This window comes from Haemophilus sputorum CCUG 13788 (assembly GCF_000238795.1).
Lineage (GTDB): Bacteria > Pseudomonadota > Gammaproteobacteria > Enterobacterales > Pasteurellaceae > Haemophilus_A > Haemophilus_A sputorum.
In genome coordinates this window covers 1-115343 of sequence record NZ_AFNK01000035.1, presented here as the reverse complement: position 1 = coordinate 115343, position 115343 = coordinate 1, and the positions used below count along the sequence as shown (strand labels likewise).

Annotated in this window: 108 protein-coding genes and 1 tRNA gene; 56 read left to right on the top strand and 53 right to left on the bottom strand. The window is 39.5% G+C overall.

Annotation, left to right across the window (positions count from 1 at the left end; all coding sequences use genetic code 11):
- Nucleotides 1-61: 61 nt before the first annotated feature.
- The 9 genes from HSP_RS0105480 (at nucleotide 62) to tdeA (ending at nucleotide 8103) form a co-directional block, all read left to right on the top strand.
- Entirely contained in the window at nucleotides 62-1300 is a 1239-nt protein-coding gene (locus HSP_RS0105480; protein ID WP_010129315.1) for an O-antigen ligase family protein, read from the top strand.
- Nucleotides 1301-1302: 2 nt separating this feature from the next.
- Nucleotides 1303-2598 carry a lipid IV(A) 3-deoxy-D-manno-octulosonic acid transferase gene (gene waaA / locus HSP_RS0105475; protein ID WP_010129314.1) on the top strand — a complete coding sequence of 432 codons (1296 nt, stop codon included), beginning with the start codon at nucleotides 1303-1305 and terminating at the stop codon, nucleotides 2596-2598.
- Nucleotides 2585-3076, top strand: coding sequence for a pantetheine-phosphate adenylyltransferase (coaD, locus tag HSP_RS0105470; protein ID WP_010129313.1), 492 nt, complete (start codon nucleotides 2585-2587; stop codon nucleotides 3074-3076). The genes waaA and coaD overlap by 14 nt, the downstream gene beginning before the upstream one ends.
- Nucleotides 3063-3611, top strand: coding sequence for an oligoribonuclease (gene orn, locus HSP_RS0105465; RefSeq protein ID WP_010129311.1), 549 nt, complete (start codon nucleotides 3063-3065; stop codon nucleotides 3609-3611). Before coaD ends, orn begins: the two co-directional genes overlap by 14 nt.
- Before the next feature lie 87 nt (nucleotides 3612-3698).
- On the top strand, nucleotides 3699-4190 hold the full coding sequence (gene tsaE / locus HSP_RS0105460; protein ID WP_010129310.1) for a tRNA (adenosine(37)-N6)-threonylcarbamoyltransferase complex ATPase subunit type 1 TsaE: 492 nt from the start codon (nucleotides 3699-3701) through the stop codon (nucleotides 4188-4190).
- Nucleotides 4191-4225: 35 nt separating this feature from the next.
- The gene (locus HSP_RS0105455; RefSeq protein ID WP_010129309.1) at nucleotides 4226-5395 is read left to right on the top strand and encodes an N-acetylmuramoyl-L-alanine amidase; all 1170 of its coding nucleotides are present in this window, start codon (nucleotides 4226-4228) and stop codon (nucleotides 5393-5395) included.
- Between the two features lie 97 nt (nucleotides 5396-5492).
- Complete coding sequence (gene gpt / locus HSP_RS0105450; protein ID WP_007523041.1) at nucleotides 5493-5966, top strand: xanthine phosphoribosyltransferase; 474 nt, start codon at nucleotides 5493-5495, stop codon at nucleotides 5964-5966.
- Nucleotides 5967-6034: 68 nt separating this feature from the next.
- Complete coding sequence (gene gmk, locus HSP_RS0105445) at nucleotides 6035-6658, top strand: guanylate kinase (protein WP_010129308.1); 624 nt, start codon at nucleotides 6035-6037, stop codon at nucleotides 6656-6658.
- Between the two features lie 53 nt (nucleotides 6659-6711).
- Nucleotides 6712-8103 (top strand): toxin/drug exporter TdeA, encoded by a 1392-nt coding sequence (tdeA, locus tag HSP_RS0105440; RefSeq protein ID WP_010129307.1) that lies wholly within the window; start codon nucleotides 6712-6714, stop codon nucleotides 8101-8103.
- A 42-nt stretch (nucleotides 8104-8145) separates the two neighbouring features.
- Here the strand turns inward: tdeA and HSP_RS0105435 are convergent, their stop codons facing one another.
- The 9 genes from HSP_RS0105435 to purH form a co-directional block, all read right to left on the bottom strand.
- Complete coding sequence (locus HSP_RS0105435; RefSeq protein ID WP_007523201.1) at nucleotides 8146-8445, bottom strand: RnfH family protein; 300 nt, start codon at nucleotides 8443-8445, stop codon at nucleotides 8146-8148.
- A gap of 59 nt (nucleotides 8446-8504) precedes the next feature.
- Nucleotides 8505-9560, bottom strand: a complete 1056-nt coding sequence (gene modC, locus HSP_RS0105430) for a molybdenum ABC transporter ATP-binding protein ModC (protein ID WP_010129306.1) — start codon at nucleotides 9558-9560, stop codon at nucleotides 8505-8507.
- On the bottom strand, nucleotides 9547-10239 hold the full coding sequence (modB, locus tag HSP_RS0105425) for a molybdate ABC transporter permease subunit (RefSeq protein WP_007522985.1): 693 nt from the start codon (nucleotides 10237-10239) through the stop codon (nucleotides 9547-9549). The genes modC and modB overlap by 14 nt, the downstream gene beginning before the upstream one ends.
- Before the next feature lie 39 nt (nucleotides 10240-10278).
- On the bottom strand, nucleotides 10279-11040 hold the full coding sequence (modA, locus tag HSP_RS0105420; RefSeq protein WP_010129304.1) for a molybdate ABC transporter substrate-binding protein: 762 nt from the start codon (nucleotides 11038-11040) through the stop codon (nucleotides 10279-10281).
- A gap of 95 nt (nucleotides 11041-11135) precedes the next feature.
- On the bottom strand, nucleotides 11136-11897 hold the full coding sequence (locus HSP_RS0105415) for an ABC transporter permease (RefSeq protein ID WP_010129303.1): 762 nt from the start codon (nucleotides 11895-11897) through the stop codon (nucleotides 11136-11138).
- A 1-nt stretch (nucleotide 11898) separates the two neighbouring features.
- Nucleotides 11899-12807, bottom strand: coding sequence for an ABC transporter ATP-binding protein (locus HSP_RS0105410; RefSeq protein WP_010129302.1), 909 nt, complete (start codon nucleotides 12805-12807; stop codon nucleotides 11899-11901).
- Between the two features lie 154 nt (nucleotides 12808-12961).
- Nucleotides 12962-14794: a hypothetical protein gene (locus tag HSP_RS0105405; RefSeq protein ID WP_010129301.1), complete on the bottom strand. Its 1833-nt coding sequence runs from the start codon at nucleotides 14792-14794 to the stop codon at nucleotides 12962-12964.
- Nucleotides 14795-14912: 118 nt separating this feature from the next.
- A complete protein-coding gene (locus HSP_RS0105400; protein ID WP_010129300.1) occupies nucleotides 14913-16043 on the bottom strand; it encodes a cytochrome-c peroxidase in 1131 nt (376 codons plus the stop codon).
- A 157-nt stretch (nucleotides 16044-16200) separates the two neighbouring features.
- The gene (purH, locus tag HSP_RS0105395; protein WP_010129299.1) at nucleotides 16201-17790 is read right to left on the bottom strand and encodes a bifunctional phosphoribosylaminoimidazolecarboxamide formyltransferase/IMP cyclohydrolase; all 1590 of its coding nucleotides are present in this window, start codon (nucleotides 17788-17790) and stop codon (nucleotides 16201-16203) included.
- Nucleotides 17791-17952: 162 nt separating this feature from the next.
- Between purH and HSP_RS0105390 the strand changes: the two genes are divergently transcribed.
- Nucleotides 17953-18222 carry a GNAT family N-acetyltransferase gene (locus tag HSP_RS0105390; protein WP_010129298.1) on the top strand — a complete coding sequence of 90 codons (270 nt, stop codon included), beginning with the start codon at nucleotides 17953-17955 and terminating at the stop codon, nucleotides 18220-18222.
- A gap of 33 nt (nucleotides 18223-18255) precedes the next feature.
- On the opposite strand, the gene dacB is transcribed toward HSP_RS0105390, so the two are convergent.
- Entirely contained in the window at nucleotides 18256-19686 is a 1431-nt protein-coding gene (gene dacB, locus HSP_RS0105385; protein WP_010129297.1) for a serine-type D-Ala-D-Ala carboxypeptidase, read from the bottom strand.
- 121 nt (nucleotides 19687-19807) lie between these two features.
- Between dacB and greA the strand changes: the two genes are divergently transcribed.
- A complete protein-coding gene (gene greA / locus HSP_RS0105380) occupies nucleotides 19808-20284 on the top strand; it encodes a transcription elongation factor GreA (RefSeq protein ID WP_007523000.1) in 477 nt (158 codons plus the stop codon).
- A 274-nt stretch (nucleotides 20285-20558) separates the two neighbouring features.
- Here the strand turns inward: greA and HSP_RS0105375 are convergent, their stop codons facing one another.
- The 4 genes from HSP_RS0105375 to HSP_RS0105360 form a co-directional block, all read right to left on the bottom strand.
- The gene (locus HSP_RS0105375) at nucleotides 20559-21032 is read right to left on the bottom strand and encodes a redoxin family protein (RefSeq protein WP_007523101.1); all 474 of its coding nucleotides are present in this window, start codon (nucleotides 21030-21032) and stop codon (nucleotides 20559-20561) included.
- A gap of 43 nt (nucleotides 21033-21075) precedes the next feature.
- The gene (gene msrB / locus HSP_RS0105370; RefSeq protein WP_007523288.1) at nucleotides 21076-22140 is read right to left on the bottom strand and encodes a peptide-methionine (R)-S-oxide reductase MsrB; all 1065 of its coding nucleotides are present in this window, start codon (nucleotides 22138-22140) and stop codon (nucleotides 21076-21078) included.
- Nucleotides 22141-22268: 128 nt separating this feature from the next.
- Entirely contained in the window at nucleotides 22269-22454 is a 186-nt protein-coding gene (locus HSP_RS0105365; RefSeq protein WP_007523105.1) for a zf-HC2 domain-containing protein, read from the bottom strand.
- A gap of 9 nt (nucleotides 22455-22463) precedes the next feature.
- Complete coding sequence (locus HSP_RS0105360) at nucleotides 22464-23018, bottom strand: sigma-70 family RNA polymerase sigma factor (RefSeq protein WP_010129295.1); 555 nt, start codon at nucleotides 23016-23018, stop codon at nucleotides 22464-22466.
- Between the two features lie 523 nt (nucleotides 23019-23541).
- Between HSP_RS0105360 and HSP_RS0105355 the strand changes: the two genes are divergently transcribed.
- Nucleotides 23542-24018, top strand: coding sequence for a hypothetical protein (locus tag HSP_RS0105355; RefSeq protein WP_007523081.1), 477 nt, complete (start codon nucleotides 23542-23544; stop codon nucleotides 24016-24018).
- 59 nt (nucleotides 24019-24077) lie between these two features.
- On the opposite strand, the gene recQ is transcribed toward HSP_RS0105355, so the two are convergent.
- The 5 genes from recQ to HSP_RS0105330 form a co-directional block, all read right to left on the bottom strand.
- Nucleotides 24078-25883: an ATP-dependent DNA helicase RecQ gene (recQ, locus tag HSP_RS0105350; RefSeq protein WP_007523284.1), complete on the bottom strand. Its 1806-nt coding sequence runs from the start codon at nucleotides 25881-25883 to the stop codon at nucleotides 24078-24080.
- 157 nt (nucleotides 25884-26040) lie between these two features.
- Nucleotides 26041-26349: an iron donor protein CyaY gene (gene cyaY / locus HSP_RS0105345; RefSeq protein WP_007523035.1), complete on the bottom strand. Its 309-nt coding sequence runs from the start codon at nucleotides 26347-26349 to the stop codon at nucleotides 26041-26043.
- Nucleotides 26350-26360: 11 nt separating this feature from the next.
- Entirely contained in the window at nucleotides 26361-27140 is a 780-nt protein-coding gene (locus tag HSP_RS0105340) for a glycosyltransferase family 25 protein (RefSeq protein ID WP_007523078.1), read from the bottom strand.
- A 41-nt stretch (nucleotides 27141-27181) separates the two neighbouring features.
- Complete coding sequence (gene tsaD / locus HSP_RS0105335) at nucleotides 27182-28213, bottom strand: tRNA (adenosine(37)-N6)-threonylcarbamoyltransferase complex transferase subunit TsaD (RefSeq protein ID WP_007522989.1); 1032 nt, start codon at nucleotides 28211-28213, stop codon at nucleotides 27182-27184.
- A 64-nt stretch (nucleotides 28214-28277) separates the two neighbouring features.
- On the bottom strand, nucleotides 28278-29051 hold the full coding sequence (locus HSP_RS0105330; RefSeq protein ID WP_007523064.1) for an outer membrane protein assembly factor BamD: 774 nt from the start codon (nucleotides 29049-29051) through the stop codon (nucleotides 28278-28280).
- Nucleotides 29052-29201: 150 nt separating this feature from the next.
- Between HSP_RS0105330 and rluD the strand changes: the two genes are divergently transcribed.
- Nucleotides 29202-30179 (top strand): 23S rRNA pseudouridine(1911/1915/1917) synthase RluD, encoded by a 978-nt coding sequence (rluD, locus tag HSP_RS0105325; RefSeq protein ID WP_007523008.1) that lies wholly within the window; start codon nucleotides 29202-29204, stop codon nucleotides 30177-30179.
- A 45-nt stretch (nucleotides 30180-30224) separates the two neighbouring features.
- On the opposite strand, the gene HSP_RS0105320 is transcribed toward rluD, so the two are convergent.
- The 3 genes from HSP_RS0105320 to HSP_RS0105310 form a co-directional block, all read right to left on the bottom strand.
- Entirely contained in the window at nucleotides 30225-31046 is an 822-nt protein-coding gene (locus HSP_RS0105320; protein WP_007523134.1) for a D-alanyl-D-alanine carboxypeptidase family protein, read from the bottom strand.
- A gap of 97 nt (nucleotides 31047-31143) precedes the next feature.
- On the bottom strand, nucleotides 31144-32178 hold the full coding sequence (locus tag HSP_RS0105315) for a glycosyltransferase family 9 protein (RefSeq protein ID WP_029495207.1): 1035 nt from the start codon (nucleotides 32176-32178) through the stop codon (nucleotides 31144-31146).
- Nucleotides 32179-32210: 32 nt separating this feature from the next.
- On the bottom strand, nucleotides 32211-32891 hold the full coding sequence (locus HSP_RS0105310; RefSeq protein WP_007523087.1) for a YdcF family protein: 681 nt from the start codon (nucleotides 32889-32891) through the stop codon (nucleotides 32211-32213).
- A gap of 55 nt (nucleotides 32892-32946) precedes the next feature.
- Between HSP_RS0105310 and argG the strand changes: the two genes are divergently transcribed.
- Together argG and HSP_RS0105300 are read left to right on the top strand one after the other, a co-directional pair.
- Nucleotides 32947-34278, top strand: coding sequence for an argininosuccinate synthase (argG, locus tag HSP_RS0105305; protein WP_010129292.1), 1332 nt, complete (start codon nucleotides 32947-32949; stop codon nucleotides 34276-34278).
- A 123-nt stretch (nucleotides 34279-34401) separates the two neighbouring features.
- Nucleotides 34402-35073: a hypothetical protein gene (locus HSP_RS0105300; protein ID WP_007523037.1), complete on the top strand. Its 672-nt coding sequence runs from the start codon at nucleotides 34402-34404 to the stop codon at nucleotides 35071-35073.
- A 93-nt stretch (nucleotides 35074-35166) separates the two neighbouring features.
- Here HSP_RS0105300 and HSP_RS0105295 read toward each other — a convergent pair whose 3' ends face one another.
- Entirely contained in the window at nucleotides 35167-36546 is a 1380-nt protein-coding gene (locus HSP_RS0105295; RefSeq protein ID WP_007523196.1) for an L-serine ammonia-lyase, read from the bottom strand.
- A gap of 216 nt (nucleotides 36547-36762) precedes the next feature.
- On the opposite strand from HSP_RS0105295, the gene hemW reads away from it, so the two are divergent.
- Genes hemW through queF form a run of 4 tightly spaced genes read left to right on the top strand, consistent with a single transcriptional unit; the run spans nucleotide 36763 to nucleotide 39850 of the window.
- The gene (gene hemW, locus HSP_RS0105290) at nucleotides 36763-37923 is read left to right on the top strand and encodes a radical SAM family heme chaperone HemW (RefSeq protein WP_007523211.1); all 1161 of its coding nucleotides are present in this window, start codon (nucleotides 36763-36765) and stop codon (nucleotides 37921-37923) included.
- A 35-nt stretch (nucleotides 37924-37958) separates the two neighbouring features.
- Complete coding sequence (gene bcp / locus HSP_RS0105285; protein WP_007523130.1) at nucleotides 37959-38435, top strand: thioredoxin-dependent thiol peroxidase; 477 nt, start codon at nucleotides 37959-37961, stop codon at nucleotides 38433-38435.
- Entirely contained in the window at nucleotides 38428-38976 is a 549-nt protein-coding gene (gene gmhB, locus HSP_RS0105280) for a D-glycero-beta-D-manno-heptose 1,7-bisphosphate 7-phosphatase (RefSeq protein ID WP_007523060.1), read from the top strand. Before bcp ends, gmhB begins: the two co-directional genes overlap by 8 nt.
- A gap of 34 nt (nucleotides 38977-39010) precedes the next feature.
- A complete protein-coding gene (gene queF / locus HSP_RS0105275; RefSeq protein ID WP_007523163.1) occupies nucleotides 39011-39850 on the top strand; it encodes an NADPH-dependent 7-cyano-7-deazaguanine reductase QueF in 840 nt (279 codons plus the stop codon).
- Nucleotides 39851-39930: 80 nt separating this feature from the next.
- On the opposite strand, the gene HSP_RS0105270 is transcribed toward queF, so the two are convergent.
- On the bottom strand, nucleotides 39931-40254 hold the full coding sequence (locus HSP_RS0105270; protein WP_007523026.1) for a DUF5339 domain-containing protein: 324 nt from the start codon (nucleotides 40252-40254) through the stop codon (nucleotides 39931-39933).
- A gap of 395 nt (nucleotides 40255-40649) precedes the next feature.
- On the opposite strand from HSP_RS0105270, the gene HSP_RS0105265 reads away from it, so the two are divergent.
- The 14 genes from HSP_RS0105265 (at nucleotide 40650) to HSP_RS0105200 (ending at nucleotide 52397) form a co-directional block, all read left to right on the top strand.
- Nucleotides 40650-42200, top strand: a complete 1551-nt coding sequence (locus tag HSP_RS0105265) for a cytochrome ubiquinol oxidase subunit I (protein WP_010129290.1) — start codon at nucleotides 40650-40652, stop codon at nucleotides 42198-42200.
- 10 nt (nucleotides 42201-42210) lie between these two features.
- Nucleotides 42211-43347, top strand: coding sequence for a cytochrome d ubiquinol oxidase subunit II (cydB, locus tag HSP_RS0105260; protein ID WP_007522995.1), 1137 nt, complete (start codon nucleotides 42211-42213; stop codon nucleotides 43345-43347).
- Between the two features lie 9 nt (nucleotides 43348-43356).
- Entirely contained in the window at nucleotides 43357-43455 is a 99-nt protein-coding gene (locus HSP_RS11200) for a cytochrome bd oxidase small subunit, CydX/CbdX family (RefSeq protein ID WP_010129289.1), read from the top strand.
- A gap of 3 nt (nucleotides 43456-43458) precedes the next feature.
- The gene (gene ybgE / locus HSP_RS0105250; protein WP_007523032.1) at nucleotides 43459-43746 is read left to right on the top strand and encodes a cyd operon protein YbgE; all 288 of its coding nucleotides are present in this window, start codon (nucleotides 43459-43461) and stop codon (nucleotides 43744-43746) included.
- A gap of 123 nt (nucleotides 43747-43869) precedes the next feature.
- Nucleotides 43870-44268 carry a tol-pal system-associated acyl-CoA thioesterase gene (gene ybgC, locus HSP_RS0105245; protein ID WP_007523030.1) on the top strand — a complete coding sequence of 133 codons (399 nt, stop codon included), beginning with the start codon at nucleotides 43870-43872 and terminating at the stop codon, nucleotides 44266-44268.
- Between the two features lie 24 nt (nucleotides 44269-44292).
- On the top strand, nucleotides 44293-44976 hold the full coding sequence (gene tolQ, locus HSP_RS0105240; RefSeq protein ID WP_007523286.1) for a protein TolQ: 684 nt from the start codon (nucleotides 44293-44295) through the stop codon (nucleotides 44974-44976).
- Between the two features lie 81 nt (nucleotides 44977-45057).
- The gene (tolR, locus tag HSP_RS0105235; protein WP_007523050.1) at nucleotides 45058-45495 is read left to right on the top strand and encodes a colicin uptake protein TolR; all 438 of its coding nucleotides are present in this window, start codon (nucleotides 45058-45060) and stop codon (nucleotides 45493-45495) included.
- 17 nt (nucleotides 45496-45512) lie between these two features.
- Complete coding sequence (gene tolA, locus HSP_RS0105230) at nucleotides 45513-46871, top strand: cell envelope integrity protein TolA (protein WP_007523108.1); 1359 nt, start codon at nucleotides 45513-45515, stop codon at nucleotides 46869-46871.
- An 18-nt stretch (nucleotides 46872-46889) separates the two neighbouring features.
- Nucleotides 46890-48170: a Tol-Pal system beta propeller repeat protein TolB gene (gene tolB / locus HSP_RS0105225; protein WP_007523153.1), complete on the top strand. Its 1281-nt coding sequence runs from the start codon at nucleotides 46890-46892 to the stop codon at nucleotides 48168-48170.
- 21 nt (nucleotides 48171-48191) lie between these two features.
- A complete protein-coding gene (pal, locus tag HSP_RS0105220; RefSeq protein ID WP_007522987.1) occupies nucleotides 48192-48659 on the top strand; it encodes a peptidoglycan-associated lipoprotein Pal in 468 nt (155 codons plus the stop codon).
- Between the two features lie 220 nt (nucleotides 48660-48879).
- Nucleotides 48880-49752 (top strand): co-chaperone DjlA, encoded by an 873-nt coding sequence (djlA, locus tag HSP_RS0105215; RefSeq protein ID WP_007523104.1) that lies wholly within the window; start codon nucleotides 48880-48882, stop codon nucleotides 49750-49752.
- A 3-nt stretch (nucleotides 49753-49755) separates the two neighbouring features.
- On the top strand, nucleotides 49756-50379 hold the full coding sequence (locus HSP_RS0105210) for a DUF2238 domain-containing protein (RefSeq protein WP_007523263.1): 624 nt from the start codon (nucleotides 49756-49758) through the stop codon (nucleotides 50377-50379).
- A complete protein-coding gene (dusC, locus tag HSP_RS0105205) occupies nucleotides 50372-51349 on the top strand; it encodes a tRNA dihydrouridine(16) synthase DusC (RefSeq protein ID WP_007523002.1) in 978 nt (325 codons plus the stop codon). Before HSP_RS0105210 ends, dusC begins: the two co-directional genes overlap by 8 nt.
- A complete protein-coding gene (locus tag HSP_RS0105200) occupies nucleotides 51342-52397 on the top strand; it encodes a YcjF family protein (protein WP_007523142.1) in 1056 nt (351 codons plus the stop codon). The genes dusC and HSP_RS0105200 overlap by 8 nt, the downstream gene beginning before the upstream one ends.
- A 58-nt stretch (nucleotides 52398-52455) precedes the next feature.
- Here HSP_RS0105200 and rapA read toward each other — a convergent pair whose 3' ends face one another.
- Nucleotides 52456-55365 carry an RNA polymerase-associated protein RapA gene (gene rapA, locus HSP_RS0105195; RefSeq protein WP_007523176.1) on the bottom strand — a complete coding sequence of 970 codons (2910 nt, stop codon included), beginning with the start codon at nucleotides 55363-55365 and terminating at the stop codon, nucleotides 52456-52458.
- Nucleotides 55366-55789: 424 nt separating this feature from the next.
- Between rapA and rlmD the strand changes: the two genes are divergently transcribed.
- Together rlmD and selD are read left to right on the top strand one after the other, a co-directional pair.
- The gene (rlmD, locus tag HSP_RS0105190) at nucleotides 55790-57112 is read left to right on the top strand and encodes a 23S rRNA (uracil(1939)-C(5))-methyltransferase RlmD (protein ID WP_007523075.1); all 1323 of its coding nucleotides are present in this window, start codon (nucleotides 55790-55792) and stop codon (nucleotides 57110-57112) included.
- Between the two features lie 33 nt (nucleotides 57113-57145).
- Nucleotides 57146-58189, top strand: coding sequence for a selenide, water dikinase SelD (gene selD, locus HSP_RS0105185; RefSeq protein WP_081466973.1), 1044 nt, complete (start codon nucleotides 57146-57148; stop codon nucleotides 58187-58189).
- A 40-nt stretch (nucleotides 58190-58229) separates the two neighbouring features.
- Here the strand turns inward: selD and HSP_RS0105180 are convergent, their stop codons facing one another.
- The 4 genes from HSP_RS0105180 to HSP_RS0105165 all read right to left on the bottom strand — a co-directional run bounded on the left by HSP_RS0105180 (nucleotide 58230) and on the right by HSP_RS0105165 (nucleotide 63528).
- Nucleotides 58230-60152 carry an ABC transporter ATP-binding protein gene (locus HSP_RS0105180; protein WP_007523079.1) on the bottom strand — a complete coding sequence of 641 codons (1923 nt, stop codon included), beginning with the start codon at nucleotides 60150-60152 and terminating at the stop codon, nucleotides 58230-58232.
- A gap of 112 nt (nucleotides 60153-60264) precedes the next feature.
- Nucleotides 60265-61572, bottom strand: a complete 1308-nt coding sequence (gene serS, locus HSP_RS0105175) for a serine--tRNA ligase (RefSeq protein ID WP_007523188.1) — start codon at nucleotides 61570-61572, stop codon at nucleotides 60265-60267.
- A gap of 29 nt (nucleotides 61573-61601) precedes the next feature.
- The gene (smpB, locus tag HSP_RS0105170; RefSeq protein WP_007523020.1) at nucleotides 61602-62081 is read right to left on the bottom strand and encodes an SsrA-binding protein SmpB; all 480 of its coding nucleotides are present in this window, start codon (nucleotides 62079-62081) and stop codon (nucleotides 61602-61604) included.
- Nucleotides 62082-62118: 37 nt separating this feature from the next.
- Nucleotides 62119-63528, bottom strand: a complete 1410-nt coding sequence (locus HSP_RS0105165) for a YcjX family GTP-binding protein (RefSeq protein ID WP_007523205.1) — start codon at nucleotides 63526-63528, stop codon at nucleotides 62119-62121.
- A 60-nt stretch (nucleotides 63529-63588) separates the two neighbouring features.
- Here HSP_RS0105165 and HSP_RS0105160 point away from each other — a divergent pair, with 60 nt between their 5' ends.
- The 5 genes from HSP_RS0105160 (at nucleotide 63589) to trpA (ending at nucleotide 67874) form a co-directional block, all read left to right on the top strand.
- Nucleotides 63589-64437 carry a CYTH domain-containing protein gene (locus tag HSP_RS0105160; RefSeq protein ID WP_007523160.1) on the top strand — a complete coding sequence of 283 codons (849 nt, stop codon included), beginning with the start codon at nucleotides 63589-63591 and terminating at the stop codon, nucleotides 64435-64437.
- Nucleotides 64438-64455: 18 nt separating this feature from the next.
- Complete coding sequence (locus tag HSP_RS0105155) at nucleotides 64456-64917, top strand: YcgN family cysteine cluster protein (RefSeq protein WP_007523223.1); 462 nt, start codon at nucleotides 64456-64458, stop codon at nucleotides 64915-64917.
- Nucleotides 64918-65025: 108 nt separating this feature from the next.
- A complete protein-coding gene (locus tag HSP_RS0105150) occupies nucleotides 65026-65775 on the top strand; it encodes an SDR family oxidoreductase (protein ID WP_007522970.1) in 750 nt (249 codons plus the stop codon).
- Between the two features lie 96 nt (nucleotides 65776-65871).
- Nucleotides 65872-67065 carry a tryptophan synthase subunit beta gene (trpB, locus tag HSP_RS0105145; protein ID WP_007523169.1) on the top strand — a complete coding sequence of 398 codons (1194 nt, stop codon included), beginning with the start codon at nucleotides 65872-65874 and terminating at the stop codon, nucleotides 67063-67065.
- On the top strand, nucleotides 67065-67874 hold the full coding sequence (gene trpA / locus HSP_RS0105140; protein WP_007522977.1) for a tryptophan synthase subunit alpha: 810 nt from the start codon (nucleotides 67065-67067) through the stop codon (nucleotides 67872-67874). The genes trpB and trpA overlap by 1 nt, the downstream gene beginning before the upstream one ends.
- Before the next feature lie 73 nt (nucleotides 67875-67947).
- Here the strand turns inward: trpA and leuA are convergent, their stop codons facing one another.
- Entirely contained in the window at nucleotides 67948-69492 is a 1545-nt protein-coding gene (gene leuA / locus HSP_RS0105135) for a 2-isopropylmalate synthase (protein ID WP_007523128.1), read from the bottom strand.
- Between the two features lie 554 nt (nucleotides 69493-70046).
- On the opposite strand from leuA, the gene HSP_RS0105130 reads away from it, so the two are divergent.
- Together HSP_RS0105130 and HSP_RS0105125 are read left to right on the top strand one after the other, a co-directional pair.
- A complete protein-coding gene (locus HSP_RS0105130) occupies nucleotides 70047-70862 on the top strand; it encodes a Cof-type HAD-IIB family hydrolase (RefSeq protein ID WP_007523237.1) in 816 nt (271 codons plus the stop codon).
- Between the two features lie 95 nt (nucleotides 70863-70957).
- Nucleotides 70958-72139: an efflux RND transporter periplasmic adaptor subunit gene (locus HSP_RS0105125; protein ID WP_007523044.1), complete on the top strand. Its 1182-nt coding sequence runs from the start codon at nucleotides 70958-70960 to the stop codon at nucleotides 72137-72139.
- Nucleotides 72140-72266: 127 nt separating this feature from the next.
- Here the strand turns inward: HSP_RS0105125 and nfo are convergent, their stop codons facing one another.
- Entirely contained in the window at nucleotides 72267-73112 is an 846-nt protein-coding gene (gene nfo / locus HSP_RS0105120) for a deoxyribonuclease IV (protein WP_007523118.1), read from the bottom strand.
- Nucleotides 73113-73175: 63 nt separating this feature from the next.
- Here nfo and HSP_RS0105115 point away from each other — a divergent pair, with 63 nt between their 5' ends.
- The 3 genes from HSP_RS0105115 to HSP_RS0105105 all read left to right on the top strand — a co-directional run bounded on the left by HSP_RS0105115 (nucleotide 73176) and on the right by HSP_RS0105105 (nucleotide 77563).
- Nucleotides 73176-73736 (top strand): TorD/DmsD family molecular chaperone, encoded by a 561-nt coding sequence (locus HSP_RS0105115; protein ID WP_010129281.1) that lies wholly within the window; start codon nucleotides 73176-73178, stop codon nucleotides 73734-73736.
- A 63-nt stretch (nucleotides 73737-73799) separates the two neighbouring features.
- The gene (polA, locus tag HSP_RS0105110; RefSeq protein ID WP_007523125.1) at nucleotides 73800-76679 is read left to right on the top strand and encodes a DNA polymerase I; all 2880 of its coding nucleotides are present in this window, start codon (nucleotides 73800-73802) and stop codon (nucleotides 76677-76679) included.
- 32 nt (nucleotides 76680-76711) lie between these two features.
- Nucleotides 76712-77563: a hypothetical protein gene (locus tag HSP_RS0105105; protein ID WP_007523225.1), complete on the top strand. Its 852-nt coding sequence runs from the start codon at nucleotides 76712-76714 to the stop codon at nucleotides 77561-77563.
- A gap of 102 nt (nucleotides 77564-77665) precedes the next feature.
- On the opposite strand, the gene HSP_RS0105100 is transcribed toward HSP_RS0105105, so the two are convergent.
- The 5 genes from HSP_RS0105100 to HSP_RS0105080 all read right to left on the bottom strand — a co-directional run bounded on the left by HSP_RS0105100 (nucleotide 77666) and on the right by HSP_RS0105080 (nucleotide 85803).
- Nucleotides 77666-80830, bottom strand: coding sequence for a type I restriction endonuclease subunit R (locus HSP_RS0105100; RefSeq protein ID WP_007523158.1), 3165 nt, complete (start codon nucleotides 80828-80830; stop codon nucleotides 77666-77668).
- Nucleotides 80831-81159: 329 nt separating this feature from the next.
- Nucleotides 81160-82011, bottom strand: a complete 852-nt coding sequence (locus HSP_RS0105095) for an FRG domain-containing protein (protein WP_007523014.1) — start codon at nucleotides 82009-82011, stop codon at nucleotides 81160-81162.
- Complete coding sequence (locus HSP_RS0105090; RefSeq protein WP_010129280.1) at nucleotides 81998-83350, bottom strand: restriction endonuclease subunit S; 1353 nt, start codon at nucleotides 83348-83350, stop codon at nucleotides 81998-82000. The genes HSP_RS0105095 and HSP_RS0105090 overlap by 14 nt, the downstream gene beginning before the upstream one ends.
- The gene (locus tag HSP_RS0105085) at nucleotides 83343-85013 is read right to left on the bottom strand and encodes a class I SAM-dependent DNA methyltransferase (protein WP_010129279.1); all 1671 of its coding nucleotides are present in this window, start codon (nucleotides 85011-85013) and stop codon (nucleotides 83343-83345) included. The genes HSP_RS0105090 and HSP_RS0105085 overlap by 8 nt, the downstream gene beginning before the upstream one ends.
- A 247-nt stretch (nucleotides 85014-85260) precedes the next feature.
- Complete coding sequence (locus HSP_RS0105080) at nucleotides 85261-85803, bottom strand: carboxymuconolactone decarboxylase family protein (protein WP_007523110.1); 543 nt, start codon at nucleotides 85801-85803, stop codon at nucleotides 85261-85263.
- Nucleotides 85804-86022: 219 nt separating this feature from the next.
- Between HSP_RS0105080 and HSP_RS0105075 the strand changes: the two genes are divergently transcribed.
- Complete coding sequence (locus HSP_RS0105075; RefSeq protein ID WP_007523028.1) at nucleotides 86023-87456, top strand: SPFH domain-containing protein; 1434 nt, start codon at nucleotides 86023-86025, stop codon at nucleotides 87454-87456.
- A gap of 77 nt (nucleotides 87457-87533) precedes the next feature.
- Here HSP_RS0105075 and HSP_RS0105070 read toward each other — a convergent pair whose 3' ends face one another.
- The 6 genes from HSP_RS0105070 to yajC all read right to left on the bottom strand — a co-directional run bounded on the left by HSP_RS0105070 (nucleotide 87534) and on the right by yajC (nucleotide 93511).
- Entirely contained in the window at nucleotides 87534-88835 is a 1302-nt protein-coding gene (locus tag HSP_RS0105070) for an NCS2 family permease (RefSeq protein ID WP_010129278.1), read from the bottom strand.
- A gap of 173 nt (nucleotides 88836-89008) precedes the next feature.
- A complete protein-coding gene (ftnA, locus tag HSP_RS0105065; protein ID WP_007523073.1) occupies nucleotides 89009-89506 on the bottom strand; it encodes a non-heme ferritin in 498 nt (165 codons plus the stop codon).
- A complete protein-coding gene (gene ftnA / locus HSP_RS0105060; RefSeq protein ID WP_007523132.1) occupies nucleotides 89506-90006 on the bottom strand; it encodes a non-heme ferritin in 501 nt (166 codons plus the stop codon). Before ftnA (HSP_RS0105060) ends, ftnA (HSP_RS0105065) begins: the two co-directional genes overlap by 1 nt.
- Nucleotides 90007-90348: 342 nt before the next feature.
- Entirely contained in the window at nucleotides 90349-91323 is a 975-nt protein-coding gene (gene secF / locus HSP_RS0105055; protein ID WP_007522991.1) for a protein translocase subunit SecF, read from the bottom strand.
- Between the two features lie 10 nt (nucleotides 91324-91333).
- On the bottom strand, nucleotides 91334-93181 hold the full coding sequence (secD, locus tag HSP_RS0105050; RefSeq protein WP_010129275.1) for a protein translocase subunit SecD: 1848 nt from the start codon (nucleotides 93179-93181) through the stop codon (nucleotides 91334-91336).
- Between the two features lie 24 nt (nucleotides 93182-93205).
- Nucleotides 93206-93511 (bottom strand): preprotein translocase subunit YajC, encoded by a 306-nt coding sequence (gene yajC, locus HSP_RS10920; protein WP_007523055.1) that lies wholly within the window; start codon nucleotides 93509-93511, stop codon nucleotides 93206-93208.
- Nucleotides 93512-93904: 393 nt separating this feature from the next.
- On the opposite strand from yajC, the gene gyrA reads away from it, so the two are divergent.
- The 8 genes from gyrA (at nucleotide 93905) to HSP_RS0105005 (ending at nucleotide 104195) form a co-directional block, all read left to right on the top strand.
- A complete protein-coding gene (gene gyrA / locus HSP_RS0105040) occupies nucleotides 93905-96598 on the top strand; it encodes a DNA topoisomerase (ATP-hydrolyzing) subunit A (RefSeq protein WP_007523181.1) in 2694 nt (897 codons plus the stop codon).
- Nucleotides 96599-96691: 93 nt separating this feature from the next.
- Nucleotides 96692-98623 carry an ABC transporter ATP-binding protein gene (locus HSP_RS0105035; protein ID WP_007523155.1) on the top strand — a complete coding sequence of 644 codons (1932 nt, stop codon included), beginning with the start codon at nucleotides 96692-96694 and terminating at the stop codon, nucleotides 98621-98623.
- Nucleotides 98623-99396: a tRNA cyclic N6-threonylcarbamoyladenosine(37) synthase TcdA gene (gene tcdA / locus HSP_RS0105030; protein ID WP_007523018.1), complete on the top strand. Its 774-nt coding sequence runs from the start codon at nucleotides 98623-98625 to the stop codon at nucleotides 99394-99396. Before HSP_RS0105035 ends, tcdA begins: the two co-directional genes overlap by 1 nt.
- 155 nt (nucleotides 99397-99551) lie before the next feature.
- Entirely contained in the window at nucleotides 99552-100775 is a 1224-nt protein-coding gene (gene moeA / locus HSP_RS0105025; protein ID WP_007523227.1) for a molybdopterin molybdotransferase MoeA, read from the top strand.
- A gap of 69 nt (nucleotides 100776-100844) precedes the next feature.
- The gene (gene moeB / locus HSP_RS0105020; protein WP_007523089.1) at nucleotides 100845-101591 is read left to right on the top strand and encodes a molybdopterin-synthase adenylyltransferase MoeB; all 747 of its coding nucleotides are present in this window, start codon (nucleotides 100845-100847) and stop codon (nucleotides 101589-101591) included.
- 83 nt (nucleotides 101592-101674) lie between these two features.
- Nucleotides 101675-101750, top strand: a tRNA-Asn gene (locus HSP_RS0105015).
- Nucleotides 101751-101960: 210 nt separating this feature from the next.
- A protein-coding gene (gene prfB, locus HSP_RS0105010; RefSeq protein ID WP_139032663.1) for a peptide chain release factor 2 occupies nucleotides 101961-103059 on the top strand; the annotation gives its coding sequence in 2 pieces (ribosomal slippage) (nucleotides 101961-102035 and nucleotides 102037-103059; 1098 coding nt in all).
- Nucleotides 103060-103214: 155 nt separating this feature from the next.
- Nucleotides 103215-104195, top strand: coding sequence for an AEC family transporter (locus HSP_RS0105005; RefSeq protein WP_010129271.1), 981 nt, complete (start codon nucleotides 103215-103217; stop codon nucleotides 104193-104195).
- A 217-nt stretch (nucleotides 104196-104412) separates the two neighbouring features.
- Here the strand turns inward: HSP_RS0105005 and HSP_RS0105000 are convergent, their stop codons facing one another.
- The 3 genes from HSP_RS0105000 to HSP_RS0104990 form a co-directional block, all read right to left on the bottom strand.
- Nucleotides 104413-105249, bottom strand: coding sequence for a hypothetical protein (locus HSP_RS0105000; RefSeq protein WP_010129270.1), 837 nt, complete (start codon nucleotides 105247-105249; stop codon nucleotides 104413-104415).
- Nucleotides 105239-105880: an orotate phosphoribosyltransferase gene (pyrE, locus tag HSP_RS0104995; RefSeq protein WP_007523147.1), complete on the bottom strand. Its 642-nt coding sequence runs from the start codon at nucleotides 105878-105880 to the stop codon at nucleotides 105239-105241. The genes HSP_RS0105000 and pyrE overlap by 11 nt, the downstream gene beginning before the upstream one ends.
- Nucleotides 105881-106059: 179 nt before the next feature.
- Nucleotides 106060-106902: a 23S rRNA (adenine(2030)-N(6))-methyltransferase RlmJ gene (locus HSP_RS0104990; RefSeq protein ID WP_007523107.1), complete on the bottom strand. Its 843-nt coding sequence runs from the start codon at nucleotides 106900-106902 to the stop codon at nucleotides 106060-106062.
- Between the two features lie 48 nt (nucleotides 106903-106950).
- Between HSP_RS0104990 and ampD the strand changes: the two genes are divergently transcribed.
- Complete coding sequence (ampD, locus tag HSP_RS0104985; RefSeq protein WP_010129269.1) at nucleotides 106951-107523, top strand: 1,6-anhydro-N-acetylmuramyl-L-alanine amidase AmpD; 573 nt, start codon at nucleotides 106951-106953, stop codon at nucleotides 107521-107523.
- Here ampD and rluA read toward each other — a convergent pair.
- The 8 genes from rluA to lptC form a co-directional block, all read right to left on the bottom strand.
- Nucleotides 107501-108169, bottom strand: coding sequence for a bifunctional tRNA pseudouridine(32) synthase/23S rRNA pseudouridine(746) synthase RluA (gene rluA, locus HSP_RS0104980; protein WP_007523246.1), 669 nt, complete (start codon nucleotides 108167-108169; stop codon nucleotides 107501-107503). The genes ampD and rluA overlap by 23 nt on opposite strands.
- 67 nt (nucleotides 108170-108236) lie before the next feature.
- Complete coding sequence (locus tag HSP_RS0104975; RefSeq protein WP_010129268.1) at nucleotides 108237-108905, bottom strand: hypothetical protein; 669 nt, start codon at nucleotides 108903-108905, stop codon at nucleotides 108237-108239.
- A 72-nt stretch (nucleotides 108906-108977) separates the two neighbouring features.
- Nucleotides 108978-109583, bottom strand: coding sequence for a hypothetical protein (locus HSP_RS0104970; RefSeq protein WP_010129267.1), 606 nt, complete (start codon nucleotides 109581-109583; stop codon nucleotides 108978-108980).
- Between the two features lie 98 nt (nucleotides 109584-109681).
- On the bottom strand, nucleotides 109682-110548 hold the full coding sequence (gene rapZ, locus HSP_RS0104965; protein ID WP_010129266.1) for an RNase adapter RapZ: 867 nt from the start codon (nucleotides 110546-110548) through the stop codon (nucleotides 109682-109684).
- 35 nt (nucleotides 110549-110583) lie between these two features.
- On the bottom strand, nucleotides 110584-111144 hold the full coding sequence (locus tag HSP_RS0104960) for a PTS sugar transporter subunit IIA (RefSeq protein ID WP_010129265.1): 561 nt from the start codon (nucleotides 111142-111144) through the stop codon (nucleotides 110584-110586).
- Between the two features lie 12 nt (nucleotides 111145-111156).
- The gene (gene lptB, locus HSP_RS0104955) at nucleotides 111157-111882 is read right to left on the bottom strand and encodes an LPS export ABC transporter ATP-binding protein (protein WP_010129264.1); all 726 of its coding nucleotides are present in this window, start codon (nucleotides 111880-111882) and stop codon (nucleotides 111157-111159) included.
- An 8-nt stretch (nucleotides 111883-111890) separates the two neighbouring features.
- Complete coding sequence (gene lptA, locus HSP_RS0104950; protein ID WP_007523039.1) at nucleotides 111891-112403, bottom strand: lipopolysaccharide transport periplasmic protein LptA; 513 nt, start codon at nucleotides 112401-112403, stop codon at nucleotides 111891-111893.
- A 19-nt stretch (nucleotides 112404-112422) separates the two neighbouring features.
- Nucleotides 112423-113019 (bottom strand): LPS export ABC transporter periplasmic protein LptC, encoded by a 597-nt coding sequence (gene lptC, locus HSP_RS0104945; protein WP_010129263.1) that lies wholly within the window; start codon nucleotides 113017-113019, stop codon nucleotides 112423-112425.
- A 431-nt stretch (nucleotides 113020-113450) separates the two neighbouring features.
- On the opposite strand from lptC, the gene HSP_RS0104940 reads away from it, so the two are divergent.
- Nucleotides 113451-115343 (top strand): ESPR-type extended signal peptide-containing protein (locus HSP_RS0104940; protein ID WP_010129262.1); only part of this gene is annotated, 1893 nt, incomplete at its 3' end.

The window sequence follows — 115343 nt, the reverse complement described above, 5'->3', positions numbered from 1 at the left end:
TAATGAATTTGGATAAAATTTCAGTATAATTGATCTTATTTTCTTTTATTTCGAGCGGCTTATGCTAAATCAACAACTTTCCCTTGATCGTATTTTATCTGGGCTAATCGCGCTCTTTTTTGTGTTGATCCTTCAAGCAAAATGGAGTTATAGCGCCTTACCCATCCTTTTAGCATTGGTTGGGGTGTATTTTTATGTTAAGCAACCTGCCAAGCGTCCAAACTTTGATCGTATGGATAAATGGTTGATTGGTAGCATCTTATTTTATTTTGCGCTATTTGTGGCTTCATTGTTGATTCATGGCGGTAAAGTGAGAGAGCTAGATTTAGCAAGCCGCACCTTGTTATGTGTACCTATTATTATGTTGTGCTATCAGCGTATATTAGCGCAGAAAGTGATTGTACAAGGTATTGCAATAGGCGGGATTTTTGCTGGAATCATTGCTAGTTGGCAAGTATTTGTACAAGGTATAGAAAGACCATTCCCAGCATTTATGCATATTCAAGCGGGCGATATTGCGATGTCGCTTGCGATTTTTGCTTTTGCCAGTTTATTTTATTTTCTCTCGCAAAAACAGAAAATTGGTATTGTACTTAGCCTTTTAGGTATGCTTGGTGCGTTATTAGCCAGCTTTTTAACTACTGCGCGTGGCGCTTGGATTGGCGCACCTGTGGTTATGCTATTGATATTTTGGTGGAACCGCAAAATGGTTTCTAAATGGATTTCGGTTGCAGTGCTTGCGGTGGTATTAGTTTGTGGTATTGCAGCAAACAATGTTATCCAAAAACGTTATGCTGAAGCAGAACAAGATATTGTCGCATATATTGAACGAAACGATGGCAATACCTCCTTAGGTGCACGTTTTGATATGTGGAAGAGCGCTTGGCTTGGCATTCAAGAAAAACCGATTTTTGGTTGGGGGCTAGAGGGCGTAAAAGAGATGCGCCAGCAGCACTTACAAGAAGGTAGAATTTCTGCCTATGCGGCGCAATTTGCGCATGCTCATAACCAATTTTTACATGATGCCTCAGTACGTGGCTTGTTTGGTTTTAGCGCATTATTACTTGTTTTCTTTGTGCCACTGATTGCGTTTTGGCGTAATTTGAGAACGGCAGCACAAGGTAGTCTGAAACAGCTTTGGAATATTCTAGGAGCGAGTCATATTTTATTAACGATGAGTTATTGTCTCTCACAAGCCTTTTTTATGCATAACTCTGGCACTATGTTCTATTTCACGACATTAGCGCTCTTTTGGGGTTTGCAAAAAAATGCAGAAAATCGACCGCTTGTGGAGCGTTAGTAATGTTACGCTATTGTTATACCTTACTGAGTTATCTTATTCAGCCACTCATTTTATTTTTTATGTGGCGAAAAAGCTGGAAACAACCAGAATATCGGGCGCGTTTAGCTGAGCGTTATGGTTTTTATGGCAATGCAACCTCGCCATCAGCGAAAGGGGTGGTTATTCATGCTGCTTCGGTAGGAGAAGTGATTGCCGCAACCCCTTTAATTAAAGCGATTCAAGCAAAATACCCTCAGTTAGCGGTAACCATTACCACTGTTACGCCAACAGGTTCAGAAAGGGTTAAAGCTGCATTTGGCGATTCTGTTTCGCATTTTTATTTACCTTATGATCTGCCGGGTGCGATAGAGCGTTTTATCACTTTCATCGATCCTAAATTGATGATTGTGATTGAAACAGAATTATGGCCGAATCTGATTCGTCGTTTACATCAGCATCACATTCCATTTGTTTTGGCTAATGCCAGATTGTCTCCTCGCTCAGCCAAACGTTATGGTTGGGTGAAATCGGGTATCCATAATATGCTGCATGAGATCTCATTACTCATGGCACAAGATAGCGTAAGCGCCGATCGTTATTTGGCATTAGGTTTCCCGCCTGAAAAATTGGTAACAACGGGTAATCTGAAATTTGATTTAGAAATCGATGAGGCACTGCGTAAAACAGTGATTGATACAGCGCATGAACTAAACGTGCATTATTGTCCTATTTGGATTGCAGGCAGTACCCATGAAGGTGAGGAAAAAATTATTTTAGAAGCGCATCAAGCGTTGCTAGAAAAACATCCCAATCTTGTTTTGATTTTAGTTCCTCGTCATCCAGAACGATTTGCTGATGTGGAAACGTTAATTCAAAAATCTGGTTTAGCTTATGTGAAACGCACTGAACAAACGCCCCTTTCAGGAAGCACCCAAGTGCTTTTAGGCGATACTATGGGTGAGATGATGTTACTTTATGGGTTATCGAAAGTGGCTTTTGTTGGGGGTAGTTTAGTAAAACATGGTGGGCATAATCCACTTGAACCGATTGCTTTTGAATTGCCTGTTATTTCTGGTGTTTATACTTATAACTTTCCAGAAATTTTTGCCAAACTCGCTGAGGTAAAAGGATTTGTTGAAGTCAACAGCGATACGCAATCGCTCGTACAAGCGGTTGAATTTTTATTAGAAAATCGTGAAGCACGCAAAACGATTGCTACGGCTGGCTTTAGCGTCTTACAAGAAAATCAAGGGGCATTAGAGCGCCATTTAGCTTTGCTTGCGCCTTATTTAGAGAAAAATAATGAAAGAAATTAGTATTTATGCGGGCACATTTGACCCAATTAGTCATGGGCATTTAAATATTATTGAGCGTGCAGCAAGATTGTTTGATCAGGTCATTGTGGCGGTAGCGAAAAATCCGAGCAAGCAGCCGCTGTTTAGTTTAGAAGAACGCGTTTCGCTTGTGGAGCAAAGTTGTGCACATTTAACAAATGTACAAGCGGTCGGATTTAGTGGATTACTTGCAGATTTTGCTAAGCAGCATCAAGCCAGAACCTTGATCCGAGGTATTCGTGGTAGTGATGATGTGGAATATGAAATTCAGCTGGCGCAGCTAAATAATCAATTAGCAGGGGAATTAGAAACAATTTTTTTCCCACCTTCAGTGACTTGGCGCTATCTGTCATCAACGATGATTCGAGAAATTTATAAACATCATGGCGATATTGCCCCTTTTGTGCCAGAGGTGGTGATGCAAGCATTAGTGAATAAGGAAAAGTATGAGTCAAGATAAGCAAAATTTAATCTGGATTGATTTAGAAATGACCGGGCTTGATCCAGAAAAAGAACGTATTATTGAAATTGCGACTATTGTAACGGATAAAGATCTCAATATTTTGGCGGAAGGTCCTGTACTTGCAGTGAAGCAATCGGATGAATTATTAGCCAAAATGAGTGATTGGTGTGTAAAAACGCATACCGAAAATGGCTTAATTGAGCGTGTTAAAGCGAGTAAATTAACCGAACGTGCCGCTGAATTGCAAACGTTAGATTTCCTCAAACGCTGGGTACCTAAAGGGGCTTCTCCTATTTGTGGCAATAGTGTCGCGCAAGATAAACGCTTTTTGTTTAAATATATGCCAGATCTTGCAGACTATTTTTACTATCGCCATTTAGATGTGAGTACATTAAAAGAGTTAGCCAGTCGTTGGAAGCCTGAGATGTTAAAAGGCTTTAAAAAGCAAAATACGCACTTGGCGTTAGATGATATTCGAGAGTCAATTAACGAATTAAAATTTTATCGTGAACATTTTATTCGTTTAGATTAAACCAAATTAAAATATGATGGTCGAAAAGTCGATGCATTGCTCCGTTGTTGTGGCGCATTCGGCTTTACCATCAACAAGAGAGATGTGATGAAAGATTTTCTTTCTTTTTCTTTTCCAGAAGAAGCCCAATTACTTGCCTTTGGCGAGCGTTTAGCTGAAGCTTTTAAAGCCTATTTAGCAGAAGATAGTGCGCATTCATTAGTGGTTTATTTAAACGGTGAATTAGGCGCAGGGAAAACCACACTAACGCGCCGTATTGTGCAAAGCTTTGGTCACCAAGGTAATGTGAAAAGCCCAACTTATACGCTGGTAGAAGAGTATGCGCTCCCACCATATCATTTGTACCATTTTGATTTATATCGCCTAGCTGATCCAGAAGAATTAGAATTTATGGGCATTCGGGATTATTTCCGTGCGCAAACATTATGTTTATTAGAATGGGCAAGTAAAGGCGAGGGTATGATTCCATCGGCTGATTTGATTATTCAAATCGATTATGAAGGTGAAGGACGCCGAATTACACTTAAGCCACAAACTGATGTGATTGCACAAGTGCTTGCAAAATTATCACCAAATTAGACCGCTTGATCGTTAAGTTTTTATTAGGACATAGAATGAATAGTTTTAAAAACCGTTTTTTTATGATGTTATTTACCTGCTTGATTAGCGGGCTAAGTATTGCCAAAACCGTAGTTGCAATTGATGCTGGGCATGGTGGAAAAGACCCGGGCGCAATTGGGAGTATGCTTGGGATTAAAGAAAAAACGGTAACACTTGCCATTGCTAAAGAATTAAAAGCGTTGTTAGATGCTGATCCCAATTTTAAAGCAGTCATGACGCGTAGTGGCGACTATTTTATTCAATTGCCAGAACGAACTGAAATTGCGCGTAAACATAAAGCGAATTATCTAGTTTCTATTCATGCGGACTCATCTCCAACTTCTTCGAGCATGAAAGGTGCTTCAGTTTGGGTATTATCTAATCGTCGTGCGAGCGATGAGATGGGAAAATGGTTGGAAGAGAGTGAAAAACAATCGGAGCTATTAGGTGGCGCAGGCCGAATTTTATCTAACAATAATGAAAAATATTTTAATCAGACCGTCTTAGACCTTCAGTTCTCACACGCTCAACGTTCAGGTTATGAATTAGGTAAAACCGTCCTTTCTCGCTTGTCTCCATTTGTGAGTTTGGCTAAATCTTCTCCGCAGCATGCAAGCTTGAGCGTATTGCGTTCGCCAGATATTACTTCTATTTTGGTGGAAACAGGTTTCTTATCAAATCCTGCGGAAGAACAAAAACTGGCTAGCCCGACTTATCGCAAGATGATTGCAAAATCAATTTATTATGGGTTAGTTGCATATCGTAACCGCCATTTAGGCATTTCGAATCCGAAAGGCGTTAATGTTTTGGATACGGAAAAAGCTGAAAAATCAGAACAAGCGGATAAAAAAGAGCAAGCAAAAGAAAAAGCTAGCGAAAAAGAAACAAGCAAAGATAAGAAAAATAATGAAAAATCTACTCGTGAAAAATCGGCTGATAAAAATAGCAAAGTAGAGGACAAGAATGTCAAAGAAAAAGCCAAAGTAAATAAAGAAGAGAAAAAAGAGGAAAAATCAGGGCGCAAAGAGATTAAAAAATCAACGAATGGTTACCATGTTGTTGCCCAAGATGAAACGCTTTACTCTATTGCTAGAGCTTATAACACGACACCAGAAAAGTTAAGCCAGCTCAATAATATAAAAAATAACCAAATTACCGTAGGCAAAAAACTGAAAGTGAAATAGTCATTTGACAATATTAGCCTAATGCGAAAAATTAGGGTAAAATACGGCAATTTTTTTAATTCGGTATGCTTGCCGATAAGACCTTTAGGAATCAATTATGAGTGAAAAATACACTAACGAAAAATATGTGGTAACTTGGGACATGTTCCATATGCACGCCCGTAAATTAGCGGAGCGTCTTTTACCTGCAACGCAATGGAAAGGTATTATTGCGGTAAGCCGTGGCGGTTTATTTCCTGCAGCTGTTTTAGCGCGTGAATTAAGTTTACGTCACGTAGAAACTGTGTGTGTAGCAAGTTATGATCATGATAACCAAGGTGAATTAAACGTGTTGCACGCAGCCCAAACTGATGGTGAAGGTTTTATCGTAGTCGATGATTTAGTTGATACAGGTAACACTGCGCGTGAAATTCGTAAAATGTATCCAAAAGCTAAATTTGTAACAGTATTTGCAAAACCAGCTGGTGCACCATTAGTGGATGATTACGTTATTGATATTCCGCAAGAAACTTGGATTGAACAGCCGTGGGATTTAGGTATTACCTTCGTTCCACCTCTTGCGAAAAAATAATCAATAAAAAGGTGAGGTACAACTTGTTGCACCTTTGTTTTTAGTTGGCATACTATAAGTAGGTTTATATGCGTTTAGGTAATCTTTATATTCTTTCTGCCCCAAGTGGCGCCGGCAAATCTTCCCTTATTAACGCTTTACTTGCCGATTTGCCTCGTCATGAAGTCCAACTTTCTATTTCTCATACCACTCGCCAACCACGTCCAGCAGAAGAAGATGGAGTACATTATTATTTTACTTGCCATACAGAATTTGAATCGCTTATCGAGAAAGGCCATTTTTTAGAGTGGGCAGAAGTTTTTGGAAATTATTATGGTACATCATTGCCGATGATTGAGCGCTCGCTTGAACAAGGGATTGATGTCTTTTTAGATATTGATTGGCAAGGCGCACGTCAAATTCGAGAAAAAGTGCCGAATGTCAAAACTATTTTTATTTTGCCTCCTTCTCGCGAAGAACTTGAACAACGTCTTATTGGTCGTGGTCAAGATTCTGCTGAAACTATCAGCAAACGTATGGCAGAAGCTGAGTCAGAAATGAGTCATTATGATGAGTTTGATTATGTCATTATCAATGATGACTTCAATCAAGCATTAAGTGAATTAAAAGCCATTTTAACCGCAGAACGTCTTAAATTAGCGCCACAAAAAATTCGTCATCAAGCGTTAATTAACCAATTATTGGCAAAGTAAGCGGTCGTTTTTCTGGCAAGATTTACAAAATTTTTAACAACAGTAGGGATAACATGAAATTATCAAAATTAGCTTTTTCTGTTGTGTTAGGGCTTGCTGTTTCTGCATGTTCTAACCAAATGAGCAAAGATGGTTCGTTAGAAGCTGCTCAACAAGATTATCAAAACTATGAAGAAATTACCAAACAGTTCTCTATCAATGAACAATGGTGGCGTGGTTATAACGACAGCCAATTAAATAGCTTAGTCGATGAAGCCATTGCCAATAACTTGAATTTAGCGAAAAGTGCGATTGCAGTAAATAAAGCGTTATACAATGCGAATTTAGTGGGTGCAAATTTAATTCCAACCTTTAGTGGCTCTGGCTCTGCTTCAGCAGCAAAAGGTGTGGGTAGCAGCTCAAATGAAAGATCGGTTGGCACTTCAACCATTACTAATACAGCCACTTTTAGCTTAAGTTATACTGTTGATTTATGGCGTCGTTTAGCCGATACAGCAAGTGCGGCTGAGTGGGAGCATAAAGCAACGATCGAAGATTTAAAATCGACGCGTTTATCGTTAATTAACTCTGTGGTGGCAACCTACTATCAGATTGCGTACTACAAAGATGCGATTGCAGTGACAGAACGTACGATTAAGAACTACGAAAGCATTGCAAATATCTTAAATAACAAATTAGCCGCAGGTGCAATCGATCCATTAGCTGTAGAACAAGCACAACAAGCAACGCTTAATGCGCGTAATAATGTGATTAGTTTACGTGCAAATTTAAAAGTTGCAGAGCAAACCTTGCGTAACTTATTGAATTTAAAACCAAATCAACCGTTACCAGCAAAATATCCAAGTATTTTAAGTGTGAAATTACAAGGCGTGGATACGAATGTGCCAGTATCGGTGATTGCAAACCGTCCAGATGTGACGGCTGCGCTTCAACGTTTACAAAGTCAATTTAACACGCTAACTGCAACAGAGAAGAGCTGGTTCCCAACATTAACGTTAGGTGCTTCTTTATCAAGTAGTGCTTCAAAAGTGCGTGATGTGGGCGATAATCCAGTCGGCAGTGGTGTTATTTCATTAAGCCTACCATTCTTAGATTGGGCGCGTGTGCAAAATAACATTAAAGTATCAGAGCAAAATTATTTAACAACCCGTGCAAATTACGAGCAAACCGTAACAACGGCGTTAAATGAAATTGATCGTTATTACTACACTTATCAGCAATCACGAAATAGCTTAGCGACTTTGCAAAAAGTACATGAGCATAATAAGAAAATTACTCAGTACTATAAAAATCGCTACGATGCGGGTTTATCAGAATTCCGTTTATGGATTGCGGCGATGAATACAGAGTTGAATTCACAACTTTCTATTTTGAACCAAAAATATACCATTTTAACGAACGAGAATTTAGTTTATCAGGCAATGGCTGGCAAATACGCTCGCTAAAGTGAAAAAAAGAAGGTGAAAGCCTTCTTTTTGTTTTTATGATTATTTAGATTTTGCTGCTTGTTCTTGTGCGCGTTGACGGCGAATTTCTTTTGGATCAGCAAGCAATGGGCGATAAATTTCAATACGGTCACCATCATTGACCATATCGGTTAATTTAACCGAACGGCTAAAAATCCCTACCTTATTTTTCCGTAAATCAATCTCAGTATATTTTTCTAACACGCCTGATTGCAAAATCACATTTTGCACAGTAGTTGGTGCGCTAAGTGTGACTTTCTTTAAGAAATAACGATCAGGATAAGCGTAAATCACTTCTACAACACATTTTTCTTCCGACATCTTTTTCCCTCTTTACAAGCGGTCATATTTTACTGAAATTTTACTAATCAACCAACAAGCTATAACGAAACTGTTTTAATTTGAATATAAACAGATTGCCCAATAGTTAATGCCATTTCATCAAACGACCAAAGGCTAATGCTTGCCCAAATTGTTTCTGAACCAATTTTTACGGCGATATCAACGCGATCTTGTTGTTCTTCAATCTCAACAATTTCACCTTTGAGAATATTGCGAATTGAGCTATGTTGCGGTCTTTCTAAGACTATTGAAACATCTTTACTTGCAATAGTCAGGCGAAGTTTTTCCCCGAATTGATAACGTGGTAGTACGGGAATCCAAAGTTGTTGCTGTTCAATCGCTAAGCCTAACATATGATATTCAGGCTGATGTTGGCTAATTGGTAATTCCAATAAGCTCATTTTTTGTGAATCGGGCTGCCAATCGGCAAAAATTGGGCTGTGCCACACATGATTAACAGTGTCAAAAGCAACGATTTTACCTCGTTCAATCAGAATTAGTCTGTCAGCTAAGCGAACGATCTCATCTAGGCTATGGGTAACATAGAGAATGGGGATTGCTACACTTTTGGCTAATGTCGCTAAATAGTCAAGCAACTCTTTTTTACGTGGCAGATCGAGTGCAGAAAGCGGTTCATCCATCAGTAGAATATCGGGCTGACTTAATAGCGCGCGACCAATAGCAACTCGTTGTTTTTCTCCACCGGATAAACTAGCAGGGTAGCGCGCTAATAAAGGTTCAATACCCAGCAACTGGATGATTTGCTTAAAGTGTGCATTATCTGCATGTTTCATCCCGTATTTTAAATTTTTCTTAATGGTGTAATGGGGGAATAATCTTGGCTCTTGAAAAACATAGCCAATCTTACGTTTTTCAGGTGGCAGATTGATATCAGCTTGGCTATCAAATAATACTTTTTCACCAAGTGTAATACGGCCAGAATCAGGATGACTAAGCCCAGCGACTAAATTGATTAAGCTAGATTTTCCTGCACCCGAACGTCCAAAAATTGCAGTCACACCTTGTGCAGGAATTTCAAGATTGGCTTCAAGCGATAATTCGCCTAATTGTTGAATAAGATTAAGCTTGAGCATAGCGTTTTTGTCTCTGAGCAAGCCATTCTGAAGCGAATAAGGCTAATAGGGAAATTCCGATCGCAACCAGACAAAGGCGAGCGGCTGCAAGTTCGCCATTCGGCGTTTCAATAAAGGTAAATAGCGCAGCTGGAATAGTTTGCGTTTGATTCGGAATGTTGGATACAAAGGTAATAGTTGCGCCAAATTCACCTAAAGAACGAGCGAAACCAAGAACCGCACCTGCAATAATGCCAGAAAATGAAAGTGGTAAAGTTAGCGTAAAAAAGACCTTTAATGGGCTGGCGCCAAGCGTTCTTGCCGCTTGTTCTAATTTAATATCTACGGCATCTAATGCTAAACGAATTGAGCGTACCATTAACGGAAACGCCATTACCATTGAGGCTAATACGGCACCTTTCCAAGAAAAGCTAAAAGAGAAATTGAACCACTCCCATAAGAATTGACCAATTACTCCGCGTTTTGCCATTGAAATAAGCAGTAAATAACCAATCACAACAGGCGGAAGAACTAATGGCAAATGGACAATACCATTTAGTAAATTTTTACCCCAGAACTCTTTTCGAGAGAGCAACCAGGCAATAGCAATGGCAAAAGGTAAAGAAAAAATGACCGCTATACTGGCAATTTTCAAGCTCAACCAAATTGCGGCAATTTCTTGTGGACTAAATTCAAACATAAGGTAAAAAGCCCTTGCAAGCTTGCAAGGGCATCTCAATTATGGCAATGGATAGAAACCAGCGGCTTCAAATTTTGCTTTTGCTGCTGGTGTTTTGAGGAAGTCTAAGAATTTTTTCGCTTCAGTTTTATCGCTGACTGTCGCTGCTGGATAAACCACTTCACCATAGCTTTCTTGTGGGAAAGTCGCGATAACTTTGACTTTATCTGCTGAAACTTTCGCATCTGTTGAATAAACAATACCTAATGGCGCTTCACCGCGTTCAACAAAAGAAAGTGCATCACGCACGTTTTTCGCACGCGCTAAGCGAGGTTCAACATCTGCCCAAAGTTTGTAGTGTTCTAATGCTTTTTTCGCATATTTACCTGCTGGAACGTGTTCTGGATCACCAACGGATAAGTAGTTTTCTTTTAAAATCGCTTTAAAATCTACGTTTTCAACTTTGGTGCTATTTAGTGTACTGGAGGCTGGTGCAATGAGAACCAAGTCATTTTTCACTAAATTTGCAACGTTTTTAGTTTTTGCAGGTTGTTTTTCTTTTACATAGTCCATCCATTTTAGGTCAGCAGAAATGAATACGTCTGCTGGCGCATCTTGCTCAATTTGTTTTGCAAGTATAGAAGAAGAAGCAAAAGAGAAGGTTACTTTGTCTTGAGGATTGGCTTTTTCGAAATCTTTATTGATTTCTTGTAAGACATTAGTCATTGAAGCTGCAGCAAAAACAGTAATATCTTCAGCTGCGGCTAAGTTAGCTGAAAAAGCAAAAATACCCGCGAGGGCAACTTTGTGTAATTTTTTCATGTGAGTTCCTTTAGTTTAAAGATGAGAATAATAAGTTAAAGGATGACTAGCTAACATTAGCAAAAGTTATTCTCATCTATCCGTGGCAATGAATGCTAGCTTCGTAATCCCACACCTTTTTCCATGAGCGAAAAGGCAATTGAGTATAACACGACAATAAAAAGAAGTAATACACCAAAAGTGTAAATAACAGGCACATCGCTTACGCCTAAAAAGCCGTAGCGGAAGCCGTTTACCATATACACGATTGGGTTAAACTTAGATACCGTCTGCCAAAATTCAGGTAACAAAGAAATGGAGTAAAACACCCCGCCTAAATAAGTCAGCGGTGTTAAAACGAAGGTTGGGATAATCCCTACATCATCAAAAGTTTTCGCATAAATCGCATTGATAAAGCCCCCTAATGCAAAGGCAATAGTAGTCATCATCAGTGTCAGTAAGATCATCGCCCATGAGTGAATATCAAAGGAAACAAAGCTGAGCGACACGAGCATCACTAAAATGCCAGCTAACCCACCACGCATCATGCTGCCAATAATATAGCCCCAAATAATGTCATGGCTAGAAAGTGGTGAGACAAGCAGTTCTTCATAAGTCCGCGTAAATTTGCTTAAAAAGAAGGAAGACGCGGTGTTGACATAAGAGGCGGTAATGGCTGTCATCATCACTAAACCGGGGGCAATAAACTGCATATAGCTGACGCCATTCATTTCACCAATGCGCCCACCAATCAGTTTCCCGAAAATTAAGAAATAAAGGGTAGTGGTAATAATAGGTGGAACTAAAGTCTGTTTCCAAATGCGAATAACCCGGCGGGATTCCCGGCCGGCAAGTGTTAGAAATCCGGTTAAATTCATACTAATCTGCCATATTTATAAATAGTTCTTCTAAGCGGTTTGCGCGGTTGCGCATGCTTAATACCTCAATGCCTTGCTGGCTAAACTGTTCGAACAGTTTATTTAGCCCTTGTTGGCGTTTTACTTCTACTTCAAGTGTGTTTTCATCAAGCCATCGATGAGCGTACCCATCAATTACAAGCGGTCGATTTTCTACATTTTTTTGCACATCTAACACGAAAAATTCATTTTCTAAAGTCGCTAGCAGCGCCTTCATTGTGGTGTTTTCAATGAGTTGACCATGCTGAATAATACCGATGTGACGACAAAGATTTTCCGCTTCTTCTAAATAATGAGTGGTAAGAATAACGGTGGTGCCTTGTTCGTTGAGTTCACGCAAAAATTGCCACAGCGAACGACGTAGCTCAATATCTACCCCAGCAGTTGGTTCATCTAAAATCAATAATTTCGGCTCGTGCATGAGCGCGCGAGCAATCATTACACGGCGTTTCATCCCACCAGAGAGCTCACGAGTTAGGTGCGTGCGCTTTTCCCAAAGATTTAGTTTTTTGAGCCATATTTCAGCGCGTTTTAAGGCTTCTGATTTATTGATGCCATAAAATCCCGCCTGTTGTACCAAAACATCAATCACGCGTTCAAACTGATTAAAGTTAAACTCTTGCGGTACTAAGCCAATTTGTTGTTTTAGCGCAGCTTTGTCACTGTCTAAATCATAGCCAAAGACCTTTACCTGACCGCTAGTTTTATTGACTAAGGCACTAATAATGCCAATGGTGGTGGATTTTCCTGCGCCGTTATGACCAAGCAAGGCATAGAAATCTCCCTGTTCTACAGTGAGATTGATTCCTTGCACCGCTTTTACGCCGGTAGGATAAGTTTTAACAAGATCGATAATTTCTAGTGCTTTCATAAAAATGCAATCATAAATAATTTGGCAAGATCATAGCGGGCAGAGTAAAGCTGTCAAGTTTTGCCCGTGAGTAAATTTTTCATTTTGCGATGATAAGAAGTTTTAAATAATAAAAAAGTGCGGTAAAAATCTACCTTTTTACCGCACGATTCTGCTATTTAGCCGTTTCTGTTTGGTAGCTGACCTGTTTCAGTTCACATTCAGGCTTTTTATTTACTTGAAGAAGATTTTCCCAATTTTCATGATGAAAAACTGAAACATCGACTTGGTTATTTGAAAAATTCGTCAATTTTAACTGTGAATAAGCATCTACACATTTCGCTAACGAAAGCGTTTTTTGGTTATTGGTTGGTCTGATTTCTCCAACTAGTGTAATGATTTTCCCTTGCAGATCGGTTAGCGCGTGCTGTAAATAAAATGGAAATCCATTGAGGGATAAAATAGCCTGGTCATGACTCGTTGGTGTAAATATCAATCTAGACGTATTAGATACGCTTTGATGTTGTAATTTATTGACTGTATCAACGTATTCTATTTGTCCTTTAGTCGCTTGGATTGGGTTGTTTTCAAGCCATAACATACCCTCAGCAGTTGTACACTCAGTTAATGCAAAATTATGGTAAGCCAGCGTATTATCAGTTGGTTCTAAAAGATGCATAAAATAAGCATTGCTATTTTTACTACACCAGAAAGCACCGAGTTTTGTATTATTATCTGCAAGTTTAGCCCAAACTGCAGAAGGTTCATTTCTAAACGAGAACAGATTCACTTCTCCCCAAAAAAAAGGTTTTTCTTGGCTTACCACTTCCTCTAAATATGGATATTCAGGCGACCAATCCACCTCCGCATTATCATCTAAATGCGTGAAAATGTTTAAGATTGGATGCCCTTTCATTTCACCTACTTTAGTGGTTTGTAATTTCTTAAGCGGATTAGCGGAGTAAGTCAGCGAAGTTTTGATTGTCTCTGGGCAAGATTCAGCAAAATCATGACTAAACTGCTTAATGACATGCAAGGTTGCTTGTTCATTGTGGAGATCGGTTAAAAGCACATCAAATTCGGGGGATTTAATGACACATTGATCAATTTTAGTGTTGTTTAACCCAGTCTGATGTTTTGCTGAACCAATAAGAATCATCGGCTTGCCTTCTTGGTTTAAAATCAACAAGAGATCATCAGCAATCCATTCTTCTCCGATTCTGACGTATCCTTGAGGTCTCGCCGTCCAATAAGGATTCGGTAAGCTATTTAACTCTGCAAGTTTGGTGGTTATTTTATCTTTATAGATTGGAAGCCCCGAATTGTAATAAAGCATAAAATCTTTAAGCTGAATCTGATGCTGATTTAGCATCAAGGAGAATTCTGCTACTTTACATTCAGCAAACTCAAATGCTTCAGCAGGTAGGCCTTTTTCTACATCTTCTTGCACTTTTCTTTTAAAGCCTAGTTCAGGTGTGCATTTTATGCCATGAGGTAATTCTTGCGGTTGAGTTAGGCTTATCACGTTAATCTGATTGTAGTCATATGCTCGGGGCGCTTTTAAAGAAGTCAGCTCAAACTTCCCCCATTTAAAGGTGGGTTGATTGCCATATTCATCTTTTAAGTTATCGGTTTTGACATAAAGCGTATAGTCATATTCCCCAATCTCCGCATTGGATGGAAGATCTGTTAAGACTTCAATTAATTGTTGTTCACGTTGAATTTTCTCTTCCTGTACGATTTTCGCATCTCGATATTCAATCCATTGGCCATATCCCCAAGGAATACTTATAGTTGGAATCATTAAAAGGGCTTTTGCTTTGACTGTTAATGGCTTCTCACTCATTAAGGCAATAACCGCATATAAACCAAAGTAGATAACAAGGTAAAGTACGTAATAGCCTAAAAGCCACCAAGCAAAAAAAGTGATGATATCCCCAGAGAGGTAGGATTTAATCAAAAATGCCACTAAAGCAAGGAATATTCCAACAATAATTTTAATTATCATATTAACTTTTAGGGATTATAGAAATGGTATGCAATGTTCAGATTATGCGGTATAGACGAAAAACACAAGCGGTCGGATTTGCAAAATATTTTGCAAATCCGACCGCTTGCATTAAGGCTTATTCCTCATAAGGAGCGTCAGTCAGTGTTTTTAAGAATGCTTCGAGTGCATCAATTTCGGCATCGGTAAGTGGTTTACCTTTCAGTGCATCATGACTGACCGTTGGTGCATATTCTGCTTCTTCCCATTGTTTGCCGGTTTCTGGGTTGGTGGTTCGCACAGGGTTATTTTTGCTATCTAAAAAGAGAAGCACTGTGCGCAATTCTTTAAACACACCGTTGTGCATATAAGGGGCAGTCACGGCAACATTACGCAGCGTTGGCACTTTGAATTTGCCTTTTTGACGTTCATCGCCTTTCACCATTGGATTATCTAACAAACCATTATCGACCCAATCTTCACTTAACTGATTATGCGCTAATAACGCTTTATTTTTCGGCACACCAAGGTTGAAGTAGCGATAATTAGTGAAAGTTTCTTCTTTATGATCTTTTGCTTGTAATTGGTGGCAACTGCTGCAATTGGTTTTTTCTTGATCGAAAAAGAGTGCTTTGCCTAAGGCTTCTTGTTCAGTTAATTGGTATTCACCCACAAGCGATTTATCGTATTTTGAACTAAATTGCGCAAACAGATCTAAATGCTCAAATTCAGCCAACGCTTTTTCCATCAAAGCATAAACTTGATTTTCATCTTTGAAAACCTCGTTACCAAAATTTTTGGTAATGAATTTTTCATAAGCAGGATTTTCTGTAATGCGTTTTGCCACAGCTGCTTTATCAGGCATTCCCATTTCAACAGGATTTACTGGCGGGCCGCCGGCTTGTTCTGCTAAATCTTTTGCACGACCATCCCAGAATTGCCCACCCACATAGTCTTGCAGTTTTTCATCAAAGTGGAAATCGGGTGAGAATTTCGCGTAAAGTGCAGTTGGAGAGTTGCGGTTGCCGAATTTTGTTGGGTCATCACCTTGTGAAACGACCTTACCAATATTATTATCGCGTAAATCCGCAAAAGCGGCATCTGGCATATGGCAGGTTGCACAGCTTTGCGTTTTGTTAAAAGAGAGCGATTTGTCAAAAAACATCTTTTGACCTAAACCAAGTAAAACAGGGTCGAGTTTTTTCGGTGCTGCGGTTTCTGCTAGGGCTAAAGTAGGTAAAAGTAAAAGAGGGAGTAATCGCTTTTTCATTGTGCCTCCAAAAATAAACTTGGTGTTAATATACTCCAAAATAACACAAAAATGAAAAAGCAACATTTAGCAAAACTGAGGTAGATCAACAAGCGGTCGAATTTGGTTGAGCTTTTGCAAATCGCTTAACAAATTCGACCGCTTGTCTTTGGATAGGTTAGTGGCGGAAATGGCGCATGCCAGTTAATACCATCGCCATGCCATGTTCGTCTGCTGCATCAATAACTTCTTGATCGCGCATTGAACCACCTGGATGGATTACACAGGTAATGCCAACTTTCGCAGCCGCATCAATACCATCACGGAATGGGAAGAAGGCATCAGATGCCATCACACAACCTGCAACTTGCAATCCTTCATCTTCTGCTTTTATGCCAGCAATTTTGGCAGAATATACGCGGCTCATTTGGCCTGCACCGATGCCGATAGTTTGTCCGTTTTTCGCATAAACAATCGCATTTGATTTGACATATTTCGCCACTTTCCAGCAGAAAAGTAAGTCTTCAAGTTCCGCTTGGGTTGGTTGGCGTTTAGAAACCACTTTTAAGTCTTCGATGGAAACAGCACCTTGATCGGCTTCTTGAACTAATAAGCCACCGTTGACACGTTTGTAATCTAAGCGTTTTTGGGCTGCGCTAAATTCACCACAAGCTAGCACGCGGACATTTTTCTTTTTCGCTAGGGCTTCTTGGGCTTCAGTGGAGATACTTGGGGCAATAATCACTTCGACAAATTGGCGTTCAGCAATCGTTTGTGCCGTTTTGCCATCTAATTCACGGTTAAAGGCAATAATGCCACCAAATGCAGAGGTTGGATCGGTTTGATAAGCGCGGTTATAAGCTTCTAAAATATCGCTACCAATTGCCACGCCGCAAGGGTTTGCGTGTTTAACAATCACACAAGCTGGCTGGCTAAATTCTTTCACACACTCAAGTGCTGCATCAGTATCGGCGATGTTATTGTAAGACAGCGCTTTGCCTTGTAATTGTTTGGCAGTAGAAACTGAAGATTCTTTTAGTTCTGGCTCTACATAGAATGCCGCATTTTGATGTGCGTTTTCACCATAGCGCATGGTTTGTTTACGCACGAAATTTAAGTTTAATGTACGAGGGAATTGTCCACAAGGTTGGGTTAAATCTTCCTCTTCAGCGCCTTGATAAGGTGGCACTTTTTGTCCGAAGTAGTTCGCAATCATCGAATCATATTGCGCAGTGTGTTCGAACGCTTTAATGGCGAGATTAAAACGGGTTGCTAAGGTGAGTTCGTTTTGATGTTGATCCATTTCTGCAAGAATGGCAGAAAAATCATGATTATTTACTACAATCGCGACATCTTTATGGTTTTTCGCAGCAGAACGCACCATAGTTGGCCCACCGATATCAATATTTTCTACGGCATCTTCTAATGTGCAATTCGGTTTTGCAACAGTGGCGGCAAAGGGGTAAAGATTAACTACCACCATATCAATGCGTTCAATGCCATGTTGATTCATGATCGCATCATCTGTACCACGACGACCTAAAATGCCGCCATGTACTTTCGGATGAAGTGTTTTTACACGACCATCCATCATTTCCGGAAAGCCCGTGTAATCTGATACTTCAGTAACCGGTAATCCTGCATCAGCTAATAATTTTGCAGTGCCGCCGGTGGAGAGTAATTTTACACCGCGCGCCATGAGCCCTTGGGCAAAATCGACAATACCTGTTTTATCAGATACACTTAATAACGCTTGTTGAATCGCCATTTTTCATTCCTTCAATGAGAGTTAAAGTTAAAATAAAAACCAGCGAAATTATAACGCAAACGTTTGCTTTTTTGTAGTGACTTTGCCAACAAGCGGTGATTTTGCTAAATTTTTTTGCAAATCAGCGAATCCATCACATCTATTTTAGGCAAGGAAGAATAAATGATTTATCACGACACGGCTGCAGCCGTTTTTATTTATCAGAATGAGCAAGGTGAGCAATTAGGTAAGCTTTGTTATCGATACATTAAAGAAAACACGATTGATGCCTTTCATACAAAGGTGAATGAGGCTTATCAAGGGCAAGGAATTGCAGGCGAACTTTATCAGGCGTTAATGGCTTTTGTTGAACAAGAAGGATTACGCGTAAAACCAAGTTGCAACTATATTGAAGTAAAAATGCGACGTTCACATCCACAGTGGATGGCATAAATAAAAATAGGGCAATTAGCCCTATTTTTATGATTATTCATTATAAAGTGCCATATAGAATTGTTGCTCAAAATTGACTAGCGGTGCACGTTTGGTTTTGCTTTCTAGCTCGCCAGTTGAATAACCGTTAATAAATTGCACGAAAGCAATGCGTTGCCCTTTAGCATTTTTCATAAAGCCAGCAAGGTTATATACGCCTTTCAGTGAGCCCGTTTTCGCCATGATATTTTTAGCGAGTGGCTCTGCAGAAATTGAACCTCGTCCTGAAATCGTGCCATCTACACCGGCTATTGGGAAGGTTTCAAACAACTGTAAGCTAGTTTCATTTTGCGCAATATATTCTAACGCTTTAAGCATGGTTTCTGCGCTGACTTGATTATGTCGGGAAAGACCAGAACCATCTGCCATTACACTATTATTAAAATTCACACCTGCTTTAGTTTTCAATAAATTACGCACGACAAAACTGCTTAATTGGAAAGTCGCAGGGCGATTTTGTAGATGATTTGCTACACGTCTAAATAATGCATCAGCAATTTGGTTATCTGATTTTTTCATCATTTTTTTGAGCAAAGTTTGCAGCGGTTCAGAAAGATGCTCTGCTAAAATCGTTCCTTTTTGTTCTCCCAAAGGCGCTTGGATTTTGCCACTAAATTCAATGCCAGCTCGGCGCAGATAAGTCGTAATGAGATTGGCGCCATAATTGGTTGGGTCTTGTACTGAAAAGCTCAACCCAAACGGTTTATTTTGGCGAGCAAGACAACCTTTGATTTGATAGCGGTTGTTATCGTGAACCACAACATCTAGTTGGCAATAAGGCGCATCATTTTTATCTACCACATAAGCGCTGCTAAATACCTGAACAGGATAAGCGCTCGGAACATCCACTTTAGCAAATTCGCCAATCGGCTGGTCAGCATTGAGATTCACATAAAAGCAGTTGTGATCGACATTTATCGCAGCGGGCGGGGCATTAAAACACATGGTTAAATCATTCCAAATCCAGCCGGAAGCTTTGTCATGGCTAGCAAACACGGCGGTATCTAGAATCAAATTGCCTTCAATTTTTCCAATGCCTTGTTTTTTTAATTCGTAAATCAATTGCGAAAGTTGACCGCTTGTCAACTCGGGATCTCCGCTAAATTTAGCAATCAAATCGCCTTTTAAAACGTTATTCTCAATTTTTCCATTTGTCAGTAGCGCCGTTTGAAAGCGAAAATCTTCAGGAAGCGCGAGCTTAGCAGCTAGCGCCGTAAACACTTTTTGCGTGCTGGCTGGTAGCATAAAGAGATCACTTTGATATTGGGTAATAATTTCGTTAGTGTCTAAATTTTTCGCAATAAAGCTAGCAGAAGTGCCTTTAGGTAAGGCTTGGATTAAACTTTCAGGTTGGATTTGTGCGTTTGAAAAAGAAGTAAATAGTGCACTAATGAGTGCCAATGAATAACGGATTTTAGGGAACATAATCAGGGAAGATATTGCTATTTTTAATAAAAAATGAATAATAGCGGTTTCACTTTTATTCGTAAATTATAAATTTGTAAACCGCTCATTTTGTAGGGGTTTTGTCTTAAGAGGATCTAATATGAAACAAATTCCTATGACTGTTCGTGGTGCAGAAAAACTGCGTGAAGAGTTAGAATTTTTAAAAAATGTCAGACGTCCAGAAATTATCAATGCGATTGCTGAAGCGCGCGAGCATGGCGACTTAAAAGAAAATGCTGAATATCATGCTGCGCGTGAGCAACAAGGTTTCTGCGAAGGCCGTATTCAAGAAATTGAAGGAAAATTAGCCAATTCACAAATTATTGATGTGACGAAAATGAACAATACGGGCAAAGTTATCTTTGGTGCAACGGTATTACTCTTGAATGTTGAGTTAGACGAAGAAGTGAGCTACCGCATTGTAGGCGACGACGAAGCAAACATTAAAGAAGGCCTAATTTCCGTGAACTCACCAATTGCACGTGGTTTAGTCGGCAAAGAAGTTGATGATTCGGTTATCATTGAAACCCCAGGCGGCAAGGTTGAATTTGACATCATTGATGTACAATATATTTAATGAAATAACTCCCTTTAGAAAATGGTGCTAAGTCACATTTAGAAAGTGTTACTAGCCAAAAGATAGAGAAAAAGCCATTAAAATGACGAAAATACTGAGGTTTTTCGTTGTTTTAATGGCTTATTTCTATGTTTAAATGGGCTTTAAAGGCGATTTACATTTATAGCTTATCAATCATTAAATGCTAGCCAATTATCTGTTTTATTTTCCTACATATAGTCCAAATTGAGAATTTTCGCAAAATATAAAGAAAAACCGACCGCTTGTATCACCATTATTGGGCTATAGCTTGGCGAATTTGCTCTGCATTTAAATGGCCAGGAACGGTTTTTTTAATGTTTAATGCTTGATCTAAAAATAGGTTAAATGGATAACCAGGCAAATTGGTGCGCTTGATGATTTCGCCTTTTTCATCAAGGAAGACTTTAATATTTTTATAGTCTTCTAAACCTTTATACCATTCAATAAAATCCGCTGTGGCTTTTTCGCCTTTTTGAGTAGGCGAAACAATTGTGATGACTTCAAAATTTCGATCTTTTGCTAGACTTAAATCTTCAATTTCGGCTAATCCTGCCAAACAAGTTGGGCACCAAGAAGCCCACATTTTGATATAAAGTGGTTTGCCTTGATATTGCTCTAATGTAACTGGTTGGTTGTTTAAATCTTTTAAGGAAATGCGTGTTAAGTCCGTTTCAGCAAAGCTATTAAGGCTAAATGCCATCAATATCATTGAGAGAAATTTTTTCATTTTTTGTCCTTTTTCGTTTAGAAATATACGTTAAGTTAAAAGATTATTGATGGATGGTTTTTATTAAATATCCATAACCTGCGTTTTCCATTTCAGCTAGTGGAATAAACTTAATTGAAGCGCTGTTAATGCAATAACGCAGCCCTCCTTTGTCTTTTGGACCATCATCAAAAACGTGTCCTAAATGTGCGTTACCACTGCGGCTAAGTACTTCAGTGCGTTGCATATTAAAGCTGTTATCGGTTTGATAATGCACCACATCTTTGGCAATTGGTTTGGTAAAACTTGGCCAACCACAGCCAGATTCAAACTTATCATTTGAAGAGAATACTGGCTCTCCTGTGGTGATATCGACATAAATACCCGGTTTGAAGTTATCCCAATATTCGTTACTAAATGAACGTTCGGTGTGTTTACGTTGCGTGACAGAATATTGTAATGGTGTGAGCTTAGCTTTTAGCGTTTCATCACTTGGTTTTGGATAATCCTTTTCGTTAATTATCGGTTCATCTGCTTGGTGAATGTCGATGTGGCAATAGCCATTCGGATTTTTCTTCAAATAATCTTGGTGATATTCTTCCGCCATCACATAATTTTTAAGCGGCTGTACTTCAACTTGGATTTTGCTTTTATATTTGCTTTGAAGCTGATTTAAGGCTTGCTCAATCACAGATTTATCTGCAACATCCTGATAATAAATTCCCGTGCGATATTGCCGCCCACGGTCGTTACCTTGTTGGTTAAGGCTGGTTGGATCAATCACTTTAAAATAATATTGCAATAATTTATCGAGTGAAATCTGGTTGGCATCATAGGTTACTTTCACAGTTTCAGCATGATCAGTTTTCCCTACTAGCGGATAACTCGTTTTATCGGTATGACCGTTTGCATAACCTGAAACCGCGTCTTTTACGCCATAAATGCGTTCCATATAGGCTTCTATACCCCAAAAACAGCCACCCGCAAGATAAATTTCATGGATATCTTGCGCTTTATTTGCCATAGTTTGGGTACCCATTGATTGTGGCGCTATGTTGGTTTCAGTCGCCATTACAGACGAATGGGCAAATAGCGCCGAGAGAAGAATAAATAGTGCAGAATGTTTCATACGCTTTCCTTTTATCGTTGAATTAACTAGATATAGCATTAGACGGTGAAGCGTGGTGAATCTGACAACAATTTTGCAAAATTTTTAAAAATTTTGACCGCTTGTTGACAGCTTAGGGAAGGCAACGTCTATTTTTCTTGGTTTTCAAGCTGTTTAAATGTACGCATCATTTGGCTTAATTGATGGCAATTTCGTTGAAATTGACGGCAGTGAGGGCAAATCAGTAAATGCACTCGTAAACCGAGCAGTTCATCTAATGCTAATTCGCGTTCGTGTGCATCAGAAATCAGGCGGGTAGCTTGGCGACAACGCATAATGTCTCCTTAAAGTTTTTGGGATAAACAATGTTGCAATTGCAATCTTGCTCGATAGAGCAGGGTATAAAGATTTGCAGTGCTTAGTTGCGTTTGCTGGCAAATTTCTTCTGAATTAAGCTCAAGAAATTCGCGCATCATAAAAATTTTTGCCTGTTTGGCGGGTAAGCAGTGAAGACAAGTTTCAAAAATTAACCAAAATTCTTTGGTATAAATTTGTGTTTCTCCATCAGGTAGGCGAGTTGGCATATAAGCCGAATTCCAATGATCATGCTCGTCAAAAAACGTATTAGCTGAAGTCTCATCCTCATTCGCTAATTCGCTTTCTAACACCCAGCGCTGCTTTGTTCTTAAATAATCAATAATTTTGTTTTTAAGAATTGCAAACACCCATGTTTTAAATGCAGCTTCATGTTTGAACGAGTCTAAATGGCTAAAAGCACTAAGAAAAGCCTCTTGAACCACATCTTCAGCAAGCTCAGTATTATGGAGTTGTAATTGCGCAAATTTCAGCATTTGATGGCGAATTTGAGTCAGTGCGTGCTCTGAAATTGCAGTGTTCATATTAAGTCCGTTAAATTTTTTAGAAAAATAAGCAAATTTTCTTCTTATTTTATGAAAGAAGCGATTCTTTTTTCTATATTATTACCATTAAATCAGAGTTTGTCCTTAAATATTGAAATGTTTTTACCATTCCAACACTGAAGTGCGGTAAATTTTGGCAAGGTTTGTGAATGTTATCAATTCACTTTTAATGCTATATATTTTTAAACATAATGGGTTTTGCTAGAAATTGATAGTCTGTTAACAGAAAAATCCCTCATTCTGGTTATTTTTCAAAAAATAGTTAAATTTCTATTTATCTTTATATATATTTGTATATAATGAATGCGATTCTAAATAATAAATTGGTGTTATTACAAACACACTATTGGCTAGCGCATTCCCACACTCCTTTTGCGCTAGCCATTTTTTTATATTGCTTTTTATCTCTCACTTTTCTTAGAAATAACGAATATTTTTGATAGAATGCAAAATTATATTTTAACTTATATAGCGATTGTGCTTTATAGCTAAAGGTGAAAAAATGAAATGGGATGTGATTTATAAGTTTTGCTTGCTGTGTATCCTCATTGTAGGATTAGCAGGGATGTTGTTCAGCGGCTTAGGGATTTATTTTCAGTGGCCTATTCAAGGTCTCTTTCAGTGGCATTTAGGTTCTGCCTTCCTCTTGATTTTGGGCGTGGCTTTACACTTTTTCAATCGTAAAAATAAAGCGGTCAAAATTGTGCAACAATTTACAGATTTGATCACACATAACCGCTACCCTACTTATTGCAATTTAGATCGTTTGATCATGACGTTTGAGCATTTTTCAATTCTACAAATTGCGGAGCAACTTCAGCTCAACCCTTCGATTTTATTCACCGAATTAGCTAACGGAAAAATAAACTTCAGCGATGCTAACCGTACTTTGCGAGAAAATTTCCCTCATAATGATGAAAAAATTTTCGCAGCAGTGACTATTGCATTGAAGTTACGTTTCAACCCTAAGCTAAAATAAAAATCGGGCAACTTGTAAAACAGGTTGCCCGTATTGTTTTGATGTAAGAAAATTTTTTCTTATTTTCTGGCTTCAAGATGTTGCTCAATCAGTTGCATAAAAGCTTGTCCAAAACGTTCTAATTTACGTTCACCAACACCGTTAATATCTAACATTTCAGCCCGAGTGGTTGGGGTAAATTGAGCCATTTCTTCTAAGGTTGCATCGTTAAATACCACATAAGGTGGAATATTTTCTTTATCTGCAATTTGTTTACGCAAGAAACGCAGTCTAGCAAATAAATCTTTATCATAGCGAACACTGGCTTGTTTTTGACTAAATGCAGTAGCAGAAAAGGTTAATCGAGGCATTGCCAGTTCTAAAGCCACTTCGCCTCGTAATACAGGGCGGGCTTCTTCCGTTAATTGCAGGGCCGAATGATGCGCAATGTTTTGGCGAACTAGCCCCAAATGAATAAGTTGGCGAATGACGCTAATCCAATATTCACGACTTTGCTCTTTACCAATGCCGTAAACCGATAAGCTGTCATGTTGATGCTGGCGAATTGAAACATTATTCATTCCACGTAGCACTGCAACAACATGATGAATGCCAAAAGTTTGCCCCGTACGATAAATGACGGACATCACTTTTTGCGCATCTAATAAGCCATCGTATTTTTTCGGTGGATCAAGACAAATATCGCAATTTTTGCATGGTGCTTGACGGGATTCACCAAAATAGTTAAGTAGCACTAAGCGACGACACGTTTGTGATTCAGCAAATGCGCCAATAGCTTGTAATTTATGCTGTTTAATATCACGTTGTTCACTTTCTGGCTCTTCAAGTAAAATTTTTTGTAGCCATGCATAATCAGCGGGGTCATAGAACATGACTGCTTCAGAGGGGAGATCATCTCGCCCTGCACGGCCGGTTTCTTGGTAGTAAGATTCAATGCTACGCGGTAAATCAAAGTGAACGACAAAACGCACATTAGATTTGTTAATCCCCATTCCAAAAGCGATGGTCGCTACCACCACTTGTACGTTATCGCGTTGAAAAGCATTTTGTACGGTTTCACGCTGTTGTACGCTCATTCCGGCATGGTATCCCATTACAGAAATATGACGAGCACTTAATTTTTCTGTGATTTCTTCAACTTTTTTCCGACTATTGCAATAAACGATGCCACTTTTACCTTTTTGTGCGTTAATAAATTTTGCCAACTGTTCCATGGGTTTAAATTTTTCTTGCACAGTATAACGAATATTTGGGCGGTCAAAACTGCCTAAATAAGTATGAGGATCGTTAAGGCGAAGATGGTGCAAAATATCCGCACGTGTAGTTGGATCAGCCGTCGCTGTTAGTGCCATCAACGGAATATTTGGGAAAGTTTTGCGTAAATTACCTAATAAAGTATATTCAGGGCGGAAATCATGCCCCCATTGTGAAACACAGTGCGCTTCATCAACAGCAATAAAGCTGACTTTACAATAGGAAACTAAACGAAAAAATCCCTGCGTCATGACCTTTTCTGGAGATAAATAGAGTAGTTTTAGCTGACCAGAAAGAGCCTTTTGTTCAACTGCTTGTTGTTCTTCCTGCGTTTGCGTAGAGTTTAAATAGGCGGCTTCAATGCCATTGGTAAGCAGCTGATCAACTTGGTCTTTCATCAAGGAAATGAGAGGAGAAATGACCAAGGTTATTCCCTCTAGGCATAGGGCAGGGACTTGATAGCAAAGTGATTTTCCTCCACCAGTTGTCATAATGACGAGGCAATCCCGACCAGCAAGAACGGCATCAATGACCTCTTGTTGACCTTGGCGGAATTGCTGATAACCGAATACATTTTGTAGTACGGTTTGTGGCGTGGAGAATGTTTGCATTTAATTAAAATAGGTAGGTTATTCTGTTTGAAATTCAGCTAGTATTGAGCTGATGAGCTTATTAAAACTGTGCTAAATTCTTGCTTATTTCAACGAACTATTAAGAAAAGCTGATATGTGAATAACTAACACAACCGCTTTTCTTAATATTGACTGATTATGAGAATTTAACTTCTTCTCCGTGTCTTGCAAAGGCTTCTTCTAAATGCGTCCATAATGAGCGTCCTTCAGCGGTTTTCCATTCATTATCGATATATTTAAAATGGAAGCCACCGAGTTTGCTGGCTAGCCAAAGTTCTAGCATTGCTTCCTGTTTATTGATGATGATTTGCGAGTGATCATCAAAGGTTAAAGTACATACTGAGCCTTGAATTTCGGTATCTACTGATAATCCTTCATCATCAATTTTTTCTTCAATTTCTTGCCAAGTTTGTTCAACTAATTGATGGAATTGTGCTACGTTCATGTTAGGTTCCTTTATTTAAAATCAGATTTTTTCCCAAATACTTTTTTATACAATTGGCTTAGTGGGCGTTTTATTTCTCTTATTATTTTTGATAATAGGCTGCGTTTTTTGGCTTTAGCTTGTGTGCACCATTGCCCGCCCTCTCTATTCATCATACCTAAAGTATAATTTTGTGGATTGAGTAGGCAGTCCTGAATACAAATAGCGGGTTGCATTTGCCAAACCTGATAATCAGGTTGTGTTAATAGCGTTTTAAATAATAAGTTATCAATTTCAATATCATTAATTGATTTGATATGTTTAACAAGAAAATCAATCCCTTTTTTAGTCACAATATAACCGCTGGTTCCAGGATTTACGGCGGTAAGTTGATAAAATTTTCGCCCTAAATAAGTTTTGCTTGGAAATAGTTTAGTCAGAATAGTTTCAAAGTTTCTCTCAATTTTAACAATATCCACCGTATTATCGACATAATTCAAGTTTAGGAATTGACTTGCATTTTCGCCCAGATGAACATCATCTTCAAAAATACAAATGTAGTTTAAGTTTTGTGATTTTGCTAAGTGGAATAGGGCAATATGACTTAATGCACAAGCAATCTCTCCTCTGGTTAATGGACTTTGTGAAATATCAATGCCTAGCGATTTTGCTGTTTCTTCCATGTTATCTGGTGTAATCGCATCAAAAAACGAAAAAGAAATGCCTTGTTTACCAAATTCTTGTTCGATATGTGCTCTACGTGAATGTGCGTTAGTTAAGCTGATAACATAATTATGTTGAGGAAGCGTCATCTGTTCACCTTTTGCAAAAAATCTAAAAATTCAACCGCTTGTTAGGCAATTTCCGGAAGGTCGGTCATTGCCCAGCGAGGTTTGACGCTCACGCTTAAATCGGTATGCTCCCCATGTTTTAAGCGTAGGAAACCTGTATAGGCAATCATTGCGCCATTGTCAGTACAAAACTGCGGGCGCGGGTAGAAAACTTCCCCTTTGAGATTTTTCATCATTTCGGCTAAATCTGCACGGAGTTGTTTATTTGCACTTACACCACCAGCCATAACTAAACGTTTATAGCCCGTTTGTTGTAAGGCGCGTTTACATTTAATGATAATAGTATCTACCACTGCTTGTTGAAAGGCGTGGGCAATATCACAACGAGTTTGCTCATCAAGGTTGCCTTCGGCATTTAAATTGGCGTTGATAGTATTTGCTGCAAAAGTTTTTAAACCAGAGAAGCTAAAATCAAGCCCTGGTCTGTCAGTCATTGGACGTGGAAATATAAAGCGATTTGGCGTGCCTTGTTCAGCAAGTTTTGAAACTGCAACACCAGCAGGGTAGTCTAATCCCAGAAGCTTTCCTGTTTTATCAAAAGCTTCGCCCGCCGCATCATCAATAGATTCGCCGAGTAATTCATATTGACCAACACCATCTACTTTGACTAATTGAGTATGGCCGCCTGAGATAAGTAATGCCACGAATGGAAATGGCGGTGGATTATCTTCTAACATTGGTGCTAGTAAGTGCCCTTCCATGTGATGAACCCCTAGCGCAGGCACTTGCCAAGCATAGGCAAGCGAACGAGCAATAGTGGCACCAACTAATAACGCGCCAACTAAGCCAGGGCCAGCAGTATAGGCAATGCCATCAATATCTTTGGCAGTTAAGTTAGCCTCTTTTAATGCAGCATCAATTAATGGCAAGGTTTTGCGAATATGGTCGCGAGAGGCAAGTTCTGGTACAACACCACCGTAATCAGCGTGCATCTCTATTTGACTGTAAAGTTGGTTAGCGATTAAGCCTTTTTCTTCATCAAAGATCGCAACACCAGTTTCATCACAAGAGGTTTCAATACCAAGGATTTTCATATTATGACTCATTAAAAAAGCGGAAAGGGGCGAGTATCATCGCCCCTATGCTGGTTAACTTTCACTAGAATTGTGAACTGTATTCAGGTTTTTTCGCACTTGGGAAAGTTTTATCTTTATATGCTTGAATTAACCCTTCGGTTTTTTCTGCTGAATCTGCCATATTCATTTTTTCAAAGGCTTTTTTCATCAGCGGTAATGCTTCTTTCGTTGGTTGACTATCTGGATAGTAGCGCAACATTTCTTCTACGCGGTTTACTACCGCTACAGAAGCATCGCGATCATCATAGAATTTCACGATAAGTAATTCATGTTCTGCGAGACGATCTTTTAAATAAGCCATCCAGTTTTGTGCATCTGGTACATATTTACTGTTCGGGAAACGTTGTACGATAGTTTGGAAGCTACCATAAGCATTACGAACATTTTCTACTGCACGCGCTGCTGAGTTTACACCGAAGAAGTTTTGGATAAAGTTATCGCCTAAACGAGCATTTGAAAGTGCAGCTAAATAAACCACATAATCTAAACTTGGGCTATCCGGATAAGTACGCACGAAACGTTCTGCTGCATCTAAAGCTTTGTAATATTCACCAACTTTATACTGTGCGTAAATTAAGCTTAATTGAGTTTGTTCGCCATATTCTGATTGTTTTGAACCAATTGCTTCTAAGTAGCGAATCGCTGAATTGTAGTCGCCTTCTTCTAAATAAGTTTGCCCTTTGGTGTAAAGGGTTTGAGCAGAAGCTTCTTCTAATTCTTTATTTGCACTGTTAGAACAGCCAACTACAAGAAGTCCTGCTAAAACTAAGCTGGCAAGAGATGTCAATTTACGCATAGTAATTTTACCTATAAAAAAGTGTCTATGATCAAAAGTTAATGTACAATGGTCAAGTTTGACTCATGGCACTTTGCTAAGTTCATACGAATAGCGCTATTTTATAGAAGCTATTCAAATAAGCAACAGACAAATCGGATTTATCAGTAAATGACCCAACAAATGATTTTAACGGCAGAGGTTTCTGCTGATTTATTAGGCGCCCGTTTAGATCAGGCTTTGGCGCAGCTTTTTCCGGATTATTCTCGTTCACGTTTGAAGGTGTGGATTGATGATTCTCGAGTAAAAGTGAATGGAAAAATAGTAAATAAAGCACGTGAGAAAGTTTTCGGTGGCGAGCAAATTGAAGTAAACGCAGAAATTGAAGAAGAGATTCGTTTTGACCCACAAAATATTCCACTAAATATCGTTTATGAGGATGAGGATATTATTGTCATCAATAAACCGAAAAATTTAGTGGTTCACCCGGGCGCGGGCAATCCTGACGGAACAGTGTTAAATGCGCTTTTATATCATTATCCACCGATTGCGGAAGTACCACGCGCAGGAATTGTGCACCGTTTAGATAAAGATACGACTGGATTGATGGTTGTTGCCAAAAACATTCCTGCACAAACACATTTAGTGACCGCATTACAAAAACGCCAAATCACCCGAGAATATGAAGCGGTGGCAAGTGGTATTATGACACAAGGTGGGAAAGTCGATGAGCCGATGGCGCGCCACCCAACCAAAAGAACGGCAATGGCGGTTCATCCAATGGGAAAACCTGCGGTAACGCATTATCGAATCATGGAGCGTTTTCGTAATTACACGCGACTACGTTTGCGTTTAGAAACAGGACGCACGCACCAAATTCGTGTGCATATGGCGCATATTGCTCATCCATTATTAGGTGACCAACTTTATGGTGGACGACCACGCCCACCTAAAGGCGCTAGCGAAGAGCTATTATCGGTATTACGTGGTTTCCAACGTCAAGCGTTACATGCAGCTATGTTAAGATTAGCCCACCCCATTACTGGTGAAATGATGGAATGGCATGCACCGTTACCAGAAGATTTTGTTGAACTGATTCAGGCATTGAAAGCGGATTATGAATTATATAAAGATCAGCTAGATTACTAATCAAAGAAAAATCCCTTGTAAGTAACTTACAAGGGATTTGCATTTTTAGCTTTCTTCATCTTCTTCAAGCCCATAATCTTCATGAGCAAGGACATCACAGCCATATTGTTCTAATTTATTTCTCGTAAAGTTAGAACGTGCGCCTGAGCTAGCGTTATTTAAGCTAATCACACCAATAGTTGCTTTATTGCACTGATGTTTATTTACAAAGACTAAGTTATAACCCGATTCTCGGATATAACCAGTTTTGTTAATTGCAGCATCAAACATTTCTTCACGAACTAAGCGATTAGTATTTTGCATAAAGACGTTCTGACGCCCCGCTCTAACATAAGTTGCTTTCGTATTAGAAAGCATTTGAATTTGCGGTTTATTCATAGAGTATTTAGCCAATTTTACTAAATCCATTGCGCTAGAAATATTCGCGCTCGATAAGCCAGAACTGTCATGAAAACGAGTCGAATTCATGCCTAGCTGCTTCGCTTTTTGGTTCATTTTTTGGATGAACTGTATGCGACTCATCCCAGCAGAACGTGAAAGCGCATGAGCTGCGTAGTTATCAGAATGTACAAGCATGGCTTTTAACAATTCATTACACGAAATAGGGGTGTATTTTGGTAATTTTGTCCCTGTGCCCTTGATGTAATCGAAATCTTCATCAGAAATAGAGGCAGAACAATTCGGATTCTTATTATTTTCTAAAAACACATTAGCCGTCATTAGTTTCGTTACGGATGCAATGGGCTGTACGTTATTTGGCGCACGGCTTTCTAAGATTCGATCGTGAGTAAAGTCATAAACGACATAAGATTGCGCCATGGAAACCGCAGGGAATACTGCCAGCGCACAAAGTAATTTTTTAAACATAATTCTTTTTCGTTGAGCAAAATAAAGGCGCTATTCTAGATCAAAATAGCGTCATATTCCATGCTTAAAAAGGGGATTTACGTTTAGTTTTTTAGCTTTACATTTGCCAATGTTTGGCAACAAACGGCAAAATAGTAGTTAAAGCATCAGAAATTGAGATGAGGGATAAATTCATTTGTTCCGCTTTTGTTTTTGCTAGCGGTGGCATAAATGCCAAATGGCGATCTTCTGCATTAATTGGCCGCCAACGTTGTGGCTGAGCAGAGAGGCGACTTGGATAAAAGCCGATAGTTGGCACATTCAAGGCACCCGCAATATGGAGTGGGCCAGTTGAGCCAGCAATAAAAAGATCTGCACAAGCAATAGCGAGACTAAAGTCTGCCAAACCTTCATTTTTATCATAAATTGCTGCTTTTTGATGAAGTTTAGCTGCCAGTTGTTGCGCGCGTTCACTTTCACCTTTTCCTGCAGTTAATATGACTTCACACGGATATTGCGCACAAATTTTATTGATCAATTCAGCATATTGTTCCAAGGTAAGGCTACTTGCAGAACCACCAGTCGAACTATGCACGAAAAGCCATTTACAAGCGGTTGAAATTTGCAGATTTTTTGCTAATTTGGCTTTTTGAGCTTCAATTTCATCTGCACTAAATTGCAAATAAGGTGGGGTTGGTTCAATGACTTTAATACCTTGCTTAGTCAGAAATGCACGCGCTAAATCTAAATTATATTCGGATTCAGCTTTCGCAGATTGTGAGCGACGCTGAGTTAATCGGTGGTTATATAAAAATTGAAAAATTTTGGTCGCCGGTGCTAAACGGAATTTAATGCCACTTTGCCAAGCTAATTTCGCATTATGCCAGTCAGAGACAAAAGAAATCATCGCATCAAATTTCTCTGCTTTAATGGTATTAAGAAGCTGCTTAAATGCTGCGAAATCTTTTTTATCAGCACAATCTACAATGACATGATCAATAGACGGACAAAGCCTTGCAAGTGGCTCCGTATAGCTCGGTACAAGCGCAGTAATTTCAATATCTGGCAGAGATTGTTTAAGCATCGCAAATGCTGGAAAACACACCATAAAATCGCCGATTTTATCGTTACGGACGACAAGAATTTTTTTCATATTATTCATTTCGTTATCTTTTTCTTCTAGAATTATTTCAACCATTCAACATAAAAGCCGATAAATTCGCGTAAGCTGGAATAACCATCACCAAAAGCGAAAAAATAAGGGCTGCTACTTTCAATTTGTGTGAAACCTGCTTTGCGATAGAGCATTTTAATTCGGGTTTGATGAAAGAATTGTGACACGGAAATAGCCGAATGCCAGCCCTTTGGTTGCATAATGGCTAAGCTGTTTTTTACTGTCAATTCTGTGTCATTGCCATAATTATCCACAATAATTGCTGACTGAGGAATGCCTTGTGAAAGCAAGTATTCCTGCATTTTATCCCCTTCCCAGAAACCTTCTTTGCCAAAACCACCACTGACAATAATTGCGGGCACTCGTTTGGCTTGGTATATAGCAACAGCTTGATCAAGGCGCGCTTGTAAGCGAGTAGAGAGTGTTCCATCTTCATTGACTTTATTGCCAAAAACAATGGCTACATCAGCATTGGTTTGGTGATCAGTTAAACCATCAATGGTAGCGTAAGTGATGTGCGCGCCTAGCCAAATGGCGAAAGCAATGAGTGGATATCTAAATTTATAAAGCAATTTTTTCATAAAGTCGTTTAACAAGCGGTCGAATTTTAAAATGGATTTGCAAATCCAGAATAGCTCAAATTTTAGATGAAATTTCTCTTTTTTTCTAATAGAATAAACCAGTTTTGCCATTCGCAAACGTTTGCGGGTGACTTTTCATTCATCATAAAAAAATATAGGAATTCGTATGTCAGCAACAATTTTAGAATCTCTCCCATTAGGTCAAAAAGTGGGTATCGCATTCTCAGGTGGTTTAGATACTTCAGCAGCATTGCTCTGGATGCGTAAAAAAGGTGCTGTGCCTTATGCTTATACGGCAAATTTAGGTCAGCCAGATGAAGATGATTACAACGCAATTCCGAAAAAGGCGATGGAATATGGTGCAGAAAATGCGCGTTTAATTGACTGTCGCTCACAATTAGCCCATGAAGGGATTGCCGCAATTCAATGTGGCGCATTCCATATTTCAACGGGTGGTATTCCTTATTTCAATACGACGCCATTAGGCCGTGCAGTAACCGGAACCATGTTAGTTGCGGCAATGAAAGAAGATGATGTCAACATTTGGGGTGATGGTTCAACCTTTAAAGGTAATGATATTGAACGTTTCTATCGCTATGGCTTATTAACCAATCCAAAATTAAAAATCTATAAACCTTGGTTAGATAATCAATTTATTGATGAGCTTGGCGGACGTTTTGAAATGTCTCAATTCTTAATCGAAAATGGCTTCGATTATAAAATGTCTGTAGAAAAAGCTTACTCAACGGATTCAAATATGCTTGGCGCAACTCACGAAGCAAAAGATTTAGAAGAATTAAGCACTGGCATGAAAATTGTTAAACCAATTATGGGTGTTGCTTTCTGGGATGAGAAAGTTGAAATTAAATCTGAAACTGTATCGGTTACCTTTGAAGAAGGGGTACCGGTAGCATTAAACGGTAAACGTATTGATGATCCGGTTGAATTGATTCTTGAAGCTAACCGCATTGGTGGTCGCCATGGTTTAGGTATGTCAGACCAAATCGAAAACCGTATTATTGAAGCAAAATCTCGCGGTATTTACGAAGCCCCAGGAATGGCATTATTACACATTGCTTATGAGCGTTTAGTGACGGGTATTCACAACGAAGATACGATTGAACAATATCGTATTAACGGTTTACGTTTAGGTCGTTTGTTATACCAAGGTCGTTGGTTTGATCCGCAAGCGTTAATGTTACGTGAAACCGCACAACGCTGGGTAGCAAAAGCTATTACAGGTACGGTGACACTTGAACTTCGCCGTGGTAACGACTTCACGATTCTTAATACTGAATCACCAAACTTAACTTATGTCGCAGAACGCCTAAGTATGGAAAAAGTGGAAGATGCACCGTTTACCCCAAGTGATCGTATCGGTCAGTTAACTATGCGTAACTTAGATATCGTAGATACACGCAACAAGCTTGCTGTTTATACCGATACAGGTTTACTTTCAGCGAATAACCAAGTTGTGCCGCAATTAGGCAGCAAATAATAAGCTTATGATCGCTTATCGCCCTAAATGAAAATTTAGGGCGATTTTTTATTTTTAGCTTGGCAGATATGATGATTTTATTCAATAATGCTGGTGATATTCTAATTTCACAAGGAGATTTAAATGTTCAAAAAAACATTGTTAGCCTCAACTGCGGCATTGAGTTTAGTCTTAACAGCCTGTAATGATCCAAAAGAGGCCAATAAAGAAAACTTTGGCAAAGCGATTTCAGAATACCTTGATACACAGCCAGCAGTTTGTATTGCTTATCCAAAGTCAAGTTTTAAATTACCAATAGAGTCATCATTAAATAACGAGGAACAAGTCGTTTATCCTATATCTGGCCAATTTAAATCGTTATATGAAGATAGTGTTAAACAAGCAACTTATTTGGCGGAAAAAGGGTTGTTTACGGAGGAAACACAATCAATTAGTGTAAAAGATATATTGGGTGGATCATCTACTGAAAGTGCAAAAGTTTATTCTCCAACAGAGAAATTAAAAAGTTATTTGGTGATAAAAGACAGATTTTGGGGAAATAAACTTTGCACAGGGAAAGTGACTTTAGATCAAGTTGGGATATTCACAGAACCAGCTGAAGCAATGGGAATGAAATTTTCTCGTGTAGATTATACAGTTAAAGTGAGCGATTTAGCAGACTGGGCTGCTGATCCAAAATTTTCTGAGCTATTTAAAGGTCGTAGCGCTAATAAAGTTGAAGGTCAACAAAGAATGGCATTGATTCTAACTAGTGAGGGTTGGAAAAGTGAACATTTGATGAAAGGTAAGCGGTAATATTAAGTAGTCATTTTGCAAATATCTGGCAAAAACAGACCGCTTGTAACATAAAGCCCCGAATGCGGAAGAGCACTTCGGGGCTTTTTCCATTTAGTCGCAAGGTAAGATTTTGATAGCTAAACCACCGGTTGAAGTTTCGCGGTATTTTGCATTCATATCTTTACCCGTTTCATACATGGTTTCAATGACTTTATCTAAAGTCACGCGGGGCTGAGAAGTTAGGCGTAGCGCCATGCGGCTAGCGTTGATTGCTTTGACAGAGGCAATAGCATTACGTTCAATACATGGCACTTGAACTTGACCACCCACAGGATCGCAAGTTAAACCCAGGTTATGTTCCATGGCAATTTCTGCCGCAATACAAACTTGATCTGGTGTGCCTCCCATAATTTCAGTTAAGCCCGCTGCAGCCATAGAACAAGCCACACCCACTTCGCCTTGACAGCCAACTTCAGCGCCAGAAATTGAGGCGTTCATTTTATAAAGCGACCCGATAGCACTGGTTGCGAGAAGGTAGCGTTCAATAGTTTCTGCATTAAGTGGCGCAATAAATTGTTGATAGTAGGCAAGTACTGCTGGCACAATCCCGCATGCGCCATTAGTTGGGGCTGTTACGACTCGTCCCCCAGCGGCATTCTCTTCATTGACTGCGAGAGCAAACATATTTACCCAGTCGATAATTTGCATTGGATCTTGGTTAAATTTACTGGTTGCCTCTAATGTACGACGTAAAGAAGGGGCGCGACGCACGACTTTTAAGTTGCCTGGTAATAAACCTTCTGTATGTAATCCACGTTGAATACAGGCTTCCATCGTTTGCCAAATATGTGCTAAATAAGCTGAAACCTCTTCTTTTGGTCGAAGAGCTATTTCGTTACGCCACATTAAACTTGAGAGGGGCAATCCTTCATTTTGGCAATGTTTTAACAGATCTTCAGCGTGCTTATATGGAAAGGGTACTTGGATGTCAGATTGTGTCGCTTGATTAAAATGTTCATCATCAACGATAAAGCCACCACCAATCGAATAGTAGGTTTTTTCTAGTAATAATTGACCTTCAACAAAAGCACTGATTTTCATTGCATTTTCATGACGAGGTAAAAATTCATAATGAAACGGCATATCTGCATAAAAATCAAAAGCGATAGATTTTGCTTGTTCAGGTTGTGCTTCATTAAGGGTTAATTGGTGATTTTGCTTTAAAGTGTTTATCACTTGGTCGATACGATCAATTTCCACATAATGCGGTAAATAGCCCATTAAGCCCATAATGATAGCCGTATCTGTGTTATGTCCGCGCCCAGTCAGCGAAAGCGAACCGTAAACATCCACCAACAAGCGGTCAGTTTTGGCTAATAATTTGCAAGCGGCAAGTTCATCAATAAACGCTTTTGCGGCTTTCATTGGGCCGACAGTATGGGAACTAGAAGGGCCAATGCCCACTTTAAACATATCAAAAACACTAATCATAGACATCCATTTAAAAGAAAAATGAAGACAAACAAAAAGGGCGGTATTTTACTGCAAATTTCTATTTTATGCAGAAAAATACGTAGGTTTTTATTCTGTGCTAGAGAGATTTTTGCTAAAATCAAGCAAGGAATTTAGGGCAAATTAAGCTCTGTTTAAAAAGGCGTAGCAAATACGCCTTTTCTCTTTATAACCTCATTTAATTAGGAAGATGTTGTGCAATTAACTCCGCCGCCACTTAGCCTTTATATTCATATTCCTTGGTGTGTGCAAAAATGCCCCTATTGCGATTTTAACTCGCACGCGCAAAAAGGCCTGATTCCTGAGGCGGAATATATTCAACATTTGCTTGCAGATTTGTCGCAAGATTTAACCGCTTACCAAGCCGCAATTGGGCATCGAAAAATCCACTCTATTTTTATTGGTGGCGGAACACCTAGCCTTTTTTCGGCAGAAGGCATCGCTTATTTATTAAAAGAAGTGGAAAAACGCATTGCTTTTGAACCGCATATTGAAATCACGCTAGAAGCAAACCCAGGAACGGCAGAAGCAGCGCGTTTTTTAGGATATGCAGAAGGCGGCGTTACCCGTATTTCAATGGGGATTCAAAGCTTTGAACCAGAAAAATTATTGAAGCTAGGGCGTATTCACGATAGCCAAGAAGCAATACAAGCGGTCAAATTTGCGCAAGATTCTGCAAAATCAGGGCTTAAGAGCTTTAATATTGATTTAATGCATGGTTTGCCAAATCAATCGGTGCAACAGGCGTTAGCAGATTTAGAAACAGGCATTGCGTTAAACCCGCCACATCTTTCGTGGTATCAGCTCACCATTGAACCGAATACCATGTTTTATTATCGTAAACCGACTTTGCCGGATGATGATGCATTGTGGGAAATTTTTGAACAAGGACATCAGTTGCTGACTCGCGCAGGCTACGAACAATATGAAACTTCTGCTTATGCGAAAAAAGGTTTTCAATGCCAACATAATTTAAATTATTGGCGTTTTGGCGATTATTTAGCCATTGGTTGTGGAGCACATGGAAAAATTACTTTTCCAACTGGCGAAATTTATCGTTTTAGTAAAACGAAGCATCCTAAAGGTTATATGCGTGGCGAATATCGTTACCACCAAGAACAAATTGAATTTGCAGATCGTCCTTTTGAATTTTTCATGAATCGTTTTCGTTTGTTAGAAGCTGTGCCAAAATCGGAGTTTGAGGCTTATACTGGCTTAAACGAAACAGTTGTTCGCCCTACAATGGATTGGGCATTAACACAGAATTACATCACAGAAAATGCGAGCCATTGGCAAATTACTGAGCATGGTAAGCTCTTTTTAAATGAATTATTAGAGGCCTTTTTGGCGGATTAAGCTAAAATAGTACAAAAAAAAGTGTGGAGAGAAAAATGAATCGATTAACAGTAGGTGCAAAAGCACCAGAATTTAGTTTATTAAATCAAGCAGAACAAAAAGTCAGTCTTGCAGAATTTACAGGTAAAAAAGTCTTGGTTTATTTCTATCCGAAAGCTTTAACGCCGGGATGTACTACACAAGCCTGTGGTTTGCGCGATAGCCAATCTGAATTAAAAGCATTAAATGTAGAAGTTTTAGGTATTAGCCCTGATTTACCGAAAAAATTAGCCCAATTTGCAGAGAAAAAAGCGCTAAATTTCACTTTGCTTTCTGATCCTGATCATCAAGTCGCAGAGGCTTTTGGTGTCTGGGGTGAAAAGAAATTTATGGGAAAAACCTATGATGGTATTCATCGCATCAGTTTTTTAGTTGATGAAAAAGGTGTGATTGAAGCAGTATTTGATAAATTTAAAACTAGCGAGCATCATCAAATTGTGGTGGATTTCTTAAAAGGAAAACAGCATGGCTAACAAGGCAATTTTTTTAGATCGAGATGGCACAATTAATGTCGATCACGGCTATGTACATAAAATTGATGACTTTCAATTTATTGAAGGCGTAGGTAAAGCATTAAAACAGCTACAAGATAAAGGTTATTTATTGGTGTTGGTAACTAATCAATCTGGTATTGCGCGTGGTTATTTTTCAGAGGCACAATTTCATCAACTGACTGAATGGATGGATTGGTCTTTAGATGAAGATTATGGTGTAGTGTTAGATGGTATTTATTATTGTCCGCATCATCCTGAAGGAAAAGGCGAGTTTAAAGCAGAGTGCGATTGTCGCAAGCCGAAAGCGGGAATGTTTTTAGAGGCGATTAAAGATTTAAATATCGATCCTAAGCAATCTTATATGGTAGGCGATAAATTAGAAGATTTATTAGCTGCAGAAGCTGCGGGCGTGAAAACTAAAGTGTTGGTCAAAACGGGTAAGCCTATGATAGCTGAAGGTGAGGCAAAAGCAGATTTAGTGTTAGATAGCGTGGTTGATTTAGTTCGCTATATCAAATAATTCAGAAAAAAGATTCAAAATAAAAGGAGAGAGTGTGAATTACGAAGATAAAAGTTTATTAGGTTTAAAATTAGGGCAAAAAACTGACTATAAAACAACCTATGACCCAAGTTTATTACAAGGTGTGCCAAGAAAATTAAATCGTGATGGATTAGGCATTACTGAACACCAACCGTTTGATCGTGGTGCTGATATTTGGACTTGTTATGAGCTTTCTTGGCTCAATTCAAATGGCTTACCACAGGTGGCGATTGCAGATGTAGCAGTAGATTTTCGTAGTGAAAATTTAATTGAATCAAAGAGTTTTAAGCTTTATTTAAACAGTTTCAACCAAACCAAATTTGAATCAATTGGGCAGGTTCAACAAACGATTATGCAAGATTTAAGTCAGTGTGCAAGCGGTCAAGTTTCAGTAAAAATTTGCAAATTATCTGATTACCGTGGACAGCAAATTGTCGATTTTGCTGGTGAATGCATTGATGAACAAGATATTACCATTAGCGATTATAGCTTCTCTAATGACTATCTGTCAGATGTTGCTGAAGGCGAGGTAGTGGAAGAAACGTTAGTCAGCCATTTGCTTAAATCTAATTGCTTAATTACCAGCCAACCAGACTGGGGAAGCGTGCAAATTCATTATCAAGGCAAGCGATTAAATCGTGAAAAATTACTGCGTTATTTAGTTTCTTTCCGGGAACATAATGAATTTCATGAACAGTGTGTAGAGCGTATTTTTACCGATTTAATGCAGTTTGCTAAACCAGACAAGTTGACTGTTTATGCTCGTTATACTAGACGTGGTGGATTAGATATCAACCCATTTCGTTCTAACTTTGAAGATTTACCGCAAAATTTAAGAATGGCTCGTCAGTAATAGAGTGTGATAGAAAAAAGTGTAATTAGAAAATAAAAAACCAAGCATAAGCTTGGTTTTTTTATATTGGGATTAGGTAATTAGTGTTTTTGCTTTAAGGTATTTAACGTGGTTAATCCTTTATCACAGCTTTTTTGTTGTAAATCAGATTCCATCGCTAAAATTTGTTTTTTAGTTGCAGAAAGTTTGTTTTTCATTTTTGCCACTTGCGTGTGCGTACCTGGTTGTCTTTCAGCTTCACGCACTAAACTATCTGCAATGTTAAACATTTGTTGACATTGCGCTGGAAGTTTTGCGCTAACAGCTGGTTTACTCATTGTTAATGAAGAAGTTTTTACTTCTGCATGTGCCAAACTAAACAAACAAGAGCTTGCAAAAACAGAGAAGATAAATTTTTTAAACATTAGGCTTTACCTTTTATAATTATAGCTAAAAAATATTTGTTTTCTTCTCATTAGCAAGAAAACGGAACGAGATTAACAAAAACTAAACAGCTTGTCATTAAAAATATGTAAATTTTAGGATCTTTTTGATCTAAAAATAAAAACCAAGGAAAAGAGTAAGGTATATTTTAACCTAAAAAAAATGATAATTTTGTGAGAAAGATCTCAAAAATATAAAAAGTGGTCGGTGCAGCTATTCTTTCTTTGTCTATTTCGGAGTAGAATATCTAATGAAACTTTTTTAATACTCCATATTTCATGTGGTATTCTAGTTTCTTTTATTATGTCTTATGGGTAGTTATTTGACTTTTCAAATAACTAATCGTTCATTTCTTTTATAAAAGAAGGGGTTGGAGATGTTAGACTTTGTTGAACTCTCTCGTTTGCAGTTTGCCTTAACTGCACTCTATCACTTCTTATTTGTGCCACTTACATTAGGTCTTTCTTTCGTCCTCGTTGTGATGGAAACACTTTATGTAACCACAGGTAAAGAAGTTTATAAAGATATGACTAAATTCTGGGGTAAGTTATTTGGTATTAACTTTGCTCTAGGGGTAACAACTGGTCTTACGATGGAATTCCAGTTCGGAACTAACTGGTCATATTATTCTCACTATGTTGGTGATATCTTCGGTGCACCTTTAGCATTAGAAGGTTTAATGGCATTCTTCTTAGAATCAACCTTTGTTGGTTTATTCTTCTTTGGATGGGATCGTCTTACTAAGAAAAAACATTTATTAGCAACATATTGCGTCGCATTTGGTTCAAATTTCTCTGCGATGTGGATTCTTGTTGCAAATGGCTGGATGCAAAACCCGGTAGGTTCAGAATTTAATTTTGAAACTATGCGAATGGAAATGACAAGCTTCAGCGAATTATTATTAAATCCGGTAACACAAAGTAAATTCTTACATACCGTAACAGCAGGTTATACCTGTGGCGCAATTTTTGTATTAAGTATTAGCGCTTATTATATTTTGAAAGGTCGTGACTTAGGCTTTGCTAAACGTTCATTCTCAGTAGGCGCAGGCTTCGGTTTGTTTGCTATTATTGCCGTTTTAGCAATGGGTGATGAATCAGGTTATGAAATTGGTAAAGCTCAACCAGTTAAATTAGCTGCAATGGAAGCTGAATGGGAAACTCATCCTGCGCCAGCGGCATTTAATGCGATTGCAATTCCAAATTCACAAGCTCGCCAAAACGATTTTGCAATTCAAATTCCTTATTTAGGTGGTTTAATTGCAACACGTTCTTTAGATACACAAATCAAAGGTTTAAACGATATTCGTAAAGAAAATATTGAGCGTGTACGTGAAGGGGCGAAAGCAGTTGTTTTATTAGAAAAATTAACTTCAGGTAACTATAGCGAAGAAGATAAAGCAGCCTTCAAAGCAGTACAAAAAGATCTTGGTTTTGGCTTATTATTAAAACAATATGCGCCAGATGTTGCTAATGCAACTGAAGAGCAAATTTTAAAAGCTGCAGATGCAACTATTCCAAAAGTAGGTCCTAACTTCTGGGCATTCCGTGCGATGGTTGGCTCTGGTATGTTAATGTCAGTGATTATTGGTTTAGCCTTCTTATTCAACTTCCGTGGTACAGTAGGCAAAAATAAACTGTTCTTAAAAGCAGTATTATGGTCTATGCCATTACCATGGATTGCGATTGAATCAGGCTGGTTCTTAGCAGAATATGCGCGCCAACCTTGGGCGGTATATGAGTTATTGCCAACCGGTATTTCAGCATCACACTTAAGCGTTGCAGAACTTTGGACAGCAATTGGCTTATTATGTGGCTTATATACTATTTTCCTCGTAGTAGAAATGTATTTAATGTTCAAATTTGGTCGTCTTGGCCCAAGTGCATTAAAAACAGGTAAATACTACTTTGAGCAATCTGCGAAATAAGGAGTAGATAATGTTAGATTATGAAGTTCTCCGCTTTATTTGGTGGATTCTAATTGCAGTTTTATTGATTGGTTTTGCAATTACTGATGGTTTTGATATGGGTGTATTAAACCTATTACCAGTTATCGGTAAAAGCAATACTGAACGCCGTGTGATGATAAACTCAATTGCTCCGCACTGGGATGGTAACCAAGTTTGGTTATTAACTGGTGGTGGTGCGATCTTCGCAGCGTGGCCAACCGTTTATGCGACCTCTTTCTCAAGTTTCTTCCTTGCGATGATTCTTGTATTAGCCGCATTATTTTTCCGTCCAGTAGGTTTTGAGTATCGTGCGAAAATTGATTCTCCAAAATGGCGTAATGCTTGGGACTGGGCGTTATTTGTTGGTGGTTTTGTACCTTCACTTATTTTTGGTGTAGCATTTGGTAACTTATTACAAGGTTTACCATTTGAATTTAACCAATTCCATCAAGTGCAATATACTGGTACATTCTTAGGCTTATTAAATCCGTTTGCTTTATTATGTGGTGTGGTTAGCTTATTTATGTTAACTACTCAAGGCGCAACTTGGTTACAAATGAAAACCACTGCAGATTTACGTAACCGCGCACGCGGTATTGCTCAATTAGGCGCAGCAGTTACACTTGTTGCATTTATTGTAGCAGGCGTATTCTTATACTTTAAAGATGGTTATGTAGTAACTAGCGCATTAGATCATAATGCTCAATCATTATTGATGAAGAAAACTGTCGCTTTAGAGTCTGGCGCTTGGTTTAAAAATTACCAAGAAATGCCAGTGCTTTGGATTGTTCCTGGCGTTGCGGTATTAGGTGCGTTGTTAACGATTTTAGCTTCTAAAGCAAATCGTTCAGGTACTGCATTCTTTGGTTCATCATTAATGCAAATTGGTGTGATCTCAACTGCAGCAGTTTCAATGTTCCCATTCATTATGCCTTCAATTTCTCACCCAGAAATGAGCTTAACAGTATGGGATGCAACAGCGAGTGAAAATACATTAACAATTATGTTCTATGCAGCATGTTTCTTTGTACCAATTGTTTTACTCTATACCCTTTGGTCATACTTCAAAATGTTCGGTCGTCTTGATGCGAAATTTATTGAAGATAACAACCATACTGCATACTAAGGAGCAAATATGTTTTATTTAACTTGGTTTTTTGGTATGTTTCTCGCCATCTATTTTGCTGTATTTGTTACGGCAAAAATTGAGAAAACAGGGAAATTTGACGAATAATCTATGATTAGTACGTTATATAACCTTACAGCAAAGGGCTTGTTAAAAGCCCTTTCTTTTATTTTAGCCAGTGCATTATTTGTAATGTTTATCACAAATTCGACCGCTTTTGCCTCACATTTTGGTGGCAAAGTACCGTATTTAGCCTTATTAGCTTTTTATGGTATGGCAATTTTATGGATTCATGGCATTGGATTTGAAATCAAAAGTCCAGTCTGGCGAGCAATCTTTTTACCATTAATGGGCTACATTATCGTGATTACTGCGATAATCTACCTTCAATTCTTCTAAAAGCACTTTGGTGCTTTTATTTTTTTAAAGAAAAGTAAAATCTTATTGCAGAACAATTCTTATCTCACTAAAATAAGAGATTGTTTTCGCCTAAATTTGGGGCGCTTGATATTGGGAGCGAAAATGCATTTTCCTATCCGAGTTTATTATGAAGATACAGATGCAGGTGGCGTGGTTTATCATGCGAACTACATCTGTTTTTTTGAGCGGGCGAGAACGGAATTCTTACGTCAAGGTGGGTTTTCACAACAGGCATTATTAGCAGAAAATTTTGCTTTTGTAGTTAAAACGCTGACGATCGATTATAAGTTTCCGGCACGTTTAGACGATCTCTTAAGTGTTCAGACAACGGTTAAAGCTGTAAAGAAAGCAACAATTATTTTTGAACAAAATTTGTTTAAAGCGGACATATGTTTATGTTCAGCTGAAGTAACAGTTGCCAGCGTTGACTTAATTAAAATGAAACCGAAAGCAATACCTCAAGCCATTTTGGATGCGTTGCAAGCGGTGATAAATCAATAAAATATTACAAATTTGGAGTTTTAAATGGAAGCAACTAGCTTTGACTTGATCTCATTATTTGCTCAAGCAAGTATTGTGGTTAAGATCGTGATGCTTATTCTTATTACTTTCTCGGTGTTATCTTGGGCGGTAATCATTCAACGTAGCCGTTATTTGAGCAAAGCGAGCAAAGATTCTTTAGCGTTTGAAAATAAATTCTGGTCAGGCGAAGATTTGCATCGTTTACATGAAGGTTTAGAAAATCGTCGTGATGGTTTAAGCGGTTCAGAACAAATTTTCTACGTTGGTTTCAAAGAGTTTATGCGTTTACAACAAGTAAGCCCAGATGCACCAGCAGCAAACATTCAAGGTACAAGCCGTGCAATGAATTTAGCGTTAAATCGTGAAGTAGAAACATTAGAAAGCTACATCCCATTTTTAGGAACAGTAGGCTCAATTAGCCCATATATCGGCTTATTTGGTACTGTTTGGGGGATCATGCACTCATTTATGGGATTAAGTGCAGTAAAACAAGCAAGCCTTCAATCTGTAGCACCGGGTATTGCAGAAGCATTGATTGCAACAGCAATTGGTCTATTTGCAGCAATTCCTGCGGTAATGGCTTATAACCGTTTAAGTTTACGTGCGAATAAATTAGAGCAAAACTACGCTAACTTTATTGATGAATTCACGACAATCTTACATCGTCAAGCATTCTCAAAAAAATAATAGCGTTTTAGAAATTTGTAAATTAAATAAAAAATCTGACCGCTTGCGGTCAGATTTCAAATAACGAATAAAGAGGAAAATATGTCTTATCGCCGTAAACGTAAGGACATTAAATCTGAAATTAACATCGTCCCTTTCTTAGATGTATTGTTGGTTTTATTATTAATTTTTATGGCAACTGCACCGGTTATTAGCCAGAGTGTGGAAGTTAATTTACCTGAAGATAAACATAGTCAATCCGTGACGAATGAAGATAAAACGCCAGTAATTTTACAAGTTTCGGGTGTTGGATTATATAAACTCAAAGTTGGCGGAAATTTTATGACGGGTGCTAATGGGGAAGAATTAGCTGAGCAAGAAGTTATCGCTTTTGCAGGTCAAGAATTCCAAAAAGATCCAAACACTATGTTCCTCGTTGCTGGTGATGCAACAGTTCCGTATGAAGAAGTGATTAAAGGAATTGTATTACTGAAAGATGCAGGCATCGAAAAAGCCGGTTTAATGACTCAAGGTAAATAATTAAGCAAGGATAAGGTGTGAAATCACAGCAAAATGATAAATTTGAGCTTGCCATTATAGCTTCCCTATTGCTACATGCTTTATTGATTGGGTTGTTGCTTTTAGGCTCATTTTTTACCAATACAAAATTACCTGAATCAGCCGGTGGCAATGGTGGCGAAGGTGAAGAATTTGAAGCTGTCATGGTAGATACTGGGCAAGTAGCAGCTGAGTATGGTCGTTTAAAATCGGAAAGACAAGGTAAGCCAGCAACGAAAGTTGAGCCTAAAGAGCAACCTAAAGAAGAAGTTGTGGAAGAAAAACCGAATGAGCCAACACCAGAAGAAATTGCTGAGGAAAAAGCCAAAGAACAACAGCGTGTTCAGATGATTGAACAGCAAAAACAACAAGAAGAAGCTAAAAAGCAAGAAGCGAAGCGTCAGCAAGAGATTGCTAAACAAGAACAGCTGAAAAAAGAAGAGCAGTTAAAACAAGAGCAATTAAAACAAGAGCAGCTTGAAAAGGAAAAAGAAGAGGCTACGCGTAAAAAAGCAGCTGAGGCAGCGAGATTAAAAGCAGAAGCAGAGGCAAAACGTTTAGAAGCTGCAGCAAAACAAGCAGAGGAAGAGCGTAAAGCTAAAGAAAAAGCTGAACAACAAAAACTTGAAGAACAGAAAAAATTAGAGCAACAAAAAGCTGCTGAGGCTAAAGTGAAAGCTGAAAAAGAAGCCAAAGAAAAAGCCGAAAAAGAAGCAAAATTAAAAGCTGAAAAAGAGGCAAAAGAAAAGGCAGCGGCAGAAGCTAAAGCGAAAGCTGAGAAAGAGGCTAAAGAAAAAGCCGAAAAAGAAGCCAAACTGAAAGCTGAAAAAGAAGCAAAAGAGAAAGCGGCAGCAGAAGCTAAAGCAAAAGCTGAAAAAGAAGCCAAAGCTAAAGCAGATGCAGAAGCTAAAGCGAAGGCAGATGCAGCAGCAAAAGTGGCTCAAGCTAAAAAAAATCAAGATCTTGATGATTTCTTATCCGGTGGCAATATTGGCGGTGGCGGTTCAAGTAATGGCGGAAATAAAAATTCTGCAGGCTTAGCTGGCAACGGTAATGGTAAAGCGGTAGGAGATGGGCAAGGAACTGCAGATCGCGGATATGAGCGCTTAATTAAACAAAAATTAAGCAGAACATATAAAGTTGATCCTAGTTTTGCTGGTCAGGAATGTAAGGTAAAAATTAATATTGATCGAGATGGCAGAATCTCTAGCCATCAAGTGCTTTCAGGGCCAGATAATATTTGTCGTGCGGCGGTTGCGGCGATTGTTCAAGCACAGAGTGTGCCAAGAGCGAAGGATGATGCAACCTATAACACCTATAAATCGCCAACGATTAAGTTTGGGCTTAAAGTTTTATAATCACCAAGAGGTTGAAAAATGAAATTAAAATCTCGTTTAGCGAGTGTATTTGGTGCGATAAGCATTTTATTTAGCAACGTTGTTGTTGCTGAATCTGATGTGGTTATCTCCGTTGATGAAGGCGTAAGCATGGCGCAACCTATTGCGGTTGTTCCATTTGCTGGTGGTTCTGGTTCTGCGGATGTTGCACAAATTGTGGCGGATGATTTACGCAATAGTGGTAAATTTACTCCAATTGAACGTTCAAAATTACCAGCTCAGCCAAGTTCTGCGGCTGAAGTTGTTTCTCAACAATGGACAGATATTGGCGTAGATATGGTTGTGGTTGGACAAGTTAGTCCTGCCGGTGGTGGCTATAATGTTGCTTATCAATTAGTTGATGCATTAAGTAATCCAGCAGCTGTGTTAGCTCAAGGTTCATTTAATGTTCCTGCAGCACAAATTCGCCAAGGTGCACACACTGTGAGTGACCAAATTTTTGAGAAAATTACTCAAATCCGCGGTGCTTTCAGAACAAAAATTGCTTACGTTGTGCAACGCGGCGTATCATCTTACGAATTACGCGTATCTGATTATGATGGATTCAATGCATTTACTGTTGTAAAAAGTAAAGAGCCATTGATGTCACCAGAGTGGTCACCAGATGGTAGCCGTCTTGCTTATGTAACCTTTGAGAATAAAAAAGCACAAGTTGTGGTACACGATTTGCGTTCAGGTAGTCGTCGTGTTGTGGGGGCTTTAAAAGGACATAACGGTGCGCCGGCATTTTCACCAGATGGTTCAAGAATTGCTTTTGCGTCTAACCAAGATGGCCAATTAGACATTTATGTTGTTAGTGCAGGTGGTGGCTCACCAAGTAAATTAACTGCAAATGCAGGTAATAATACCGAGCCAAGCTGGTCTCCAGATGGTAGTACAATTTACTTTACCTCAGACCGCTCAGGTTCGCCACAAGTATATAGAATGAGTGCATCAGGTGGTGGTGTAAGCGCAGTAGGTGGAGGAAGAACCTATAACGCGAAACTTTCATCAGATGGCAAAAATTTAATCATGATTGCAGGTGATAAAGTTGTAAAACGTGATATGGCTTCGGGTGGCACAGAAGTTTTAAGTTCTACGTTCTTAGATGAAAGTCCAAGTATTTCACCAAATGGCATTATGGTTATTTATAGCTCTACCAAAGGTACGAGTAAAGTGCTACAATTGGTGTCCGCAGACGGTCGTTTTAAAGCTAATCTGCCTGGTGCAGGAGGGCAATATAAGTTCCCTGCTTGGTCACCGTATTTAACTAAACAATAATCTTTCTCTTAGGAGTAAAAAATGAAAAAACTAGCTAAAGTTTTAATGGTAGCGGCACCAGCTTTCGTATTAGCTGCATGTAGCTCATCTTCAGACAACGCAGCAGCAAACGCAGGTGCAAACGCAAATGCAGCTGGCCAATTCGGCGGTATGTCTGCTCAAGATTTACAAACTCGTTACAACACTGTGTACTTCGGTTTTGATAGCTATGCAGTTGAAGGCGAATATCGTCAATTATTAGATGCACACGCACAATTATTAAATTCAACTAAAGGCAGCGTAACTGTTGCTGGTCACGCTGATGAACGTGGTACTCCAGAGTACAACATCGCGTTAGGTCAACGTCGTGCAGATGCAGTGAAAAGCTACTTAGCACAACAAGGTGCTTCAAACGTTTCAACTGTATCTTACGGTGAAGAGAAACCAGCCGTTTTAGGTCATACTGAAGCAGACTACGCGAAAAACCGTCGTGCAGTGTTAGAATACTAATTTAAAGCTTAAAGCTATTATTTAGTAGGATAAGAAATAAAGCCCTGAGTTACTCAGGGCTTTATGCTTTTTATATAAAGATAACTATTATTTAATAGATATTTCAGATTTCTAAAATTGATGATAATCCCTGTATTTATAATGTTTAATCTTAATATTTAAGCGATTTTTAAGAAAATTACGTTAAAATAACCACATTACAAAAACAGAAGGAAACTTTATGCAATATATTGGAAAAATTGTGGGATTTATTTTAGGTTATCAAATCTTCCATAGCTTTTTTGGTGCTTTACTTGGTGCTTTCTTAGGGCATCTTGCAGATAAGAAAATTTATGAGCTTGGTTCAGTCAGCTCAAGTGTCTTTGGAAGTGGTTTGACTCGCCAGTCTATTTTTACTCAAACAACATTTGCAGTATTAGGGCATATTGCTAAAGCTAAAGGGCGTGTAACTGAAGATGATATTCATCTCGCACGTCAATTGATGGCGCGTTTGAAATTAGATGAAACTGCACAAAAACAAGCGCAAAAGGCTTTTTCTTTAGGTAAAGAATCCAGTTTTCCACTACGTTTAGTGATTCAAGAATTCAGAGAAGCCTGTGGGCAGCGTGTAGATCTTCTACGCTTTTTTGTGGAAGTTCAAATGCAAGCCGCTTTACAAGATGGCGAATTAGATGCTAACGAGCAGCAAATTCTTTTCACTATTGCAGAAACAATGGGAATCTCTCGTTTTCAATTTGAACAGATGATTGCAATGGTAATGGCAGCACAACAATTCCGTTCAGGTGGATTCCAGTATGAATATCATCAAGGTGGTTATCAGCAGCAATCTCAGGGCGGTTATTATAGTGGTCAAAATCAATCTTACTCTAATAGTGCACCAAGCATTGATGCCGCTTATAAAGTATTGGGCGTGAGTGCTGATGATGATCAAAATACGGTCAAACGCGCTTACCGTAAACTGATGAATGAACACCACCCAGATAAATTGGCTGCTAAAGGTTTACCAGATGAAATGATGGAATTAGCGAAAGAAAAAGCCCAACAAATTCAAGCGGCTTATGATTTAATTTGTAAATCAAAAGGATGGAAATAAGGTATGTTAAAGCGACATCTGATTCCGTTAAGCCTAGCAATATTGATTACGCTGATTGCGTTTTGGTCAGGATTAACACCAACGGATAGAGCTGTATGGTATGCTGAAGTTATGCCAATTTTTATCATTTTTGCGTTATTGGTGCTGACTTACCGAAAATTTCAGTTTAGTGGTTTAGCGTATATTTTGATGTCGTTTTGGATGATTTTACATCTTATTGGTGCAAAATATACCTTTGCTAATGTCCCTTTTGAATGGGGAAGTGAGTTATTAAGCCCATTATTAGGTGAAAATCGCAACCATTTTGACCGAGTAGCGCATTATGTTATTGGGTTTTATAGTTTTCCGATGGCTGAATGGCTATTACGAAATCGTAAATGCGGATTAGGTGTGGCATGTTTTTTTGCCCTATTTTTCATTATGGCTGTTGCAGCAAGTTATGAGATTATTGAATGGCAATATGCGGTGATTGAAGGCGGGAATGCGGGTGTCGAATTTTTAGGTTCCCAAGGAGATATTTGGGATGCACAAAAAGATATGCTTGCTGATACTTTAGGGGCGTTAACGGCATTAGTGATTTATTTGATTGCGCGCCCAGATCTAGCTTTGCGAGATGAAGATGCATAATAACGTTATCCCTAAAGTGATTCTTGCACCAATGCAGGGGGTTTTAGACCCTTTTGTGCGTCAGTTGCTTACAGCGGTGAATGATTATGATCTCTGTATTTCTGAATTTGTACGCGTAGTTGATCAAAAATTACCTAAAAAAGCATTCTATCGCCTTTGTCCAGAATTGCATCAAGGCGGAAAAACACCTTCTGGTACACCAGTACGCGTACAGTTATTAGGGCAACATCCACAATGGTTAGCAGAAAATGCCCAGCTTGCGATTGAATTAGGATCGCATGGTGTTGATTTAAACTGCGGATGTCCATCTAAAACCGTTAATGGCAGTCATGGTGGCGCTTCATTATTAAAAGATCCAACGTTAATTTATCGAGCAACGAAAGCAATGCGTGAAGCTGTTTCGGCTGAACAGATTGTGTCGGTTAAAGTTCGTTTAGGTTGGGATTCTGTAGATCACTGTTTTGAAATTGCCGATGCAGTAGCACAAGGTGGCGCAAATGAAATCACCGTGCATGGCAGAACGAAAATTGATGGGTATCGTGCCGAGCGGATCAATTGGAAAGCAATAGGTGAAATACAACAACGGCTCTCAATTCCAGTTATCGCCAATGGTGAGATTTGGGATTATGATTCTGCAAAAAAATGCCAAGAAATGACCGCTTGTAATCAACTAATGATTGGACGTGGCGCGCTCAATACCCCGAATCTTAGTCGTGTCGTGAAATTTAATGAACCGAAAATGCCTTGGCAATCTGTATTAACACTGCTTTTTCAATATGTGCAGATGGAAAATAGCCAAGATTCTGGTTTTTACCATGTTGCTCGTATCAAGCAGTGGCTACATTATTTAGATAAAGAATATCCACAGGCAAAACAATTATTTCAGATGCTCAAAACTGAACATGGCTATGAAGGCTTAAAGCAACATATCATGACGGCGATTGAGCATTGGAGCGAAAAAGATGACTAAACGTATTTTTGAAGAAACAGAATCAGATTTTAATCCAACCCTCAAACCTAAACAGGAATTCTCAGCAGAGGCGTTTGAGGTTTTTGAAGACACGGAAACGGAAGAAGTTGAAGAGGCGGATTTATCGTTTGAAGAAGTGGTTCGCCCAAATCGCTTTTGGATTCGTGTGCTATTAAGTGCGTTGGTGCTTTTCTGTGTTGCTGTGATTGCACAAAGTGTGCAGTGGCTTTGGGATAGTTATCAAAGCCATGCTTGGATTGCTTTAGCATTTGGCATTGTTTTCTTTTTATTGAGCTTAACGGGTGTTGGTGTCATTATTCGCGAATGGCGCAGATTGGTTTACCTGCGTCGTTATCAACAGCAACAGGCAATGAGTGAGCAAATCCTTCTTGAATCATTAAGCTCTACAAGCGGTGAAAATGCTCAAACATTTTGCAAAAATGTGTTAGAGAATATGCGCCATTTACCGCAAATTGCACAAGCAGAGCAGCGTTGGCAATCTCAGCTAAACGAAGCTTATGATGCAAAAGAAGTGCTTTATTTATTCAGTGAAAACGTGCTCACGCCGTTAGATCAACAAGTAAAAAAGCTGATTTCTCGTAATGCAACGGAAAATGCGTTACTGGTTGCGGTTAGCCCATTAGCGATGGTGGATGTGTTATTGATTGCTTGGCGAAATTTTGCTTTAGTGAACAAAATTACGAAAATTTATGGTATGGAATTAGGCTATATTAGCCGTTTGAAATTATTTAAATTAGTGCTCACTAATATGGTTTTTGCTGGGGCAAGCGAGATTGCAAGCGATGTAGCTGCTGATTTTCTGTCTCAAAATATGCTGGCAAAATTATCCTTGCGTGCCACCCAAGGCATTGGCGTGGGGGTGTTAACAGCCCGATTAGGAGTAAAAGCGATGACGTTTTGCCGCCCGATTGCTTTTCAAGAGAACGAGAAACCTAAAATATCAACTATTCGTGCGCAACTGCTTACTAGCGTAAAAGAGATGGTTTTTAGCAAGAATCGTGAACAAGCAGAAGAGATTGTTCGATAATCTAAAATAAATTGCCCCAATCAAATGAGATTGAGGCAATTTTTTATATCATAGCGGTTTACGATTCTTGCATGCTTACAATCACACGTAAGCTATCTAAGCGCCAAGTCGCTTGACTTAGATGATGCAATGTTTGCGATTTTTGTGCCTCAAGCAATGCAATTTCATCAGCTCGGATATTTTTATTAACCGCTTGTAAGGCCGTTAAGCGGTGTAATTCCGCACTTAATGCGTTATCAGCAAGTTGCTTCGATTCTTGCATCATCGTTTGTGCTTGTGGTTGAACACGTTGTTCACTGATGGCAATAAGTTTACGAATATCATTTTTTGCCATCGTTACAATTTGATTCGCCATTTGTTTATTGACCGGTTTTAACTGTTTTTCAAGCCCAGTAAAAGAAACCTGTGCAGCCATATTATTACCTTTGTTATCGAGCAACACGCGAATTGGTGTTGGAGGTAAAAAGCGGCTTAGATTTAGTCCTTTAGGGGCTTGTGTTTCTAAAACATAGATGGTTTCAAGTAACAAGGTGCCTGGTGGTAAATGCTTGTTAATCAATAGTGAAACGGCACATTTGCCAATATCGCCTGAAACAATCAAATCAATTCCGTTGCGAATCATTGGGTGATCCCAAGTTAAGAATGCCAATTCTTCTCGCGTTAAGGCCAGTTCGCGATCGAAGGTGACGGTTGTTCCATCTTCTTCGATGCCCGGAAAATCGGGAACAAGCATATGCCCGGTTGGGGTAATCACAATAGACTGCTCGCCTAAGTCTTCTTGTTCAAGCCCAATCACATCAAACAGATTTAGGGCAAAATTCACCAAATGAGGATTATTATCTTCTGCCTGAATAGCTTGTGCTAAGGTTTGAGCTGCTTCTCCACCATTTGAGTTGAGTTCTAATAAACGATCGCGACCTTGCTCTAAAGCGATTTTCAACTGTTGTTGACGAGCACGGGTTTTTGCAAGAAATTCTTCAAATCCGACCGCTTGTGGTGTGCGTAAATAGCTTTGTAACGTTTCACCAAATTCACGGAATAAGGTTGAACCCATCGGGCAGGTCTCTTCGAAGGCATTTAACCCTTGATGATACCAGCTGGCAAGTACCATTTGCATTGTGTTCTCAAAGCAAGGGACATAAATTTGAATATCCTGTTTTTGCCCAATACGATCTAATCGCCCAATACTTTGTTCTAGTAGATCAGGGTTGTCCGGCAAGTTAAAGAGAATTAACTGACTTGCAAATTGGAAGTTACGCCCTTCAGAACCGATGTTAGAACTGATTAACACTTGCGCGCCATCTTCTTGTTGGGCAAAGTAAGCAGCCGCTTTATCGCGCTCAACAATGGACATTTTTTCATGGAATACCGCAGAGCGAATTCCTTCGCGCTCACGAAGCGCTTGTTCTAATGAAATTGCAGTTTGTGCTTGTTTACAAATCAGTAGAATTTTCTCTTCACGGTGATTTTTAAGAAAGCTGATTAACCATTCAACGCGTGGATCAAATTCCGTCCATTTTGCCGCAGGATTCATACGTTGGAAGAGACTTTCCGGATAAAGCTGTTCTGCGATGGTTAAGTCGCCCATCATATTCATTACTTTCAAAGCATTAGCATATTGCGAAGGCATTTCTAAGGTAATTTGATGATAAATGCGATGAGGGAAGCCTTTCACACCTTGACGGGTATTTCTGAATAATACTCGGCTTGTTCCGTGGCGATCGATAAGCTCGCTAATGAGCGATTGACGCGCTTGCAAGCGGTCAGATTCTGCAATATTTTTACCATTGATAACCTTAAACATTGGCTCAGTATCTTCTTCGCTTAAAAGTTCAGCAATACTATTTTGTTCTGCCGCAGTCAGTGGTTTATCGTTTAATAAAGTGGCGACCGCATCAGCAACGGGTTTATAGGCTTGTTGTTCAGCAACAAAGGCTTCGTAATCGTAGAATCTATCGGGATCTAATAATGCTAAGCGAGCAAAATGGCTTTCTTGTCCAAGTTGTTCAGGTGTAGCCGTCAGTAACAAAACAGAAGGAATCTGTTTTGCAAGTTTTTCCACTAATAGGTAAGCCTCACTTGGCGTATCAACCGACCAAGCAAGATGGTGTGCTTCATCCACAATTAGCATATCCCATTCGCAGCCGAGAAGTTGTGCTGCTCGATGGGGATGACTTGCTAACCATTGAATTGAGGCAATCACTAAAGATTCGCTTTCAAATGGATTATCAGCTGGGGTTTCATCGTCTTCGCTTCTATCAAAATCAGCACAGCGTTCTTCATCAAATAAAGAGAATTTAAGATTAAAACGGCGCAACATTTCAACTAGCCATTGATGTTGTAGGCTTTCTGGCACCAAAATAAGCACGCGTTCAGCTCGGCCAGCGAAAAGTTGTTGTTGCAAAATCATTCCAGCCTCGATGGTTTTACCTAAACCAACTTCATCAGCAAGTAACACGCGAGGAGCTAAGCGTTGCCCAACTTCTTTGGCAATGTGTAATTGATGCGGAATGAGACTTGCACGAATGCCACGCATACCACGATGCGGCGATAAAAACTGCGCTTGTTGATGTTGTAGTGCTTGATAGCGTAGGGCAAAACGGTCAGCACGATCAATTTGAGCAGAGAAGAGGCGATCTTGTGGTTTGCTGAAAGTGATTTTGTGATCTAGCTGCATTTCAGGTAGCACGGCTTCTTCTTCGGTATCGAGTCGTTTTCCTAAATAGATACTAAAACCTTGATTGTCGATAACTTGCTCAACAACTAACTGCCAGCCCTCGCTGCTACGGATGCGATCACCTACTTGAAATTGTACACGGACGAGCGGTGAGGCATTAAGTGCATAAATTCGTTCTTCTTCAGCAGCTGGAAAAGCAATAGTCACACTGCGATTATCTACGGCTTGAATAATGCCTAACCCTAATTGGTTTTCTGCTGAAGAAAGCCAGCGTTGTCCAACGACAAACATGATATTCTCCTTTTTATATATAAAATTGAAGCAAAGTTTCTTCCGAGTAAGTAAGCTAGCTATTTTAGCAAATCCAACACTATTTTTCTGCCAGAAAACCAAGAAAAAACCGCTTGTAATGTTGTTTATACAACGTTACAAGCGGTTGCTTTCCGAGTCTAAAATGCAAAATTAGTGTTTGTATAAAAAACTACATGCAACTAAGGTTGCTTTAGACAATATTTTCATAGAAATCCTTCTTTATGAAAATTAAGTGAACAAAAATAAAGTCTTTAAAGTTATTTAAACAATAACCGTCAAAAAATAGGACTGGGTAAAAATAATAAAGTTCAGCAATGCTCATCGGAGCAGCTGGTGTTTCCTTTTTTATATTTAGTCAGCTTTTCGCTATAATACCTAGTAAAAGAGTTTCGAATTAAGAAAAATGGCACAATTTTATTCTGAAAAATTTACAAAAAAAGCGAAAAAAACGACCGCTTGTCGCCAAGTAAAAATCCAATCATTAGATTATCAAGGCTTAGGCGTGGCAAAAATTGAAGGTAAAACGTGGTTTATTGAAAATGCATTGCCTGGTGAAGAAATTGAGATGCGCCTTATTGATGAAAAACGCCAATATGGACATGGAAAAGCGGTAAAAATTCTCAAAAAATCCAGTGAACGCCAATTACCCAGTTGTGCGGTGTATGATGAATGTGGTGGTTGTCAAATGCAACACATTCCTTTGGCATTACAACGCGAAACTAAGCAAAAAGCCCTATTTCAACGGCTTCAAAAACTGCAAAATACGCCAATTGATTTTCAACCAATGATTGTTGGTGAACCGAAAGGTTATCGCCGCCGTACTCGGTTAAGTATTGCCTTACAAGCTGGAAAAGTGGTGATGGGATTTCGCCAACAAGGTTCAAACCATATTATTCCATTAACGGAATGCGAAGTGCTATTGCCTAGCCTTTCTGCGCTTTTGCCAAAATTAAGCGAACTTTTAACTGCTTGGCAAAATAAAAAGGCGTTAGGTCATATTGAATTGGTTCAAGCAGATAACACCATTGCAATGCTATTTCGTCATGTTGGTACTCTTTCTGAAAAAGATGCAGCAGCCTTAAAGATTTTCGCAGCGCGCGAAGAGTTAAGCCTTTTCGTGATGATCAGCGAACAACAGATTGAGCATTGGTGTGGGCAATCTCCTTATTATGTGGTTAGCGGTTGTCAGATCGGTTTTTCGATGAGAGATTTCATTCAAGTAAATGCTGAGTTGAATGCAAAAATGGTGTCTCAAGCACTGGCATGGTTGGTGCCGAGCAAAAATGACCGAATTTTAGATTTATTCTGTGGTGTGGGTAATTTTACTTTGCCACTTGCTAAAATGGCAGGGCAAGTCGTTGGTGTAGAAGGCGTCATTGAGATGGTGCAGCAGGCAAAACAAAATGCTGAATTTAATCAATTAGAGAATGTGGCTTTTTATCAAACGAATTTAGATGAGCCGTTTATTGAGCAGCCTTGGGCGCAAGAACCCTTTAATAAAGTTTTATTAGATCCAGCCAGAAATGGGGCATGGTTTTGTTTAGATCATCTTTGTGCTTTGGCGCCTGACCGGATTTGCTATGTTTCTTGTAATCCTGCAACACTTGTGCGTGATGCACAAAAGCTTATTGAGCAAGGTTATCGCCTTGAAAAAGTCGCGATGATTGATATGTTCCCGCAAACGGGGCACTTGGAGTCTATTTCTGTTTTTGTGAAAGCAGCATAGGCAAAGTTTAAACGTATTATCAAAGGAGTAGAAATGTCAGAAATTGTTCGTTTAACACAATTTAGCCATGGCGCTGGTTGAGGTTGTAAAATTTCGCCTAAGGTTTTAGGGACTATTTTACACAGTGAACTAGAAAATTTTATCGATCCAAATTTATTAGTGGGCAATGAAACTGCTGATGATGCTGCCGTTTATGATATTGGAAACGGAACGGCGATTATCAGCACGACGGATTTCTTTATGCCTATTGTCGATGATCCTTTTGATTTTGGACGTATTGCGGCAACAAATGCGATTAGTGATATTTTTGCAATGGGTGGTAAACCTATTATGGCGATTGCTATTTTAGGTTTTCCCGTGAATAAATTACCGGCAGAAGTGGCACAAAAAATTGTTGAAGGTGGTCGTTTTGCTTGCCGACAAGCGGGCATTGCTTTGGCGGGAGGGCATTCTATTGACTCGCCTGAGCCTATTTTTGGTTTAGCGGTAACAGGTATTATCCCAACTGAGAAAATTAAGCGAAATGCGAGTGCTGAAGTAGGCTGTCAATTATTCTTAACCAAACCATTAGGGATTGGTGTGTTAACGACGGCTGAGAAAAAAGGGTTGTTGAAAGCAGAACATCAAGGCTTAGCGCGTGATGTAATGTGCCAAATGAACCTAATCGGTGCAGAATTTTCGCAACTGGAAGAAGTAACCGCAATGACTGATGTCACGGGCTTTGGTTTATTGGGGCATCTTAAAGAAATTTGTGAAGGCTCGAACGTGCGTGCAGTGGTTGATTTTGCGCATATTCAAACCTTAGATGGGGTAAAAGCGTATATTGCGCAAGGTGCCGTGCCTGGTGGTACACAACGTAATTTTGACAGTTATGGGCACTTACTTTCTCCAATCACCGATGAGCAAAAAGCAATTTTGTGTGACCCGCAAACTTCTGGGGGGCTATTGATTGCCGTTCAACCGCAAGCGGTCGAAAAAGTGCAAGAAATTGCAAAATTAGCCAATACGCCGTTGATTCCTGTTGGCAAATTAGTGGCAGCTGATAGTGGCAAACCGTTAATTGAAGTGCAAGCATAATCGCAATAAAAATGGCTAGGAAATCCTAGCCATTATTTTGCTATGCATTTAGCATTGTTTCTAAAGTTTCTTGCGCTTCAAGCCATTGCATTTCAATTTCTTCGACTTGTTTTTTCGCCTCAACCTGTTTTGCCAATGTTTCAGTCAGTTTTGCTTTATTTTCCGCCTCATAGATTTCGCTAGATGCCAGTAAGGCTTCTAATTCGGCTAAACAAGCGGTCGCTTTTTCTAAATTTTTTTCCAATTGGCTAATCGTTTTACGCAATGGTGCTGTTTGTTGACGCAGTTCCGCTTCCTGTCTTTTTTGCTCTTTACGATCTTGCGCAGAAATACCACCACTTGTATTTCCTGTTATTTCGTTAGTTTCAGCTGGTTTTGTCGCTAATAATAGGGCATTTTGTTCATTCAGCCATTTTTGATAATCCTCTAAGTCGCCTTTAAACTCTTCGACTTTGTGATCGTGCACCAAGTAGAATTCATTGACGGTTGAACGGAGTAAATGACGATCGTGCGAAACCACCACTAATGAACCTTCATAATAAGTCAGCGCATCGGTTAGGGCTTGGCGCATTTCTAAGTCTAAATGGTTGGTTGGCTCATCTAATAACAGCAGGTTTGGTCGTTGCCATACAATTAAAGCTAATACTAAACGCGCTTTTTCACCACCAGAGAAAGAGGTAACCGCTTGATTGACTTTATCTCCTTTAAAATCAAAGCCACCTAAATAGTTGCGTAATTCTTGTTCAGTTTTTTCAGGTGCTAATTTTTGTAAATGCCACAATGGGCTTTCATCAAAACGCAGGGTATCGACTTGATGTTGTGCAAAATAGCCTAATTGAACGCCTTTAGCTAATTGAATGTTACCGCTTAATGGTGGGATTTCTCCTGCTAATAATTTAATTAACGTTGATTTCCCTGCGCCGTTTCGTCCGAGCAAACCAATACGAGAGCCAGGAACAAGGTTTAATTTTACTGACTCTAATACGATTTTATCTGCATAGCCTGCACTGACTTTTTCCATCATGAGCAGCGGGCTAGGCAGTGAAAATGGTGGTTTAAATTCAAATTCAAATGGAGAATCCGCATAAGCTGGCGCAATCAATTCCATTTTTTCTAAAGCTTTAATACGGCTTTGTGCCTGTTTAGCTTTAGTCGCTTTAGCTTTAAAGCGATCAATAAAGCTTTGTAAATGGGCAACTTTGCGTTGCTGTTGTTGAAAAGCGGCATTTTGTTGGGCAATTTTGGTCGCACGCTGAATTTCAAACGAGGTGTAATTTCCTGTGTATTCGTGAAGTTGTTGATGTTCAATATGAATGACGCGATCAATAATGGGGTCAAGGAAATCTCGGTCGTGTGAAATTAAAATTAAAGTACCTCGATAATTAGTTAGCCATTTTTCCAACCAAATGACAGCATCTAAATCCAAGTGGTTAGTCGGTTCATCTAATAACAATAAGTCAGAACGGCAAATCAACGCTTGTGCTAAATTTAAGCGCATTCGCCAACCACCAGAAAATGATTTTACCGGTAACGTAAGTTGTTCAGTAGAGAAGCCTAAGCCGTTTAATAACGTCGCTGCACGCGCTTGGATTGTCCAAGCATCAATGGTATCTAGCTGGGCATGAAGTGTGGCGATTTTATTCCCATCATTTTCATGGTTTGCAATCTCAAGTTGCTCATTTAACGCGGTATATTCTCGATCACCTAAAATAACATAATCAATCGCACTGCAATCTAGCGCGGGCGTTTCTTGATTTACCCACGAAATTGACCAGTTTTTAGGAAGTGAAACTTCACCGCCTTCAGGCTGAAGTTCGTTTTTAATGAGGGCAAAAAGAGAGGATTTCCCACAGCCGTTTTTGCCGACTAATCCCACTTTTTGACCGGTATGAATAGTTGCTGAGGTTTTGTCTAATAAAACAGAAAGCCCCCTTTTGAGGGTTAAATCGGTAAAAAATATCATAGTGAAAGCGGTTAAATTTGAGCGGTATTTTGCAAAATTGTCACAAAAATAATGATGTTAAAAAGGCGTGCATTGCACGCCTTACAATGAATGATGCCTTAAGTACGGCTGATTAAGCACTAATGACTTCTAAGCCACCCATATATGGACGTAATACTTCTGGTACGGTAATTGAGCCGTCTGCATTTTGGTAGTTTTCTAACACCGCAACAAGGGTACGACCAACCGCTAAACCAGAACCATTTAAGGTGTGAACAAAGCGAGTTTTCTTATCGCCACGAGATTTGCAACGTGCTTGCATACGACGCGCTTGGAAATCCCACATATTTGAACAAGAAGAGATTTCACGGTAAGTATTTTGTGCCGGTAGCCACACTTCTAAGTCGTAAGTTTTGCAAGAACCAAAGCCCATATCACCTGTGCAAAGGAGCACTTTACGATAAGGTAAGTTTAATAATTGTAATACTTTTTCTGCGTGTCCAGTCAGTTCTTCTAACGCTTCCATAGATTTTTCTGGCGCAACGATTTGTACCATTTCTACTTTTTCGAATTGGTGCATACGAATTAAGCCACGAGTATCACGACCGTAAGAACCTGCTTCTGAACGGAAACATGGTGTATGCGCCGTGAGTTTTAGAGGTAGTGATTCTTCATCAATAATTTCATCACGCACAAGGTTAGTTACTGGAACTTCAGCTGTTGGAATTAAGCTAAATGAACGTTGAACTTCATTTGGGTCTTGTCCAGTTAATGGTTGAGTGTGGAATAAATCTTCGCCGAATTTTGGTAATTGACCGGTACCAAATAAAGAGTCATGGTTTACTAAAAATGGTACGTTGGTTTCTAAATAGCCGTGTTGTTCGGTGTGTAAATCTAACATGAATTGAGATAATGCACGGTGTAATTTCGCAATTTTACCCTTCATCACGACAAAGCGGCTTGCAGTTAATTTTGCCCCTGCACCAAAATCTAAACCATTTAATGTTTCACCTAATGCCACGTGATCTTTCACTTCAAAATCAAATTGGCGAGGCGTTCCCCAACGTAAAACTTCTAAGTTTTCTGAATCATCTTTACCAAGAGGCACTTCTTCTGCAGGTAAATTTGGTACAGATAACAATAAGGCTTTAATTTCAGCTTGAACTTGGTCTAATGCCACTTTTGCTTCATTTAATTCATTGCCCATGTTATCCACTTCTGCCAATAATGCAGAAATATCTTCGCCACGAGCTTTTGCTGCACCAATGTTTTTAGAACGTGCGTTGCGTTCTGCTTGTAGGGTTTCTGTTTTAACTTGTAGCGCTTTACGTTGTTCTTCTAATGCCTTAACTTGTTCAATATCTAAAACAAAGTTACGCTTAATTTTTAGCGCTTGAGCTACTTCATCTAATTGCGTTCTTAATAAATTTTGGTCGATCATAATGTTTCCTTAATTATGTAATTTAATCGTTAACCACGGTTCGCGTTTTTCATAATACGTTGTTTAGCAACTTGCCATTCGCGGTCTTTAATATCTTCACGTTTATCGTGTAATTTTTTGCCTTTTGCCACACCAATTTTCACTTTTGCCCAAGCGGCTTTCCAATAAAGGGAAAGGGCAACAACAGTCATTCCATCTCGGTTCACTTTACCAAAGAGTGAATCGAGTTCTCGTTTATTGAGTAATAATTTTCTGGTTCTAGTTGGGTCGGCAACGATATGTGTTGACGCCATATTCAGCGGGGTAATGGTTGCACCGAATAAAAAGGCTTCGCCGTTTCTAAAGGTAACATAGCTATCCCCAATATTAGCTTTACCGGCGCGCAGAGATTTCACTTCCCAACCTTGGAGTTCTAAGCCGGCTTCAATTTCTTCTTCAATAAAATATTCATGTCGTGCGCGTTTATTTAGCGCAATAGTATTTGAAGCAACTTTAGGTTTTTTTGCCATAATATTCAAACTTAATAAAAATAAATGAAATTCTACCTTAATCTAGCAGATCAGCCAATAGGAACTGTAAGGCAGCGTCCATTCGTAAATGTGCAATCGGCTGGTCAAATTCGACCGCTTTCGGCTCGAATTGGTCGAACTCAAATCGGTTAAATTGCCAATAACTTTTTGAGGGTAAGCGATTAGGCACATCTCCCGGATATAGCGTAATCAGTTTGCGGTCTTGGCTACGAATACCTCGAATCGCTTTAATTGCCACATCATTTTGTTTGGTAATAACAGGATCGGTTGCACGAATAGCGGAAATTGCGTGATAACCCGTTTCAATCCCTTCAAATTCTGCATGACGCCCACCTTCTTGTACCAACTGACGCATAAGGCTTTCAAGATTAGGCAGCTGGTCGCTAGTAATGTGGTCAGCTTTAGTTGCCACAAATAAGAGTTTATCAATTTGAGCCGAAAATAGGCGATGAAACAGCGAGCGATTGCCATAATGGAAATGCTTAAACAGTTGTTGTAAACCAAGCTTCATTTCCAAAAAGGCTTCATAACCATGATTTAGCGGTGTTAAGCAGTCCGCTAAAATGACTTGGCGGTCAAATTGTGAAAAATAATCTTGATAAAATGGTTTCACAATTTTTTCTTGATAAGCCTGATAGCGTTTTTTCAATGTATGGTAAGCACTATTTTTCGGGCTATTTTCTAATTTTTGCCAGTCTGCTTCAGTTTGATTTAATAACGGGAAAAATTGATAAATCGGTGCTCCTTTCATGATTTCTGTTGGCAGCACAAATCGCCCCGGTTGAATGTATTGCATACCAGCATCTTTACAAGCAAACAGGTAATGAGTGTATTGTTCGCTAATCTCAGCGAGTTGGTTTTCATTGGTTTTTGCAAAAAGATCAAGATTTTCGACCGCTTGTAAGTAGTCTTGTGCTAATTCTGCCCGTTGACCAACGTGCACTTGCTGTTGGCTTTGCGACCATGTTTTGAAATCTTGCGAAAGCATTGGCAAATCAAGCAACCATTCACCCGGATAATCAAAAATATCTAAATAGAGCGTGCCTGTTTCTTTAAAGTGTTTGAGTAGCCCATTTTGTCGCTGATAGCGAATGGCAAGGCGAATCTCGCTAATGCCAGTGGTAGATGGCGCCCAAATCGGCGGTTGGCTTTCTAAACATTGGCGGTTTCTATCGTAATCAAAACGAGGAATAGTGAGATCGCCATGTTCAATACGCTTAACTGAAAGAATTTGATGATGGCGTGCTGGCGCAAAAAGATTAAGATGATTTGCCTCATCTTTGCGAATATGCAAAAGCTGATCGACAAGACTGGTAATAAATGCGGTCTTGCCACTACGGCTTAATCCAGTCACGGCTAAGCGAATATGATTATCTAAACCACGTTGGACGAATTTATGGAGTTTATTTTGGATTTGATGAAACATTGTTACAATGCAGAAAGCGAAAAATTAGCCAAATAATAGCAAAAAACAGCGAGGTAAAAAATGGCAAAGCTGGCAGAAACCGCAGAAATTGAATTGAAAATCAGATTAGCATCAGAAAATGTGGCGAAAATGCAGGCGTGGTTAAATGGCCTACCGAATGCAGCGCATCATCAAGTGGTTTTAGGTAACACTTATTACGACACCCCAGATCGCTTTTTTGCCCATGAACAAATGGGATTGCGTGTTCGCACTGAAAATACCCGCTATGAAATGACACTTAAAACGGCAGGAAAAGTCGTTGATGGCGTGCACATCCGCCCTGAATATAATTTGCCATTAAATGAACCTAAACCTGATTTTGCTAAGTTGAATACACATTTCCAGTTAGGGTTTGAAAATGCAGCTCAAATCAATGCCGAATTGTTACCGACTTTCAGTACTGATTTTACTCGACATATTTGGCTAGTTAACTATCAGCAATCACAAATCGAAATTGCGTTAGATCAGGGTAATATTCGAAATCCATTGGGAGAATGTAAAATTTGCGAGCTTGAGTTTGAATTAAAAACAGGGCAGTTAAAAGATATTTTGGCGTTAATTGCCCAAATGCCGGTCATGCAAGGTATATGGTTTAGCGATTTAAGCAAGGCACAACGTGGATATTATTTAGGACAAGCGGTTAAATTTTCAGAAGAAATTGCAAAAATCCTCAAAGCCGATTCTTTGCTAAAACAAGAAGCGCTGTTGGCAGATTATATTCGAGAATATCCAGAAAATAGCGCTTATTTAGCCACACTAAATCAACAGTTAAAAACCGAATTTGATTGGGCGCAAATGCAAGCTTATTTAAAAAGCCCAACCTATTTTGCACAAAATTTAGCGCGTTTAACTCAGCGTTATGCAGGCTAATATGTTAGAATCTGCGGTATGAAACAAAACGACCAACAAATACAAATTACCCCTGAATTTTGGAAGCATAAAAGTCTGCTTGAAATGAATGATGCCGAGTGGGAAGCGCTGTGCGATGGCTGTGGCAAATGCTGCTATCGTAAATATATTTTAGGCAGAGGCAAGCGAGAGCGACTTTATTATACGCGCGTGGCATGCAATCTTTTAGATGTGGAAACGGGAAGATGCACGAATTATCCGAACCGTTTTAAAATCGAGCAAGATTGCACTAAGCTCACCAAAAAGAATTTACCTGATTTCGGCTGGTTGCCTAAAACTTGTGCTTATCGCCTACTTTATGAAGGTAAGCCGTTGTTTGATTGGCATCCACTCATTTCCCAACGACCTGACTCCGTTAAACAAGCGCAAATTCTGATTGCCAATGGCGTTCACGAAAAGGATGTGATTGAGTGGTTTGAGTTTGTGATTGACGAAGTTTAATGCTAGCGGTGTGATTTTGTGAATTTTTTGCAAAATCACACCGCTTCTACTTGCATCAAAAATAAAAATGTACTACTTTAATAGTACAAGTTAAAATGAGGAGTAAACATGAGAACCGCATTAGTGACTGGCGCAACAGCAGGATTTGGTACGGCTATTTGTAAATTGCTGATTGCTTCAGGTTATAAAGTGATTGGAACTGGCAGACGCGCAGCGCGTTTAGCAGAGTTACATTCGCAATTAGGCAATAATTTCTTACCGCTTGCATTTGATGTGAGCGATGAAAAAGCGACTGAACAGGCATTAAATAGCCGTCCTGAAGGTTGGAAGCATGTTGATTTATTAGTAAATAATGCAGGGCTTGCTTTAGGGCTTGAGCAAGCACATCAAGCAAATTTAGCAGATTGGTATCAGATGATTGATACGAACATTAAAGGCTTGATTACGGTTACCCGTTTAATTTTACCTGAAATGGTAGCGCGTAATACGGGGCATGTTATCAATTTAGGCTCAATTGCAGGAAATTATCCTTATGCGGGTAGCAATGTTTACGGTGGAACGAAAGCGTTTGTGAAGCAATTTAGCTTGAATCTGCGTGCAGATTTAGCCGGCACCAATGTACGAGTAACCAATGTTGAGCCGGGCTTATGTGGTGGTACAGAATTTTCAAATGTGCGCTTCCATGGCGATGATGAAAAAGCAGCGAAGGTTTATGAAAATGTTGAGTATGTTAGCCCAGAGGATATTGCTAATATTGTGCTATGGCTAAATCAACAACCAGAGCATGTCAATATTAACCGCATTGAAGTTATGCCAACTGCACAAAGTTTTGCGGGTATGTCAGTCAGCCGAAAATAATAGATGGGGTACCTTAAGGGCGTGCTGAGTACGCCGTTTTTAAGCCATTCTTTATAAAAGCAATCGAACAAAAAATTAAAAAGGAAATAACAAAATATGTCAGACACACTTTTAAACCCTTATTTCGGTGAATTTGGGGGAATGTATGTACCGGAAATTTTAGTGCCTGTACTAAAACAGCTTGAGCAAGCTTTTGTTGAAGCGCAAAACGATCCTACATTTCAAGCCGAATTTGCCGATTTACTGAAAAATTATGCAGGTCGCCCAACCGCTTTAACGCTTTGTCGTAACTTAACGAAAGGCAGTAAAACTAAACTTTACCTTAAACGAGAAGATTTATTACATGGTGGTGCACATAAAACTAACCAAGTTTTAGGCCAAATTTTATTGGCAAAACGCATGGGGAAAACGAGAATTATTGCTGAAACTGGCGCAGGTCAGCATGGTGTCGCGACTGCCTTAGCGTGCGCTATGTTAGATATGCCTTGTGTGGTTTATATGGGCGCAAAAGATGTGGAACGCCAATCTCCAAACGTGTTTCGTATGCGTTTAATGGGGGCTGAAGTTATTCCAGTGCAAAAAGGCTCTTGTTCGTTAAAAGATGCTTGCTGTGAAGCAATGCGAGATTGGGCTGCTAATTATGAAACCACTCATTACTTAATTGGCACGGCTGCAGGGCCACATCCATTCCCAACAATGGTAAGAGAATTTCAGAAAATGATTGGCATTGAAACCAAACGTCAAATTCTTGAAAGAGAAGGGCGCTTACCAGATGCGGTGATTGCCGCTGTCGGTGGCGGTTCAAATGCGATTGGTATGTTTGCCGATTTTATTGATGAAACTGCAGTTGGGTTAATTGGTGTTGAGCCAGCTGGTAAAGGGATTGAAACAGGCGAGCATGGCGCACCGCTTAAACATGGCACAACGGGTATCTATTTCGGTATGAAATCGCCAATTATGCAAGATAAAGATGGACAAATTGAAGAATCCTATTCAATTTCAGCTGGACTAGATTTCCCATCAGTAGGGCCACAGCATGCTTATTTGAATGCAACAGGCCGAGCGGAATATGTTTCTATTACTGATGATGAGGCTTTAGAAGCATTCCAAGCGCTAGCAAGACATGAAGGGATTATTCCTGCATTAGAATCTTCTCACGCTTTAGCTTATGCGTTAAAACTGATTAAACAACAACCAGAAAAAGAACAATTATTAGTGGTGAATTTATCAGGACGTGGCGATAAAGACATTTTTACCGTAGATAAAATTTTAAATGGAGGAGCAAACTAATGAGCCGTTTTGACACTTTATTTCAAAGCTTAAAAGCAAAAAATGAAGGGGCATTTGTGCCATTTGTGACCCTTTGCGATCCAGATTTTGACCGTTCATTTGAAATTATTGAAACTTTAATTGCCAACGGTGCGGATGCATTAGAGCTAGGTTTTCCGTTTTCTGATCCACTTTTAGATGGGCCGGTGATTCAGGCAGCCAATAAACGGGCATTAGATGGCGGTTTTAGCACAGATAATTGCTTTGAGTTGATTGAGAAAATCCGCGCAAAATATCCAGAAATGCCGATTGGTTTGCTGTTGTGTGCTAATTTGGTTTTTGTACCGACTCAAGAAGCTTTCTTTAAACGCTGCCAAAAGGCAGGCGTTGATGCGGTGTTAATTGCAGATTTACCAATCTTAGCTGCAGAAGAGTTTGTACCAACTGCAAAAGTACATGGTATTCAACCTGTGTTTATTTGCCCGCCCAACGCAGATGAAGCCACAATTTCTCGTATTGCCAACTTAACCGAAGGTTATACCTATTTAGTTTCTCGTGCAGGGGTAACTAGTGCCGAAAACCAATCTCATGCTGGCAATTTAGATACATTAGTTGAAAGCCTCAAGCGGTCGAATTCTGCTCCAATTTTGCAAGGCTTCGGTATTGCCAAACCAGAACAAGTCAAAGAAGCGCTAGCGCTAGGTTGTGATGGTGCGATTTCAGGCTCGGCGATTGTAAAAATTATTGAACGTAATTTAGATAACCAAGCCAATTTAATTCGAGAATTATCGGCTTTTGTTAGTGAAATGAAAGCGGCAACGCGCAGTTAGTTACAATAAAAATAAAAGCGAGTGGATGTAAATTATGCCACTCGCTTTTTGCTTTTCAAGCTTTAGTTTTGGATTAGTGTTTAGCTTTTAAATTCGCCACTTTATGCGCACGATAAATCGCATTGATGGCGTGAACTAAGGCAAGTGCGGAAGATTCAACAATGTCTGTCGCCAAACCTACACCGTGGAATTTACGGCCTTCGTGTTCAACCACAATATCTACCTGACCTAAGGCTTCAGCACCTTCTCCTTTAGCGGTTAAGTTATAGTGAGACATTTTGATCTCTAAGCCAGTCAAGTTCAAAATCGCATTATAAACGGCATCTACTGGGCCGTTACCACCGATTGAAGAAGTACTTAATTTCTCACCATCTAGTTCGATTTGAACAAAAGCTGTGGCCGGATATTCTTTAGTGGAGTGGGCAGAAAGTTTATCTAATACTAAACGATCTTCATCACCTTGTTGCATATCGATAAATGCTAAGGCTTCCAAATCATAATCGAACACTTGGCCTTTTTTATCGGCTAATTTTAAGAAAGCATCATATAATTTATCTAAATCATAATCTTGCTCGGTGTAACCCATATCTGCCATGTGACCTTTCACGGCTGCGCGACCAGAGCGTGCGGTTAAGTTTAATTTCTCTTTCTTCAAGCCAATGGTTTCTGGTGACATGATTTCATAGGTATTTTTGTTTTTCAACATGCCATCTTGGTGAATACCAGAAGAGTGCGCAAAGGCATTTGAACCTACAATTGCTTTATTCGGCTGAATCGGCATATTACAAAGTTGGCTAACCATTTGGCTAACACGGTGAATTTCTTGTGTGTTAATGCGCGTATCTACGCCCATAAAATCTTGGCGGGTTTTAATTCCCATCACCACTTCTTCTAATGCGGTATTACCTGCACGTTCGCCAATACCGTTAATGGTACACTCAATTTGTCTTGCGCCATTTTGTACTGCGGTTAAGGAGTTTGCAGTTGCCATACCTAAGTCATTATGGCAATGCACGGAAATAATCGCTTTATCAATATTTGGTACGCGGTTACGCACTTGAGCAATGATGTTGCCATATTCATTTGGTAAGCAGAAACCTACTGTATCTGGAATATTAACCGTTGTTGCGCCAGCGTTAATGGCAGCTTCTACAATTCGGCAGATATTATCAATTCCGGTACGGCCTGCATCTTCACAAGAGAATTCCACATCATCGGTATAGTTGCGTGCACGTTTCACAGCTGCCACAGCCATTTCTACCACATCATCGAAAGAACGTTTTAATTTAGCCTCAACATGTAATGCTGAGCTGGCAATAAAGGTATGAATACGAAAAGCTTCAGCCACTTTTAATGCCTCATAAGCTGCATCAATATCTTTATCGACTGCGCGAGAAAGTGCGGCTACACGACTATTTTTGATATGACGTGCAATCGTTTGTACAGATTCAAAATCCCCTTGAGAAGATACTGGAAAACCCACTTCCATCACATCCACACCTAAACGTTCAAGCGCTAAAGCAATTTGTAATTTTTCTTTTACGGTTAAGCTCGCTTTTAATGCTTGTTCACCATCACGAAGAGTTGTATCAAAAATAATAATGTTGTTATTGCTCATAATCAGTCCTCTGTATGCGTTGTGTGGGAATGGTTTTGCCACAAACGCTTTGATTGTATTCTCTTTTTAGAGATAAAAAAAGCCCGCATGGAGATGCGGGCGAAAGTTGTGGATAGTGAACTCATTTCTCAGACAATCTTTATCCTCGCATCAAAAATACGATAACAGAGATAATCGGAGTGAGAGTTGTTTTTCCATTGTTGTGTGTGTTTGTGTTTGCATTGTAATTTGTTTGCGCTGTGTATATTAAACTCATTTGGAGTATTGTCAATAGTGTATTTCACTTTGCGCAAACGTTTACTAGATTAAATTGTGATTTCAAATAGCGTAAAATGCTAAAGATATGTTGATTTATAGATGAATGTGTCAAGTTTAGATGGTGATGTCAAATAAATGTTAAATAATTATTGAAAATTAAAGTAATTTAATCTTAAGGAGTGTTTGATGATTTTTTAATCAATTTGAAATGAGCTATCAAATGAAAGGATTCTCTTTGAACAAACCTAGAGAATTTGATAGGCTAGCTTTGATAATTTTTAATCTAAGGAGTCTTTATGACCATGCCGTTTAAAGCCATTATTTCAGATTTGGATGGCACATTGCTTAACGGGGAGCATCGAATCGGAGAATTTACGATTCAAACTCTTAGTCAGCTTGCTAAAAAAGGGGTTGATATTTATTTTGCTACGGGGCGTAATTATCCGGATGTGAAACATCTGATTAAAAAAGTGCCCGTTGATGAGGCTATGTTGGTCACCTCAAATGGGGCACGAGCGAATTTTTTATCGGGTAAAACGGTATTGAATCACTATTTACCAGAAAATTTAGCCAAAGCTTTAATGTCAGTGCCATTTGACCCACTGAATGTTTGTTTAAATAGCTATCAAGGCGATGATTGGTTTATCAACGTGGATATTGAAGCATTGAAAAAATACCATCAAGATTCAGGATATTGCTACAAAGTGGTTGATTTCCAGAATCATCACGGTAGAGAAACCGAAAAAGTTTTTTATATCGGCAGAACACCAGCAGATCTCGCCCCGATTGAGGCTTATATCCAAGCTAAATTCGGTGAACAAGTTTATATGACTTATTCCACGCCACAGTGTCTAGAAGTGATGAATAAAAATGTGTCCAAAGCAAATGCTTTAGATGAACTTGTTACACATCGAGGCTATCAACTTAGCGATTGCATTGCTTTTGGGGATGGCTTAAATGATAAAGAGATGCTCGCTCGCGCTGGAAAAGGCTGTGTAATGGGAAACGCTGATAAGCGACTTAAAGCCCTATTACCTGAGCATGAAGTGATTGGTGAGAATAAAGATGAAGCCGTCGCTTGCTATTTACGTAAGCTGTTTAATTTAGCTTAATTTACTCGAAAAAGAAGAAACAAGCGGTTAAATTTTGAAACCATTTTGCAAAATGATAGTCAATTTTAACCGCTATCTTTCTTTGGGAAAATAATATGAAATTCAAATCTTTTGCTTTGTTGCTTGGTATTACCGCTTTAGGTGTCGCAGGCTATGTTTACTACAGCAAGGAAGATAACGCTAAGCAAGTCCATTACATTACTGAAGCTGTTTCTCGTACAACTTTAGAAAAAACCGTGCTAGCAACAGGTTCTGTACGCGCTAGTCAGCGAACAGAGGTTGGCGCACAGGTATCTGGACGCATTATTAACTTGTATGTAAAGCTTGGGCAAACAGTCAAAAAAGGCGATTTAATTGCTGAAATTGATTCAAGTAGCCAAAGCAATAGTTTAAGTACTGCAGAAGCGCAATTAGCTTCTTATCAAGCCCAACTGGCTTCAGCGAAAGTGGCGTTAGAAGTGGCGCAAGCCAACTATAACCGATTAAGCAAATTGTATAAGCAAAATAGTGCATCTGAAGCAGAAGTTGAAACCGCGAAAAATACTTTAGCTTCAGCCAAAGCGAGCGTGAATGAGGCGATCGCGCAGATTAAGCAATCTCAAATTTCGGTAAATAACGCGCGGACTAACTTAAATTACACTCAAATTTTATCGCCAATGGATGGCGTGATTGTTTCTATTCCGGTTTCGATTGGACAAACGGTAAACTCTGCACAAAGTTCACCAACCATTGTGCATGTCGCCGATCTTTCTAAAATGTTGATTAAGTTAGAAATTTCAGAAGGCGATATTGCTCAGGTTAGGGCAGGTCAGGCGATGAGTTTTACCACTTTAGCTGAGCCGAATTATCGGATTCAAAGTCAAATTGAAAGCATTGATCCAGCGCTTACAACATTAAGTGATGATAATTCATCGAATAAATATGTGGAGCAATCAGGGAATACGGAAGCAATTTATTACTATGCCAATGCATTGGTAGATAATAGTGAGCAACGGTTACGTATTGGGATGACTGTGCAGGGGCAAGTCGATATCGCGAAACGTGAAAATGTGTTAGTGGTGCCAAATACCGCATTAACAAAACGTAACGGTGAAAACTACGTGCAAGTGTTAGAAAATCAACAGCCGATTGAGAAAAAAGTCGAGATTGGTTTAGCGGATGGTCAGCATACGGAAATTTTAAGTGGTTTGAATGAGGGGGAGAAAGTGATTACGACCCAGCGTTCAAATAGCGAAAAAATCAGCAGTGAACCGCGCCGTGGGCCAGGTGGTTTCTAACTCAACACTTAACAAATGGTTTACTTTGCAGGTTTCGCTGTAAAATTCTAGTTAGATAGATAAAAAAGATCTGCTGCCAAACGTTAATCTAACGCTTGGCAGCAAATTATTTTTTATTCCATTCTTTTTATACTTTTTCTAGGCTGCGTAAGTAGGCAATCTCTTCTGCCCAAATATCTGGATTGATGGTTTCTAAGATCATTGGAATGCCATTAAAGCGGTCATCTTTCATAATAAATTTGCAAAATTCGGTACCAATGGTTCCTTCGCGCAAGGTATCGTGACGGTCTTTTTGGCTACCTAATGGCGTTTTTGAACCGTTTAAGTGCATTCCCCGTAAATATTCAAAGCCAACAACTTGGTCAAATTCCTGAAATACGCTTTGGCAGCCTGCTAATGAGCTGATGTCATAGCCTGCAGAGAAAGTGTGGCAAGTATCTAAACAAACGCCAACACGCTTTTTATTTTCAACTTGTTCAATAATTTCAGCTAAATGTTCAAAGCGATAACCTAAATTTGAGCCTTGTCCTGCCGTGTTTTCAATCACCGCCACCACATTCGGTACTGCATCAATAGCGATGTTAATCGATTCGGCAATACGTGCTAAACAGTCACTTTCGCTAATTTTATTTAAGTGTGAGCCTGGGTGGAAATTTAACAAGGTTAAACCTAATTGGTCGGCGCGTTGCATTTCATCAATGAAAGCGGCACGAGATTTCTCTAAGCCTTCGGCTTCTGGGCTGCCAAGGTTAATTAAATAGCTGTCATGTGGCAGAATTTGGGCGGAAGAAAACCCATGGACTTGGCAAAAACGTTTAAATTTTTCAATGGTTTCTGCTTTAAGTGCAGGGGCTTGCCATTGGCGCTGGTTTTTAGTAAATAATGCAAAGGCATTTGCCCCAATTTCTACTGCGCGTAACACGGCATTTTCTACGCCGCCAGAAGCACTCACATGTGCGCCGATATATTTCATTTTGTGTCCTATTAACTGAATTTCATGTAAAATAACTGCACTTTCCTTTCATTTGAGAAAAAAATGCACGAAACAATGATTAACGATTTTTCCCTATTATGTCGTTTATTTGGGAATCTTTTCTACCGCCAGCCGACTGATTCTTTATTAGCTGGTACTTTCAACTGGTTAGCTCAAGGTGGATTACGCCAGCAATGGGCGCTTAACACCGATGCGCAGAGCGAATTAGCGCTAACGCTGATAGAAAAACACGCACACCCTACGGAATTAAGTGCTGCTTATCAAGCTATTTTTGCCGATTCAGGTCATGTTTCAACAAAAATTTCTGATTATCAAATCAATGTTTCTGAGTTTGAAGCTTTTCGCTTAACGCGCGATATGCCAGTATTAAGTGATTACGATCATGTCGCACTATTATTACTGACCGCTTCTTGGATTGAAGATAACCTTGATTCTACCGCGGCTCAACAAGCGTTATTTGCGGATTTTTTATTACCCGTGATGAGCAAATTTTTAGGTAAAGTGGAAGCGCAAGATTCCGCATTTTATCGCGCATTAGCGCAACTAACTCGTGAAGCGCTGGCTGCAATGGCTGATGAATTAGACGAGCAGTCAGAGAACTAGTCAATAACATTTGCAAAAAATCCAAAAAATTTCACCGCTTACTCATTAAAAGGTTTATACATTATGGCAACAATCGCTTCAGACCCACTTGTGCTTGTCGATGGCTCTTCTTACTTATACCGTGCATTCCACGCATTCCCTCCGTTGACTAACCGAGACGGTGAGCCAACAGGCGCCGTTTATGGCGTAATCAATATGCTTAAAAGCCTGATTACGCAAGTTTCGCCAAGTCATATTGCAGTGGTGTTTGATGCTAAAGGTAAAACCTTTCGTGATGAATTATTCGAGCAATATAAATCTCATCGACCTCCCATGCCAGATGATTTACGTGCGCAAATTCAGCCTCTCCATGCAATTATTAAAGCGCTCGGGATTCCATTGATTTCAATTGAAGGGGTTGAAGCGGATGATGTTATCGGCACCCTTGCAGTTCAAGCTGCCCGTGATGGCAAAAATGTGCTGATTAGCACGGGCGATAAAGATATGGCGCAGTTAGTGAATGAGCATATTATGCTGATTAACACAATGAATAATACCTTGCTAGATCGTGAAGGTGTTATTGAAAAATATGGCATTCCACCTGAGCTAATTATTGATTATTTGGCGCTACAAGGCGATTCATCGGATAACATCCCCGGTGTAAAAGGGGTAGGTGAGAAAACCGCACTTGCTTTATTGCAAGGAATTGGCTCACTTAAAACGATTTATGAAAATTTAGATAAAGTTGCCTCGCTCTCTTTCCGTGGTGCAAAAACGATGGCGCCGAAATTACTGGCAGAAAAAGAAATGGCGGATCTGTCTTATTTATTGGCAACCATTAAAACGGATGTACCGCTAGAGGTTAAGCATGATGAGCTTGTCATGCAGCCTCAGAATCAAGATGAACTGGTTCAGTTATTTGGTCGCTATGAATTCAAACGTTGGCTAAATGAAGTGATGAACGATGCTAATCCCGTCACGGAAAGTCGAGAAAAACGCCAAACATTAGGCGCTTATCAAGCTGCTGCATCCTTACAAGCGGTCGAAAATACTGAAAATTTTGCAGAACCAACAGTTAATCCGATTACGATTGATCGCAGTCGTTATGAAACCATTACCACTGAATCACAATTAGCAAAATGGATTGAGTTAATGGCTGCTGCCCCATTGATAGCCTTTGATACTGAAACTGATAATTTAGATGCGATGCAAGCAAATTTAGTGGGGGTTTCGTTTGCACTTCCTGACGGTCAAGCTTGTTATATCCCGCTGGCGCATAAAGCCAAAAGTGCGCCTGTTCAGAGCGATTTATTTGCGACTGAAGAAGAGGAGGATACGTTAGCGTGGACATTAGTAAAAGATCAGCTAAATTTGACCGCTTGTTTAACGCAATTAAAACCGATTTTGGAAAATCCGGCTGTGTTAAAAGTGGGTCAAAATTTGAAATATGATTTAACGGTGTTGGCTAACCATGGTATTTCAGTTCAAGGCGTCGCATTTGATACGATGTTGGAATCTTACACGCTAAATAGCGTGGGCAGACATAATATGGATGAGTTAGCCAACCGTTATCTCAACCACCAAACGATTTCGTTTGAAGAGATTGCCGGTAAAGGTAAAAATCAACTCACTTTTGATCAAATCAGCATTGAAAAAGCCAGTGAATATGCCGCAGAAGATGCAGATGTGACGATGAAGTTACATCAAACTCTTTTCTCAACGTTAGAAAAGATTCCAAGTTTGCATAAATTATTCAATGAAATTGAGATGCCGTTAGTTTCAGTGCTTTCACATATTGAACGAAATGGGGTATTGATCGACCCGCAAAAATTATTAGCTCAATCTGCAGAAATTGAAGCGAGACTCGCCGAATTAGAAACGATGGTGCATAGTGAGGCGGGCGCGGTATTTAATTTGGCATCAACCAAACAATTACAAGAAATTCTGTTTGAAAAGTTAGGCTTGCCGATTTTGAAGAAAACCCCAAAAGGTGCACCTTCTACTAATGAAGAAGTGTTAGAAGAGTTGGCACAAAAAGGGCATATCGTGCCAAAACTTTTAATGGAACACCGTGGATTGAGTAAATTGAAATCAACTTATACCGATAAGTTGCCACAAATGATCAACCCAAAAACAGGACGAGTACATACTTCTTATCATCAAGCTGTGACTGCAACAGGCCGGCTTTCTTCGAGTGATCCCAATTTACAGAACATTCCAATTCGTAATGAAGAGGGCAGACGGATTCGCCAAGCTTTTATTGCGCGTGAAGGTTATAAAATTGTCGCGGCGGACTATTCCCAAATTGAGCTACGCATTATGGCGCATTTATCTAATGATGAAGGCATGATTACCGCTTTTGCGCAAGGCAAAGATATTCACCGTGCAACGGCAGCGGAAATTTTCGGCATAGCACTTGAAGAAGTCACCAGCGAGCAGCGCCGTAGTGCTAAAGCAATTAACTTTGGCTTGATTTATGGCATGTCCGAGTTTGGCTTATCAAACCAGCTAGGCATTTCTCGTGCGGATGCCAAACATTATATGGAACGTTATTTCCACCGTTACCCAGGTGTGCAACAATTTATGCAGGATATTCGAGTTTCTGCAGCAGAAAAAGGCTATGTTGAAACCTTATTTGGTCGTCGCTTATATTTACCAGAAATCAAATCAAGTAATGGCATGCGCCGAAAAGCTGCTGAGCGTGTTGCAATCAACGCACCGATGCAAGGGACAGCGGCAGATATTATTAAAGTTGCGATGATTGGCATTGATAAAGCGATTGCGCAAGATGAAAACATTAAACTTATTATGCAGGTGCACGATGAGTTAGTGTTTGAAGTTAAAGCAGATCAGGTGGAACATTACAGCAAAATTATTAAAGCTGAAATGGAAAAAGCCATTGATATGAAAGTGCCACTCATTGCAGAAGTAGGCGTGGGTGATAACTGGGATGAAGCGCATTAAATTTTTTAAATGAAGCTAAAACAGGAGTTCGAATGAAGAAACCATTATTGATGCTTTCTACAACAGCAATTTTTGCTTTCGCTGTCAGCGGTTGTAATGAAACCTTAGATCCAATTAGTACAGTTCAATCGTACGTTACAGAACACAATGGTAAAGAAATCACTTATGCTGAACTTTTGGCACAAAGTGGCCGTTGTAATAATCCAACATGGTCGCAAGAATCGAATGAAATCACGTGGCAAAGAGGCGGTGATGTTAGTGATTCAATAAAAGTTAATGTTGTTTGCCATAGTAAAACGAATCTCCAATTACGCCAAAGATTTGCCTCTGAGCTTTCTAGATTAGATGAGATTGCAAAAAAAGTTATTCCTGCGGAAGAATTTGAAAAGGTGCGTAAGCAATATGAAGATCGTAAAAGCGATAAAACACCAGCATATAATGAAGTACGCCTTAGAGAGTTAGTGACAGCGTTTTGTCATTTCCCTGATCCAACTACTGAGCTTACTCAATTTATTTCTGAGGTAAGTTGGCCTCGAGGCGGTGCTTGTTCGCTAACAGAAGAACAGAAAAAAGCGCTTGAGACAGAATTTGCCTTTAAATATGGTTCTGCTGAATCCATTTTATGGCCATTTTATGAAGAAAAAGGCGTTGAATTGGCTAAAAATTTTGATGTAGAAAAAGTTGAAAATGCTAAACAATTTGATGTTGAAGAGAAAGTGACTTTTACCGTGCAATACCGCAAGAAAAGTGCAAGAAAGTTTAATAAAAAATACTCCGCAAGCGTAGGGGGTAATTTTTATGAATTAAGCATCAATGGCGAAGTAAAAAATCAACGAAGCCACCCGAATGTGCTATCGGTGTTTACCTCGCCGATAGAGTGGTAAGGTTTGAGCTTTTATTCAACATATTTAATTGAATCTTATATTATTTAGTAAAAAATCAGGGCGAATATTATTCGTCCTGATTTTTTTATTCCTCATTTTTTATTAAAGTTGGCTGAGATCTTCCGCAATTTCCTCCGCTTGCTTAATCACATAGCTCACGGCTTCTTCCTGTTTATCCGGCGGGTATTTATAACGCTGTAAAGCTCGTTTCACGAGAATGCGCATTTTGGCACGTACGCCTTCTTTGTATTGCCAGTCGATGGTAACTGAGCGTCTTAAAGTATCGGTAATTTCTTTGGCAAGTTTGCTCAATACTTCATCGCCCATCAGCTCTCGGGCGCTTTGGTTTTGGGCGAGGGCTTCGTAGAAAGCGAGTTCTTCTTTTTTCAGCCCCAGCTTTTCACCTAAAGCTAAGCGTTCTTGGAAGTCTTGGCTCATTTTGAAGAGCTCATCCAAAATTTCCACCACGCTTAAATTATGGTTGTGGTATTGATTTAGGGCTTCTTTTAAACGCTGCTCGAAGTCTTTTTGCAAGGTGAGGTTTGCGCCTGATTTGGCTTTGATTTCGCTTGCCAAATAACGCTCCACCGCGCTGACCCATAAGTTCTTAGTCGGGCTGTTTTTAATGGTCTGCAAAAACTCTTCAGAAAGTAGATTGATTTGAGGCTGCGGTTTTTCCAGCAGATCAAACAAATCAATCACGCCTTCGGAATAGACGGCTTGATTGACCAATTTTTTCAATAAAATCTGTCTTTCATTAGAACCCGTACCATTTTGTTTGTTCTTCGTGAGAATAGCGCGTACTGCATCATAAAAAGCAATTTCTTGGCTGTATGGCTCAACTTCAGCCAATGCGCCGCATAGCATATAGCCTTTTTTCACCAAACCCGCCGCTTTCAAAAAGGCTTTTTTACGTGGCTCGGTTTCTTTTTTATTAAACCAATGTTGCTCGTGCACTTTGCCATCAAACGGTAATCGATCGAGGCAAAAAATATGGTTGGCGGCAAAACGAATAGCCATCAGAAGATCATTCGGATTATCTTTTTCTAAGGCCGTCTGAACATCAAAGGTTTTCCCTTCAACCGGCGTTGCAAACAGGCTACGGACGAATTCTAAATGCTCTTTCATTTTAAAGAACACATCAATCACGTTATCAGTCAGCTTGCCCTTGCCTTGTGAATTGGTGTATTGCTGGGTCGCTTCTTTGAGCTTGTCAGCAATGCCTACATAATCCACAATCAAGCCGCCGTTTTCTCGGCTTTTATTGCGAAATACACGGTTAACCCGAGCAATCGCCTGCATCAGGTTATGCCCTTGCATCGGCTTGTCGATATACATCGTATTACAGCAAGGCGCATCAAAGCCCGTCAGCCACATATCGCGCACAATCACTACTTTCAGCGGATCGTTCGGGTCTTTAAAGCGGCGTTCCAGCGTTTGTTTTTCCTGTTTACTGTAAACGTGTTTCTGCATTTCCGGCGCATCGGAAGCAGAACCCGTCATCACAATTTTAATCACCCCTTCGTTGATATTATCCGAATGCCATTCTGGGCGCAGTTTGATGATTTCATTGTATAAGTCCACGCAAATCTGACGACTGGAAACCACCATCATCGCTTTGCTGTCGACGACTTCATTGCGTTTGGCAAAATGCTGCACAAAATCCGCGGCTAAATCAGCCAGACGGGCTTGCGAACCCAGCAGTTTTTCCTGCAAACGCAGGGCAGGGGATTGCTCCTCTTCCAGCAAATCATCAATTTCTTTGAATAGCTCATCGTGTTCTTTTTCGTTTAAGCGGATTTGGCGCGCTTCATACACAATCGGCACGGTTGCGCCGTCTTCCACCGCATCTTGTAAGTCATAAATCGACACATAACGTCCGAACACATCTTGCGTGTCTTTATCTTCTAGGCTAATCGGTGTACCGGTAAAACCGATAAACGAAGCATTAGGCAGCGCATCGCGCAAATGGCGGGCGTAGCCTGCTTGAAACTTGCCTTTATGCAATTTTTGCGTAAAGCCATATTGGCTGCGGTGTGCCTCATCGCTGATTACAATAATATTGCTGCGCTCGTTTAAAACAGGGAAGCGGCTTTCTTCCTCATTTAGGGCGAATTTCTGAATCGTAGTAAAAAATACGCCGCCGACTTCATTTTGCGCGAGCAGTTGGCGCAGTTGATCGCGGTCTTCCACTTGTTGCGGCGTTTGTTTGATTAAATCTTTGCCTGAAGAAAAGGTTTGGAAAAGCTGACCGTCCAAATCGTTACGGTCGGTAACCACCACAATCGTCGGATTTTTCAATTCAGGCTGCGCAAGCAGTTTGCCGGCATAAAACAACATGGAAATTGACTTACCCGAACCTTGCGTATGCCACATCACGCCAATGCGGCGGTCGCCTTTTTCTGAAGTTGCAAAAAGCGTGGAATCTACCGCTTCATTTACGCCGTAATATTGATGGTACGCTGCGATTTTTTTAATGGTTTTACCGCTGGAATCCCGCTCAAATAAGACGAAATAGCGGATATAGTTCAATAAATCCTCAGGCTTCATTAAGCCATTGAGCAGGCTTTGTAATTCATCATCAAAATATAAGCGCGCGCTTTTATTTTTTTCATCAACCACTTTCCACGGCGTAAAGCGTTGGAAATCTGCCGAAAGCGAGCCCAAACGTGCGGCTATGCCGTCTGAAATAATCAGGGCTTGGTTGTAAACAAACAGCTCGGCAATTTCATCTTTATAGGTTTCAAACTGATTAAACGCCTGCAACAAATCCGCCGATTCACGCAACGGATTTTTCAGCTCAAATACCACCAAGGGCAGGCCATTCACAAAGCCGATAATATCGGGAATTCGTTTCCCCCCTTTACGGCTGCGGATTTCCAGCTGATTGACGGCAATAAAGCGGTTGTTCTTCACATGCTCAAAATCCACCAAGCGCGCCATCTCGATTTTTTGTTCACCGTTTGCCTGATATTCCACCCGCACGCCATCACGCAACAGTTTATAAAACGCCTGATTACGCACCACCAAGTCGCCAATATCGCTTTTCGTCGCCGATTTCACCACCGAATCAACCGCACTTTCAGGCAGTTGCGGATTAAGCTTACGCACTGCCTCTCGCAGTTGCTCAATAAAGACCACACCGCTTAAATCGCCACGTGCAAACTCGCCTTCATGAACAGGCAAGTCTTTACCGTAGCGATATTCCCAACCGAGGGATTGCAGGCGTTGAAGGGTAAGTTGTTCGATGTCGTTTTCGTTGAGCATAGAGTGTCCTTTTGTGTATTTGCTGTCTTTGGGGAGCTAATGGATTAATTTCTTCGTTTATTGATACTGCCAAATCTCCCCTAACCCCTCTTTGCTAAAGAGGGGGATTCCTTGAGTAAATTGTCAGCAACTGGCTCATTGTTAATCTAAGAAAATTTCAATTTCTCATCGCATATTAAAGTAGAAAGCCAAAATTTAAATTACCTTCGATCCAATCCCCTCTTTAGCAAAGAGGGGGAGGGGAGATTTGGCAGAGGTGAAATAAACCTCATCATTTACAAAACGCTCTGAAAAAATAACCGCTTGTGTGAGGATTGCTGCTATTCTTCCTAGTCTTGATATTCTAAATTAATCTCTGTAATCGCATTATCAATGCCAATTTCACAAAGTTTTATTTTTCCTAATAAATCAGGATAAATTGTTGAAGCATCAATATTAATTGAGGCAAGATAAGCTAAAACATCTTTTCTTAATTCATTAGAAATAAGAATTTTACTTAATCTATGAAAAACATACCCATTACCAAAGTTTGTATTCATTTTGGCAATCTCATCAAATTCCCTAGATGATAACTTCGTAAAAACGCCTTTTTGTGCATTGATACGATTTCCAATTTTAATTATTGGTTCAATAATGAGCTTTTCACCAACATTAAAAAATTCATTTAATTCATAAATAACACGATATTGATTTTCTTTTTGATTTTCTTCATGACTCTCAAAAGCAAAATAAAGTGCAATAAAGAAAGATTTAGTCCAGTCTAATAAAGGCGTTTTTAATTGATAATGCTGTCCAAATGCCCAAATATCGTTATCTTCAAGGTTACTTGGTAATGAAATATAGCCGTCAATACTTTGATTAAGCAGAATACGTTTGCAATGCTCAAGATATTTTCCTTGTAGCTTTTCATACTCTTTTTCAATATCAATTTGTTTATCAAACTTTTTTAAATATCGCTCTAAAGTTGATTGCAAACGATAATCTTCACGGCTATGCCCGCGATAATATCGAGCGTAAATAGTATAACTTTCACTTGTTGATGGTATGCTTTTATATATATCAGGCGTTTCTTCATCAAATATATAAGAGTGAGCAGATAAAAGGGATTTTAATTCATCTAATGTATTGATTTCTGCTAAAACAGGGACTCTATCATTCCCGATAAGATTAGTTTTTTCCATTTGAAAAATTCCCACTCAATAATTTAGGTAATAATAAATCTCTAGTTGCCTCTAATACTTTATTCTCATCAAAATTTTTTCTGATTTTTGCATATAGAGATTCAATATATTCTGCAAAAAAAGCATTAATTGCATTATTAGCTCTTAAAAATGGAATACTATTCATATTTTTTTGGTTTAACTTAAGCTGAACAGCTCCTGTGATATAAGCAGATATATTTGTTTGTTGAATAAATATCATTAAGTGTTCAGTACTTATACCATTCCTTCCTTTGAGGATATGTGCATGGTTGTTTACCCAAGATTTACCCCAAATGTATTGAGTAAATGGCGTTCCATCTTCTTTTAAAACGGAACCATCTTCGCCAACTAATAAATAAATATCATCAAAAATAGCTTCATCTACATAATCCATAACAGATGTTGCACCATAATAAGGAATATTACCTTTTCTCTTTTCTCGTTGTTGTTTAGATAAAGGGATACGTTTACTATCAAAGCATTCTGAAACATCACCAAAGCTGCAATATTCCCACCCCTTTGGCATTTCAACCCCATCAACTTCCACCATCTCACACGGAAACGCTTTGGCGGTTTCTGCTAGTTCGGCGTAGCGGTCAGGCTCGGCTTGTGAAAGTGCGGTCAGTTCTTCGGGTGTTTTTCCGCTGATTGCCTGCATGGCTGCCAGCTCTGCTTGTTCAATGCTAAGGCCGTCTGAAAGGGCTTGGACTTTGGCACGCACGGGGTCGAAATCGACAAACCAACTTTTAAACAGGGCTTGGGCGATTTGTTCCAAGGTTTGGTTGATTTGGGTGTTGAGTTGGATTTTATTTTGAATATTAGATAAATCTCTCGCTTTCTTATTTTCTATTTCAATGGATGCTAACCGCGGAATTTCTAGTGCTTTTAACACAGGTATTCTCATATTACTAACGGTTGCTCCTGTTCCTTCATTTATTAGAATTTGTCGTTGAACAAATGAGGAGCGTAGAGACCAGTAGAGATATTCAGCACTTATTTTGTTTCTATCGGCACGAAGTAATACTTGTCTTTGCCCTAGACAACAGATTGGTTCTTTAGGAATTAAGCAAACTCTTCCCATCGGCGCTTCTCGGGTGATTACGATATCATTTTCTTGTGGGCTGGCTCTTTTGGTTCTATCTCTGTACCCTGAGTAATCCGTATAGCTCGGTGATGATAAATCTAATACACCATCAGTGATGTTTTGATTTCTAATTACTACATAGCCGAAAGTTGTCCATGTCGGAGTTGAATGTGGACAATCCACGATTAATTCACATAAGCTATCTAAAGTATCAGTTTTAAAGTTATCACTCATAACCCAATCCCCCTAAATTCTTCTTAATCTCCGCTTCCAATTCCGCACTCTTCGCAAACTGTTCCTTCAAAAGAGCGGTCAGATTTTGCATTTTTTCTGCAAATGGTACGCCGTCGTCTTCTTGTTCTGCGGTGCCGACATAGCGCCCCGGTGTGAGGACGAAGTCGTTGTCTTTAATCTCTTCTAACGTAGCGGATTTGCAGAAGGCGGCTTGGTCTTCATAGCCGTCTGATTTTTGCCAAGCGTGGAGGGTGTTGGCAATTTTGGCGATGTCGTCAGAGGTGAAATCGCGCAATACGCGGTCTTTCATATAGCCGATTTGGCGGGCATCGATAAACAACACTTCGCCTTTGCGCTTTTTGTTGCGGTTTAAGAACCAAATACAGGCGGGGATTTGGGTATTGGTGAAGAGCTGGCCGGGCAGGGCAACCATACATTCCACCAAGTCGGCATTGATGATGGCTTTGCGGATTTCGCCTTCGTTGTTGGTTTGGCTGCTCATGGAGCCGTTGGCCAGCAATAATGCCATTTTGCCGTTTGGCGAGAGGTGGTAAATCATGTGTTGCAGCCAAGCGAAATTGGCGTTGCCTTTGGGCGGCGTGCCGTATGCCCAACGTGGGTCGTCGGCTAGGGATTCGCTCCACCAATCGCTGATGTTGAATGGCGGGTTTGCCATAATGAAATCCATCTTTTTGTCGATGTGTTGCGGCTGGGTGAAGCTGTCAGCATTGTGTTTGCCGAAGTCGTAATCAATGCCACGAATCGCCATATTCATCGCAGCGAGCTTCCATGTGGTCGGGTTGAATTCTTGCCCGTAGATAGACACGTTGTTGATGTTGCCTTGGTGGGCGGTGATAAAGCGTTCGGTTTGCACGAAAAAGCCGCCGCTGCCCATAGCCGGGTCATAGACGCGGCCGGAGTATGGCTCGAGCATTTCGACAATCAGGGAAACAATGGATTTCGGCGTGAAATATTGCCCGCCGCGTTTGCCTTCGGCTTGGGCAAAGCGACCGAGGAAGTATTCGTAAACGTGGCCGAGAATGTCTTTTGCACCCAAATGCACGGACTTGCCGTTGTAAGTCGGGCGGGTAAAGTTGGTATCGGAGAAGAGGATAATCAGCCCGCGCAGGGTGTCTTCGTTTACGGCATAGCCGCTGATGCGTTGGAGTACGCCTTTGAGTTTTTCGTTATCTTTTTCAATGGCATCGAAGGCATCGTCAATCAGTTTGGCCACGCCGGAAAATTTCCCTCCCCAAGGCAGCTCTGCGCCGATGTTTAAGATGGAAACGGCTTTAATTTCGTCCCAACGGGCTTGTTGCGGCACCCAAAACACATTGTCGGCGGTGTAGTAGTCGCGGTTTTCCAGTTCGACGGTTAAGGCTTCTTGATATTCTTCGTCTGTATCGTAAAAAGTGCGGTCAAGATAGAGAGCGTTTTCAGGATCGGTCAGTTCAGCCTGAATTTTTTCTTGCTGATGGGTGAAGCTGTCGGAGATGTATTTCAGGAAAATGAGGCCGAGTACGATGTGTTTGTAATTGGCAGCATCAAGCTGCTGGCGCAGTTTATCGGCAGATGACCAAAGTTTTTCATCTAGATCGTTTAGGAAGGCTTGTTGTAAAGCGGGGTTATCAAGCGCATTTTTAGTGGTTTCTGGCTTATCCATAAATGTATATCCTTCTGATTTCGGGTAACTTTAAATAGTAGGTATAAATGGCAAGTATTCTATCTAAAAAATAGCAAGTAATGAATGGCAAAATAGTTTTTATCTTATTAAATAAACACAGCAGAATGGGGCTTATCGAAAATAATATGAGATAGAAAGAATATACTTAAAAACCAAAAGGACTGATTTTGATTTTATAATCAATTTCAGTCCTTTTTGTCTAACAAGCGGTTATATTTTTACAACATTATGCAAAATCTTGTAATTCTGGGTTGATTGGGGTTTTTGCGATGTTGTTTACATAGTTGCAAAGGGTAGCAAGGCTAACACCGAGAATGACATCAATTGCATTTTGTTGGTTGTAGCCAACTTTGAAGAAGGCTGCTAATTGTGCTTCGGTTAATTGAGCTTTTTGTAAGATAACAGCAAGGGTAAAACGTGCAAGGGCATCTAATTTTTCATCTTCAATACGCGCGGTTTCACGGATTGCTTTGACTAATTCTTCTGGTGCTTTTAAGGCTTTTAAAGCAATTTTAGTATGGCCTGCAACACAGAAACCACAACCATTAACGACGGCTGCAGTAATTTGCACCACTTCGCGCTCAATCGCAGTTAAACTGTTGCGATTGTTGATGCCACCTACGGTGCGGTAAGTTTCAAGCGCAGTAGGCGCATTGGCTAAAACGCCGATTAAATTAGGAATAAAACCGTTTGCATTTTGTACGGCTTGTAAAGCTTCTTTTGCTTCAGCTGGTGCGGTTTCGATGGTATGAATTTGGAATGTTGACATATTGTTTCTCCTATATAAATGATGTGCCTATCATAGGCGATAGCTAAAGATTTACAACCGTTTAGCGCAGTAGTTATTAGATAAAAAAGCGATATGCTATAACTAAAAACACAAATTCCTATCATTTTTAGGCTTTTTTGCAAAAGCATCTTGCATTTTGACCGCTTGGTTTCTATATTTGCGCTATCTTTCGGCAATTCTTATCAACAAGGAGTCATCATGGAAATTATCATTCCAGTCATTGCTGTTATTGTGCTACTCGCTATATTTTTAGTAGTGGCATTATTATTTCGTCGGGTGGTGAAAACCAATGAAGTGCATATTGTGCAGTCTGGCGGCAAAACAACCTCATATGGTAAAGATACCGGTAATGGTAACGTTTATTATGCGTTCCCGTCTTGGCTACCGTTAATCGGGGTGAGTACGATTGTGCTACCGGTGTCAGTGTTCTCAATTAAAATTGATAACTATGAAGCCTATGATTTAGAGCGTTTACCCTTTGTTGTAGATATCACCGCGTTTTTCCGCGTATCTGATTCTAATTTAGCAGCGCAACGTGTATCAGATTTTCATGATATGAATGTGCAGTTGGTGGATATTATTCAAGGTTCGGTGCGTTCGATTCTCTCTAGCCGTAACTTAAACGACATTTTGCAAGTGCGTTCTGAACTGGGCGATGATTTTACAATGGCAGTTAAAGAACAGCTCAAAAGCTGGGGGATTGAGCCAGTTAAAAATATTGAACTGATGGATATTCGCGATAGCGGCAACTCTAAAGTAATTTTCAATATTATGGAAATTAAAAAATCTTTTATTGAAAAAGAGAGTCGTGTTGAAGTCGCACGCAACCAAAAAGAAGCGCAAATTGCAGAAATTGAAGCGAAAAAAGAAGCTGATGTAAAACAACAAGAAGCAGAAAAAGCGGTAGGGTTGAAAACGGTTGAAAATCAACGTGAGGTTGCTGTTTCTAATGAGCAAGCGCAACAATTGGTGAAAGAACAAGAAAAAATCACCAAAGAACGTGAAATGGACGTTAAACGTGTTGCAGAAGTAAAACAAGCTGAAATTGCAAAAGATGTTGAAATTGTGAAAGCTGATCAAGAAAAACGTACGCAGGAAATTAAAGCAGAAGCGAATAAAAATGCGTTAATTATTGATTCTGAGGCAGAACGTCAGCATCAAATTTTAGTGGCAGAAGGGGAGAAACAAAAAGCCTTCTTAGCCGCAGAAGCTTTATTAGAAACCAAAGATAAAGAAGCGCAAGGTATTGCCAAAATTGGTGCGGCAGAAGCAGAAGCGAAACAAAAATTGGAAGTTTCTATGGTGTCTGGTCAAATTGAGTTGGCAAAAGAGATTGGTGGAAATGAAGGTTATCAACATTATTTGATTAGTATTCGCCAAATTGAAGCAAATCAAGCAATTGGTATTGAACAAGCAAAAGCACTTTCTCATTCTGAGATGAAATTTATCATCAATGATGAAAAAGTCGATAAAGGGCTTACCCGTGTAGGGGAATTATTTAGCTCTACAGGCGGTACGAAAATTGCAGCAGCGTTGGAAGGGTTGAATCAATCTGATTTAGGTAAAGCGGTGATTGATAAATTCTTAGGCACTAAACCTGCGGGAAATCAATCTGAACCTGAAGCGAAATAGTTCATTTAATAAAAGACAAGCGGTGGATTTTGCGAAACTTTTTGCAACTCCACCGCTTTTTTGTGCCAAAAGAAGAATTAAATCGCTAAATTAAATGCATAGAAAGCAACTAATACAACGGCAATAATAACCGTACCGAGATTTAATTTTTTGAATTCTCCAGCAATTACACGACCAATTACAAGGCTAGCAAAGCCTAGCATAATGCCAGTAACGATGTTGCTGGTTAATACGATAAATACTGCACAAATTAAACCTGCCATTGCGCCAATAAAGTCGTTGAAATCTAATTTAGATACGTTACTCAACATCAATAAGCCAACATACATCAATGCTGGTGCTGTCGCATAAGGTGGTACTAAAAATGCAAGCGGTTGGAAAAAGAGCATTAATAAGAAACCAATACCAACAACTACGGCCGTTAAGCCTGTTTTACCGCCAACTGCAGTACCAGCAGCAGATTCAATATAAACGGCAGCAGGGGCTGTACCGAATAAACCTGAAAGAATAGAGCTTAAAGAATCAGAGGTTAAAGCACGCCCACCGTTGATGATTTGTCCATCTTTATCTAATAAATTTGCTTGTCCAGCTACCGCGCGGATAGTGCCAGTTGCATCGAAAATAGCCGTCATCACTAAGGCAAATACAATTGGTAATACAGCGGCATTCAGTGCACCCATGATGTCTAAGCTTAAGAATTGAGAGTTTTCACCAAAAGTAGGCAGTTTAATAAAACCACTATATTTTACAGAAGGATCGAAGATTAAGCCGATGATCGTAATTGCAATAATTACCCATAAAATCGAACCCTTCACTTTTAAGCGTTCTAAGCCGATGATAGCCGCTAAGCCAAGTAACGACATCATGACGGGGAATGAAGTAAAATCGCCCATTTTAACCGGAATCGCTAAACCGCTGTTGATCACTAATTTTACGTTGGTTGCTGCAATCAATAATAAGAATAGTCCAATCCCGATACCTGCACCATGTGCGATGCTAGATGGAAGATTGCGTAAGATCCAAGAGCGAATACCAGTAACAGAAATTAAGGTAAAAAGCACACCCATTAAGAAAATCGCACCAAGTGCAACAGGGATTTCGATTTTTTGACCTAACACTAAACTAAATGCAGTAAAGGCTGTAAGAGAAATCGCACAACCAATTGCCATTGGCGCATTTGCCCATAAGCCAATGATAATCGAGCCAATGCCTGAAACTAAACAGGTAGCAATAAAGACAGATTCAGCTGGAAAGCCGGCTTGGCTTAACATACCTGGCACAACAATGACCGAGTAAACCATTGCTAAAAAGGTGGTTAATCCAGCGATAACTTCTTGGCGGACATTAGAGCCTCGCCCTTCAAAATCGAATAATGACATAAAAAAAAAGACCTCAAAGGAAAAATGAGGTACAGATTTTACAGAATCCGATTTTAATAAGCAAACGTTTGCTTAATTTAATATAAAACAAGCGGTTGATTTTTATACCTGATTTGCAATTTGCAAACTTCGTAAGAAAATCAACCGCTTGTGTACTTTAAGCTAAACGAAAATTAGTGTGCTGCTGCCATTTTTTCTAAATCTTTATCGATATAGTATAGCGCTTTACCATCTTCACCTAATAAACGGAATTTGTTTAAGATAGAGTTGAATAAGAACTCTTCTTCGTGTTGTTCTGCAACATACCATTGTAAGAAGTTGAAGGTTGAGTAGTCTTTTGCATCAAATGCAACTTCAACTAATTCGTTGATTTTTGCAGTAACGTGTTTTTCGTGCTCGAAAACGGTTTCAAATAATGATTTTAAAGAATCATATTTTGCTTTTGGTGCTTCAATTGCATAGATTTCTGCTAATGCACCAGTTTCGTTTAAGTAAGTGAATAAACGACGCATATGTTCCATTTCTTCTGTTGCGTGCGCTTTTAAGAATTTTGCTGCACCTGGGAAACCATTGTTATCTGCCCAAGCAGACATTTGAAGGTACACATTTGAAGAATAGAATTCTAAGTTTAATTGGTCGTTTAAGTATTTTACGATGTTTTGAGATAACATTATTCAGCTCCTTGGTCTAAAGTTTCTAAGTCTTTGTCGATGAAGTAAAGTGATTTATTGGTTTCACCTGCAACTGCGAATTTGTCTAAGATTTCACCGAATAATTTCTCTTCTTCATGTTGCTCAGCCACATACCATTGTAGGAAGTTGAAGGTTGAGTAATCTTTTGCTGCAAATGTTACTTCAACTAATTCGTTGATTTTTGCAGTAACGTGTTTTTCGTGTGCAAACACAACATCAAATAGCTCTTTTAATGAAGCATATTCTTTACGAGGTGCTTCAATTTTGCCTAATAATGGTGTTGCACCCGTTTCGCAAACATAGTCAAATAATTTTTGCATGTGCTCTAATTCTTCATCTGCGTGACGAAGTAAGAAGTCTGCTGCACCAGTAAAACCATGTTTTGAACACCATGCAGACATTTGAAGATAAACATTTGAAGAGTAGAACTCTAGGTTGATTTGCTCATTGAGCTTATCAATAATAGATTGTTGTAACATTTTTACTCCTTGTGTAAAGATAATGTTAATGAAATGAGAGCCAATCTCATTTCTAAATTTTAATATAGCAAAGGACAGAATCAATCTGCCCTTAAAACACAACCATTATAGTAAAGGAAGAAAAACTAATCAAGTATTTAGATAGGTTTTTTCTAATAAATTTTAATTTTTGATAAGTTTAAACGATTTAAATAAAAAGTATTCTCATTTGCGAGCTTTAAATGAGAATGAATTTAATCCCGTTAAGATAAAAAGTAAAGTAATTTTTGAGAAAATTTTCAATAAATATGAAAAAGGCGTGCCAATTAGCACGCCTTTTAAATGGATTAAACAGATTCTAAATTAGTAATCAATAAAGGAATCTGTATTTGCCCCTTCTTTTTCCACTACCGGTTTATTCATATGTTCACGGGTTAAACCTAATTCTAATGCTACGCCGATAGCAATATAGATTGAAGAGTAAGTCCCGAAACCAATACCAATCAATAGCGCTAATGAGAAGCTATGAATGGTTGGTCCACCAAACCAGTATAATGCTGCAACCACGAATAATGTTGTGATAGAGGTCATCAATGTTCGTGAAAGCGTTTGGCTTAATGAAATATCAATAACTTCTTTTGAGCTTACACGGCGGATTTTACTGAAGTTTTCACGCACACGGTCAAATACCACGATGGAGTCATTTAGCGAGTAACCAACTACAGACAGAATTGCAGCCACAAAGGTTAAATCTACTTCAATTTGTAGATAAGAGAAGACCCCCAAAGTTACGATAACATCGTGGAAGAGTGCAAGCACCCCACCGACAGCTAAACGAATCTCAAATCGGCTACCAACATAGAGTAATAACATCGCTAAAGTTGCTAAAGTGGCATAAATTGCCCCTTGAGTCAGTTCTTCACCTACGTTTGGCCCTACGAACTCAACACTCTTAATGGTGGCATTTTGATCGAGATCGCGGTGTACCATGTTGATAATTTTATTACCGAGGTCTTTATCACCAGCTGAAGCAGGTAAGCGAATCATTAAATCTTTTAGGCTACCGGTTGTTTGTACTAATGCACTGCCATAGCCTTCTTTTTCTAACGAAACACGAACTTTCTCTAGATCTGCTGGTTGTGAGAAGGTTGTTTCAATTACCGTACCACCAGTAAAATCTAACCCCCAGTTAAAGCCTTTAGTTGCAATAGTAAAAATACAAAATGCAGTTATTAACAATGAAAAGGCATAACCGATGAAGCGGTACTTCATAAACGGTATGAGTTTATAAGGCAGTTTTACTTCTGCAATATCTTTTTCTTTAACATTAACAGTCATTGATTCCACCTTAAATCCAAAGTTTTTTCACGCGTTTATTTCCGCCATATACCCAGTTTACTAACATACGCGTTCCCGTAATTGCAGTAAACATGGAGATCATTACCCCTAAAGCAAGCGTAATTGCAAAGCCTTTTACTGGACCTGTACCCACAGCATATAGTACTAATGCGGTTAATACCGTGGTTAAGTTTGAGTCAAAAATAGAGGTAAAGGCGCCACTATAGCCTTCATAAATCGCTTGTTGAACAGAACGTCCGTTACGAAGCTCTTCTTTAATCCGTTCATAAATCAGTACGTTGGCATCCACCGACATCCCAACAGCTAATACAATACCTGCAATACCCGGCATTGTCAGTGTTGCGCCAATTAAAGACATTAAACCAATGGTTAATACCATGTTTACAGTCAAAGCAAGTGAAGCAAATACGCCGAAGACTTTATAGTAAACTAAACAGAAGAAGATGGTTAGGATTAAACCATACATCCCTGCCGTCATCCCTTTTTCAACGTTATCTGCACCAAGAGATGCTCCGATAGTACGCTCTTCGATAATTACGATAGGCGCAATTAATGCACCAGAACGTAGTAACACGGCAAAGTTCTGTGCTTCCGCTTGGCTCATGCTACCTGAAACTTGGAATCTATTAGAAAAACGAGCTTGAATGGTTGCTACGCTAATAATTTCTTCGTGTTTTTCTAAGATAACTTTGCCATTTTCATCACGGCGGCCAGAATCTTTAAATTCACGATAAAGTGTAGCCATTCCTTTTTTATAGAAGGTTTTAGTAATCTCAGACATTTGATTACCGCCCTCTGAATCTAAAGTGATACTTACTTGTGGTAAGCCACCTTCGCCTTTTTCAGATTTAGCATCAATAATATGCTCACCGCCTAATTTAGGGCTACGTAATAACACAACAGGATCGCCATGTTGGTTATATTTCACTTCAGAGTTTGCGGGAATAATGCCTCGTGCTACTGCATCTGGGGCGACGCTATCATTCACTAAACGGAATTCTAGTGTTGCTGTTGCACCTAATAGCTCTTTTGCGCGAGCAGTATCTTGGATACCCGGTAATTCTACAACAATACGATCCGCACCTTGACGTTGAATGGTTGGTTCAGAAACCCCTAATTCTTCAACACGCTTACGTAAAATTGATAAGTTTTGCTCGATCGCTTTATCACGTGCTTCAGCTAAACCTTGATCTGATAATAAGAAATTGACGGTATTTTCAGAAACGGGTAATGCCTGAAGTGTTGGGTGGTTACGTTTAATATAACGTACGGCTTTATCTGCGTTATCTTTATCAGCAAATTCGATTTCTACGGCAAAATTTTCGCCTTTTTTCATCGATTTATACTGCAGTTTTTCACGACGAAATTCACCACGAAGGCTGTCTTGCAAAGAGTCTTGTTGTTTTTGCAAGGCAGTATTCATGTCGACTTCCATTAAAAATCGCACACCACCACGTAAGTCTAAGCCCCGTTTCATTGGGCTACCACCCACATCTGTTAACCAAGAAGGGGTTGCTGGCGCAAGGTTAAGCGCTACAGAGTATTTGTCACCAAGTGCCTCTGCGATTTTTTCTTTTGCTGGAAGTTGCTGCTCATCGCTATTTAAACGCACTAAAATCGCATTGTTTTCTAACAACGTAGATTTTGGTGAAATATTGGCGTTGGCTAAAGCATGCTCAACTTGAGAAAGCGTTTCCGTATTGACTTCTTGGCCACGAGTGCCAGAAATTTGGACGGAAGGGTCTTCTCCATATAAGTTAGGAAGTGCATAAAGACCACCAATCAGAACGATGATGATGATCATTAAGTTCTTCCACAATGGGAAACGGTTTAACAAAATAGTTCTCCCGAATAATTAAAATTATTGTTGATCTCTTAATGCTTTCATGGTGCCTTTTTGTAAAGTTGCTACCACGAAGTTACGTGAAATCATGACTTCAGTGCTATCGTTTAATGCAATGATGATATTTTCGTTATCGTTGCTCACTTTAGTGATTTTACCGATAAGACCACCATTGGTCATGATTTCATCGCCTTTTGCTAAGTTTGAAAGTAAATCACGTTGTTCTTTTTGACGCTTTGATTGTGGACGAATCACGAAGAAATAAAAAATTAAACCAAATACGACGAGAAGAATAATCATCTCTAAACCGCCACCTTGTTGCATAAGAGCTCCTTGTAATCAATAAGTGAATATAAAAACGGGGTTTACTCAGATTCATTAGAAAATCAGAGAAAATTGGGCGATAAAATAGCATAGTTTGCGCCATTTAACGAGTAGAAAATATCGCCTTTGTTTGCTTTATTACAGCTTTCTTGCCGAAAGGTGTTTTTATAAGCATGGAATTTGCTATTTTCAAGGCAAAATCGGGCATTATTTTTTCATGTGAAAAGCAAGCGGTCTAATTTTGGTAAAAAAATGCAAAAAGTTGACCGCTTGTAGATGTGCAGTTGTGTCTCTTTTTACGCCATTTTTTGCTTTTTTATGCTATACTTGTACGAATTTTTTCGCCCAAGGTAGATTGGGCAATTTTTTAATAAACTTGATTAGGAAATCTCAATGAGCGAATTAGCCAAAGATATTACCCCCGTCAGTATTGAAGACGAGCTAAAAACGTCTTATCTCGATTATGCGATGTCTGTCATTGTTGGACGTGCATTACCAGATGTGCGTGATGGCTTAAAACCGGTTCACCGTCGCGTATTGTTCTCGATGGATCAAAATAGCAATACTTTCAACCGTCCACACGTAAAATCGGCACGTGTCGTTGGTGACGTAATCGGTAAATACCACCCACACGGCGATTCTGCGGTGTATGACACTATTGTGCGTATGGCGCAACCTTTTTCTTTACGTTATATGCTTGTAGACGGGCAGGGTAACTTTGGTTCTATTGATGGTGATGCACCTGCGGCAATGCGTTATACCGAAGTACGGATGCAAAAAATCACGCAAGAGTTGCTCACTGATTTAGATAAAGAAACGGTTGATTACTCGCCAAACTATGATGGCAAAGAGATGATTCCAGATGTCTTGCCAACTAAAATTCCTGCATTATTAGTAAATGGTTCATCGGGGATTGCGGTAGGGATGGCAACGAATATTCCGCCACATAATCTTGGTGAAGTTTTAGATGGCTGCTTAGCGTATATTGAGAATGAACAAATCAGCTTAGAAGAGTTGATGCATTTTATTCCGGGCCCAGATTTCCCAACTGGGGCAATTATCAATGGCCGTAAAGGGATCGAAGAGGCTTATCGTTCAGGCCGTGGTAAAGTTTATGTGCGCGCAAAAGCTAGCGTAGAAACCACTGACAAAGGCCGCGAACAAATTGTGGTGACTGAGTTACCATACCAAGTGAATAAAGCTAAGCTTATCGAAAAAATTGCGGAATTAGTAAAAGATAAAAAAATTGAAGGCATCAGCGGCATTCAGGATCACTCAGATAAAAAAGGGATCGCGATTGTTATCGAAATTAAGCGTGATGCCGTAGGTGAAGTTGTTTTAAACCACCTTTATGCATTAACTCAAATGCAGGTCACTTTCGGGATCAACATGGTGGCGTTAGATAATGGCCAACCAAAAGTCTTGAATTTAAAACAGATCATCGAAGCATTCGTTAAACACCGTCGTGAAGTCGTTACTCGCCGTACAATTTTTGAATTGCGTAAAGCTCGTGAACGTGCACATATTTTAGAAGGTTTAGCGATTGCGTTAGCTAACATTGATCCGGTGATTGCGTTAATTCGTCAATCGAAAACGGCTGAAGAAGCACGTGAAGGGTTGCTTTCTCGTAGCTGGTCGTTAGGTAATGTGGCTGCGATGCTTGAAGCAGCAGGCGTAGATGCTTCTCGCCCTGAAGATTTACCTGAAAATTTCGGTATTCGTGATGGCGAATATTATCTCTCTGAAGCGCAAGCTCGTGCGATTTTAGAACTTCGCTTACACCGTTTAACTGGTTTAGAACACGAAAAAATCGTTGAAGAGTATAAAGAGTTATTAACCGAAATTGCGGAACTTCTTCATATTCTAAATAGCGCAGACCGCTTAATGGAAGTGATTCGTGAAGAATTAGAGCGTGTAAAAGCAGAATTTGGTGATGAGCGCTGTACTGAAATTACCGCGGCTTCAGGCGATATCAATATTGAAGATTTAATCGCACAAGAAGATGTGGTTGTGACACTTTCTCATGCAGGCTATGTGAAATATCAACCACTTTCAGATTACGAAGCGCAGCGCCGTGGTGGTAAAGGTAAATCCGCTACTAAGATGAAAGAAGATGATTTCATCGAAAAATTATTAGTGGCCAATACTCACGACACTATTCTTTGCTTCTCAAGTCGTGGTCGTTTATATCAACTGAAAGTGTATCAATTACCGCAAGCAAGTCGTGGTGCACGTGGCACACCAATTGTGAATATTCTGCCGTTAGTGAAAGAAGAAAACGAACGTATTACCGCGATTCTGCCAATTCCAAACGGCGAATTTAGCGCAGATAAATTCGTCTTTATGGCTACCGCAAGTGGTGTGGTGAAGAAAGTAACGTTAGATGCATTCAGCAATGTTCGCTCAAGCGGTCTGATTGCGTTAAAACTTCGCGAAGGCGATGAGCTAATTGGTGTAGATATTACCAACGGCGAGAGCGAAATTATGTTGTTCTCTGCACAAGGTCGAGTGGTTCGCTTTGAAGAAAAAGCGGTTCGTGCAATGGGACGGACTGCAACAGGGGTGCGCGGTATTAAACTTGCTACTACCGAGATTTCATCAGAAGAGATCGAAGAAGCAGAAATTGTTGATCTTGAAAACGAAGAAGCAGAAGAGAGCGCAGTAAATCTTAATACTGACAAAGTGGTTTCACTGGTGATTCCGCATAATGAAGGCGAAATCTTGACTGTAACCCAAAATGGCTTTGGTAAACGAACAGCATTAAGTGAATATCCAATTAAATCTCGTGCAACGAAAGGGGTTGTTTCAATCAAAGTAAATGAGCGTAACGGTAAAGTGGTTGCGGCAGTACAAGTTGAAGAAGCAGACCAAATTATGTTGATTACTGATGCTGGTACCTTAGTACGTACTCGCGTTGCAGAAGTGAGCCTAGTTGGACGTAACACGCAAGGGGTACGAATTATTCGTACTGCAGATGATGAAAGCGTAGTAAGCCTTGAACGCGTGTGTGAACCTGAAGAAGATGAAGAATCTGTCGATGGTGCAGAAAATCATGACACTTCAGTAGAAACCTCAAGCGAGGCATAATGACAGCATAACAAGCGGTCGTTTTTTCCAAACCTTTTGCAAAAAATTTGGGAAAAGCGACCGCTTGCATATTTAAAGAGAGCAATTAGAAAAATGGCACTACTTAATTTATCCAATGCCTATTTAGGTTTTGGTGATCATCCTTTATTAGATCATACCGAATTACATATTGAACCGAATGAACGAGTCTGTTTAGTTGGACGAAATGGCGCTGGCAAATCGACTTTAATGAAAGTATTAGCCGGAGAGATTCAGTTAGATGATGGTAAGCTCACGCTTGAAAAAGATATTGTGATAACCCGTCTTGAGCAAGACCCACCAAGACATGTTCAAGAAAGCGTATTTGATTATGTGGCGGAAGGAATTGCACATTTAAGCGACTTATTAAAGCAATATCATCACATTTCACAACAAATGCAGACAGATTATAGCGATGAGTTATTAACAAAACTTTCGCATATTCAAGCACAGCTTGAACATAATAATGGTTGGCAATTTGAGAATCGCATTCAAGATACACTGAAATTATTAGAATTAGACCCAGATAAAAAATTGTGTGAACTGTCAGGCGGTTGGGTACGCCGTGCGGCATTAGCGCGAGCGTTAGTTGCTGATCCCGATATTCTCTTGTTAGATGAGCCGACCAACCATTTAGATGTGGAAGCCATTACTTGGTTAGAAGATTTACTGCTTAATTTCAAAGGTTCAATTATTTTTATTTCGCATGACCGTAGCTTTATCCGCAAAATGGCAACACGAATTGTGGATTTAGATCGGGGTAAGTTGGTCTCTTATCCGAGCAATTACGATCTTTATTTAGAAACCAAAGCGGAAGATTTGCGTGTAGAAGAGTTGCAAAATGCCCTCTTTGATAAAAAATTAGCGCAAGAAGAAGTTTGGATTCGTCAAGGCATTAAAGCTCGCCGTACACGAAATGAAGGGCGCGTGCGTGCTTTGAAAAAATTACGTGAAGAGCGCCGTAACCGTCGAGAAGTGCAGGGTAGTGCTAAAATTCAAATCGATCAAAGCACGCGTTCAGGCAAAATCGTTTTTGACATTGAAAATGCAAGCTACGAAGTGGCAGGAAAAACTTTGTTGAAAAACTTTAGCGCAACTATTCAACGTGGCGATAAAATTGCACTTGTTGGTGCAAACGGTTGTGGTAAAACAACATTTATTAAATTATTACTAGGCGAGTTACAACCAACTTCGGGCACCATTCATTGTGGCACAAAGCTTGAGGTGGCTTATTTTGACCAATATCGTGCAGAATTAGATTTAGAAAAAACCGTGATGGATAACGTTGCTGACGGTAAACAAGATATTGAAGTCAACGGGGTAAAACGCCATGTTTTAGGTTATTTGCAAGATTTCTTATTTCCGCCAAAACGTGCAATGACGCCAGTTAAAGCACTTTCTGGGGGTGAACGTAATCGTTTATTATTAGCTAAATTATTGCTCAAACCGAATAACCTGTTAATTCTTGATGAACCGACCAATGATTTAGATGTTGAGACTTTAGAATTGTTAGAAGAGCTGTTAACAGATTACCAAGGCACTTTGATTATTGTGAGTCACGATCGTCAATTTATTGATAATACGGTGGAAGAGTGTTTCTTCTTTGAAGGCGATGGTGTGGTAAATAAATATATTGGCGGATATTTTGATGCGAAACAGCAACAAATCCAATATCACGCAAGCCTTGCAGCCCATTCGCAAAATGTGAAGAAAAATGAACCGCTTGCAATCGAACCAGTGAAAGCTGAAAAGCCAAAAGCAGAGCAAAAGAAAGTAAAACTTTCCTATAAAGAACAGCGTGAGTTAGAGGCATTGCCAGCACAAATGGAAGCGTTAGAAGCTGAAATGGAAGCCTTACAAACAGAAGTGAATTCTGCGGATTTCTTTAGTAAAGAAGCCAGTTATACACAAGCGCAACTGCAAAAACTCGCTGAGGCAGAAATGGCATTAGAACAAGCCTTCGAGCGTTGGGAGCAATTAGAAAATATCAAAAACGGAAATCTATAATGGCGAGAGTAGATAACTTTGAACAACGTTTCGGTGGCATTGGTCGCCTTTATACGCCAGAAGGTTTAGCCAAATTGCGCCAATCGCATATTTGTGTGATTGGCATTGGTGGTGTTGGCTCTTGGGCGGTCGAAGCGCTGGCGCGTTCTGGTATCGGAAAAATTACCATGATTGATATGGATGATATTTGTGTCACCAATATCAATCGCCAAATTCATGCCTTAACGAGCACGGTGGCAACCTTAAAAACGGAAGCCATGAAAACACGAATTGCGGAAATTAACCCAGAATGTCAAGTTGAAATTATTGATGATTTCATTAGCCCAGATAATCTGGCGGATTATTTAAACCGCGGTTATGATTATGTGATTGATGCGATTGATTCGGTAAAAACTAAAGCCGCACTGATTGCCTATTGTAAACGCAATAAAATTCGCCTCATTACTACAGGTGGCGCTGGCGGGCAGACAGATCCGAGTCAAATTCAAATTGCGGATTTAAGCAAGACGATTCAAGACCCACTTGCCTCAAAAGTTCGAGCGCTGCTACGCAAGGAATATCATTTTAGTCAAAATCCAAAACGCAAATTTGGCGTAGATTGTGTTTTTTCTACCCAGCCCCTAATTTTCCCGAAGATGGGCGAAGGTTGTGAAATCTCAGCCACAATGAATTGTGCGAATGGCTTTGGTGCGGTAACTATAGTCACTGCGACGTTCGCTTTTTTTGCAGTAGGTCGCGTGATTGATAAGCTATTACAAGCCGAAAGCAAATAAATTTGCTTGCTGAATTAAATTCATACCTTGGCTATGATAAGATTTACACGATAAATTTAGCCTCTGTGGTGATGAATCATTTACTGGTCGGTATTCTTTCTATTTATATAGATTGATGTGCCACAGTAGTCATAAAAACGTAAAAGGAGAACGTAATGCTTCCATTAAATCAAGCGTTAGAAGAGATGCTAGGTCAATTACCTACACCAAGCTCAATCGAAACGTTTCCATTAAATCAATGTGCAAATCGTATTCTGGCAGAAGATATTTTTTCCCCGATTGATGTGCCAGGCTTTGATAATTCAGCGATGGATGGTTATGTGCTTCGTTTTGAAGATTTAGAAAAATTTGCTGATTTTCGCGTTATTGGAAAAAGTTTTGCAGGCAATCCATTCACTGGACAAATTCAAGCTGGCGAATGTGTACGGATTATGACAGGAGCGATGATTCCAGCTGGCACAGATGTTGTGATTATGCAAGAACAGGCAGAAACGGTTGCCGATGATCGTATTCGTTTTAATGCACAACCTAAGCTCGGTGCGAACATTCGCCGAGTCGGGGAAGATGTGAAGCAAGGCGCTTTAGTGTTAGCGAAAGGCAGCAAACTTAACGTGGCTAGCTTACCGTTATTGGCTTCATTAGGTATTGCGCATGTTTCTGTTTTTTCCCGTTTAAAAGTTGCCATTCTTTCAACGGGAGATGAGTTAACCAGTGTTGGTGAACCATTAGAAGCTGGCAAAATTTATGATACTAATCGCTTTACTGTAAGCTTACTCCTAGAAAAATTAAATTGTGAAATTCTAGATTATGGCATTTTATCTGATGATCCAGCGCTTTTTGAAAAAACGTTTAGTGAAGCACAAGCGGCTAGTGATGTATTGATTACAAGCGGCGGTGTTTCTGTTGGGGAAGCTGATTTCACTAAAGCGGTGTTAGAAAAATTGGGCAAAGTAAATTTCTGGAAAATTGCGATGAAGCCGGGCAAACCTTTTGCTTTTGGTCAGTTAGGCAAAACATGGTTCTTTGGATTACCGGGTAACCCAGTTTCGGCGTTAGTCACATTTTACCAATTAGTACAGCCAGCATTAGCCAAATTATCTGGCTTTAATGCTCAAGGAATTGCAAATTTAACGACAAATTTAACCGCTTGCGCGGCAACAAATCTGAAAAAAGCGGTTGGACGACAAGATTTCCAACGCGGATTTTATTATTTAGATGAACAAGGCAACTTGATGGTAAAAGCCGTTGGGATGCAAGGTTCACATATCTTTAGCGCATTTTATGAAAGTAACTGCTTTATCGTATTAGAGGCTGAACGCAGTAATGTGGCAGCAGGCGAAAAAGTGACAATTCAACCGTTTAATGCGTTATTAAGTTAAACCTTTTCACGAAATATTTTAGGGCGTACTTTGTACGCCCATTGTTATCAATAAAGAGACTCAAACGTTATGGAACTCTCCGATCAAGAAATGCTGCGTTATAACCGCCAAATTGCATTAAAAAGCGTCGATTTTGAAGGGCAAGAAAAACTCAAAGCAGCACGCGTGTTAATTGTTGGTTTAGGTGGGTTAGGTTGTGCTGCTTCACAATATTTAGCTTCAGCTGGAGTAGGGCATTTAACGTTGGTCGATTTTGATACGGTTTCACTCTCTAATTTGCAACGTCAAATATTGCATACAGATGCAAACATTGGACAGCCAAAAGTGTTTTCTGCAAAAGCAAGATTGGAAGCGATTAACCCCCATATTCAGATTAAAGCGCTTAATCAGCATTGCGATGAGGCAACTTGGGCAGAATTGATTGCGAACTGTGATTTAGTATTAGATTGTACAGATAATGTTACGGTGAGAAATCAGCTCAATTTGCAATGTTTTGCACAAAAACGACCGCTTGTCTCTGGTTCGGCTATTCGTTTTGAAGGGCAAGTTTCAGTCTTTACGTATCAACAAGGCGAGCCTTGTTATCAATGTTTAAGCCAATTATTTGGCGAGCAAACCTTAAGCTGTGTAGAAGCCGGGGTGATAGCGCCTATTGTGGGAGTGATTGGTAGCTTGCAAGCATTAGAAGCGATTAAACTCTTATTGAATATTGGGAAAAGTTTAGCTGGGAAATTATTATTGATAGATGGCTTACATTTTTCTGTACGCGAAATGAAGCTACCTCAAATGTCAAATTGTGTAATTTGCCAGCCTTAATTGTAAAAAATGCAATAAAAAGTGAATTTTAAACGGAGCATTTGACTCATTTGATAAATTCGCCTATTATAACCTTGTTTTGTTCCTCCTTAGTTCAGTCGGTAGAACGGTGGACTGTTAATCCATATGTCGCAGGTTCGAGTCCCGCAGGAGGAGCCAACTAATTTCCTTTAGTTTTTACTTTTGTTCTTTGTTTTATTTGTCTCCTTTTATAAAACAGTTGATTCATACCTCCAGAATTAGAACAAAAGATTTGCCCTGCGGGTTTTCCGTAGGGTTCTTTTTTTCTGCCTTTCTGATTTGCAAAACTTTCCAACAATTTAACCGCTTACGTTATAATACGCGCCGAATTATTTAGAAGGAAAAATCATGTTTGAATTAAATCCCATTAAAACCCAATTAGCGGATTTGGCTGAACGCACAAATTTGCTTCGGGGGTATCTTTGACTTTGATCTGAAAGTTGAACGTTTAGAAGAAGTGAATGCTGAATTAGAGCAACCTGAAATTTGGAATACACCTGAAAAAGCGCAAGCGCTAGGAAAAGAGCGTGCGAGTTTAGAATTGGTGGTCAATACCATTAAAGACTTAGATCAAGGGATTGAAGATGTTGAAGGCTTAATTGAATTAGCGGTTGAAGCAGAAGATATAGATACTTTCCAAGAAGCGCAAGCCGAAGCTGATCAGCTAGAAGAAAAATTAGCAAAATTAGAATTCCAAAGAATGTTTAGTGGTGCGCATGATGCAGCAGATTGTTATGTCGATTTACAGGCAGGATCAGGCGGAACAGAAGCGCAAGACTGGACAGAAATGTTGCTCAGAATGTATTTACGTTGGGCGGAAAGTAAAGGCTTTAAAACCGAACTGATTGAGGTTTCTGATGGTGATGTAGCTGGTCTGAAATCTGCAACCATTAAGATTTCTGGCGAATATGCTTTTGGCTGGTTACGCACTGAAACAGGCATTCATCGTTTAGTCCGTAAGAGTCCGTTTGACTCAAATAATCGTCGCCATACTTCGTTTGCTGCGGCTTTTGTTTATCCAGAAATCGATGATGATATTGATATTGAAATCAATCCAGCAGATTTACGGATTGATGTTTACCGTGCTTCTGGTGCGGGCGGTCAGCACGTCAATAAAACTGAATCTGCAGTGCGTATTACCCATATGCCGTCGGGTATTGTGGTGCAATGCCAAAACGGTCGTTCTCAACATCAAAATAAAGATCAGGCGATGAAGCAGTTAAAAGCAAAATTGTTTGAAATGGAAATGATGAAAAAGAATGCGGAAAAACAAGCAATGGAAGAGAGTAAATCTGATATTGGTTGGGGAAGCCAAATTCGTTCTTATGTGTTAGATGATTCTCGCATTAAAGATTTACGAACAGGCGTAGAAAACCGTAATACTCAAGCGGTTTTAGATGGTGATTTAGATAAATTTATCGAAGCCAGCCTTAAAGCCGGACTTTAAGCATCCTATCAAAACATAGCCCGAATTTCGGGCTATGTTTTTTTTATAGTGAAAATAAGCTAAGGCTTTCAAAAAATTATTTCTATTTGTATTTTGTTCGTGCTATTTTTTACTTCTCATTATGCCAAATAATCACAAAAAATCAGGTAAGCAGTATGTTTTGGGAATCATTGCAATATAGTTTTGGGGTTACTTTCCCAATTATTTTTCTCATGTTCGTGGGCGTATTTTTACGTCGTCGAAAATTTGTAGATGATGCTTTTTGTCATACGGCATCTAAGCTGGTCTTTAATTTTACCTTGCCGCCAATGTTGTTTTTAAATGTCATTAAAAGCCCGCTGAATTTTGCACAAGAAATCAATTTGATTCTAACTGGTTTAGTCGGCACGTTGATCATTTACCTTTGGGCAGAGTGGTGGGCCGCGCGAAATATTCAAACGCGTGAATATCGTTGTATTTTCACGCAAGGCACTTTCCGAACAAATGCTGCGATTTTAGGGCTGGCTTTAGTTATCAATGCTTATGGCGATGCTGGGATTGCCCCTGTTTCGCTTTATACAGCATTTTTAGTGCTTATTTTCAATAGTCTTGGTGTGGTGACAATTCTTAATTCATTGAGTAATGAAAAACCGAATGCAATGAAACTATTGCAAGCGGTTATCAAAAATCCTCTGATTTTAGCCATTATTGTGGGCATGGTATTTAACTATTTTGAAATTCGTATTCCAACGCCAGTGATGAAATCATTGCAACCGCTTGCCCAAGTAACGTTGCCATTAGCGCTCATTTGTATCGGAGCGAGCATTGACTTTAAAGCGTTATACCGCCTAAGAAGTGAAGATAAAGCTGAACAAGAGCTTAATCGTGTCGTACTTTATTCGGCAGCTATTCGCCTTGTGTTTGCGCCAATATTTCTTTTTGCACTAGGCAAATGGGTTTTCCAACTTTCCCCGATTCAGTTAGGTATAATTTTCTTAACGGCATCCGCACCAGTTGCCGCAGCTGTTTATGCGATGACTCGTGCTTATGGCGGCAATGGTACTGGCGCGGCGAATTTAATTGGACTTACCACAATTGGTTCAGTCATTAGTACTAATGTGGGATTATTCCTTTTAAAACAGATTGGCTGGATTTAGCCAAAAATTGAAGAAAAAAGACCGCTTGCAAGCGGTCTTTTTTGATGAAAAATTTGCGATAAACGTTCTAACTATTCTTATTTCTCAAATGGTCTTACCCATTTAACAGGTGAAACTTCTTTTGTTTTCATCTTATCAGAAACCCCTGCTTTCCAAATGATTGTAGTATAGCTTAAGCCCCACTGATAATAGGGCTGGTCATCATTGTGATTCCAAATTATTGAGCGCCATCTTCAGTAGGCCATTCTAAAATCGCTTTTTGATAAGGGCTCACAAAAAGCGAGGGTTTGTGTATCACTTTTTGCTCGCTTTTGGCTTGATGAGCGGGCCAAATTTTATCGGTATAAAGTAATTCCCATTTAAAATTATTTTCATATATAGAGGGCGATTGTGCATTATTGTCCGCCGCTGGTTCGTTTCGGTGGAATTTTATTTGTAAAATACGACTGAACTCATCATAGCAATGTGGGCTATTTTTATAATCTTCTGCATTAAAACAAGCACGCTTTTTCTCGTATTGATAAAAAGGAATGTTTTCCATCACGACTTCATATTCGCCATAATGCTTTAAGTCTATAAAATCGACGATTTCAGAAACAGATTCCCCCTCAGAAAGCGGTTTATAAAAAGTACGTTTTAGGGCAATGACGCTGTCGTCATCATGAATTGGATAGAAAGCCGGATGAATTTTTAGCCCCACATAAGAAAGTTCTTCTTGAGAGTGGCTATAACTTTTTTCCTGATTTTTATTCTGTTTATAGTCGCCAAAATACCACATGGTATTGACTTCGTAGCCACTATCCGTTTTATTCAGCATAACAAACTGCGGCACATCGTTGATATAATAATAACCGCCATTGTCACTTTGATAGAGATAATGTTCTTCTCCTTTGCAGTCATTTCTAATTTGTTGACAAATGTTCACAAGCTCAGCTTTGCTCATGCGAACGGGTTTTAGCACACTTGGCTTTATTTCTGTTGTTTCATTATTAGCATAAGCGGTTGCAAAACAGAGAGAAAATCCAACCGCTTGTAGGAGCTTTTTAAACACCATATTCTTCTCGGTAAGCTTTCATTGCAGGTAAAAATGGCGCATATTCAGTTGATTTTTCGATAAATTGTAATAAGTCATCAAAATCAATAATCGAAAACACTTGGCAGTGATAATCACGTTCTACTTCTTGAATCGCGGAAAGTTCACCTTTGCCTTTTTCTTTTCGGTTTAAAGCAATGAAAACGCCGGCTAGATTTGCTTGATTAGCCTCAATAATCGCCATGGATTCACGGATTGCGGTGCCTGCGGTAATCACATCATCAACCAATAAAATATTCCCTTTTAATGGTGCGCCGATAAGATTTCCGCCTTCGCCATGATCTTTGGCTTCTTTGCGGTTAAAGCAACAAGGTTTGTCTAAATCAAAGTGGTTAGCAAGTGCCACAGCAACGGTTGTTGCGATGGGAATTCCTTTGTAGGCAGGGCCAAAGAGAACGTCAAAATCAATTTTGGCAGCTTGAATGGCTTGGGCATAGAATTCGCCTAATTTAGCTAAATCTTTTCCTGTGTTAAATAATCCTGCATTAAAGAAATAAGGGCTTTTTCTGCCTGATTTAAGCGTAAATTCACCGAATTTTAATACTTGACGACTTAGCGCGAATTCAATGAATTGATGTTTGTAAGATTGCATAATGCTTCCTGTTAGGGGTGATCGGTAAAGGTATTCTAATAGATGACAAACGTTTTCGTAAAGCAACTAAACAGGATTTGTTTGACTAAAACATATCTTTAAAGGCATTTGCAAAATAAAGCGGAAAATAGCCCGCTTGCAGAAATGAAAAAAGGGGAGTATTCCCCTTTTTTATGTGATTATTCTGGCGTAATCCAATCAACAGTCCATGAACCAGTGCCTTCTGGTACTAAAACTTCAGTCAGATAAGGCAGAATTTTTTTCATTTGCGCTTCTAGCTGCCATGGCGGATTGATGACAATCATTCCACTCGCGGTCATGCCACGTTGATCAGAATCTGGGCGCACAGCTAACTCAATTTGCAAAATTTTACGGATTCCAGATTCTTGCAATCCTCTCACAATGCGTTTGCTATGTTGGCGAAGCACAACTGGATACCAAATTGCATAGATGCCGGTCGCAAAACGTTTATAGCCTTCTTCAATAGCCTTAACCACTAACTCATAATCTTCTTTAAGCTCATAAGGCGGATCAATTAAAATAAAACCACGACGTTCTTTCGGAGGCAGAGCTGATTTTAATTGTTGAAAACCGTTTTCACGCTTGGTTTGTACATTTTCAATTTTGGCAAACTCTTGGCGCAATAATGGAAAATCATTAGGGTGAAGTTCAGTTAAAATTGCACGGTCTTGTGCTCTAAGCTGATTAACAGCCAGTAATGGCGAACCTGCATAATATTTCAGTTTATTACCACGATTGATTTTTTTGAGTGCATCAATATAAAGCGCCACTTCTTCGGGTAAATCATCACGTTCCCAAAGGCGGGCAACGCCTTCTAAATATTCGCCTGTTTTTTCAGATTCAGCACTAAATAGGCTATAACGCCCAACGCCCGAGTGGGTGTCTAAATATAAAAAGCCTTTTTCTTTTTGTTGTAAGGATTGTAGAATCAAAAGCTCTACAATGTGTTTGAGCACATCGGCATGATTGCCGGCGTGAAAACTGTGACGATAGCTCAGCATAATTTTCTCTAGTTTTGTTCAATTTTAGCCATTTTATCACAAACGCTTATGGATTTAACGCTTAAAAACGGTACGCTGATTCATCAAAAACAAGTGCCTTCCCCTCATTTCAATGCCCGTCCCGAAGGGACTGAAATTTCGCTATTAGTGATTCACTATATTAGTTTGCCACCAGAGCAGTTTGGCGCGCATTTTATTGATGATTTCTTTCAAGGTAAGTTAGATCCAACGGCACATCCTTATTTTCAAGAAATTAAAGATTTACGAGTTTCTGCGCATTGTTTAATTAACCGACAAGGTGAAATCACGCAATACGTGAATTTTAATGAAATGGCGTGGCACGCGGGGCTTTCTATATTTGAAGGAAGAGAGAAGTGTAACGAATTTTCGATTGGTATTGAGTTAGAGGGCTCGAATAATCAGCCATTTACTCAAGCACAATATGAAAGTTTGGCAAAATTAACGGATAAACTTCAACAAGCTTATCCGAAAATTGTTGATGAGCGGATTACCGGGCATCAGCATATATCTCCAGGAAGAAAAGCCGACCCCGGTCGTTATTTTGCTTGGGACTATTATCGCCAGTTATTAACTCAAATTAAAACTCAGGCGCAGCGCTAAATGTCATCGGCTCACCGGTAATTGGGTGAGTGATTGTTAAACTCTCAGCATGTAAGCAAAGGCGGGGAGATAAACTTTTTGCTAGTGGATTGGCATAAAATTTATCGCCTAAAATAGGATGGCCTAGTGCTAAGCTATGAACGCGTAATTGATGAGAGCGTCCAGTAATTGGGGTTAATTTCACTCTCGTTGTATTGTTTGGCAAATGCGCTAAGACTTCATAATGCGTAATTGCTTTTTTACCGCGTTCATAACAAATCTTTTGACGAGGACGATTTTCCCAATCACAAATCAGAGGAAAATTCATCTCACCCGTATCGCCCGCTTTTTCGCCTAATTTTCCCCAAAGCAGAGCAATATAGTGTTTTTTCGGTTCACGTTCGCGAAATTGGCGTTTGAGTTCTTTTTCTGCAGCTTTGCTTAAAGCAAATAGTAAAATACCGCTAGTAGCCATATCTAAACGGTGGGCTGGCTCAGTAAAACCATATTTTTTCTGCACGCGAGTCATTGCACTATCAAAATATTCAGGGCGATTGCCAGGAACAGAGAGCAGACCGCTAGGTTTGTTAATCACTAAAATATGGTTATCTCGATAAACCTCATCTAAAAAAGGCTCAAGTGGCGGATGATATTCAATTAATGCCATTTTTTCTGATTATTAAAGGAATTAAAAATATATAAGGGGCGTATTATACGCCCCTAAATAGGAAAAATTATTGTGCTTTTGGCGCTTCTGCTGGCGCAGAAGGTGCTTCAGCTGCTGGCTGTTCTGCAGGCGCTGCAGGTTGAGCTGGCGCAGGTTCATATTTCTGTGTTAATTCAGATTCTAATGCTAGGCCTTCATCTGCCAGCTTATTGAGTTGAGTTTGTAGTTCACCAAGTGCTTTATGGCTTTCTTCTGTTGGGTTTTTTGCGACAGTTTCAGTCGCTTCCATCATTTTTAGCCCAAGCGCTAACACTTCTAATGTTTTATCTTTTAATGCTTTAACTTTCTCATCTTGAATGTCTAATTTTTCTGCACTCGCTTTAACTGCTTGAATTTGTTCCATTAACACTTTGTTAAGCGTTTCTTGCATCACTTTTGGATCAGCCTGTTCGCCTAATTTTTTCATCGCTTCTTCAGATGCGGCGTTAATTGCACGTTCTTGTTCAGCTTTCCATTGGCGGAATGTTTTGTAATCTTGTTCACCTGTATCTGCTTTTGGCGCTGGTGCAGCTTCTTTTGCTGGCGCAGATGTTGCTGTTTCTTTTGCTGGTGTTGATGCCGCAGCTGTTTCTTTTGCTGGTGTTGCAGCTTCTGTTGTTTGACTTGCAGGTTTATCGCAAGCGGTTAAAAAAATCGCTAATAATGCAGCTGTGCTTAGAGCAGTGAATTTTTTCATCGTGATACCTTTAATCATCCAAGATAAAAAAGGTTAGGCAATCACCTAACCTTTAAAAAAGAAAAGTTAAAATTATTTAATACCAAATTTTGTTTTTAACTCATTTTGTGAGTTTAAAAGATTTTGGCTTTTTTGCATTAAGTCTTGAACTTTAGTTTGAAGACCTTTTTGTAAATCTGCATCTTGTGGGTTTGAAGCAATTTTTAATGAATCAACCATCACATCGCGAGATAAGCCTAAAACATCTTTAGCTAAATTACGGAAGTCAACCACTTGTGTATTTTTAATATCAAGTGAATCTAATGATTTAATCGTATCATCGATATATGCAGTAAAGCCTTTTACTGCTTCTTCAATTTGTTTTGGATCGCCAGATGCTGCTTTAGCTTGTAATTCTTGTTGAAGTTTAACCATTTGACCTTGGTTTTGGTTATCCCAAGCAAGTACTTTTTCTAAATCAGCTTTACCTTGTGCCATTTCATCAGCTGCTGCGGGTTTCGCTGCTTCTGTTGCAGGTTTTGCCGCTTCTGTTGCAGGTGCTGCTGCTTTTTCTTGAGTCGCTGCCGCTGGTGTTTTTTCTGGTGCTGCAGTTTCTGCTGGTTTGTTAGCTGGTTTGTCACAAGCGGTTAAAAATAATGCAAATAATGCAGTTGCACTGATTTTAGTAAATTTAGTCATAATTCAATCCTTATAAAGTTAGTACCGTCAACCGGTAATATAATTGTACCTCAATGGACAAGCAATTGTTATATTAGTTCGGTAAATTTGTGTAGATTTTAGTCTGGCTTATGCTGTTTTGTATATTTTTCAAGACTACGATGGCGAATTTGGACTTTTTTTCCTTTAGCTTCAAAGTATTTCCCAATTTGTTCGGCAACAAATACAGAACGATGTTTTCCGCCTGTACAACCAATTGCAATCGTTAAGTAACTACGATTATTTTGTTCAAGTTGCGGAAGCCATAACTCTAAATAGTTGCGAGTATGGTAGATAAATTGATGCACTTCTGTGTGGCGTTCAAGGAAATCAATCACAGGCTGTTCAAGCCCTGTCATTGGACGAAGTTCAGGATTCCAATGCGGATTAGGCAGAAAACGCACATCAAAAACATAGTCGGCATCTAACGGCAAGCCATATTTGAAGCCGAAAGATTCCACCACAATATTGAGTTCCTTAACGCTAGCACCTTGTAATAACATCCGTAAACTTTCAGCTAATTCATGAGATGAAAGGTGGGTAGTGTCAATAATATGATTAGCTTGATGAATAAGCGGATCTAATAATGAATCTTCTAAATCAATCGCGCTTTCTAATGAAAGATCTTTTGTTGAAAGCGGATGTAAACGGCGAGAATCGCTATAACGGCGAATCAAGGTATTACGTTCACAATCTAAAAAGATAATTTTTGTGTTGTAATGTTCTAGTTGAGTTTGTAAGTCGATAATTTCATTTGGATTATTCGGCAAATTACGAATATCTAAACTAATCACCGCGGAGCTATTGGTCTGAGCGAGAAATTCAGCTAGTTGGGGAATAAGAGGAAGTGGCATATTATCTACGCAATAATATCCCATATCTTCTAATGCATGTATTGCAACAGATTTCCCTGAGCCTGAACGCCCACTGATAATAATTAATTCCATAAGACCTCAAATTATTTGTGTTTGTATAATATTTATTATTCTGTTTTTTCGTTGGCTTGTTCTTCTGTTTCTTGAGCTTCTTCAGCTTGTTCTTCTTGATTGTCTAAATAACAGAAAAGTTGCCAAATATCTTCTTCCGTTTCAGCCGTACGGATCTGTTTAATGATATTTTTATCACTTAATTTTTCAGCGATTTTAGGTAAATACGCTTTATAGTTATCACAAGATTGCGCTGGAAAAAGAATAGCATAAATTAAATCCACCTCTTTGCGATCTTGCGCTTCATAGTCAACAGGTTGCTCTAGTTTAAGGAATACTGCAATCGGTTTTTCAAGCGATTGTGTACAAGCATTCGCCAGTTTAGCGTGCGGCATTGCCACACCATTATTTAAGGCAGTACAGCCTAATTTTTCTCGTTTTAAAAGCGCATCAAAACAAGCGATAGGGCAAGCCTCATCGCTATCAATTTCTTCTGGAAGCTGTTTGCGCATCGCATCGGCAAGGAGTTTTCCAGCAATTTCTAATGCACGTTTTTTACAAGAGGCGGGCGTATCTAAATGGATATTTTCCGCAGTTAAAAATTCAGTTAATAACATAATAATAAAAATTTACAACTTAAATTGCTCACCTAAATAGGCTTCTTTCACTAATGGATTATTTAAAATCTCATTTGGGGTGCCGGTTGCAATCATATGCCCGTCTTTCACGATATAAGCACGTTCGCAAACATCTAAAGTTTCACGCACATTATGGTCGGTAATTAACACGCCTAAACCGCGCTCTTTTAGATTAACGATAATTTTTTTAATATCAATCACCGAAATTGGGTCAACCCCAGCAAAAGGTTCATCAAGCAAAATAAATTGCGGATTTGCTGCTAAAGCGCGCGCAATTTCTACACGGCGACGTTCACCACCAGAAAGTGATTGCCCTAAACTATCGCGAATATGTTCAATACGAAATTCAGCAATTAACTCATCTGCACGAGCTTTACGTTCCGCATTGATTAAATCTTTACGAATTTGTAGCACGGACATTAAGTTTTCATATACGGTTAAACGGCGGAAAATAGAAGCCTCTTGTGGCAAATAACCAATCCCTTGTTTAGCGCGGTCGTGCATAGGGAGTAAACTAATGTCTTCATTATCAATGCGCACCACACCATTATCATGACGAACTAAACCCACCACCATATAAAACGAAGTGGTTTTACCCGCACCATTCGGGCCTAACAATCCAACAATTTCGCCAGTGTTAACAGCCAAGCTTACATCTTTTACCACTTGACGATTTTTATAGCTCTTAGCTAAGTGTTCCGCATAAAGAGTCGCCATATTTGCCCTTATTTTTTCTTATTGTTTAATTGATTTGGAATTAACACCGTTTTCACGCGCGATTTACCACCGCTAGTAGCTTTTAACTGTTGTTTTTTCACATCATAAGTAATGCGCTCAGCTTGAATTTTGCTGTCTAACTGTTTCAGTTCCGCATTTCCAATCAGGATTAAATATTCGCTATTTAAGTCGTAATGCACACTGTTGCCTTTACCATTCACAGGCTTACCATCATCTAAAGTTTGTTGGAAAGTCACTGGAGAGCCGGTCGCATCTAAGGTTTCTTTTTTGCCTTCTTGGCGAACAATCGTGACTTTGCTGGCATTCACTTTAATCGAGCCTTGAGTAATCGAAACGCCATCGCTAAAAATAACGGTGTTACTGTTCATATCTAAAGATTGGCTGCCAGAATCAATGTTAATTGGCTGATCGGTATCGCCTTTTAACGCATAAGCTGAAAAGCTCATCGCAAGACAAGCGGTCAAAAAAGCAGATTTTATTGCAAATTTTTTCATAGACATTCTTAGTTAATCCTCATCATTATGGAGTTGGCTGTTCGTTATTCTCACGAACGACAGTCGGCTCAATAAAAGATTTGACATCTTTTAACAGCGTTGCCACTTGTTGTTTTAAGTTTCCTTTTAGCCCCACGCCAGTGGTCGTAAAGCCCAAACCGGTTGATTTCACGCTTTCATCAGTTTGAATATCTTGCGTGTTTAAATCCACAATCAGTTTTTCAGTTTCAATGCGTTGTAAGCGAGAAGTTTTATCTAGCGCATTTAATTTTACATTGCCTGAAAGCGTTAAGATTTTCTCTTTGGTAATTTCTGCCTGATTTGCAGTAAGCTCCCATAATTTTTGCGAACTTTCTTTATCGAATAAATTCACTAATGGGCGCACAAATTCAGTCAATTCTGTTTCTTCAAAACGCTTAATTTCTTGCGCTTCGGCATAGTATTGAGGCTTACCTTGTAGGTCGAATACTTCAGTAGACAGTTTCTCGCCTGTATAGTCTGGCGTGCCTTGTTGTTTAATTAGGTTATCTAACGGGTTGGCATCCTTTGGCTGCAGGCTATACCACCAGCCGCCTAGTCCTGCCACAATTATCAGTAAAATAGCAGTTAAACGAATATTCATATCAAATTTTATAGCTAAAAACAGCGTACCATCATATCACAAAAGCATTTCCACATAGTGAAAATAAGTAAATTTTTGCAATCTTTACTGCAATGGTTTTTCAGACAAACTGCAAGCGGTGAAGTTTTCTAAATTTTTTACAAATACTTTTGTAAATTTCAGTAAGGTACGACCACTTTACGCTATTTTTTTAGCTTTTGGAGTGAATTTTTCACTAAGGGTAAACTGATGGAGCGTTCGCAATGCTTTGATTTTAAAGGTGTTTTTAAATTTTCTTTTTTATGTGGTTTAAATTTTTTTAAAAGTTCAATTTTTTTTAATTTGGTATATAATCAACAATCCCTTAATAGGGGTTATAGTGCATTTTTAACAAATGCATGTATATTCATACATAATGAATAATTTGTGATTTTTAAAATATAAGGAATCTCATGAACAAGATTTTTAAGGTTATTTGGAATAGAACCACACAATCATTGGTGGTTACTTCCGAATTGGCGAGAGGACAGGTGAAAGCTTCATCTGATGTTTCTGTCTCGTCAGTAACAAGTACCGCTAATAAATTGTTTAAATTAAGCGCGATTGCGTTAGCAACATTAGGGGTTGCAGGGCAGGCGAATGCGATTACTGCTGGAGGCATGAACCAAATAGTTGGTGATAATGGTAATCATCTAACTGCTATCGCGGGCGGTACTTCGACAGGTACAGGTTCTATTGCGATAGGTAGAAGCTCAGACGCTAACAAAGGTGGTGTTGCTATTGGGCGTGCAGCTACTGGCACTGGAGATAATAGTGTTGCCTTAGGTATTGCTACAAAATCAACAGCTGTTAAATCTGTTGCTGTAGGTTCTGATGCTCATGCTGAGGCTGATTTTGCAATTGCGCAAGGTGGATTTGCAAACGCAACAGCTACGAATGCGACTGCAATCGGTGGTTTTGCTAATGCAAACGGAATTTCTGCAGTTGCGATTGGTCAGAATGCGAATGTTCAACGTGAACAGGGTATCGCCATTGGTAATGGGGCAACTGTTACGGCAACTAGTAACCAAGGGATTGCATTCGGTACAGCAGCATCCTCAAATGCAGGAAATTCTACTGCAATTGGTACTTTAGCTAATGCAAAAGCAGATGCATCTATTGCGATTGGTAGAAATTCTGTTGTTGAACGTGAAAAAGGTATTGCAATTGGTGAAGATGCAACGGCTACCACAAACAGTACTCAAGCGATTGCAATCGGTGTTTCATCAGTTTCAAATGGTACTAACTCAACAGCAATTGGTTCTAATGCAAGAGGCGGCTATATTGATAGCGTAGCATTAGGTACAAATGCGAATGCATCAAACTTTCAAGCGATTTCGATTGGTAAAAATTCCGTCAATGGTGCGATAGCTGGTGTTGCTATGGGCTCGGGCAGTACTGTTGGAGGATGGGCAGATAATGCTATTGCAATTGGTACTGGTGCGGTAGTTAACGGTCCAACTGGTGGCTCAAAAGGTAATAATGCTATTGCAATTGGTACTGGTGCGACAGTTAATGATTCAGCAGGTGCCTCACAAGGTAATAATGCTATTGCTATGGGCTTTGGCGCTAAAACAATTGGCGAAAATACTATCGCTATGGGTATGACTGCGAAGGCTAATAAAGAAAGCGGTATTGCTATTGGTCGCGAGGCAAACGTATCTGGCAACTTTGGTCTTGCAATTGGTCGTAATGCTAATGTATCAACAACAGAAGATAACGCCATCGCATTAGGTCGTAATACCGTTGCGGGTAAAGATAGTGCTGTTGCTGTTGGTTTAGGCGCGCAAGCAACGGGTTCATTTTCTTTAGCGGCCAGCCGTTATGCTAAGGCTAGTGGGCAAGAAAGTATTTCTGTAGGTACGAATGCGAATACTTCGGCAGATTATGCAGTTGCTATTGGTTCAGCATCGAATGCTACTGCGGCAGGTGCGGTTGCGCTAGGTCAAAATGCAAATGTTACTGCAGCAGGCGCTGTTGCTTTAGGTAAAGATGCAAAAGCAGCAAATGCACAAGATGTCGCTTTAGGTGCTGGCTCAACAAGCGGTGCTAAAAATGCATTAACCTCAATCAAAATTAGTGGAACAACTGAAGTTGGTAACAACGGTGCTGGTACTGGTACTGGTACTGTAGCGGTAGGTAATGCAACTAACCAACGTCAAATTCAATATGTGGCAGCAGGTTCAATTAGTGCAACTTCTACTGATGCAATTAACGGTTCGCAGCTTTATCACGTGATTACTGCAGTTAATGCAACAGCAAGCACTGCAACAGCAGCGAAAACTGCTGCAGCGACAGCGCAAACC

Excerpts from the sequence above, each read along its gene's own strand:
- HSP_RS0105480 (WP_010129315.1), top strand. The coding sequence starts at position 62 with ATGCTAAATCAACAACTTTCCCTTGATCGTATTTTATCTGGGCTAATC.
- waaA (WP_010129314.1), top strand. The coding sequence starts at position 1,303 with ATGTTACGCTATTGTTATACCTTACTGAGTTATCTTATTCAGCCACTC.
- coaD (WP_010129313.1), top strand. The coding sequence starts at position 2,585 with ATGAAAGAAATTAGTATTTATGCGGGCACATTTGACCCAATTAGTCAT.
- orn (WP_010129311.1), top strand. The coding sequence starts at position 3,063 with ATGAGTCAAGATAAGCAAAATTTAATCTGGATTGATTTAGAAATGACC.
- tsaE (WP_010129310.1), top strand. The coding sequence starts at position 3,699 with ATGAAAGATTTTCTTTCTTTTTCTTTTCCAGAAGAAGCCCAATTACTT.
- HSP_RS0105455 (WP_010129309.1), top strand. The coding sequence starts at position 4,226 with ATGAATAGTTTTAAAAACCGTTTTTTTATGATGTTATTTACCTGCTTG.
- gpt (WP_007523041.1), top strand. The coding sequence starts at position 5,493 with ATGAGTGAAAAATACACTAACGAAAAATATGTGGTAACTTGGGACATG.
- gmk (WP_010129308.1), top strand. The coding sequence starts at position 6,035 with ATGCGTTTAGGTAATCTTTATATTCTTTCTGCCCCAAGTGGCGCCGGC.
- tdeA (WP_010129307.1), top strand. The coding sequence starts at position 6,712 with ATGAAATTATCAAAATTAGCTTTTTCTGTTGTGTTAGGGCTTGCTGTT.
- HSP_RS0105435 (WP_007523201.1), bottom strand. The coding sequence starts at position 8,445 with ATGTCGGAAGAAAAATGTGTTGTAGAAGTGATTTACGCTTATCCTGAT.
- modC (WP_010129306.1), bottom strand. The coding sequence starts at position 9,560 with ATGCTCAAGCTTAATCTTATTCAACAATTAGGCGAATTATCGCTTGAA.
- modB (WP_007522985.1), bottom strand. The coding sequence starts at position 10,239 with ATGTTTGAATTTAGTCCACAAGAAATTGCCGCAATTTGGTTGAGCTTG.
- modA (WP_010129304.1), bottom strand. The coding sequence starts at position 11,040 with ATGAAAAAATTACACAAAGTTGCCCTCGCGGGTATTTTTGCTTTTTCA.
- HSP_RS0105415 (WP_010129303.1), bottom strand. The coding sequence starts at position 11,897 with ATGAATTTAACCGGATTTCTAACACTTGCCGGCCGGGAATCCCGCCGG.
- HSP_RS0105410 (WP_010129302.1), bottom strand. The coding sequence starts at position 12,807 with ATGAAAGCACTAGAAATTATCGATCTTGTTAAAACTTATCCTACCGGC.
- HSP_RS0105405 (WP_010129301.1), bottom strand. The coding sequence starts at position 14,794 with ATGATAATTAAAATTATTGTTGGAATATTCCTTGCTTTAGTGGCATTT.
- HSP_RS0105400 (WP_010129300.1), bottom strand. The coding sequence starts at position 16,043 with ATGAAAAAGCGATTACTCCCTCTTTTACTTTTACCTACTTTAGCCCTA.
- purH (WP_010129299.1), bottom strand. The coding sequence starts at position 17,790 with ATGGCGATTCAACAAGCGTTATTAAGTGTATCTGATAAAACAGGTATT.
- HSP_RS0105390 (WP_010129298.1), top strand. The coding sequence starts at position 17,953 with ATGATTTATCACGACACGGCTGCAGCCGTTTTTATTTATCAGAATGAG.
- dacB (WP_010129297.1), bottom strand. The coding sequence starts at position 19,686 with ATGTTCCCTAAAATCCGTTATTCATTGGCACTCATTAGTGCACTATTT.
- greA (WP_007523000.1), top strand. The coding sequence starts at position 19,808 with ATGAAACAAATTCCTATGACTGTTCGTGGTGCAGAAAAACTGCGTGAA.
- HSP_RS0105375 (WP_007523101.1), bottom strand. The coding sequence starts at position 21,032 with ATGAAAAAATTTCTCTCAATGATATTGATGGCATTTAGCCTTAATAGC.
- msrB (WP_007523288.1), bottom strand. The coding sequence starts at position 22,140 with ATGAAACATTCTGCACTATTTATTCTTCTCTCGGCGCTATTTGCCCAT.
- HSP_RS0105365 (WP_007523105.1), bottom strand. The coding sequence starts at position 22,454 with ATGCGTTGTCGCCAAGCTACCCGCCTGATTTCTGATGCACACGAACGC.
- HSP_RS0105360 (WP_010129295.1), bottom strand. The coding sequence starts at position 23,018 with ATGAACACTGCAATTTCAGAGCACGCACTGACTCAAATTCGCCATCAA.
- HSP_RS0105355 (WP_007523081.1), top strand. The coding sequence starts at position 23,542 with ATGAAATGGGATGTGATTTATAAGTTTTGCTTGCTGTGTATCCTCATT.
- recQ (WP_007523284.1), bottom strand. The coding sequence starts at position 25,883 with ATGCAAACATTCTCCACGCCACAAACCGTACTACAAAATGTATTCGGT.
- cyaY (WP_007523035.1), bottom strand. The coding sequence starts at position 26,349 with ATGAACGTAGCACAATTCCATCAATTAGTTGAACAAACTTGGCAAGAA.
- HSP_RS0105340 (WP_007523078.1), bottom strand. The coding sequence starts at position 27,140 with ATGACGCTTCCTCAACATAATTATGTTATCAGCTTAACTAACGCACAT.
- tsaD (WP_007522989.1), bottom strand. The coding sequence starts at position 28,213 with ATGAAAATCCTTGGTATTGAAACCTCTTGTGATGAAACTGGTGTTGCG.
- HSP_RS0105330 (WP_007523064.1), bottom strand. The coding sequence starts at position 29,051 with ATGCGTAAATTGACATCTCTTGCCAGCTTAGTTTTAGCAGGACTTCTT.
- rluD (WP_007523008.1), top strand. The coding sequence starts at position 29,202 with ATGACCCAACAAATGATTTTAACGGCAGAGGTTTCTGCTGATTTATTA.
- HSP_RS0105320 (WP_007523134.1), bottom strand. The coding sequence starts at position 31,046 with ATGTTTAAAAAATTACTTTGTGCGCTGGCAGTATTCCCTGCGGTTTCC.
- HSP_RS0105315 (WP_029495207.1), bottom strand. The coding sequence starts at position 32,178 with ATGAAAAAAATTCTTGTCGTCCGTAACGATAAAATCGGCGATTTTATG.
- HSP_RS0105310 (WP_007523087.1), bottom strand. The coding sequence starts at position 32,891 with ATGGCAAAACTGGTTTATTCTATTAGAAAAAAAGAGAAATTTCATCTA.
- argG (WP_010129292.1), top strand. The coding sequence starts at position 32,947 with ATGTCAGCAACAATTTTAGAATCTCTCCCATTAGGTCAAAAAGTGGGT.
- HSP_RS0105300 (WP_007523037.1), top strand. The coding sequence starts at position 34,402 with ATGTTCAAAAAAACATTGTTAGCCTCAACTGCGGCATTGAGTTTAGTC.
- HSP_RS0105295 (WP_007523196.1), bottom strand. The coding sequence starts at position 36,546 with ATGATTAGTGTTTTTGATATGTTTAAAGTGGGCATTGGCCCTTCTAGT.
- bcp (WP_007523130.1), top strand. The coding sequence starts at position 37,959 with ATGAATCGATTAACAGTAGGTGCAAAAGCACCAGAATTTAGTTTATTA.
- gmhB (WP_007523060.1), top strand. The coding sequence starts at position 38,428 with ATGGCTAACAAGGCAATTTTTTTAGATCGAGATGGCACAATTAATGTC.
- HSP_RS0105270 (WP_007523026.1), bottom strand. The coding sequence starts at position 40,254 with ATGTTTAAAAAATTTATCTTCTCTGTTTTTGCAAGCTCTTGTTTGTTT.
- HSP_RS0105265 (WP_010129290.1), top strand. The coding sequence starts at position 40,650 with ATGTTAGACTTTGTTGAACTCTCTCGTTTGCAGTTTGCCTTAACTGCA.
- cydB (WP_007522995.1), top strand. The coding sequence starts at position 42,211 with ATGTTAGATTATGAAGTTCTCCGCTTTATTTGGTGGATTCTAATTGCA.
- HSP_RS11200 (WP_010129289.1), top strand. The coding sequence starts at position 43,357 with ATGTTTTATTTAACTTGGTTTTTTGGTATGTTTCTCGCCATCTATTTT.
- ybgE (WP_007523032.1), top strand. The coding sequence starts at position 43,459 with ATGATTAGTACGTTATATAACCTTACAGCAAAGGGCTTGTTAAAAGCC.
- ybgC (WP_007523030.1), top strand. The coding sequence starts at position 43,870 with ATGCATTTTCCTATCCGAGTTTATTATGAAGATACAGATGCAGGTGGC.
- tolQ (WP_007523286.1), top strand. The coding sequence starts at position 44,293 with ATGGAAGCAACTAGCTTTGACTTGATCTCATTATTTGCTCAAGCAAGT.
- tolR (WP_007523050.1), top strand. The coding sequence starts at position 45,058 with ATGTCTTATCGCCGTAAACGTAAGGACATTAAATCTGAAATTAACATC.
- tolB (WP_007523153.1), top strand. The coding sequence starts at position 46,890 with ATGAAATTAAAATCTCGTTTAGCGAGTGTATTTGGTGCGATAAGCATT.
- pal (WP_007522987.1), top strand. The coding sequence starts at position 48,192 with ATGAAAAAACTAGCTAAAGTTTTAATGGTAGCGGCACCAGCTTTCGTA.
- djlA (WP_007523104.1), top strand. The coding sequence starts at position 48,880 with ATGCAATATATTGGAAAAATTGTGGGATTTATTTTAGGTTATCAAATC.
- HSP_RS0105210 (WP_007523263.1), top strand. The coding sequence starts at position 49,756 with ATGTTAAAGCGACATCTGATTCCGTTAAGCCTAGCAATATTGATTACG.
- dusC (WP_007523002.1), top strand. The coding sequence starts at position 50,372 with ATGCATAATAACGTTATCCCTAAAGTGATTCTTGCACCAATGCAGGGG.
- HSP_RS0105200 (WP_007523142.1), top strand. The coding sequence starts at position 51,342 with ATGACTAAACGTATTTTTGAAGAAACAGAATCAGATTTTAATCCAACC.
- rapA (WP_007523176.1), bottom strand. The coding sequence starts at position 55,365 with ATGTTTGTCGTTGGACAACGCTGGCTTTCTTCAGCAGAAAACCAATTA.
- rlmD (WP_007523075.1), top strand. The coding sequence starts at position 55,790 with ATGGCACAATTTTATTCTGAAAAATTTACAAAAAAAGCGAAAAAAACG.
- HSP_RS0105180 (WP_007523079.1), bottom strand. The coding sequence starts at position 60,152 with ATGATATTTTTTACCGATTTAACCCTCAAAAGGGGGCTTTCTGTTTTA.
- serS (WP_007523188.1), bottom strand. The coding sequence starts at position 61,572 with ATGATCGACCAAAATTTATTAAGAACGCAATTAGATGAAGTAGCTCAA.
- smpB (WP_007523020.1), bottom strand. The coding sequence starts at position 62,081 with ATGGCAAAAAAACCTAAAGTTGCTTCAAATACTATTGCGCTAAATAAA.
- HSP_RS0105165 (WP_007523205.1), bottom strand. The coding sequence starts at position 63,528 with ATGTTTCATCAAATCCAAAATAAACTCCATAAATTCGTCCAACGTGGT.
- HSP_RS0105160 (WP_007523160.1), top strand. The coding sequence starts at position 63,589 with ATGGCAAAGCTGGCAGAAACCGCAGAAATTGAATTGAAAATCAGATTA.
- HSP_RS0105155 (WP_007523223.1), top strand. The coding sequence starts at position 64,456 with ATGAAACAAAACGACCAACAAATACAAATTACCCCTGAATTTTGGAAG.
- HSP_RS0105150 (WP_007522970.1), top strand. The coding sequence starts at position 65,026 with ATGAGAACCGCATTAGTGACTGGCGCAACAGCAGGATTTGGTACGGCT.
- trpB (WP_007523169.1), top strand. The coding sequence starts at position 65,872 with ATGTCAGACACACTTTTAAACCCTTATTTCGGTGAATTTGGGGGAATG.
- trpA (WP_007522977.1), top strand. The coding sequence starts at position 67,065 with ATGAGCCGTTTTGACACTTTATTTCAAAGCTTAAAAGCAAAAAATGAA.
- leuA (WP_007523128.1), bottom strand. The coding sequence starts at position 69,492 with ATGAGCAATAACAACATTATTATTTTTGATACAACTCTTCGTGATGGT.
- HSP_RS0105130 (WP_007523237.1), top strand. The coding sequence starts at position 70,047 with ATGACCATGCCGTTTAAAGCCATTATTTCAGATTTGGATGGCACATTG.
- HSP_RS0105125 (WP_007523044.1), top strand. The coding sequence starts at position 70,958 with ATGAAATTCAAATCTTTTGCTTTGTTGCTTGGTATTACCGCTTTAGGT.
- nfo (WP_007523118.1), bottom strand. The coding sequence starts at position 73,112 with ATGAAATATATCGGCGCACATGTGAGTGCTTCTGGCGGCGTAGAAAAT.
- HSP_RS0105115 (WP_010129281.1), top strand. The coding sequence starts at position 73,176 with ATGCACGAAACAATGATTAACGATTTTTCCCTATTATGTCGTTTATTT.
- polA (WP_007523125.1), top strand. The coding sequence starts at position 73,800 with ATGGCAACAATCGCTTCAGACCCACTTGTGCTTGTCGATGGCTCTTCT.
- HSP_RS0105105 (WP_007523225.1), top strand. The coding sequence starts at position 76,712 with ATGAAGAAACCATTATTGATGCTTTCTACAACAGCAATTTTTGCTTTC.
- HSP_RS0105100 (WP_007523158.1), bottom strand. The coding sequence starts at position 80,830 with ATGCTCAACGAAAACGACATCGAACAACTTACCCTTCAACGCCTGCAA.
- HSP_RS0105095 (WP_007523014.1), bottom strand. The coding sequence starts at position 82,011 with ATGGAAAAAACTAATCTTATCGGGAATGATAGAGTCCCTGTTTTAGCA.
- HSP_RS0105090 (WP_010129280.1), bottom strand. The coding sequence starts at position 83,350 with ATGAGTGATAACTTTAAAACTGATACTTTAGATAGCTTATGTGAATTA.
- HSP_RS0105085 (WP_010129279.1), bottom strand. The coding sequence starts at position 85,013 with ATGGATAAGCCAGAAACCACTAAAAATGCGCTTGATAACCCCGCTTTA.
- HSP_RS0105080 (WP_007523110.1), bottom strand. The coding sequence starts at position 85,803 with ATGTCAACATTCCAAATTCATACCATCGAAACCGCACCAGCTGAAGCA.
- HSP_RS0105075 (WP_007523028.1), top strand. The coding sequence starts at position 86,023 with ATGGAAATTATCATTCCAGTCATTGCTGTTATTGTGCTACTCGCTATA.
- HSP_RS0105070 (WP_010129278.1), bottom strand. The coding sequence starts at position 88,835 with ATGTCATTATTCGATTTTGAAGGGCGAGGCTCTAATGTCCGCCAAGAA.
- ftnA (WP_007523073.1), bottom strand. The coding sequence starts at position 89,506 with ATGTTATCTCAAAACATCGTAAAATACTTAAACGACCAATTAAACTTA.
- ftnA (WP_007523132.1), bottom strand. The coding sequence starts at position 90,006 with ATGTTACAACAATCTATTATTGATAAGCTCAATGAGCAAATCAACCTA.
- secF (WP_007522991.1), bottom strand. The coding sequence starts at position 91,323 with ATGACTGTTAATGTTAAAGAAAAAGATATTGCAGAAGTAAAACTGCCT.
- yajC (WP_007523055.1), bottom strand. The coding sequence starts at position 93,511 with ATGCAACAAGGTGGCGGTTTAGAGATGATTATTCTTCTCGTCGTATTT.
- gyrA (WP_007523181.1), top strand. The coding sequence starts at position 93,905 with ATGAGCGAATTAGCCAAAGATATTACCCCCGTCAGTATTGAAGACGAG.
- HSP_RS0105035 (WP_007523155.1), top strand. The coding sequence starts at position 96,692 with ATGGCACTACTTAATTTATCCAATGCCTATTTAGGTTTTGGTGATCAT.
- tcdA (WP_007523018.1), top strand. The coding sequence starts at position 98,623 with ATGGCGAGAGTAGATAACTTTGAACAACGTTTCGGTGGCATTGGTCGC.
- moeA (WP_007523227.1), top strand. The coding sequence starts at position 99,552 with ATGCTTCCATTAAATCAAGCGTTAGAAGAGATGCTAGGTCAATTACCT.
- moeB (WP_007523089.1), top strand. The coding sequence starts at position 100,845 with ATGGAACTCTCCGATCAAGAAATGCTGCGTTATAACCGCCAAATTGCA.
- HSP_RS0105005 (WP_010129271.1), top strand. The coding sequence starts at position 103,215 with ATGTTTTGGGAATCATTGCAATATAGTTTTGGGGTTACTTTCCCAATT.
- HSP_RS0105000 (WP_010129270.1), bottom strand. The coding sequence starts at position 105,249 with ATGGTGTTTAAAAAGCTCCTACAAGCGGTTGGATTTTCTCTCTGTTTT.
- pyrE (WP_007523147.1), bottom strand. The coding sequence starts at position 105,880 with ATGCAATCTTACAAACATCAATTCATTGAATTCGCGCTAAGTCGTCAA.
- HSP_RS0104990 (WP_007523107.1), bottom strand. The coding sequence starts at position 106,902 with ATGCTGAGCTATCGTCACAGTTTTCACGCCGGCAATCATGCCGATGTG.
- ampD (WP_010129269.1), top strand. The coding sequence starts at position 106,951 with ATGGATTTAACGCTTAAAAACGGTACGCTGATTCATCAAAAACAAGTG.
- rluA (WP_007523246.1), bottom strand. The coding sequence starts at position 108,169 with ATGGCATTAATTGAATATCATCCGCCACTTGAGCCTTTTTTAGATGAG.
- HSP_RS0104975 (WP_010129268.1), bottom strand. The coding sequence starts at position 108,905 with ATGAAAAAATTCACTGCTCTAAGCACAGCTGCATTATTAGCGATTTTT.
- HSP_RS0104970 (WP_010129267.1), bottom strand. The coding sequence starts at position 109,583 with ATGACTAAATTTACTAAAATCAGTGCAACTGCATTATTTGCATTATTT.
- rapZ (WP_010129266.1), bottom strand. The coding sequence starts at position 110,548 with ATGGAATTAATTATTATCAGTGGGCGTTCAGGCTCAGGGAAATCTGTT.
- HSP_RS0104960 (WP_010129265.1), bottom strand. The coding sequence starts at position 111,144 with ATGTTATTAACTGAATTTTTAACTGCGGAAAATATCCATTTAGATACG.
- lptB (WP_010129264.1), bottom strand. The coding sequence starts at position 111,882 with ATGGCGACTCTTTATGCGGAACACTTAGCTAAGAGCTATAAAAATCGT.
- lptA (WP_007523039.1), bottom strand. The coding sequence starts at position 112,403 with ATGTCTATGAAAAAATTTGCAATAAAATCTGCTTTTTTGACCGCTTGT.
- lptC (WP_010129263.1), bottom strand. The coding sequence starts at position 113,019 with ATGAATATTCGTTTAACTGCTATTTTACTGATAATTGTGGCAGGACTA.